The organism is Flavobacterium piscinae (assembly GCF_004122145.1).
Classification (GTDB): domain Bacteria; phylum Bacteroidota; class Bacteroidia; order Flavobacteriales; family Flavobacteriaceae; genus Flavobacterium; species Flavobacterium piscinae.
The window spans coordinates 1-115,343 of sequence record NZ_SBKQ01000013.1; the positions used below are offsets into that span (position 1 = coordinate 1).

Here is a 115,343-nt window from a genome sequence, read left to right on the forward strand (position 1 = left end):
CAGCACAGAACGATTACAGTACGGCAATCAGTGGAGCGGATGCAACAGCTTTTGTCAATACAACACCGATGAGTCAGGAGATATATGCCATTTTGGTTAATCCGAACACGCAAAGTGGTTGTCCGACCATTGTTCCGATAACCCTAACGGTTCACAAGTTACCCGAGCCAACAGTTCAGGACGACTTTATTTGTGCCGATCCTTTAACGGGAGCCATCATTAGAGAAGCGGTCTTAGAGAGTGGATTAGATCCAGACACACACGAGTTTTCATGGACAGATTCCGCAGGAAATGTATTGGGAACAGACGCAAACTTAACGGTAAACACACCGGGAGCCTATACCTTAACGGTTATCAATGACCAAACTGAGCCCAACTGTTCCAATACGGTAACGGTGAATGTGGTTCAATCCGAGCAAGCCACCTTGAGTTATGTACAGAGCAATTATTTTACTGATAATGCTACAATCACCATCATTGCAGAAGGAATCACGATTCCGGATCAAGGCAATTCGAATTATGTGTATAGTTTAGACTATGGTCCATTCCAAGCCAGCAATGTGTTTACCAATGTGAGTGCAGGAAGTCATTTGGTGACGGTACAAGACTTAAACGGATGTCAAGATGCCACTATCGAGGTGTATGTGGTAGATTATCCATTGTTCTTTACACCCAATGGAGATGGTCATAATGACACATGGAATATTTTTACCTTAAGAGAGACCAATCCTAACGCAAAAATTTATATATTTGACCGCTATGGAAAATTCCTGAAACAAATAGCCCCTGCGGGTCAAGGATGGGATGGAACATTCAACGGTCAAAACCTCCCATCAACCGATTATTGGTTTACGGTAGAGTATGTAGAAAACGATCAAACCAAAACATTTAAAGCACATTTTTCATTAAAAAGATAGAAACCCCATGAATCTGAATCTTAATTTTAAAAAATCTTATTTACTTCTAGTGTTATTTATTTCGCAGTTTTCTTTTTCGCAAGAAGGGATTGCTGTATATTCGGATTATTTAACAGATAATTATTATCTAATCCATCCTTCTATGGCCGGTGCTGCTAATTGTGGTAAATTAAGAGTAACCAGTCGAGCACAATGGTTTGGTCAGGAAGATGCACCAAGTTTGAGTACAGCAAGTTTTAATACAGGTGTGGGGGAACGCTCCGGAATTGGTGCTATTTTGTTTTCCGATCGAAACGGATACCACTCGCAAAAAGGTATAAAATTAACATATGCTCACCACATTATGTTTTCACGTAGTGAAATTGATTTAAATCAATTGTCATTTGGACTAAGTGGTATTTTAGTACAAAGTCAATTGGATGAAACGGATTGGTTAAATAATCAACCATTTGATCCAATTGTAGGAGGTATTACTCAAAAGGATTCGTATTTTAATTTAGATTTAGGGGCATCCTATAATTATCTAGAATTTTATACTCATTTTACTGTTAAAAATTTAATGGGTAATGTTAGAAGAGAATTGTATACTGATTTTGAAACAGATAATCTTAGAAAATATCTTATAAGTGCAGGCTATGTATTTGGGAATAGTGATCGTTTGCAATGGGAGCCTTCCATTCTTTTTCAATTAGTTGAACAGACTAAGGAAAGATCAATTGATTTGAATTTAAAGGTGTATAAAAATATGGATTTTGGTAAATTATGGGGCGGTTTGTCATATAGAAGAAGTTTTGATGGAGCTGAATATTTAGAGGGCGGAAATATTGGTGAACAAAGATTACAATATATTACACCTATAGTTGGTGTAAATTTTAATCAGTTTATGTTTGCTTACACATATTCTCATTTAACAGGTAATGTTCGTTTTGATAATTCTGGATTCCACCAAATTACATTGGGTATGAATTTATTCTGTAAACGAGAAAAATACCAATGTAACTGTCCTGCAATTAACTAATAAATTTCATCCCGACACTTGTCGGGATTTTTTTCATCTATGATAATTAAGTCTGTAAACGGTAAATCACCTGTTATTCCAGGTGATTGTTATGTAGCGGAAAATGCTACTATTGTTGGTGATGTTCAACTTGGGTCTTTGTGTAGTATCTGGTTTAATGCTGTGGTACGTGGGGATGTTCATTTTATTAAAATAGGTAATAAAGTTAACATTCAAGATGGAGCGATAATTCATTGTACTTATCAAAAGCACCCAACAATTATCGGTAATAATGTTTCCATTGGTCATAATGCCATCGTGCATGGTTGTACTGTTCATGATAATGTTTTAATCGGAATGGGAGCCATTGTGATGGATAATTGTGTGATAGAAAGCAATTCGATTATTGCTGCAGGAGCTGTTTTAACACAAAACACACACGTAGAATCGGGAACAATTTATGCCGGTGTTCCTGCAAAGAAAGTCAAAGATATCAATCAATCAGACTTTGCAGGTGAAATTGATCGTATTTCGAATAATTATGTGATGTATTCCGGATGGTTTAAGGAAGAATAATTCTAAAAGTCTTTTTCAATAACCGGGTATTTATTTTTCAAAATTGATTTTAATACTGTTGGATTAAAATTAGTATAAAAGATTTGATTGCAATTCTTTTCTTCGCTCAATAAATTCTTTTCTGATAAAATATTTTTTGTCTGACGGGCAACAGCTTCACCGGAATCGATAATTCTAATATGCTTTGGTAGAATTTTTTTAATTTGAGGAATTAAATAGGGGTAATGACTGCATCCTAAAACTAAATAATCAATGTTGGCGTCCACCATAGGCTCTAAATATTTCTTCAGTAAAACCGTCATTTCATTAGAAATCATTTTGCCTTCTTCAATTAGCTGAACGAGACCATAACCCACTTGTTCTACAATTTTTGTATTGGGGTAATTCAACACATTTTGGTTAAATAATTCACTGCTTAATGTTCCTTTTGTGGCCAAAATACCAATCGTGTGTGTTTCAGAGTTGTTTGCAGCAGGTTTTATAGCCGGCTCAATACCAATAAACGGAACATCATAACTCGCTCTAAGTTCTTTTATGGCATTGGTGGTGGCGGTATTGCAAGCCACTACAATTAATTTTGCATTTTGATTTAATAAAAATTCAGTATTTTTTTTGCTCAAGGAGATTATCTCTTCTTTCGATTTTTGGCCATAAGGTGCATTTTTACTGTCGGCTAGGTAAATAGTGTTTTCATTTGGTAGTAAGGTGTGAATTTCTTTCCAAATGGAAGTACCGCCAATTCCGGAATCAAATAGACCTATGGGTGCTGAATTTGTCATATTTCAAAAATAAAAAAAAACTGCTCAATTCCCGTTAAATTGGGTGAGCAGTTTTTATGTTTTTTTGATAGATTTCTTAGAAACCTAAGTCTTTCTTAACATCTAAAGTTAAATCGGTTCCGTCAGCAAAAATAGCAGAGTTTACATCGATAACATAATTGAAACCTTTTGCTTTTCCGACTTTTGCAATTGAAGCTTTGATTTTTTCCATTAATGGTTTAGCCAAATCAGATTCTTTTTGTTGCAACTCTTTTTGAGCAGTTTCTCTATAATCTCTGATTCGTTTTTCCATATCCTGTACTTCTTTTGCTCTTTCTTCGTTTACTTTTTCAGTAACGGTTGCCGCTTCTTCATCATATTTTTTCAATTTCGCATAATATTCATCGGCCATTGTTTTGAATTCTGCATCATATTGTTTGCTAAGCGTTTCTAATTGTTTTTGAGCATCAATCATAGCAGGCATTTTCGTAATTAACTCATTTGTATCGACATGTGCTATTTTTGTTTGTGCGGATGCAATTTGGCTTGCACTAAAGAATAAAATAGTCGCAATAAATAAAGTTTTCAATTGTTTCATCATTTCTAGTTATTATTAATTATTGTTTTCGTTTTGTTTTTCTTTGTTTTCGTTTTGTTTTTCTTTGTTTTCGTTTTGTTTTTCTTCTCTTGCTTTTTTTGCGGCTTCTCGATCGGCTAATATTTTTTGTTTACGTTCCTCAATTTGTTTTTTTCGTTCTTCTAATTTTTGTTGTCTTTCCTGTTCTGCTTTCTGTTTTACTTCAGCAGCTGTTGGTTTTGACTCTTCTGTTTCCGTATTTTCTTCTGATTTTTTATCAGTGGAAGCGTCCCCATCAGTTGTTTTATCGTCTTCTTTTACATCTTTATCAGAAACTGTGCCATTCTTTTTTGCTTCCCGTTCTTCTTTCATTTTAGCACGTCTGTCCTCAAAGTCTTTTTTCTTTTGAGCAGCAAGTGCTTTACGAGCTTCTGCAATACTATCTCTTCTTGATTTTCGTTCTTCAAGAATTTTTTTTCGTTCTTCTAATGCTGGGTTATTATCGTCTTTGTAATCTTCAATACGTTCTTTTTCTTCTAATGCTTTGAGTTGCTTTTTACTCATTTGTTCACGTTTTGAAGCTCGAGTTAATGAGCGAATCACTTGATCGCTGATGTCATGTCTTTTCGCAGCAAAAAGCACTGTCAAATCGGATGATTTATCAAGAATAAAATCAAATTTTTTAGCTTCTGCTAAATCTTGTACTGCAGTAAAAACCTGGTCTTGGATAGGTTTTATTAAAACTGCTTTCTGAACGATTAAATCACCGTTAGGACCAAATCTTTTTTGTTGGTAATCGATAAGTTCTGTTTCAAGAAATTTGATTTCCTCTTCTTTTTCTTCAATTAATTCTTTGGTTAAAAGCACTCTTTCGTTTGCAAGGCTTTCTTTAAAAGCATCAATTTCATTTTGTTTGGTTTCAATTTCTTGTTTCCACTTTTGAGCTTTTAATTCTAATTGATTTTTTGCTTCCGTATAATCCGGAACATTTTGAAGGATATATTCCATATCAATATAACCGATTCTCACACCTCTGGTTTGTGCTTCAACAGCCATTCCGGATAGTGATAAGAGCAATAAAAAAACTAATTTCTTCATATTCTTTAAAATTATCATGTAAATATAACAGAAATTAACAATTAAAATTGTTGTCCGATAATAAAATGTGTCTCCCAGCCATTTTTTTGTGTTTGTCCGGGTAATGCGTCAAAGCCGTGTCCGAAGTCAATTCCCAATAAACCAAAGGCTGGCATGAATACCCTAAGTCCCATACCTGCGGAACGTTGCAGTTTAAAAGGATTGTATTCCTGAAAGTTATTATACGAAGCTCCGGCTTCTACAAAGCCTAATACATAGATAGAAGCGGCAGATTTTAAAGTTATGGGATAACGAAGTTCCATAGTAAACTTGTTGTAGATTGTACCCCCATCTACTTGATTTCCATTTTCATCTAAAGGAACCAATGACTGATTTGGATAACCTCGAAGCTGGATGACTTCTCTACCATCCAAAGCAAAGTTAGCTAATCCATCACCCCCTAAAAAGAAACGTTCAAATGGCACTAACCCTCTTTCATTGTTATAAGCTCCCATAAACCCAAATTCGCCTAATGTTCTGAATACCAATGCATTTTGATTGGTTCCGGCAATTTTAGTATACCAATCTACTTTTAATTTAATTTTATAAAATTCTAACCAATTGAATCGTTTTTGGTCTACTTTTCCTTGATCAACCGCTGCATCTGCGAAATTTTCTTCAGAAACAGGGTTTCCATTTTCATCGATTAATGTCCCAATTGGAATAGTGTTTCCTGTGCTTGGGTCAGGTGTCTCTTGAGTAGTTCTTAGTTTATATTCTTTTTGATTTTTTAAATCACCATAATCAACTCCATTAAATAACGAATAAGGAGGTGTAAATTTAGCAGTAATTGAAAACTCAGAACCATAAACCGGGTAGATTGGGTTGACCCCTTTATTGTTCCTTGTCAAACCTATTGTATAGGCTAGATTTCTGGAGGAACCATCACCAAATGTAAATAGTTGTGAAATATTATAGTTATTTAAGTCATAATATTGAAAGCTAAGGGACTGAGATAACACAAAAAAGTCATCTGGGACAGTTAATCTTTTGGCAATTCCAACCGAAATAGAGGTTATATTGAAGTATCGATCTCGATCAACATCTCTACTTCTAAAATTATTTGCATATTGTTTACTGTGCGATATAGAAGTAGAAAATTGAATTGGTTTTTTCCCACCTAACCATGGCTCAGAAAACGTTAAACTGTAGGTTTGAAAGAATGAACTTCCTTGTAAACGCAAAGACATTCTTTGTCCATCTCCCATAGGAAGTGGTTTATAAGCATCTTTCTTAAAAATATTTCTAGCCGAAAAATTGTTGAAAGATAAACCAAGTGTTCCAATGAATCCACCACCGCCATAACCTCCTTGCAATTCAATTTGACTTGAACCTTTTTCTACTAGATTATATTCTATATCAACAGTTCCCGCAGCCGGATCTACATTTTTAAATTTAGGGTCAATAGCCTCGGGATCAAAAAAACCTAACTGTCCAATTTCTCTAATTGTGCGAACTAAGTCTTCTTTGCTGTATTTTTGTCCCGGTTTTGTTCGAAGTTCACGATAAATTACATGATCATTTGTTTTATCGTTTCCAACAACTGTAATCTTATTAAAATAGGCCAACGGTCCTTCTAAAATTCTAATTTCAAAATCGATAGTATCGTTAGCAGTTCGAACTTCTACCGGGTTGATGTTTGAAAATAAATAGCCGTTATTTTGATATAGATTGGTGATATCGTTGGCGTCCGGATTTTTCTTATTAGCAATTCGTTCTTGAAGTAAAACACCGTTGTAAGTTTCTCCTTTTTTGATTCCTAAGACACGACTAAGACCTTCGTCTGAGTAAATAGTATTTCCCAAGAATTTGATATCACCAAAATAGTATTTTTTACCTTCTTCTACTTTAATCTTTACATCAACAGTGTTTTTTTTGTTGTTAAACGTAACACTGTCATAAATAATTCGTGCGTCCCGATACCCTTTTTCTTTGTATTTATCAAGAAGACTCACCAAATCTTCTTTGTAATTTTCTTTGATAAATTTAGAGCCTTTCCAGAATCTACCGGGGAATTTTACTTTTGTATTGGACATCGCTCTTTTTAATTTGCTGTCCTTCATCTCTTCATTTCCTTCAATGTCGATACTGGAAACTTTAATTTTTTTACCTTTATCTACATTGATAACCATCTTAACTTCATTTCCGCTGGTTGTATCTTGAATGGTGTTAATGGCTACTTTGGTATTATAGAATCCGTCTTTTTTATATTTGTTTTCTATGGTGGTTTTGGTTGTAGTGATTAAATTTTCATTTACAACTTTCCCTTTTGTTAGGTTAATTTCTTTTAAAAGTGTTTCTGCTTTACTTTTTTTAAGTCCTTGAATTTTAGCTTCATTTAATTTGGGGAGTTCGACCATGTTCAATTCTAAAAAAATAGTGTCTCCTTTGATACGATTGACGTACATATCAATATCACTAAACAAACCGAGTTTGCCTAATTTTTTAATTGCGGTACTTATTTCTTCTCCGGGAACTACAATTTTTTGCCCTTTTTCCAATCCTGAAAAAGTGACGACAGTTTGTTGATTAAAGGTTATTTTTCCGGTAACTTCAACACCACCTAAAATGTATTGGGAACCTCTTTCATAAGGTATAGATTCTTGTGCTCTTAATTGAAAAATACTTCCCAAAAAAAGTATTGCAAAAATTGACGTAATGTTTCTCAACACGCTTTGTTTATTTAATTTGTTCACTTGTTTTTCCAAACCTACGTTCTCTTTTTTGATAACTAATAATAGCTTCATATAAATGTTGTTCTCTAAAATCCGGCCACAAGACATCAGTAAAAAACAATTCTGCATAGGCAATTTGCCATAACAAAAAATTACTGATTCGGTGTTCTCCACTGGTTCTGATTAATAAATCAACATCGGGTAGATTGTGTGTGTAAAGATGTTGATTTATAATTGTTTCATCAATAGATTCTGGCGAAATTATATTATTTTTAACTTTATCACATATCGTTTTTATGGCGGAAACCAACTCCTCTCTGGATCCGTAACTCAAAGCGAGTGTTAAAGTCATTCGTTTATTTTCCTTTGTTTTGTTAATTACTTCTAAAAGTTCTTTGTGTGCAGAAGTTGGTAAAAGGGACAAATTACCGATTGAATTTAGTCTAATTTCATTTTTTTGGAGTGTTTTCAACTCTTTTTTTAATGATTTTATTAATAAATTCATCAAAGTATCTACTTCTAATTTAGGACGATTCCAATTTTCGGTTGAAAAAGCGTATAAAGTAAGGTTTTCAATACCAAGTTTAGCACAACATTCAACTGTTTCTCTCACCGATTTTGTGCCTTTTTCATGACCAAAAGCTCGGATCATTCCTTGTTGTTTTGCCCAACGACCATTACCATCCATTATGATAGCAAGGTGTTTGGGTAAGTTGTCTTTATTTATTTGTTCTTCTAAAATCATTTTTATTCCGGACAAAAACAAGGGTTTTCTCCAAATGTATAAGTTAATGTAAATCCGGTAAACATATACCAATCTTTACTATTTATATTTCCAAATTGTAAGGATAACAAATTTTCGTTTTTTGGATTACTCCCGTCCAAATTATCAGTAAACGTAAATCGAGCCCCAATTTCAAAACCTGCAACTAAGTCTCTTGTTAATTTTGCTTTAACACCAACAATCATGGGAATAGCTAATGCTCCTTCCTGATAATCTTCACTGGCTTTACTTTCTAAATAATATAACTCTTTGTATGCAAAATAACTCAAACCCGTGTACACGTATGGAGTAAATTGTGGCTTCATACTATGCAAATCAAATTCAAAAAAATTAAACTCCATTCCGGCCGAAACTTCATGGAGGGTATTTTTAAAATTTAATCCTCTTAGTTTTCTATCAGGCACATCTGAATCCAAATCATTAGATGAAATTTTTCCATATGTGTAAGAAAAACGATAGGTGTGCCTCGTACTTCTATTCCATTTATAAATAATTCCAATAGCAAGGTCATTTGGTGCAATATAGGTGGTTGGTCCAACATCACCAATATAATTCGCTCCTCCGGCAAAAACACCTATTTCGTTAATTTGGGCATTTAATCCGACATAAAAGAGTGTAAAAAACAATGCAATCTTTATTCTATTCATCGATTTTGAAATAGCGTGCAAATATAACAATTATCACTAGTTTACAGCTAAATAATTGCTATTTATCACAAATTAATTTCAAAAAAAACGGAAATAAAAGGGTGGTAGTATAGTTGAAGGGGTTTATTTTTTTTAAAGTTGGGTTAATTTCGTTTGTCAACACCCCATAATAATTTGTTTCGAAGTGTTTTTAGAAACGTTTCGTCATTAATTTCAACCATATTAATTTTAAATTGTGTTTTTTTAATGGTTAAAACGGTTTCGTTATCCATTGTAGCAATTCTACTATCCAAAGAAACCAAAAACTGTGGCTCTCTACCCGAAACTTTTAATCTGATTTCTGTTTTATCCGGAATAACTAATGGTCTCGCATTGAGGTTATGCGGAGCAATAGGTGTAATAACTAAACTTTTTACATCAGGAGTTAAAACCGGTCCGCCACAACTCAAAGAATAACCGGTGGATCCTGTTGGTGTAGATATTATAAGGCCATCTGCCCAATAGGAAGTCAAATATTCACCATTAAGGTAGGTTTCAACAGTAATCATGGAGGTAGTATCTTTACGACTAACCGAAATTTCGTTTAAGGCAAAATTAATGTCTTTGATTTCTGTGTTTTTTGGATTGCTCTCTAAACTTAATAAAGTTCGTTTGGACACACTGTAATTTTTATTTAAGATGGATTGTAAAAACAATTCAATATTTTCTTTTTGCACTTTGGCTAAAAAACCTAGTCTACCGGCATTGATGCCCAAAATAGGTATTCCTGTATTTCGAACATAAGTAATGGCTCGTAAAATGGTTCCGTCACCACCAATACTAATTAGAAGGTCAAAGCTGCTGTCTAAATCTTTATAAGTTGAAAATGTTCTGTACTCTTTTTTTAGAATTTCCTCAGCATACAAAATTTTCAAAAAGGCTTCCTCTATCACCAATTCAACATGATTATGGTTCAAATACACAAAAATGTCCTTAATAATAGGTCGTGTATCATTTTGATAATACTGTCCGAAAATCGCAATTTTCATGCTTAGATATTTAAGTATTTATCTAAATAATCTGAACGTTCTTTCAAATTGTTCAAATAATTGTCCTCTTGGTGTTCTGAAACGATTTCATAATTGTATCGTCGGAAAGTCTGTATTATTTCGTTCATGCCACCCAGCGATAGTTTAATGGTAATTTCAACAAAATCAGCATTTGCCTCAGAAATAAAAACACCTAAAATCTTGCCGTTATTCGTTTCAATTATTTGTGTAACTTGGCTCATTGAAAAATCAACGGTAGGTTTTTTAACGATAATAATACCGCCTTGTTCTTTAAGAAATGGCGTTTCGGCAAAAAACTGAACAATATCGTTTAGCTCATAATAACCTAAATAATTGTTTTGTTCGTCTAAAACCGGAATTAAATTGGTGTGATTCTGTGCAAAAACCTCCAAAACATCAAGCCATATCATGTTGTTTCTGGCAAAAAAACCTTCCAAAGTGTAACGATAGTCTATTGCCGATTTGTGATTGTCAAAAGTAATGACATCATCGGCAGCAATACTTCCAATGTAAATTCCTTCCTGCACTACCGGAAAATGAGAAAACGTTAAATCGGTAAAAAAATCTTGAATGTTTTCAATAGTTTCTTTACTGTCAAACGGTTTAAAATCATTGTTGATGTAGTTCGTTATTTCTAACATAGCCATTTAATTTCGTTGCAAAATAATCAAAAAATACTATAAAAGAGCATGTTTTAGTTTGTATTTTTGCAATCATTTTCTAATTCAATCGTTTCTAATTTATGACAAAGTTAAGCGTAAATATCAACAAAATTGCAACACTTCGAAATTCCAGAGGCGGAAATGTGCCAAATGTGATGCAAGTGGCCAAAGATGTGCAGCATTTTGGGGCTCATGGTGTCACCATTCATCCTCGCCCGGACGAACGCCATATTCGTTATCAGGACGCTCGTGATTTGAAACCGATTGTTTATACTGAATTTAATATTGAAGGAAATCCGGTTCAAAAATTCATCGATTTAGTATTGGAAGTAAAGCCAACGCAAGTAACATTAGTGCCCGATGCAGATGATGCATTAACTTCAAATGCGGGTTGGGATACCATCAAAAACAAAAGTTTTTTAATAGAAGTTATTCAGGAATTTAAACGAAATGATATCCGAACTTCGATTTTTGTTGATCCGGTTTTGTCGATGATTGAAGGTGCTAAAATCACCGGTACAGACCGAATTGAATTATATACAGAAGCGTTTGCTCATCAATACAGTTTGGGAAACAAAAGTGGAATTCAACCCTACATTGAAGCAGCCGTTTTATCTAATCAATTAGAAATGGGTGTCAATGCCGGACACGATTTGAGCTTGGATAATATTCAGTTTTTTAAAGAAAATATTCCTAATTTATTAGAAGTTTCCATTGGTCACGCACTCATTTGTGAGTCACTTTATCTCGGAATCGAAAATGTGGTGAATATGTATTTACATAAACTTAAGTAAAATGCTTTTAGACCTGAAAAGTTTTTAAAACTTCCTAGGTATAATTAAAAATCCGATAAAATGTTATATTCAAAAATAGAAGGAGAAGGAAAGCCGCTAATTATTCTTCATGGATTTTTAGGAATGTCTGATAATTGGAAAACACTCGGCACTCAATTTGCAGAACAAGGTTTTCAAGTTCATATGCTCGATTTGCGTAATCACGGGAGAAGTTTTCATTCGAATGAATTTAACTATACAGTAATGTCAGAGGATATTGTTGCGTACTGTAATTTCCATCAATTAAAAAAAATAGACATTATTGGGCATTCGATGGGAGGAAAAGTGGCTATGTTTTTAGCGATAAATCATTTCGAATTAATTGATAAGTTGATTGTTGCTGATATCGGTCCGAAATATTATCGACCACATCATCAAGATATTTTAAAAGGATTAAATGCAGTTGATTTTTCAGTAAAACCCGAAAGAAGTGAAGTGGAAGAAATAGTAAAGAAATACATTCCTGACTTTGGAACCCGTCAATTTTTAATGAAAAGTTTATATTGGAAAGAACCGGGGCAATTGGCATTCCGATTTAATTTGGATGTTTTTAATAAAGAAATTGAGCAGGTTGGAAAAGCTATTCCGGAAGAAGCTCATTTTGAAAAACCAACTTTGTTCATCAGAGGAGGAAACTCAAGATATATCTTAGATGAAGATTTTGAACCAATTAAAAATCAATTTTCAAATGCTGAATTTCAAACAATTCCAAATGCAGGGCATTGGTTGCATGCCGAAAATCCAAAGCTGTTTTTTGAAATTGTGATGAAATTTTTAAAACCTTAATATTTTTTTGTAATTTTAATTAAAATTTTAACGTATGGGGTTATTGCTTCGAATTTTAATAACAGCTGCTTTGGTAATGCTAATTGCCCATCTTTTGCCGGGCGTTACCGTTGATAGTTTTATTCAATCTATCTATGTTGCCATTATTTTAGGTTTGTTAAATATATTTATCAAACCATTAATTGTGTTGTTCACTCTGCCCGTAACAATCCTAACTTTGGGTCTTTTTCTGCTTGTAATCAACGCTTTTATTGTTTTACTGTGTAGTAATATTGTGGGCGGTTTTCATGTAGAATCGTTTTGGACGGCATTATTTTTCAGTATAATTTTGTCGATATTTCAATCTGTCGTTTATAAGTTAACAAAAGGAGAAGAAAAATAACTACGCTGAATTGTTAAAATTCAAGTAATTACTATTGGTTGGGTGGTGAAAAAGTTGTACTTTTGCCACCCAATTTTAGTATATAAATAGAAATGAATATCACAAGAACAAATGTGGATGCTTTGAATGCGGTGGTTACCGTGGCGGTTTCCAAAAATGATTATGCTTCTAAAGTAGAAAAAGTATTGGCAGATTATCGAAAAAATGCTTTAATTCCAGGATTTAGAAAAGGAGCAGTGCCAATGAGTTTAATTCAGAAACAATATGGAAAAGCCGTGTTGTTGGAAGAAGTAAACAAAGTATTACAAGAAAACTTAAACAACTATTTAGTTGAAGAAAAATTAGATATTTTAGGGAATCCGCTTCCAAAAGTTACAGAAGATTTCGATTGGAATAAAGAAGATTTTACATTTGATTTCGAGTTAGGATTAGCTCCGGAATTTTCAGTGGATTTGTCTGCAAAAAATAACATTACAGCGTTCAAAATTATTGCGGATGATAAAATGTTGAACGATCAAGTAGAACGAATCCAAAAACAATATGGAAAATTAATTTCGAAAGATACAGTAGAAGAAGGTGACGATTTAAATGTTACGTTCTCAAACGAAGTAAACGGAATCAATAGTACAACTTCTATTTCTTTGGATGTTTTTAAAGACAAAAAAACTGCCAAAAAATTCATCGGCAAAAAAGTGGGGGATGTAATCGAAATTGGAACCAAAGGGTTGTTTGATGACGATCATAAACTAATGGATTATTTAAAAGTTGATCACGATTTAGTACATGGTTTGGATATTGAAGTTTCAGCTAAAATTGAAGGGATTACAACCAGTGAAAAAGCAGAATTAAATCAAGAATTGTTTGATAAATTATTTGGAGAAGGAAATGTAACTTCAGTTGATGGCGTAAAAGCAAAAATCAAAGAAGATGCTGAAAAACAATTTGCTCAACAAGCGGATCAAAAATTCTTAAATGATGTAACCGAATTTTTATTGGAAAGCACCAAGTTTGACTTACCCTCTGAATTTTTAATCAAATGGTTACAAAACGCAGGTGAAAAACCTTTGACAGAAGAAGAGGCAAGAGAAGAATTCGCCAAATCAGAAAGAGGTCTTCGTTACCAATTGATTGAAGGTAAGATTATGACAGAGAATAACTTACAAATTACTTTTGAGGATTTGAAAGCATTCACTTCAGAATTAATTAAAAAACAAATGGCTCAATTTGGTCAAATGAATCCAACTCAGGAAGATATTGACGGAATCGTAGCCCGCGTACTTTCTAACCAAGACGAAGTAAAAAGATTGTCTGAACAAGTGATGAGCGAAAAGATGTTAGGTCTTTTTAAAGAGAAAGTTAAAGTAAAGACAAAAGAAGTTTCTTACGAACAGTTCGTTAAAGAAATGTACGGAGAATAAGAATTTTCAAAAAAAGTAGTATATTTGGGCGTCGAATGTTAATTTGACGCTCTTTTAGGTTTAAATGAGCAAATAAAAAAAACAGCTATTTTAAAATGAACTTCGGAAAAGAATTTAAAAAATTTGCTACCAAACACCACGGTGTGAATAGCATGTATTACGATAAAATTGTAAGTGGAATGACCCCTTACATCATTGAAGAACGTCAACTAAATGTTTCACAGTTAGACGTTTTTTCTCGTTTAATGATGGACAGAATTATCTTCTTGGGAACAGGAGTAGATGATTATGTAGCCAATATTATTCAAGCACAATTGTTGTTTTTAGAAAGTGTTGATGCTTCTAAAGACATTCAAATATATATTAATTCACCGGGCGGAAGTGTCTATGCAGGATTGGGGATTTATGATACCATGCAGTATGTAAAACCTGATGTAGCCACAATTTGCACAGGTATGGCCGCTTCTATGGGAGCTGTTTTATTGTGTGCCGGTGCCGAAGGAAAGCGTTCAGCATTACCGCATTCAAGAGTTATGATTCATCAACCTTCAGGAGGAGCACAAGGTGTTGCAACTGATATGGAAATCAACTTAAAAGAAATGTTGAAACTAAAAGACGAGCTCTATCAAATTATTGCTAATCATTCCGGACAATCATTTGAAAAAGTGTATAAAGATTCAGAACGCGATTATTGGATGATTGCCGATGAAGCTAAAGAATACGGGATGATTGATGAAGTTTTAAGAAGAAAATAGTTTTAGGTGAATTTTTTACCAATTCACATTCACCTTTAACCCATTACCATAAAAATATGGCAAAAGAAATGTTGGAATGTTCTTTCTGCGGAAGAAAGAAACCCGAAACAAATTTGTTAATCGCCGGTATCGATGCTCACATTTGTGACAAATGTATTGATCAGGCACACGGCATTGTTTTAGAAGAACTAAAGCAGAGCAAGCATTCGCATGGTTTGGGCGATTTGGTGCTCAAAAAACCAAAAGAAATTCGTTCTTTTCTAGATCAATATGTAATTGGACAAGACCAAACTAAAAAAGTTATGTCTGTTGCTGTTTACAACCATTATAAAAGATTGATGCAGAAAAATCATGATGACGAAGTTGAAATTGAAAAAAGCAACATCATCATGGTGGGACAAACCGGAACAGGAAAAACATTGGTGGCTAAAACCATTGCCAAAATGTTGAATGTACCGCTGACTATTGTAGATGCAACGGTATTAACAGAAGCTGGCTATGTTGGTGAAGATGTGGAAAGTATTTTAACACGTTTACTACAAGTAGCCGATTATGATGTAGCAAAAGCGGAGAGAGGAATTGTATTTATTGATGAAATTGATAAAATTGCTCGTAAAAGCGATAATCCATCCATTACCAGAGACGTTTCAGGTGAAGGAGTTCAGCAAGCATTATTAAAATTGTTGGAAGGAACCGTTGTGAATGTTCCGCCAAAAGGAGGGAGAAAACATCCTGATCAAAAATTTATTGAAGTAAACACACAAAATATTCTTTTCATTGCCGGCGGAGCTTTTGATGGTATCGAACGCATTATTTCCAAACGATTAAATCGTCAAGCAGTGGGATACAGTGTTTCGGCTAATTTAGATCAAATTGATAAGGACAATTTGATGCAATACATCATCCCAAAAGACATTAAAGATTTTGGATTGATACCAGAAATTATTGGTCGACTTCCTGTTTTATCCTACATGAATCCATTAGACCGAGAAACCCTTCGTTCCATTTTAACTGAGCCAAAAAATGCTCTTATCAAACAGTATAAGAAGTTGTTTGAAATGGATGGTGTAGATTTCTCTATTTCAGAAGAAGCTTTGGATTATATTGTAGATAAAGCCTTAGAATACAAATTAGGAGCTCGCGGTTTACGTTCGCTTTGCGAAGCCATTTTAACGGATGCTATGTATGATTTGCCAAGCTCAGATGAAAAAACACTGCATATCGAAAAAAGTTATGCCGAACATACGTTAAACAAAAACATGTTACAACGATTAAAAGCTGTTTCTTAGAATTACAAACTATACTAAATTAAACTAATCCTGAAGTTTTTGCTTCAGGATTTTTTTGTGGAATTATTTGATGATTTTCTTTTTGAATTGGAACTTCACATCGTCTACCGGGTCCACAACCAAGTCTTCTTGGTCCACAAGAATAGAATGTGATTAAAAGTAGAAGTATAACTAATTTTTTCATATTAAATCTGTTCCGCAAACTGCATCCGTAATAATTGCTCCAAATAAGTACGCTCGTTGGATAATCTCGGAATTTTATGTTGTCCGCCCAATTTATCTCGTTCTTTTAACCAATCATAGAATAAATTTGGTCGGGCAACATTAATAATTAACGGATTTAAAGTCATATTATTACGTCTTTTCGCTTCATAATCCGAATTGAGTGATTGTAATGTATCGTCAAGCATTTTTTTGAAATAGTTAATGTTTTCCGGTGATTTTTTAAATTCAATCATCCATTCATGAGCTCCTTTTTCTTTTCCATCCATAAAAACAGGAGCAACCGTATAATCAACTACTTCTGATTGCGTTTCATGGCAAGCTTTAGCTATGGCTTGATCGGTATTTTCCACTATAAGTTCCTCTCCGAATACATTGATGTAATGTTTTGTTCTTCCGGTAACTCTGATTCGATAAGGATTTAAAGAAGTAAACCGAACCGTATCACCTATCATATAACGCCATAAACCGGAATTGGTTGTAATTACAACCGCATAATTCTTAAACAATTCTACTTCGGCTAAGCGTACAATTTTTTGCTCCGTTGTACCAAATGTATCCATCGGAATGAATTCATAGAAAATTCCGTAGTCCAGCATCAGGAGTAAGTCGTTTGAATTATTCAAATCCTGAATGGCAAAAAAACCTTCGGAAGCATTATAAATTTCGTAATAATTAAAATCATTACTCGGAAACAATTTTTGATACTGTTCACGATAGGGGTCAAAACTCACACCACCATGAAAGTAAACTTCGGCATGCGGCCAAATTTCTAATAAATTAGTTTTGCCCGTTTCTTCTAATACTTTATTAAGCAAAACCAACATCCAGGAAGGCACGCCGGCCAAACTGGTAACATCCTCATAAATGGTCTCTTGAACAATTGCCATTAGTTTAATTTCCCAATCGCCCATAAGTGAAACGCGGTTGGAGGGTGTTGAACTAAATTCAGCCCAAATCGGCATATTATCAATCAAAATAGCAGATAAATCACCAAAAAAAGTATTATTATCTTCATAAAGTTCTTTACTTCCACCCAAGCGAAGACTTTTACCGACAAACAACTGCGAATCTTCATTATTGTTTAAATATAAACTCAATAAGTCTTTACTCGCTTTGTAATGACAGTTTTCAAGTGATTCATTGCTCACCGGAATAAACTTGCTTTTGGCATTGGTCGTTCCGCTTGATTTGGCAAACCATTTGATGGAAGTTGGCCAAAAAATATTTTGCATACCTTTCCGCGTCTGTTCTATCATAGGTTCTAAATCTTCATAGGTAGAAACCGGAACCCGTTCGGAAAAAGTTTGGTAATTTTTGATGGTATTAAAATCATATTGCCTACCCAACATGGTGTTTTCCGATATTTTGAGAAGAGAAAGAAGTAATTCTTCTTGCACTTCATTGGGATATTTCATAAACAATTCAATTTGATGAATCCGTTTTTTTAAGATCCAAGTAGCAATCGAATTGATAATGGGTAGTGGCATTTTTATCTATTTATTAATATGCTGTTTGATTTGAAAATTAAAAATACAAACCTAACTTTACAGCTTCACCAAAAATAATGATTTTTGGGAAACGATGAACTTTAATTGACAAACTTTCTCTTTTATGACTTACGAGGGCGTTCTAACCAAAATGCAAACCGAACTTGGTAATCCCATTCACTATTATTTGGTGTTTGAAAATAGCTTTTTAAACCTTAATCAATTATTAGATAAGGAACTTGAAATTTCCTTTCAAGGGTATCAATGTTTGAATTGTGGAAAGAAGAAAAAAATTTTTCGTCAAGGGTTTTGTTATGACTGCTTTATGGCGAGTCCGGCAGCCGGCGATTGGATAATGAAACCTGAACTTAGTAAGGCTCATTTGGATATTGAAGACCGTGATTTGGAGTATGAAAAAAAAGTACAGTTGCAACCGCATATTGTTTATCTAGCTCTATCCAGTGAAGTTAAAGTGGGTGTTACAAGAAAAACGCAGATCCCGACTCGTTGGATTGACCAAGGTGCTGTGCAAGCTATTCCAATTGTTGAAGTTCCTAATCGATATTTGGCAGGTATTGCTGAAGTAGCTCTTAAAAGTCAATATGCCGATAAAACAAATTGGCAAAAAATGCTCAAAAATGAAGTTCCTCCTGTTGATTTAGTTCAGGAACGTTTAAGAGCAGGAACGTTTTTACCCAACGAAGTACAAGAATATTATAGTAATCAACATCCAGATTTGATTGATCTTCACTATCCTATACTCACATACCCAAAAAAAGTTTCCAGCTTAAATTTAGAAAAATCACCAATTTACCAAGGGAAATTATCCGGTGTAAAAGGTCAGTATTTGATTTTTCAAGACGGTACCGTTTTTAATGTTCGAACATTTGAAGGATATATAGTAAGGATTCTACTATAAGTTATCAACTACTTCGATTTCGGAATCGTTTTCTAAATTAAGATATAAAATTCTCAATAAACACTGACATTCGTCATGTTTTTTTATCTTTTTCGGACGGAAATTTGTCTCATAATTCAAAACCTCACAATTATGAAACGATTATTCAATTTCGAAAAAGGAATTTTTCTATTGTTCTTTATAGCCACTTCAACCCTTGGTTTCGCTCAAAAAACGTTAATACTTGATGCAAAGCCACAATTAAAAATTTCCGGAACATCCAGTTTACATGATTGGGATATGGTTTCTGAAATTGCTACCGGAAAACTTACAGGAACAGTTGAAGGGAACAAATTAACAACAATTACTTCACTTGTAGTTGAAATGCCGGCCGAAAGTATCAAAAGCGGAAAAGGTGGAATGGACAAAAATGCTTACAAAGCATTAAAAACAAATCAATACAAAACAGTAAAATTTGATTTAAAAGCAGCTTCAAAACACACAGATGGTACATGGAATTTTAGCGGCACATTTACCATTTCGGGTGTATCAAAATCAGTGACAATAAAAATTAAAGAATCAATAATAGGAGGTCAAACAGTATTTGAAGGAAGTTATTCTTTTAAATTGACCGACTACAAAATCACACCACCAACCGCTTTAATGGGAACCGTAAAAACCGGTGATGATGTTAAAATAAGTTTTACACTAAAATTCAAATAATTCTAAAATCAACCTCTAAATTAATTTAAAAATGAGAAATTTATTTACCCTTGCTCTTGTATTGATAAGTACACTGGCATTCGCTCAAAAGCAACAATATCAATTAAATAACTGGAGACCTTATGATAAGACCGGATTGTCTATGTTTGAGGCTCCAAAAGACACAGCAACTACATTTGAAAATGTAAAAGTTCGTATTGGTGGTGCATTTGCTCTTCAGTACCAAGCATTAGATCATGAAAACAATGCAGATCCGGTTCTAAACACAAATGGTGTAAATACCAATCAGTTAGCAAATTTAGGAAACAACTTTAATTTAGCAACAGCCAATTTAGATATTGATGTGGCTTTGTATGATGGAGTTAACCTTCACTTGAGAACGTATCTTTCTTCTCGCCACCATCCGGAACCTTATGTTAAAGGAGGCTACATTCAAATTGATAAGTTAGATTTTATCAGTAAAGGATTTATGGCAGAAACAATGAAGAATCTTACCATCAAAATTGGTCACATGGAAAACAATTATGGTGATGCTCACTTTAGAAGATCAGACAATGCGTTAGCCATTTATAATCCATTTGTCGGTAATTATATCATGGATGCTTTTACTACAGAAGTTGGAGCAGAAGTTTATTATCAAAGAAGCGGCTGGATAGCAATGCTTGGAGCAACTAATGGTAAATTAAATCAAGCTACTAATGCACCAGGCGTAACAAGTCCATCAGTAATAGCAAAAATCGGCTATGACAAACAGTTGAATAATGATTTACGTTTTAGATTAACTGGATCTATATACAACACAGCTCAATCTGCTAGAACCTATCTTTATGGTGGTGACCGTGCCGGTTCACGTTATTACTTTGTAATGGAAAATACTCTAGCCACTTCTAAAGATAATTATTCTTCTGGTTTAATTACACCTGGATTTACTAATGAATTAACTGCGATTATGATAAACCCATTCGTGAAATACAAAGGGTTAGAGTTCTTTGGTATGGTTGAAAAAGTAAGTGGAAAAACTAAAGCAGAAACTGACGAAAGAGATTTTACTCAACTAGGAGCAGAATTAATCTACCGTTTCGGGAAAAATGAAAACCTTTATGTAGCTGGTCGTTACAATAACGTTTCTGGAGAAACTTTAGCCAATGAAGATGTAGATGTAACTCGCTTCAATATAGGTGGAGGTTGGTTTATGACAAAAAACATTTTGATTAAATTTGAATATGTTAATCAAAAGTATGACGGCTATGCCAATACAAATATCTTAAACGAAGGTAAGTTTAATGGATTTGTTGCTGAGGCTGTGATTGCATTCTAAAACAAACAATATGCGTGTTTTTGGTTTCATATTAGTTTTAACAGGAACGCTGTTTTCAACACCTAAAGAAGATTATCTGTTGGTCAGTACAAAACAGTTTACTGTTCAAGGTACTACTTCAATTGGAGGTTTTGAATGTAACTACGATATGAATGCTAAAGACACGCTGTTTTTTAATCAACCTCATAAACAAACAAAAATCTCACACTCGGTTCCGGTCAAAAATTTTGGATGTGGAAATTTTATTCTAAACAATGATTTTAGAAAAACATTAAAAGAGAAAGAATTTCCAACTGTTAGAATTGAGCTTTCAAATTTTAAAAAAAGTGCGGAAAATTACAGTTGTGATTTAACACTGAACTTGGTTGGAAAACAAAAAATATACAAGAATCTCCCTTTGAAATATGATAAAAACAGCTTGATTGGAAACATAACATTACAATTCAGCGATTTCAATCTCATTCCTCCCAAAAAAATTGGAGGAATGATAAAAATAAAAGAAGAAATTAAATTATCTGTTAGTTTACAAACAAAATAGTTGCGTTAGTTAGTTTTAAAAAAGAACCCCAAGTTGTATTTCCAATTTGGGGTTGCTTTTTTATTCTTTTTTCTTTTTGTTGCCAAACAAGTTGTTTAATCCGTCCTTTACTTTGTCTTTTACAACTTCCTCTGTTTTGGTTTTCACATCCTCTTTAGTTGAGGGAGTTGTAGTTTTTGCAGTGTCTTTTGGGTTTTTTGTTTGATTTAACAAATTGCCTAAAGCAGAGGTTCCTTGGTTTAGTAACTTCTGTTTTTGTTGTTCCACCAATTGATTAACCAAAGCAGTTGTGGCTTGCTTCATGTCTGTAGAAATAGTTGGTTTAGAAAAATTTCCACCCAACATGGCTGTTACCGGAATGTTTTTAATATTTGCTGCATCTGCCGGAGATAATTTGGCAATTAAATTGTTTGCTTCTTTTCCTAAATATTTAGCGGGAACATCAAATTTTAGATTGTAATTCATCGATTGATCAAAACCATGGGTTCCAGCAACATTTACTGTAACATCTTCATATTTAATGTCAAATGGTTTTACATTTACTTTCCCGTTTTCAAACGACAAACTTGTTTTTAAATCATTTAAATTCACTTTTTTCAAATCAATAAAATTAATTTGATTGTCCAACGCACTTAACAAAGTAGAGTTGGAAGCATTTACAGTAGTAGAAAGCAATTGACCAACCAAATCTCCTGTTAATGTTTTTAAATCCGGAATCATTTCTTTTGCATCCAAATTACCCGAAACTTTGATAGTTGAATTGAGTTTTCCATTTATAACATTAGCAATCGGAGCAATGCTTTTCATCATATCCAATTGCGTAAATGTTTCGCTGATGTTAACCTTATTCAAATCTAAATTCATTGCAAATGTGGGTACTTTTGTTTTGGTAGAAACATTTCCGTTTAAACCAATCATACCTCCAAAAATGTTTGTCTTCACATTTTCTAGGGTTACTCTTTCCTCTCTCACAATTAATTTTCCTGAAACATCTTTTAAGGTTAAATTATCGTATAAAACAGTGTTGGCTTTTGCATTTAAAGTGATATCTAAAAAAGCAGGAATCTTCATGGCTTCGCTCGGTTTTTGGCCTTCTTTTGTTGGTTCTTCCGTTGTCATGAAATCATTAACAGCCAATTGATTAGAACTCATATTGAAATTTCCTTTCAAATTCTGATTATTAAACAAGTAACCATAAAAATTTTCTAAAACTCCATTCACATTAATGTCGCTTTTCCCTGTTTGAGCTGCAAATTTTTGTAAGTTCAATCTGCTTGGATTAAATTGAACAATCGCTTCACTAATATCCATTCCTTTACCGTTTTCATCGGTATATTTAAATCCGGTTACACTTACTAAACCTGCATTTTGAATGTTTTGGTATTGCTCTTTTTCTACCGATTGCATATCAAATTTTGTCGTTACATCTGCCTTTAAAATTCCTGAAAGCGGCATGTCTAATTTAATTGGATAGGCTTTGCTGAGGTTTCCTAAGTTAATTGTTCCTTTCAAAGCGGCATCAACCAAAGGATTTTCAGAAACATTTCTAATAGTTGCTTTCGCATTAAAAACATCCCGGTCAATTTTAAATGACAAATTATCGATGTTCACATATGTATCGTTTATCAAACCGGTTTCGTTTTTAATTTTGGTATCAATGACGATGTTTTCCACTTTTTTAGGTAAGTCAGGAAATTTAAAGGAAGCATTGTTAGAAGCTATTTCCAAGTTGAATTTTGGAATAGTGGTTTCAGAATACAATCCTTTTACAAAACCGGCAACTTTAAAATCACCAGTGGTTTGAATTTTATCCAAATCGCCTTTATACGCCGATGGAACTAATCCTAAAAAATTTTTAAATGAGGAGGTGGGCGTTTTAAAGGTTAAATCATAGTTTTGTCCTGCTTCTACCAATTGAATAAAACCGGCAAATTCTAGTGGTAATTGATTGATTAATGCTTTGTTGTCTTTGAATTCATATTTGCTGTTCTCCAAATCTATTCCTAAAATGGCATCCAACGTTAACGAAATGTCTTTCATATAATTGGTTTTATCCATATCCAAACTCAGCATTGCTTTGGTTTGAGTATCTAAATCCAGTTTAGAGGCGGCGAAATTTCCAGTTCCGGTATGATTAATTTTATCCATCACCATTTTTATTTTTGAACTTTCATCCAAAAAAGTAAATTTCAAATTTTCAATGGAATAACTCTGAATATTCATTGCAAAAGGCTTGCTGTCTGAAGGGTTTTCTTCTTTATCATCTTTCAAAGCAATATCAAAATTACCAATACCATCTTTATTAAAAATGATGTTTACAATGCCGTTTTTACTGGAAAAAGACTCCAATTCCATAGATTCACCTTCCGATTTTAATAACTCTTTTACTGACATTTTCAGGTTCAATTCACCCAAATAAAAAAGTGTATCGCCTTCAAACGGTGCTTTATTAATGATGCTCAATTTGTCAATCGTCACATTGGCACGAGGAAAACTCTTAAACAAACTTAAACTCACCTCTTCAAACGCCACATTGGCATCCACTTTTTCGTTAATCGATTTCAACACTAATTGCTTGATTTTGTCTTTAAACAAAAACGGGGCTGCTGCTAAAGCAATAATGGTTATTAACAAAAAAATCCCTAAACCTTTTAAAATTTTCTTCATCCTAATTATGTTTATTTATTTGGAGCGAATGAGAAGATATATTTAATCTAAAATTAATTCTTCACCTCTATTTAATTTGAAACGTTTTTGAAAAAAATAAACTGCCAAGTATAAAATTGGAGTATCTAACACTGCGATTAACACTTTAAATAAAAATCCGCTCAGCAACAATCCGGGAAATAAATCCCAACTCAATATGTTAAAACTACATAGCAAAAATAATACCGCAAATGTATCAACAAATTGCGAAGTGAAAGTAGAAAAGTTATTTCTTACCCAAAGCATTTTTCCTTTGGTGACTTTTTTCCAAAAATGGAAGATGTAAATGTCGATGTATTGTGCCGCCAAATAAGCAATCATTGATGCCAAAACAGCCAACGCGGTTTGACCAAAAACTTTAGAAAATAAAGCATCATCAACCGGCGAATTGTCAATGGCCGGAGCAGCATTGGCAACGTAAACAATTAATAATGAAAAAACAGAAGCAAATATTCCCGCCGTTACCACTTGATTGGCCTTTTTCTTCCCATAAACTTCTGAAATTATATCGGTAATTAAAAATGTAACCGGATAGGGTAGAATTCCCACTGAAATTTCAAACCGATACAATCCGAAAAAATCCCAATAAAAAAATTTCTGAAAAATTAAATTCGACACCACCAACGAAGCAATGAACATGGCTCCAAGCGTAAAATAAATTTTATAAGCAAACAACTTGTCTTTTGTTTCCAACTCTTTTTTTAACAAAAGTAGGAAATATGTATGCAATCAGTTGTTAAGAAAATTAAAAAAACCTGACAGTTATTGGTTTCTGTCAGGTTTCAACTTTATTTGATTTTTAACTCAAAAGGCATCAGTGTTTGAATACCGGTTCGAGCCGTTGCTCTTTTTACTTGTTGTAAGGTTTGATAAGCTTCTTCTCCAATTTCTTCTTTAATCAGGGCTTCTTTCGTTTTGGCAAATGGAATACCGTTTTGATCACTCAAAAACTGCATAAATGTTTTATCAAATTCCGGATAATTTACGGTTTTAAATTTTTTGATTTTTGCTAAGGTAGCGGCTTCGTTTAATGCTACATCCAATCCACCTAATTTGTCTACTAAACCATTTTGTAATGCCTCACTTCCGGTCCAAACTCTTCCTTGTGCAATAGCATCGACTTGTTCAAACGTCATTTTTCTTCCGGTAGCCACGCGATTGACAAAAACGGTGTAAATGTTTTCTACTGATTCTGTTGTTACTTCTTTGAATTTCTCATCAATTGGTTTAAACGGACTATAGCCTACAGCATGCTCGTGCGTTTTTACTTGAGAGGTATTAATTCCGATTTTTTTTGATAATTCGGTCATATTTGGTAATACTCCAAAAACACCAATTGAACCGGTAATTGTATTGGGTTCTGCAACAATTTTATCGGCATTACACGCAATATAATAACCACCTGAAGCGGCTAAATTACCCATCGAAACAACAACGGGTTTTACTTTTTTGGTTAACTCGATTTCTCGCCAGATTAATTCTGAAGTCAACGCACTTCCACCCGGACTATCCACGCGAATTACGATGGCTTTTACTTTTTCATCTTTTCTGGCTTCTTGCAATGAAGTTCTCATCGCACCTTCGCCAATTATATTTACATCACCTTCGCCACCTAAGATTTCTCCTTGAGCATAAATAATGGCAATCTTGTCTTTCGTGTCAATTTTTTGAGGTGTTTTGGCTATGTTTTTTGCATAATCCATGATGGAAATCCATTCATATTCTTCGCCTTTTTTAACTTTCAAGGCTTTTTTAATTCCGTCGTGGTATTGATCTTCATAACCAATTTTGTCAATTAGTTTTTTCGATTTGGCCATTTCAGGAGTTCTTGCCGATAATTGATTAGCAATACTGTTTAAAGAATCTACCGAAATATTTCTGCTTTTAGAAATATCGCTAACAATTGAACTCCAAGCTGAGTTCAACAAAGCCGTCATTTGTTCTCTGTTGGCCTCGCTCATTTCGCTTTCCAAAAACGGTTCAACTGCACTTTTGTATTTTCCGTGACGAATTACTTCCATTTTTACGCCTGTTTTTTCTTGGATGTCTTTAAAAAACATGATTTCAGAAGCTAGTCCTTTAAAGTCCATTTCACCCACCGGATTCATATAAATCGTGTCGGCAACCGAGTTGATATAGTATTCACCTTGTGTAAAATAATCCGCATAGGAAACAATAAATTTTCCTGATTTTTTAAAATCAATCAATTTGTCTCTCAAGGCTTTGGATTGAGCTAATCCTAAACTGCTGTTGCTGTTCAAGATAGAAATTCCTTTGATTTTATCATCGGTTTTGGCATTTTCAACAGCGTTTAGCACATCAATTAAACCCACTGAAGCTTCTTCATTTAAAATAGTTACCCAAGGATCGGTGAATTTACCGGTGTAATCTAATGTTACATTTTCCATATCTAAAACCAATACGGAGTTAGATTCTACTTTTGCAACATCTGAACCGCTTCCGGCAATTGCTCCAACAATCATTAACCCGAAAAATAAAATCATACAGAATACAAACAATCCGATGATGGTGGCCAATACATTTCCTAAAAATTTCATTTTAAACTTATTTAATTGAATATTGTTTTCCTAATTAGTAGTCTTTCATTGTATTATGTTACATTTTAATTTTTATGTAATTCACTAATACAGAAACTTATTAACAGGATGGGCAAAGATACTTTATTTCTAAAATAGTTTTACTTATTTTGCTCTACTATGAATAATCAAAGCCAAGTCATTTTATCGTTAGGAAGCAATTTAGGTAACCGTCTGGAAAACATTCGGTTGGCTATAAAACTTATTCATCATACGATAGCTACGGTAGTCAAAGTTTCATCGCTATACGAAACCCCTTCGTGGGGTTTTGATGCTGAACCGTTTTATAACTGTGCATTAGTCTTGCAAACTTCTAAAAATGCCGAACAAATTTTAGACGAAGTTTTAGAACTCGAAACCAAATTAGGAAGAGTCCGAAATAAAAAAGAAGGCTATCAACCCAGACTAATTGATATTGATGTGATTACATATAATGAAGAAATCATCAATACCGAAAAATTGCAGGTGCCTCATCCGCATATGCAAAACAGAAAGTTTGTATTGTTGCCTATGCGTGATTTGAATTTGGATTGGAGGCACCCAATTTTACAAAAATATTTGCCGGAACTAGTTGCTTTGGCAGAAGATAAAAGCAATTGCAAAGTAGTTCAAAAGTTAGAAGCACCATTAGACAAAATAAAACTTCAACAATTTAATTATATTGCGATTGAAGGAAATATTGGAGCAGGAAAAACGACTTTATCAACCAAAATTTCAGAGGATTTTAATGCCAAATTAGTGTTGGAACGCTTTGCCGATAATCCGTTTTTACCAAAATTTTATGAAGACCAAAGTCGGTATGCTTTTCCTTTGGAAATGTCTTTTTTGGCCGACAGATACCAACAATTATCGGATGATTTAGCTCAATTTGATTTGTTTAAAGATTTCATTGTAGCGGATTATCATATTTTTAAATCATTAATTTTCGCAAAAGTTACCTTGGCGGAAGATGAATTCAGACTATATAAAACGATGTTTGATATTATTCATAAAGAGATGCCAAAGCCCGATTTATATGTGTATTTATATCAAAACACAGAGCAACTTTTAGAAAACATCAAAAAAAGAGGCAGAAGTTATGAAATGCAAATTCCGGCAGAATATTTAGAAAAAATTAATCAGGGTTATTTGGATTTCATCAAAACGCAAACCAATTTAAATGTATTGATTATCGATGTTTCCGACAAAGATTTTGTAAACAATCAGGAAGATTATATTTTTATTTTAGACGAAATAGAGAAGAAAATTGCCGAATAAATTATCTTTTGAGTGAAAAATGTCCTTTTCGTTCCGGTGTAGCATTGTCAATTTTCAAAACATACCAATAATCATCAGCCGGGAGATTTTCACCTTCAAAAGTTCCATCCCAAAACGGATTACTTGGACCAATTTGTTTGATTAATTTTCCATAACGGTTAAAAATGGAGAGGGAAGAATTTAGATAAAATTCCATCCCTTTCAAATAAAAAACATCATTTTGACCATCACTGTTTGGAGTGAAAAAGGGAGGAACCAAAAGCACCACAAAGTTTTCCTCGTCAGAATAACCACAATTGTTGATTTTCTCTCGAACATAAGCCGTGTATAATCCACCTTCGCCAACGGTAAATAAATTTGAATCTTGGTATGTGAACCCATCGATTGAATATTCATACTCACCATTTCCGGAGGTAATTATTTCAACTGAATTGTCTTTTACAACAATTGTTTCAATCACCGGAATATCATATTGAACGATGGTAAAGTTTTTTGTTTTAGAACAATTTCCTGCTTCCAAAGAAGTTACGACAACGGAATAATTGGCATTGTTATTTACTTGAATGGTTTGCGAACTTTCTCCGGTTGACCATAGATAGGTGGCGTTTGAAACACCTGCATCTAAAGTAATGTTTGTCCCTTCGCAAAGTGTAACGGTTTCATCTTCCACCTCCGGCAAATCATAAACCAAAACATTAATTGGAATTCTATTTCCTGATGAGCAGCCATTATTAATTGCTTCAGCATAAAAAGTAGTATCTTCAGAAAGAATTGGAGTAGTGAATGATGTACCTGCTCCCAAACTAGTTCCTCCAATAGCATCTGCATACCAATTAATTGTACCGGCAGTTGTAGAAGCTGTTAATACAGTAGAATTTTCTCCACAAACCGGATTTGGTTCAACAATTGTAATCGTTGGAATTTGATTTACAGTTGCCGTTATTGCCGTCCTTGTTCCGGTTGTACAACCTATTTCAAATGCATCGACATAGTAAGTTGTAGTTTCAGTTAAATTTGGTGTAGTGAAGCTGTTACCGGTAGCCAAAGGTGTTCCTCCGGTTGGAGTTGCATACCATTTGATTGTCCCAGCTGAAGCATTGGCAGTTAGAGTTACGGAACCTTCTCCACATAAAGATTGACTAGTAGTTGAAGTGATATTCGGAATAGTAATGGATGTACTTGTAGAGATTTGTAAAACTGGATCGCCGGGCATTCCACCATATTCTACAATATATCCCTTGGGTTGATAATCGCCACTGGCTTCACCCGTATTGGATAAATCATTCCAAGAACCTAGAATCCCAACTCCGGGAGCAGTTATGTGAGCATAATCTTCATCCCCAATATTGTTTGGTTCTCCATTGTTCCAATTAGCATAACTGGGAGTAGAACCATTAATACCACCATTCCAAAAAACAGTACCGTTCTCAGGTCCGGACATCCATCGCCAAACACCTTCATTTGCTTCATCACTTCCACCAATCCATCCGGCACCGGCTGACTGTTCTCCCGAAAGTTGAGCTTCATCAGCTGCTGTGATGGTGGCTAAGTAACCTTGTAAGCCATAGTAAGTTCGATTTGCGGCTGCTGTTCTTGCGTTATTCCAAGTAATACCTATGGAGGGTACAAACTCGTAATAATGCCCATTGGAAGGGAGATAATTCGCCTGACCAACCGTAATGGAAAATGTTCTAACTCCGGTTGGATTTGGTGATGAATTTGAATAGACAACATCTTCAATAGCCGCAATTAAATCAGTATATGTGGGTTGTCCTGCAGAACCGGTTAGGGTTAGTTTTCCAGTTAGTGCATCCCAACTAAAAACAATAGCAGGATGTGTTCCGGTTAAAGTCAATACGTCTTGACCATTCACATAACCGGATGAAATTTGAATATAAATCGCATCAATTCCTGTGTCATCGGGATCAGTGATGGACATGTTGGTCACAATATTTAATTGAGAACCCGGACAATATACTTGATTCCCTGTAGCAATTAAAATGGGAGCATCATTTAAAAGTGTAGGTTTCTTTTCTTCAATTTTTAGAGATAAATTTTTATCAACCAAAAATGAAAAAAAGCTTGAGCACAAAAAAAAGATGAAAAAGGAATTGCGAAACAATGAAAATCGATCCATTTTGTAAAAGTAATAATTAGTGAGCAAAAGAGTTGTTCACTAATTGCTAATTTTCTCCTAAAACTATTAGTTTCTTGAATATATCCCAAACCACAATTCCGGCACTTACGGATATATTCAAAGAATGTTTAGTGCCCAATTGCGGAATTTCAATCACGCCTTCACATTTTTCGATAGCTTGTTGTGAAACACCTTTTACTTCGTTGCCAAATATTAAGGCGTATTTTTTGCCTTTTTCAACCTCAAAATCATTCAGCATAACCGAATTTTCTACTTGCTCAATGGCAAAAACCGAAATATTTTCTACTTTCAATTGGTCAATTACTGTCAACACATCTTTTTGATATTCCCAAGCCACAGTATCGGTTGCTCCCAAAGCCGTTTTGTGAATTTCTTTGTTAGGAGGAGTTGCTGTAATGCCACACAAAAAAATCTTTTCAATCAAAAAGGCATCCGAAGTTCTGAAAACAGAACCAATATTGTGCAAACTTCTAATATCATCTAAAACAATGATAATGGGTGTTTTTTGAGCTTGTTTAAACTCTTCAATATTTTTACGCTCCAGTTCAGAATTGGCTAATTTTCTCATTTTGCAAAAATAAGTAATGAATTTGGATTTTTACATTTGATATTAAAATTGATTTTGTAATTGCCATTGCCATTGAATTTTTATTTCTGTATTTTTGAATCCTAACCAAAATAAAAGCACCTTGTCAGCAAAAGTCAACGCCGTAAAAGAACCAAAGGAAACTCCTTTGATGAAGCAATACAATCAAATCAAAGCCAAATACCCTGATGCTTGTTTGTTATTTCGTGTAGGTGATTTTTACGAAACGTTTGGCGAAGATGCTGTTCGGGCTTCGCAAATTCTTGGAATTGTTTTGACAAAAAGGGGTGCCGGTTCTGATTCTGAAACCGCTCTTGCAGGGTTTCCCCATCATTCGCTGAATACGTATCTCCCGAAATTGGTCAAAGCCGGACTTCGAGTGGCAATTTGCGATCAATTGGAAGATCCAAAAATGACTAAAACTATCGTGAAACGAGGTGTAACCGAATTAGTTACTCCCGGTGTTTCCATGAACGATGAGGTATTACAAGCTAAATCAAATAATTTTTTAGCTTCTGTTTATTTTGGTAAAAAGCAAATTGGTGTATCTTTTTTAGATGTTTCTACCGGTGAATTTTTAACGGCTCAGGGCAATGAAGAATACATCGATAAGTTGTTGCAAAATTTTAGTCCGAGTGAAATTTTAGTAACCAAAAATCATAAACAACAGTTTAGAGAAGTTTTTGGGGACGATTATCACACTTTTTTTCTGGAAGATTGGGTGTATAATGAAGATTACGGAAACGAAGTATTGACCAAGCATTTTCAAACCAATTCACTTAAAGGTTTTGGAATTGAAGAATTGCAAGAAGGAATAGTAGCTTCGGGTGCCGTTTTGTATTATTTGTCTGAAACGCAACATAATAAAATCCAACATATTACTTCCATTCAACGCATTGTAGAAGACGCCTATGTTTGGATGGATCGTTTTACGATTCGAAATTTAGAATTATACCACAGTACCAACCCCAATGCAGTCACATTGTTGGATGTAATTGATAAAACGCTTTCGCCGATGGGTTCGCGTTTATTGAAACGTTGGTTGGCTTTGCCTTTGAAAGAGGCAGCTAAAATACAATCGCGTCACGAAGTGGTGACATTTTTAAAGGATAATTCAGAGGTTTTACAAAAAATTCAATACCAGATTAAGCAAATTTCAGATTTGGAACGATTGATTTCCAAAGTCGCCACCGGAAAAGTTTCGCCCAGAGAAGTGATGAACCTTTGTCATTCGCTGGATGCCATTATTCCAATCAAAACCTTGGCTTTGACAAGTACAAATGAATCGTTAAAAGCCATCGGAGATAGTTTGCATGCGTGTGATTTATTGCGTGAAAAAATCAAAACCACTTTGAATCATGATGCACCCGTATCCATCAATAAAGGAAATGCTATTGCTAAAGGAATTCATCCCGAATTGGATGAGTTAAGAGCAATTTCCACTTCCGGAAAAGAATATTTAGAAGGAATCGAAGCCAGAGAATCAGAACGAACCGGAATTTCATCCTTGAAAATTTCGTTTAATAATGTGTTTGGCTATTACATCGAAGTTCGAAATACACATAAAGACAAAGTTCCTACGGAATGGATTCGAAAGCAAACCTTAGTGAATGCAGAACGATACATAACCGAAGAATTAAAAGAATATGAAACCAAAATTCTTGGGGCAGAAGATAAAATTCAACAATTAGAATCGCAATTGTTTGAGCAATTGGTCATTTGGATTGGCACCTACATCAAACCGGTTCAACTGAATGCTGCTTTGATTGCTCAATTGGATTGTTTGAATTCATTTACACAATTAGCGATAGAAAATAAGTATGTTCGACCCATTTTGGATGATTCGTATGAATTAGAAATTACAAACGGTCGTCATCCGATGATTGAAAAGCAATTGCCGGTTGGCGTACCTTACATTGCCAATGATGTTTTCTTGGATAGAGATTCGCAACAAATTATTATGATTACCGGTCCGAATATGTCCGGTAAATCGGCCATTTTGAGACAAACAGCTTTAATTGTATTGTTGGCTCAAATGGGAAGCTTTGTTCCGGCAGAAGCAGTTCGAATGGGAATAGTAGATAAAATTTTCACCAGAGTAGGTGCGAGCGATAACATTTCGATGGGCGAATCAACGTTTATGGTAGAGATGAATGAAACCGCTTCGATTTTGAACAATATTTCTGAACGAAGTTTGGTTTTGTTGGATGAAATAGGTCGCGGAACCAGTACGTATGACGGAATTTCAATTGCGTGGGCCATTGCGGAATATTTACACGAACACCCAAACCGACCCAAAACGTTGTTTGCCACCCATTACCACGAGTTAAACGAAATGGAAGTTACGTTTGATCGCATTCAAAATTTCAATGTTTCCGTAAAAGAATTAAAAGACACGGTTCTATTTATCCGAAAATTAGTGAAAGGCGGCACCGAACACAGTTTTGGTATTCACGTAGCCAAAATGGCCGGAATGCCGCAAACGGTGATTCAAAAAGCCCAAAAGATTTTAAAAAAGTTAGAAAAAAACCATTCGAGTGAAGAATTATCGGGAATAAAATCATCAAAGGATGAATTACAACTTAGTTTTTTCAATTTGGATGATCCGTTGTTGGAAGAAATCAAAGAGGAAATTTTAAATATTGACATTAACACCTTAACACCGGTGGAAGCTTTAATGAAATTGAACGAAATCAAGCGAATGTTGACTAAAAAATAAATCCTATCGATTTAACTTTCAAAACATTAGTTTTTGAATTGAAATTTTTTAAAAAAAACACTTGTAAAAGTAAATATTTATAGTACATTTGCATCCGCATTGCTCAACAAGCAGTGTTGTTCTTTAAAAAAACCTGTACGCGAAAATAGCTCAGTTGGTAGAGCACGACCTTGCCAAGGTCGGGGTCGCGGGTTCGAGTCCCGTTTTTCGCTCTACTATCACATAATGCTCGAGTGGTGGAATTGGTAGACACGCTGGACTTAAAATCCAGTGAACAGTAATGTTCGTGCGGGTTCAAGTCCCGCCTTGAGTACAAAAGCTTCATTTGTTTTTCAAATGGAGCTTTTTTTTTATAGATTTTCTATATTTCAATTTTAAACTTCAAAATTGAAACCACATAATGGAACATAGTTTTTAAGAAGTTAAAAAATGGATTCTCTTAAAAATCTAGAGAAAGTTTTTAAATATTGTCTTTCCTTACAAAGAAATTTGGATAAGCAATAATGACTTTAAGGAATAACCGTAAACTGTAACTGCGACTGAAAACTAAAAAAAACTTCACTTTAAAGCAAAAAAAATCCCGAACTAGTCGGGATGATTTTTTCTATTAGTTTGTTACTAATTACTGAGCAGCAGGAGCTTCAGCAGGAGCAGCAGCTTCTTCTACAGCAGCAGCAGTATCAACAACAGCAGCAGCTTCTTCAACTACTTCAGTAGCAGTTTCTTCTACAGCTTCTGTAGTCTCTTCCATTGTAGCTTCAGCTTCTTTTTCTTTACAAGATACTACTGTTAAAGCAGCAACAAATACTAAACTTAAAATTACTTTTTTCATCTTACTAAATTATAAAAGGTTAATTATTAATTCGGAGCAAAGATATAAATTTTTTGATTCAACAAAATATTTTTACTAAAAAAAAATAAAAAAAATAAATGTGCTGAATTTCAAACGTTTGAAATCACTTTTTTGTGTAAAAATTAGTTCTTAAACCCCTTTTTTTGGTGGGTAATTTAATAAACTTATTTTTTCTTTTTCTTTTTTTGTTTAGGATGAACAATTTTCATTTCCTCAATAAGGTGTTTAGCACCGGCATATTTGTCTACAACAAACAAAACATAACGAATGTCCACCATAATATTTCTGCAAATAGCCGGATCATAATAAATGTCACTCATGGTTCCTTCCCATACCCGGTCGAAATTTAAGCCGATTAAATTTCCGTGTGCATCAATGGCCGGACTTCCTGAGTTACCACCGGTGGTGTGATTTGTTCCAATGAAATTCACCGGAAGTTTTCCATTTTCTGCATAGGGTCCAAAATCTTTGTTGTTATAGAGTTCAATTAATTTAGGTGAAACATCAAACTCGTAATCGCCTGGAACATATTTTTCCATCACCCCTTCTAGATAAGTTACCGGACTATAGTAAACCGCATCGCTAGGTGCATAACCTTTTACTTTTCCATACGTTACTCGCAACGTGGAATTAGCATCAGGGAAAATTCTAGCTTCTTTCGGACTTAATTCCAAAATTCCTTTCATATACGTGCGTTGTAAAGCCATGTTTTTCAAATTGATTTCATCATACTTTGGCAATACATTTTTGTTGTAAGCTTCCGTTAACATTTTTACAAATGTAAATCCACTGTCTTTGTTTAAAGCTTCTAAAACAGTTTTAGCATCACCGTTTAACAACTCTTTAAAACTATTGTAACTCGTTAGTTTTGAAGTACTGAAGATTTCGGCTGTTTTTGCTTTTAAATCTTGATTCAGTAAACCTTCCGGTAAAAATTGTTTGGGTGATTTTGTAGCATATAACTCAACTAATTGCTCCATCACTTTTTCATCAACTAGAGCATTGAAATCTTTGTATAATTCCTCAAAACCGATAATGAAATTCTCTTTTCGATCATTGAATGCTTTTTCTCCTCTTGCATGATAAAGATTTTCCAACTGAACCAAACGGTAACCAAAGCTTAATAATTCGGTATTACGCATGACCACTTCCATAAAATAATCACGGCTTAAAGCATAGGGAGCAATTTCTTTATAATTTTTTTCAAATTCAGAAAGTAAATTGCCATATTCTGCTTGTTTTCCGGCTTTCGTCACTTTGTCCATGAAATCTTTTTCAAACTCTTTTTTGATTTGAACCGCATTGGATTTTTTCAACCCTTTGGTTTCGCCAATCCATTTTTTCCAATAATTGGCAACCGAGGCATATTTGGCGGCATATTGAATTTTAATGGCTTTGTCTTTTCGCATAAAACCATCTTGTATTTTCAAGGCTGCATCACGCACTTCAATCTTGGCAGGGTTTAATTCATTCACAATTTGTTCTACTGCAACAGCCGGTAAATATTCTTGCGTTCTTCCCGGATAACCAAAAACCATGGTAAAATCATTTTCTTTTACACCGTCAATAGAAACGGGAAAGAAATGTTTAGGTGTATAAGGCACGTTGTCTTTTGAATAAGCAGCCGGACGATTGTTTTTATCAGCATAAATTCTGAAAAGTGAAAAATCTCCGGTATGACGAGGCCAAACCCAGTTGTCTGTATCCGAACCAAATTTTCCGATAGAGGAGGGTGGAGCACCTACTAGTCTCACATCTTTAAATGTTTCAACCACAAACCAAATGTATTGATTACCATCATAAAAAGCTCTGATTCGGTTTTCTTGCCAACTTTCTTTTGGTAGCGAATTGGTTAAAGCTGAAATGTTCTCTTGAATTTTTTTCTGTTTGTCCGCTTCGCTTGTGAGCGATTGAGTGTTTTCCAACACTTTTGAAGTGACATCTTCAATTTTTACAATAAAAGTAACCACTAAATCTTCATTAGGTAATTCGTCTTCCAAACGCATGGCCCAAAAACCTTTTTCTAAATAATCGTTTTCAACGGTTGAATGCGATTGAATTTGTCCATACCCACAATGATGATTGGTCAATAATAAACCTTTTGGCGAAATCACTTCCGATGTACAACCGTTGTTGAAGTGCGGCACAGCATCTTTCATGCTCGATTTATTGACGTCGTAGATGTCTTTGGCCGACATTTTCATGCCGAGTGATTTCATTTCATTTTCGTTCATTCCTTCCAAAAGTGACGGAATCCACATACCTCCTTGTTGGGCAAATGTTGAAATGGAAAGAAAAAGAATGAGTAAGCGTAGAAGTTTCATGTTATAATTTTTTAAAGTGGCAATATACAATTTTTGAATTTTTATTCGATTATTTTAGGGTTTCATTAAGAATTTGATTTATGATAACATCCGTTGCTCCTTTGTTCATTTGCACAAAAGTGCTGCAAATATGACCTTTCTCATGGCGAATGTCATCGTTGGAAAGTAAGGTTTGAAACGTTTCATTCAATTCATTTTGATTAGAAATGGAAATACAGCCTTCCATATTTACCAAAGCGATTGCTTCAGCAAAATGAGCATAATTGGGTCCGATTACGATAGGAATGCCAAAAGTAGCGGGTTCTAAAATGTTGTGAACACCTGGATTTCCAAATCCGCCACCCACGTAAGCAATGTCGGCATAAGAATAAATTTTGGTTAAGATACCGATGGTGTTGATGATAAATACATCGAATTCTTGTATAGACTTTGCTTGCAATTTGTTTACAGAATCAGAATAATCAGAAAATAAAATCGATTTTTTAGAAATCGATTTTTTTAGTTCCAAAATTTGTTCCGGTTTGATATTATGTGGTGCAATAATAAATTTTACTTTTTCAGATGAAATATTAATGAAATTCACTAACAATTCTTCATCTTTTGGCCAAGAGCTACCGATAACAATTGTGGTGGAGTTGTTTTTAAAAGCTTCGATAAAATCCAACGAATTATCTCGTTCTAAAATCGAAACAACACGATCAAAACGCGTGTCGCCTGAAATTTTAATATTATGATAGCCAAGCGATTGCAAAAGTTTTTTAGAGGATTCATTTTGCACAAAAAAGAAATCAAAAGCAGTTAAGCATTTTCGGTAAAATCCGCCATACCATTTAAAAAAGACTTGATTTTCTCTGAGAATTCCTGAAATTAAATAGGTTTTTATTTGCCTTTTTTTGAGTTCGTTGAGGTAATTGGGCCAATATTCATATTTGATAAAAAATACCATTTCGGGATGAATTACATCTAAAAATTGTTTAGCGTTTTGTGTGGTGTCTAATGGCAAATAAATCGTTACATCAGCAATAGCATTGTTTTTTCTCACTTCAAAACCGGAAGGAGAAAAAAAGGTCACAATCATTTTATGGTTTGGGAATTTGGTTTTGATTTTTTCCATTACCGGAATTCCTTGCTCAAATTCGCCTAAAGAAGCGGCATGAAACCAAATCGTTTGATCACTTGAAGCAATTTTTTGTTTGATTTGCTCAAAAACTTTTTTTCTTCCATCCACAAACAGCTTCATTTTTGGGTTAAAAAAGGCAATGACTTTTAATAAAAACCCAACTAAATGAACCAATACATTATATAAAAAATACATAGAATATAAATTGTGTCGCTAAAATACATCACTTTACAGAATTTTCATTGTTATAACTGCTTAAATAATTACTTTTGTTCTATGATAAAGGTTTTTGACCTTTTCTTATAAATAAAATATAATTACAATGCGTAAACTCCAAATGGTTGACTTAAAAAGTCAATATGATAAAATTAAATCTACTGTTGATGCTTCTATTCAAGAGGTTTTAGATACAACAACTTATATTAACGGACCAAAAGTTCATGAATTTCAGAAAAATTTAGAAGAATATTTAGGGGTAAAACACGTGATTCCATGTGCGAATGGAACGGATGCTCTTCAAATCGCCATGATGGGACTTGGTTTACAGCCCGGCGATGAGGTGATTACAGCCGATTTTACGTTTGCAGCCACTGTTGAAGTCATTGCTTTATTGCAATTGACTCCCGTTTTAGTGGATGTGGATATGGTGAATATGAATATTTCAATAGAAGCCATTAAAAAAGCAATCACGCCAAAAACGAAAGCAATTGTACCGGTTCATTTATTCGGAAGAGCCGCTAATATGGAAGCCATCATGCGAATAGCTGAGGAACACAATTTATATGTCATCGAAGATAATGCTCAAGCCATAGGTGCGAATTGTCGTTTTTCGGATGGTACAAAAAAGAAAGCCGGAACCATTGGTCACGTAGGAGCAACCTCATTTTTCCCTTCTAAAAATTTAGGGTGTTACGGTGATGGTGGTGCTATTTTTACTAATGATGATACGTTAGCTCACACCATTCGAGGTATTGTCAATCATGGAATGTATGTACGTTATCATCATGATGTGGTTGGGGTTAACTCTCGTTTGGATAGTATTCAAGCAGCGGTTTTAAATGCAAAATTACCTTTATTAGACAGTTACAATGCTGCTCGTCAAAATGCAGCAAGAAGTTATTCAAAAGCATTTGAAGGGCACAAAAATATCATTGCACCGTCTATTTGTGATATATGTGATTGCCATGTATTTCATCAATATACGTTGCGAATAATCGATGCGGATAGAAATGCTTTAATGGATCATTTGCAAAGCAAAGGAATTCCTTGTGCGATTTATTATCCAATTCCGTTGCACTCGCAAAAAGCGTATGCAGATGTTCGTTACAAAGAAGAAGATTTTCCGGTTACGAATCAGTTGGTAAAAGAAGTGATTTCGTTGCCAATGCATACCGAATTAGATGATGAACAAATTAAATTCATAACCGATTCAGTTTTAGAATTTTTAAATTAATGTTATCAACCTATTACCTATAACCTATTCCCAAAAAGATGAAAGTACTTGTTACCGGAGGCCTTGGATTTATTGGCTCTCATACCGTAGTTGAATTACATAATGCCGGATTTGAACCATTAATTGTCGACAATTTATCCAATTCTTCTATTGATGTTTTAGATAGAATTGCCGCTATTATTGGATACAAACCTGCTTTTGAGCAAATGGATTTGAGAGAAAAAGCAGCCGTTAATCAATTGTTTAAAAAACATGCTGACATTAGTGGGGTTATTCATTTTGCAGCCTCAAAAGCAGTGGGTGAAAGTGTAGAAAACCCTTTGTTGTATTACGAAAATAATATCAATGCGTTAGTGTATATTTTACAAGAATTACAGAAAAAAGAGTCTACTAATTTTATTTTCAGTTCTTCCTGTACGGTTTATGGTCAAGCCGAAAAAATGCCAATTACCGAGGATGCTTCTGTTCAACCGGCCATGTCACCGTATGGAAACACTAAGCAAATTGGGGAAGAAATCATTACTGATGTGGCTAAAGTGTCCAATATTAAATCCATTTTATTGCGGTATTTTAACCCGATTGGAGCTCATCCTTCTGCTGAAATTGGTGAATTGCCAATTGGTGTTCCACAAAATTTAGTGCCATTTATCACGCAAACCGGAATTGGGTTAAGACAAGAATTATCCGTTTATGGGGATGATTATCCAACTCCTGACGGAACCGCTATTCGTGATTACATTCATGTGGTAGATTTAGCAAAAGCACATGTAGTAGCACTACAAAGATTAGTTGAAAATAAAAACTTGGATAAGGTTGAAACCTTTAACCTTGGAACCGGAACAGGCAGCTCTGTTTTAGAAGTAATTAAAACATTTGAAAAAGTTTCCGGTAAAAAATTACCTTATAAAATTGTAGGTAGGAGAGAAGGCGATATTACTTCCGCTTATGCCAATACCGATAAAGCCAATAATGTTTTAGGATGGAAAGCACAATCCACGTTGGAAGAAGCTTTGGCCAGTGCTTGGAAATGGGAACAAAAAATTAGAAGTTAGTTTAAAGAATTAAATTAAGAAAGGGACAAGTTAATATTAAAATTGTCCCTTTTTTATTTAATTCTTTCTGTTAAGCCGAAATCGTCTCTACCTCTTTATTAATTTTATTTACCAATCCAACTAATACTTTTCCTGGGCCTACTTCTGTAAAACTTGTTGCACCATCAGCTATCATTTGGTTGACCGATTGTGTCCATTTTACTGGAGCCGTTAATTGAATGATTAAATTCTTTTTGATTTCCTCCGGATCCGAAACGGCACTTGCTGTTACATTTTGATACACTGGGCAGATGGGATTTGAAAAAGTTGTGGCTTCTATCGCAGCCGCTAATTCTTCTCTGGCCGGTTCCATCATCGGAGAGTGAAAAGCACCTCCAACAGGCAAAATTAAAGCACGCTTTGCACCGGCTTCTTTCATTTTTTCACAGGCAGATTCAACTGCTTTGAATTCGCCGGAAATCACTAACTGACCGGGACAATTGTAATTAGCGGCTACCACAACACCATCTATTGATGCACAAATGTCTTCCACTATTTTATCCTCTAAATTTAAAACTGCGGCCATCGTAGAAGGGGTGATTTCACACGCTTTTTGCATCGCCATAGCACGTTTGGAAACCAATTGCAATCCGTCTTCAAACGATAAAGCTCCATTGGCCACCAATGCTGAAAACTCTCCTAAAGAGTGACCGGCAACCATATCCGGTTTAAAATCCGGGAGGGTTTTAGCTAATATTACGGAATGTAAAAAAACAGCCGGTTGGGTAACTTTGGTTTCTTTCAATTCTTCGGCTGTTCCTTCGAACATTATATCTGTAATACGGAAACCTAATATTTCATTGGCTTTTTCAAACAATTCTTTGGCCAAAGCTGAATTTTCATATAAATCTTTACCCATTCCGGTAAATTGTGCTCCTTGTCCGGGGAAAACGTATGCTTTCATAAATATTTTTTTTAAAGTAAGTATAAATTCATTCAAGCAAAAATAGTATTTATATTACTTCAATAAATTCTTTTGGGATTGATTTTTATCAACCACATTATGATTACTTATTTTGTCAACCAATTGCCAAAAATTTTTCGCAATAGCGGAAGCAACACAAACACCATCAAGGGGACCAAAATTCCGGTTAGGATTAAAGTGCGAATTGGAATGGGAAAGTGGTTTAATTCTTCACCAATTATATAATGTAGTAACGTGATACTCGGGTAAATGGCAATCCATACGATTAATGCAAATTTCCATTTAGGAGGATTTTTCATCATTGCGATAATACGTTAAGGCTCCGGAAGGACATTTGTTTATGGTTTCTATAATTTTTTCGGTAGAAGAAGCATCGGCTTTAATCCACGGTTTTTCTTTGGGTTGAAAAACTGCCGGATTGTTTTTTACACAATTCGCAGAATGAATGCATTTGTGAGCTTGCCATACAATGGTTACTTCTCCGTTGGTGTATTCTTTGGTTGTGGGTTCCATACTAGTTCGGTTTTTGGTTTATAATACGTCTCTGAAATCTTCCGTTTTATCAAAAACACTTTTGGCAAACGGACACAAGGGAATTATTTTTAGGTTTTTTTCGCGTGCCATTTCAACGGCAGCCGTAACCATCTTTTTTCCAAAACCTTTCCCATTGTTTCCCGGATTTACCTCCGTATGATCAATGATGATTTTATCGGAACCGGCAAAAACAAAAGTCATTTTAGCTTCGGTTTTACCGTCAACTTCTACTGAAAAGTAGCCGTTTTTTTCGTTTTGATGATGTTGGATTGTTTCGTTCATGTGATTAGGTTTTTTAAACCTGTCAAGCAAAAGGTATTACTTGACAGGTAAAGTTACAAAATTATTCCATCGGAATATCCATTAATAGTAATTCAGCATTTTCATCTACTTGGATGTCAAGTTTCTCGGTATCCCAAACGCCTAATGCATCTTTGGTATCTAAGGCATAGCCATTGATGGTTACTTTTCCTGAAATTACAAAAGCATAGACACCGTTTTCTTTGCGTTTAACGTTATATTCAGTGGTAAAACCTTTATCTAGTTTTCCCATGTTGAACCACGCCTCTTGATGAATCCAAACACCTTCATCTTCTGGTTTAGGTGACAAAATTTGTTGCAATTTGTTGTGTCGGTCGTTAACATTTAACGTAATTTGTTGGTAACGCGGCGTAACGTTTCTTTTGTTTGGAAACAACCAAATTTGCAACAATTTGGTTCTTCGGTCTGCATTTGGATTAAATTCACTGTGGCGAATTCCGGTTCCGGCACTCATCACTTGAACGTCGCCAAATTTAATAGTTTCGGCATTGCCCATACTGTCTTTGTGAGCCAAATCACCTTCTAACGGAATGGTTATGATTTCCATATTATCGTGCGGATGCATACCAAAACCCATCCCTGGAGCAACCGTATCATCATTCAAAACTCTCAATACTCCAAACTGAACTTTATCGGGATTGTACCAATTGGCAAAACTAAAACTGTGATAAGCATTCAACCATCCATGGTCGGCATGACCTCTTTCGTTGGCTTTGTGTAAAACTGCATTTTTCATAACTAAAAAGATTTTGTGTTATTGATGATACAAATTTACAACCTAAGTAAAGGATTAGCACTTAATGTAGATTAAGAAAGTTATTGGTTGACTGTTTACTGAAAACTGCGACTGAACACTGACTACTTCTTTAGCATCCGACTTTTCATTTTACTAAAAAACTCCGGCGTAACGCCAATATAAGAAGCAATTTGTTTTTGTGGTACTCGTTGAATGAGCGTAGGGTAGCGTTTGCAAAATTTATCAAATCGCTCTTCGGCAGATAAACTTAAATTATCCATCAATCGTTCTTGATGAGCAACTAATGAATTTTCAGTTAAAATTCTAAAGAAGCGTTCCAATTTTGGAATGTCAAAATACAGTTGTTCTTGGTTTTCTTTGGATAGCAGAACAATTTCGGCCTCTTCCATCACTTCAATAAAAAGATTACCGGGTTTTTGCGAAAGTAAACTGTACATGTCGCCAATCCACCAGCCTTCGCAAGCAAAATGCAAAACATGCTCTACAATATTATCATTAATGTTGAAACTTCGTACTAATCCGGAATTGACAAAATAAGAATGTTTGCAGATTTCTCCGGCATTGTGCAAAATGGTTTTGGCTTTGAACGGTTGTGTTTCAATTTTAGACAAAAACAATTCTTTTTCCGCTTCTGTAAGGGAAACAATTTTGGCTATGTTGTCTAAAATTAATACCATTATACCATTACTTTTACCAATTTTGCTGCTGTTTTTGCTCTTTCAATAATTTCTTCCATTGGAGTTTCTAGAGAATCATTTACCAAAGCAACCCCCATTCTTCTGTACGGTCTTGAGGTAGGTTTTCCAAAAATTCTAAAATCGGTTTTGGGTAAACTTGCGATTTGCTCGATTCCCAAATAGGTTGGATGATTCGAATTTTCAGCAGCTAAAATTACCGCACTGGCTCCGGCTTTTTCCAAAGTGATTTCGGCAATGGGTAAACCTAAAACAGCTCGTAAATGCAATTCAAATTCGTTGAAGTTTTGTGTTCCGGCTAGGGTAACCATTCCGGTATCGTGAGGTCTGGGTGATAATTCAGAGAAATAAACCCCTTCATTGGTTAAGAAAAATTCTACTCCAAATAATCCGGCTCCACCTAAAGCTTCGGTCACTTTGCGAGCCATGTCTTGAGCTTCTAAAATGTCTTTTTCGGACACTTTTGCCGGTTGCCAACTTTCCTGATAATCGCCACGTTCTTGTCGGTGACCAATTGGAGCACAGAATAAAGTAGGTAAATTATGGTTTTGTGTAACGGTTAATAACGTGATTTCTGAGTGAAAATTGACAAACGCTTCCACAATGACTTCCACCACATCGCCACGCGAACCTTCTACAGCATAATTCCAAGCTTTGGTTATATCTTCGGTAGATTTGATAGTGGATTGTCCTTTTCCAGAGGAACTCATTAATGGTTTCACGACACATGGAATTCCAACCTCGGAAACAGCTTTTACCAATTCGTTAGCTGAAGTAGCATAACGGTAATTGGCTGTTCGTAACCCCAATTCTTTTGCCGCCAAGTCACGTATAGCTTTTCGGTTCATGGTGAAATTGGCTGCTTTTGCTGAGGGAACCACGGTTATGCCTTGTTTTTCGTAGTCATAAAAGCGTTCGGTTCGGATGGCTTCAATTTCGGGGACGATAAAATCAGGTTGGTGTTTAGCTACAATTCGGTCGAGTTCCGCACCGTCTAGCATATTGATGACTTCAAAACCGTGAGCCACTTGCATGGCGGGAGCACTTTCATAACTGTCTACAGCAATTACGGTTTGGCCGATGCGTTGTGCAGTGATGACAAATTCTTTTCCGAGTTCTCCGGAACCGAGTAGGAGGATTTTTGTTTTCATATTCTAATTAAGCAGGGTTTGCGTGAGGGATTGAAGTGGAAAGCCCGCAGCACAAAGGTTGAATTTTTGCGGGTTGTGCCTGCGACCAAAGAAGCCGAGCACAACCCGACAAAAACCAACCTTTTGGCGAGGACTTGCAACGAAAAGCCCGACCCTTGTGGTCACGCCAAAGTTATAAAAAAAGCCCCAAGTTTCCTTGAGGCTCAATAGATTTTATGCTAAAACTTCTTTGATTCTTCGCATGGCTTCCACCAATAATTCTTCGCTGGTGGCGTAAGAAAAGCGAATGCAATCCGGGTTTCCAAAGGCATCTCCGGTTACGGTGGCAACGTTGGCTTCGGCTAACAAATACATGGAAAAATCGGTTGCGTCTTTGATTAAGGTTCCGCGTAAGGTCTTTCCGAAGAAGGACGATACATCCGGAAAAACATAAAAAGCTCCTTCGGGAACGTTGATTTTAAGTCCAGGAATTTCTTTGATTAACCCCACGACTAAATCTCTTCTTTTGTGAAAGGCTTCTACCATGTAATTGAGCACTTTTGGGTCGGCATCTACTGCGGCAATCGTAGCTCGTTGAGCAATAGAATTCGCTCCGGAAGTGACTTGGCCTTGCATTTTGGTACAGGCTTTCGCTATAAATTCAGGTGCTCCGATGTATCCGATTCTCCATCCTGTCATGGCAAATGCTTTGGCAACGCCATTTACAGTGATGGTTCTTTCAAACATACCCGGAATGGAAGCAATACTGCAAAAAGTTCCGGAAAAGTTGATGTGTTCGTAGATCTCATCCGCAACTACAAAAATGTTTGGATACTTTTCTAACACTTTAGCAATGGCTGTAAATTCTTCACGACTGTAAACCGAACCGCTTGGGTTGCATGGTGAGCTGTACCAAATCATCTTGGTTTTGGGTGTGATGGCTTTTTCTAATTGTTCTGGAGTGATTTTAAAATCGCTTTCCACAGAAGTGGGTACTTCAACCGGAATTCCTCCTGCCATTTTGATGATTTCGTAATAACTCACCCAATAAGGTGCGGGAAGAATAACTTCGTCTCCCTCATTCAACATACATTGAGCAATGTTATAAAGTGATTGTTTGGCACCGGTGGAAACGACAATATTTGCCGGTTTGTAATCTAAATTATTATCTCTTTTGAATTTTCGGCAAATGGCCTCTTTTAATTCCACATATCCATCAACGGGTGAATAGGTACTGTAGTTTTCGTCTATAGCTTTTTTTGCCGCTTCTTTAATAAAATCAGGTGTGTTAAAATCAGGTTCGCCTAAACTTAAACTGATGATGTCTTTTCCTTGGGCTTTTAGCTCTCTGGCCAATGCTGCCATGGCCAAAGTTTGTGAAGTAGATAAATTATTAATTCTATCCGATAACGAATTCATTTTAGTTGTGTTTTGTATGTTTAAATGTAAAAATAACCTAAGCCAATTGCGGTTCTTGTCCCAACTCTTTTAAATGCTTAAAGTGAGCAATAACTGCAGACCTCATGGTTTTGAATTCATGATAAGGCAAATTGCATTCTTTGGCAGTTTCTCTCACAATTTCCGCAATTTTACCGTAATGAATATGGCTGATGTGTGGAAAAATATGGTGTTCAATTTGGTGATTTAAACCACCGGTGTACCAATTTACAATCCAATTTTTTGGTGCAAAATTTGCGGTGGTGAATAATTGGTGGATAGCCCAAGTGTTTTCCATTTCCCCGTTTTCATCCGGAATAGGATTGGTTGTTTCTTCCACCACGTGAGCCAATTGAAAAACGATGCTTAAAATTAAACCCGCTGTATAATGCATCACTGCAAATCCTAGTAAAACTTTCCACCATGTAATACCCAATACCATAGGAATAACTAACCAAATGGAAAAATAGATTACTTTGGTAATAATCAAGGTTGTCCATAAAATCTTAGGACTTTTTGGTTCTCCATACGATAATTTACGTTTTAAATAAGCTCTCATTTGTTTAAAATCGGTCGTGATAGCCCAATTAAAAGTCAATAAACCATATAAGAAAACTGAATAATAATGTTGAAATTTATGGAAGTATTTCCATTCCGCTTGTTTTGAAAAGCGAATAATTCTTCCGGCATCCAAATCTTCATCATGACCAACAATATTGGTGTACGTATGATGTAAAACATTGTGTTGTACTTGCCAATTGTATACGTTTCCGGCTAGAATATAGATGCTTCCACCCATGAATTTATTCAACCAAGGTTTGTTGGAATAAGAACCGTGATTACCATCGTGCATCACGTTCATTCCAACACCTGCCATTCCAACGCCAATTACTACGTTTAGTAATAAATATGCCCAGAAAGGCATATCCATTGCCAAAAGGAAGAAGTATGGAGTTAAGAAAATAGTAAACATCACAATGGTTTTCAAGTGAAGTTTCCAGTTTCCGGTTTTTTGAAGGTTATTTTCTTTGAAGTAATTGTTTACTCGACTGTTTAGGGTTCTAAAAAACTTAAGATTGTCTTGTTTAGAAAAAGTTGGAATTGTGGTATTCATGTAATTAAAAAAATTTTTTCAAAGTTAAGTATTAATCTATTTCATAACGTGTAACTATTGATAAAATTTCAACACCAAATTGTTTACTTTTGTTAAAAATAGCACAATATGGAAGAAATTTTGAAGTATTTTCCTAATTTATCTGAAAATCAAATCATTCAGTTCAAAAAATTAGGCGAATTATATCCCGAATGGAATGCCAAAATTAACGTGATTTCTCGAAAAGATATTGATGAATTGTATGTAAAACACGTATTACATTCATTAGGTATAGCCAAAGTGATGGAATTTCAACCAAAGGCAACGGTTTTGGATGTGGGAACCGGTGGTGGTTTTCCCGGAATTCCTTTGGCGATTTTGTTTCCTGAAACCCGTTTTTATTTGATTGATGTAATCGCCAAAAAAATCAAAGTGGTTAATGAAGTGGCTACTGCTTTAGGTTTAAAAAATGTAAAAGCAGAACAATTGCGTGCCGAAAATGTAAAAGGTGATTTTGATTTTATCGTGAGTCGAGCCGTTACTAATATGCCTGATTTTGTTTCTTGGATAAAAGACAAAATCAAAAAACAAAACAATCACGAACTGAAAAACGGAATTTTGTATTTAAAAGGAGGCGATTTAACGGAAGAATTAAAAGATTTTCCAAAAGTTACGCTCTACAATTTATCCGATTATTTTTCAGAAGATTTTTTTGAAACAAAGAAAGTGGTTCATTTGCCGTTGAAATTTAAAGCATAAAAAAACCACGAATAAACAATTTATTCGTGGTTAGATTTTATAAGAATAAAATTAATTTTTAATCAACTTCTGCACAAAACTTCTTTCAGTAGATTCAATTTTAATTAAGTAAAATCCGTACGATAAATTGACATCCAATTGATGGTTTCCTTCAAAAGAAATGTTATTTTGACTGAAAACTTTTTTGCCTGAAGCATCAACAATCGAAATGTTTGCGTTGGAAATCATGTTAGAACTGTATATTTCAATCGTATTTTTAATTGGGTTTTTAATGACAATATTTTCAGTTAAAATAGGTTGTTCTATTGAAAGTGGTTCGTTTAGAATTTCCTCCAAAGCAAATTCAACATTTCCTTCTGACAAGGTTACATGGCCTTCGTTTTCAGTTGGAACATAGGTTGCTGCAAAAGGTGTAATTGATGTATCGTCTACAGTTGCATACCAGTTTGGATTGGTAATGGCTAATGAACTCAAGGTAGGAATAAAACAAAAACGATCTATTGCTAAATTTCCTAAAAAATCATCTAAGGTTGGGTTGCCACTTCCGCCTTCCGCAAAATCAGCAACATTAAAAAGGCCTCCCGGAGCAGAATCTAAACCTGACGAGGATGCCGGTGAAGCAGCATTCGCTTGGCTTGTTAGAACTGTAATCCAAATTATTATATTTTGCTGAGCCCTAAATCGGCTTACCAATTGATTGGATACCCCGGCAGGCGGCGTAAAGCGAATATCGAATCGGGCTCTTTGGGTTGCAGAAGCATTCACAATATAATCGTTCAACACAAACATACCAGGCGTGCCTGTCATCATTCCGGTAGCACTACCGTTGCTAATGGCTACATTTCTGGTTTCTGTTGGGAAACCCATTGCATTTAATTCATTTTGAAAGGCAGTTCTAAAATTTGGAGCTCCTGTAGGTAATTGAATTGCATTATCAAATTCCGTTGCACTACCGGATTGTAAATGGCCACTGTAATGATCAAGTAGCATTTGTTTTGCTGCCGGACTTGAAATAACACTATTTACAATTTCTTGAAGTGTTACATCGCCCAACGGGCCATTGGCCATATAATTAAAAAGATGTTGAAAACCAATTGGAACATTGGCTCCTAAATGCGGAGAATCAAATGAAATGTATAAACGAGTATCGTGTTCTAAATTGTTTTGCTCCATATAACGCAAGGCATAACGCGAAATAAGTCCGCCCATACTGGGTCCGATTACGACATTTTTTTCTGTTCCAACCTTTTGAGCGTTAATTTGATTAATTAATTCAACTAAAATCATCGCATTTCGTTGGATGAAGTCGGCACCACCATCAATCACAATTCCGTCTGTTGGTGAATATTGAGGAAAATTCAGCACTACAATATCAAATCCTTCATTCCGAACAACATCACCTAAATTTTGATTGGTATCGCCATAATTTAGAAGGGAATAAATCAAATCTGTATTTCTTGTGTCGCCCGGATCAAATCCGTCCACTAAAAAAATAGGTTTGTCTAAAACTTGGTCAACGTTGTCTAAATAAATTTCATATTCACCTTGACCAAGATACGGAGCACTTTCTCCAAAACCCTGATAAGGAATTGAAGCAGTTATGGTTTCGGCTAAGATTTCATTACCATTTCGATGGGTAAGATTTGAGCTTCCTTGAACATCGAAAGTTGATTTTATGATTTTAGACGAACCATCCGTGAATTCAATTTTAAAAGAAATGGATTTTTCACCGGAAGTTGCAAAATCTACTTTGATTGGTTGATTTACAGAAACCGTTAACCAAAGATCATTATCAGTAAAATTTATGAAAACGCCTTGAATATTTTTAGATGTTGTGTTGAAAATATTTTTATCTTTTAAAATAAATTCAACCGTTTTATTTTTTGATTTGGAAACCAACGGAGCCATTAATGCAATTTCATGTTTTTGAAAAGCGTCAACAGCAGAATTATTTATGACAAATTGATTGTTGTTTTTTGAAATAATGTTGTTTTCTAAAGCTTCCGGTTTGATGGTTTCTACTTCAGAAATTAAAATTGAAAGTGGTATTTGTTTGGTGAAAAAAGCTTCATCGGCTTCTTTTTTCAGACTTTCATATTTTGGCAATCGTTGTAAAAAATCAGCTCGTTGAATTTCATGATAAACTTGTCTGAAATACATGGCCGAAATTTCATTTTTTTTGTTTTGTGTTATTTTAGAAATTTCAAATACTTGATTATATAAAATCTTTGTTTGCGTATGGTCTTTCAATAAATCATATTCTCCTTTTTGACCAAAAGAAAATAAAATTGAAAATAAAGTGAAAAGAGTAATTTTTGTTTTCATTGACTAGAGATTGATTTTTGATAATTTATTTGTTTTTTCCTTCAAATATAAAAAAAAGTCCGAATAGTTAACATTCGGACTTTCACAAATTTATGATTTATATTAAATTAACCTAAAAATGGATAACGGTAATTTTCAGGTGTTACAAACGTTTCTTTGATAGTTCTTGGTGAAACCCAACGCAATAGGTTTTGAGCAGAACCCGCTTTGTCATTGGTTCCCGAAGCTCTTGCTCCACCAAACGGTTGCATACCTACAACTGCTCCGGTTGGTTTGTCGTTGATGTAGAAATTTCCGGCACTGTTTTCTAATGCTTGTGTGGCTTCGGTAATGGCATAGCGGTCTTGGCTAAAAACAGCTCCCGTTAAAGCATATTCTGAAGTTTCATCTATTAATTTTAAGGTTTCTTTCCAATTTGCATCATCATAAATGTAAATGGTTAAAACGGGACCGAATAATTCGGTTTCCATGGTAGCATATTTTGGATTGGAAGTCAAAATAACCGTAGGTTCAACAAAATAGCCTACTGATTTATCATAGTTTCCACCGATGATTACTTCAGCATCGTTATCTTTTTTGGCTTGGTCTATAAAATGAGCCAATTTATCAAACGAGCCTTCATGAATGACTGCGGTAAAGAAATTAGAAAAATCTTCCGGTGAACCCATTTTAATGGTAGCCATTTCCGCTTTTAATTCGGCATGTACGGCTGGCCATAAACTTTTTGGAATGTAAACTCTGGAAGCGGCCGAACATTTTTGTCCTTGAAATTCAAATGCTCCACGAATTAATCCGGTAACAACTTTTTTTACATTGGCACTAGGGTGAGCTAAAACAAAATCTTTTCCGCCGGTTTCACCTACGATTCTTGGATAGGTTTTGTATTTATGAATGTTGGTTCCGATTTTTTTCCAGATTTCTTTGAACACAAAGGTAGAACCGGTGTAATGAATTCCGGCAAAATCGGGATGGTCAAAAATAGTATCTGAAATCATCACCGGATCGCCAAAAACAACGTTGATGACACCATCCGGAACACCGGCTTCTTTGAACACGTCAATAATGATTTTAGCTGAAAACACTTGGCTGTCACTTGGTTTCCAAACGACCACGTTGCCCATCATAGCAGCACTGGCAGGAAGATTGGCGGCAATGGCGGTAAAATTGAAAGGGGTGATGGCATATACAAATCCTTCTAACGGACGGTATTCTACACGATTCCAAACAGATGAATCCGAATTAGGTTGGTCGTTATATATTTGTGTCATGAATTCCACATTGTAACGTAAGAAGTCAATCAATTCACACGAAGCATCGATTTCGGCTTGGTGGATGGTTTTGGATTGAGCAATCATGGTAGCCGCATTGATTTTGGCTCGATACGGACCTGCAATCAATTCCGCTGCTTTTAAGAAAATGGCTGCACGTTGTTCCCATGGCATAGCAGCCCAAGCTTTTCGGGATGCTAAAGCGTTTGAGATGGCTTTTTCTACATGTGATTTTTCAGCTAAATGATAGGTGCCCACGATGTGTTTGTGATCGTGTGGGGCAGACATGTTACATGTGTTTCCGGTACGAATTTCTTCGCTACCGATATATAGTGGGACATCGATTTGGGTGTTCCACATTTCTTTGTAAGCGGCTAAAACAGCAGCTTTTTCAGGACTGTTTGGTGCATAAGCTTTTACAGGTTCATTAATGGCTTTGGGTACGTGAAAAAATCCTTTTAACATAAGAGTTGTTGTTTGATTATTAGACATTTTATCAATTCTATAATTCTTTGAATGCGAATTTGATAATTGCACACAAAAGTACAAAGGTTTTTTTGAATTTTTGGTAATAGTTGTTACATTTTGGATGATAGTACGGCTTTTTAGCCCCGATAGAAGTGAAAAGCCTTTTGCAGGATTGAGGCAGATTTTCTTGGTAAAAAAAAGCGACTGCAAGAAGCTCTTTTTTTAACTTTAGAAAAACGCTTCAAGACAAAAAAGCTTGTAACGAATAGCGGGAATAGCTTCTGAAAAAAAATTAATTTAAAGCAAAAGGTGCTCCCAGTTTGAAGGTTGGAACAATCACTCTAAAATTGCGTGTTGTGGTGAAATTAATCATATTAAAATGACCTTTCATGGCACCAAAAGGCGATGATAATAAACAACCGGAACTATACGTATGACTTTCTCCGGGTTTTAAAACAGGTTTTTTGCCAATAACGCCTTCGCCGTCAACAATTTCTTTGTGGTTGAGGGAATCATAAATTTCCCAATGACGCGACATTAATTGAACAGAATCTTTGCTGTGGTTTTCGATTGTAATGTGGTAACTAAAGGCAAAATGAAGCTTGTAGTTTTTGAAGTAAGTACCTTCAAAACTAGTAGTAACAGAAATTTTTATGCCTCTTGTTATTTGTGAAACCATATTTTAATACATCAAAAACCCTATCAATAGAACCAAAAGTGCTACAAATGAAGCAGTTGTTGGTAATAGAAAGTTCAAAATTACAAATTTTAAAATTGTTTTCCACCTACTTTGTTGATAAAAGTTTCTTAAGGCTTTGTAAAAATAAATAGGTGTAATAATTAAGAAAATCCAACTTAAGTCTAAGCCAGTCAATAATCCGATAATCTCTTCTACAAATATTAGAAGAAACATGAAAGTCATAAAGCTGAACACAAACACCATATGTTCAGCATAAGATAATTTTTTTCGATAGTAAATTATTGCAAAAATTACAGTGATAAAAGGTAAAGAAATGAAAAGAATGAAAGGTATTTTATCTGACAAATATTCAAAAAATTTATTAAATCCTTTCCTGCCGCTTGTATCTTCTTCGTTCAATTTTTTCAATTGATACGTTTTTTTGAGTAAATACAAATTCCATTTCGTCTTTTCATGTTGAAGAGTGTCTAAAATTTTTGAAGGATTTGTTGTTTTTGAATGATCAAAAAAATGGGCATAGGTTTGAGTTTTAAGGCTCGTTCTTTTAATAAAACCTAAATCAGCTATTTGTTTTTCAGTATACAATTTTTGCTTTTTTAGGGTGTCTTTCTTTATTTCGCTATTGTCATTATTGCCAAGGTTGATTTGAACAGGTGATTTTGGGTCATTTAAATCAAGTTGATTGTTGTTTGTTTTGATTGAGTCTTTTTCTGGTTTTTTTTCTTCACTATTTTTGATAATCGTTTGGTCTAAATCTACAATTGATTCATCACTAAACTTTGTAACCAATCCACTAAAAATAAAATAGATTAAAGAAACACTCAAATAAAACCGAAAGGGATTGGCGTAGGTTTGTCTTTTGCCTTCAATAAATTCTTTTGCTGCTTTTCCAGGTTTAGTAAACAATTTAATTGTTGTGTTTTTCACCTTGGAATCATAGGCGTAAAAATTAGCTAAAAATTCATCTACAAAGTCTTTCAGACTGAGTCTTTTGGTAGAGTTTTTTTGCCCGCAATTAGGGCAATATTTATCTGAAATGTCTAACGGGTGATTACAATTTAAACATTTTAATCCGCGATAATTTTTAATTTCTCTTGTAGATTCAGACATACATTACTTTATAATATCAACTGAACTGGCCATTCCTTTTCCAATTACGCGGTCAAAACGGTCGTTGTTGGCACGGTAATATACAACACAAAAATAATTGTTTTCTGTTTGAAAAAAGTTACCGTCTAACGCGTTTTCGAAATCTACTCGGCCATTTGAATCGGCTAATGTGTATTCGTAATTTGTAAAACCTTGTTTAATAATCATGGCTTTTTCATACACTCCCTTTTCTTTATTATAATCCATTTTGTATTCAGGTGTTAAGGCATAATTATTAAACATACCTGTAACATAAATGTCTTTTTTACCATAATAAGTGGGTGCACTTAATGTGAAAAACACCCATGAATAATCAGCTTCTACATCCACATTTTCTCTGGCGGCTACATTGTTGATGAGAAAATTTCCATTATAGTCAGGAAAAAAAGTATATTCTAGATTTCCTCTTGTTGAATTTGGCATTAAGTAGGTATTGTAAATCCCTTTGAGTTCAATATAACGAACATTATTTACTGCATTTCGGATATCTTTGTTTTCATAAAATAAGAATTCGTTTCCGGCCCAAAATTGGGTTTCTTTATCGTATTTATAAATTAGATCGTTTCCTAATGTAAACATTGGTTTCACATTAGTAATGGCAGTGTTCCAAATGCCGTTTTTCAATAACATAATTTTTATATTTTGAATCGGATTTTGCAACAGCATGTTATTGGGTAAAATAGAAAACTCTAAATTGTGCTTTTGATTCAATACTCTTACATCACGAGCACTTCTTACTTGCATTGGCACAGAAACTAAATCTTCATACAAAATAAATTTTCTTGAAAAAACCAATTCTTGACTGTTGTTAAAAATTTTTAACACATAGTTTCCACTTACTTTGAATCCCTTTGTAAATTGATTAGGAAAAGAAATGCGGTAATGAGAATATAGCTGGAGTGTGTTAAATGAATTTTCATAATCGATAATTCGTTGGTTATCTAAACCAACTAAATATTCATTAAGATTAAGTTGCGATTTTGTCCAATTGTAATCACAATGTGTAATCGTGTAATAATAATTTGCTTCATCACCATATAAATCATCAAAAACAAATTGAAATGAATCTCCCAATCGAAAAATTGGAATTGCATTAATGTTGTTTTGAATAAAAGTGGCAGTTTTAATATTATAAGGTGGAGCAATTTCTTGTTCGACTTGAGCCAAAGTAAAACTACCAATGAAACAAAAAACTAATAAAAAAAGGTTTCTCATGAGAAAATTTTTAATCAAAAGGTAAATATACTATTTAATTTGAATACTTAAAAGAGCATCATCATTTTATAAATGAATAATCAATGTTTTTGGATTAATTAGCTCAACATTTAATATGCCTTCGTAATGCAAAAAGTTATAGTTTTCATTTAACAATCAAGATAAAAACAAAAAGTTAAAGGTTCTATCAAAAGTTATAAATTATTTAAAAAAAACTGACGTATTTTGAATAGAAAACAAACAGTTATTTAGAATCAATATAAATAAATAAAAATCGATTAGACATTTGTTAATCATGTACTTCTTTTGCTATTTAATTTTTAAATTTGCACCGTTTAAAATTATGTAAACTATTTACTAATCATATCTTCATACAATATGTCCAAAGACATTCGAATCAAGAAAGGATTAGATTTGAAACTTGTAGGAGAAGCACAAGCAAATGTGTCTTCCGTATCACGTTCTCAGGTTTATTCCATTAAACCTTCTGACTTTCATAAAGTTACACCGAAGTTGGTGGTTAAAGAAGGAGCCGAAGTTAAAGCAGGAGAGGTGGTTTTTTATTCCAAAAACGACGAAGCTGTCAAGTTTGTTTCTCCTGTAAGCGGAAAAATTATCGAAATCATTAGAGGCGAAAAAAGGGTTATTCTTGAAATCAAAATTCAAGCTGATGCACAAGATACTTTTGTTGAGCATGGAAAGAAAGACCCAAAGGCAATGTCAGATGAGCAAGTGAAAGCTCATTTACTGGCTTCCGGTTGTTGGCCTTTTATCAAACAGCGTCCTTATGATGTAGTGGCTAATTCTGCTGAAATTCCAAAAGCTATTTTTATCTCGGCTTATAGTTCTGCACCTTTGTCTGCTGATGTAGAGGTAGTATTAAAAGATAAAGTTTCAGCCTTTCAAACAGGTGTTGATGCTCTATCCAAACTAACCAAAGGTAAAGTACATCTTTCGGTAAATGGAAAAGTAAATTCAATTTTCAATTCAGTTTCCGGAGTAGAATTACACAAAGTTTTCGGACCACATCCGGCAGGTAATGTTGGTGTTCAAATTTCAAAAATAGATCCTGTTAATGCCGGAGAAAGAGTTTGGGTTGTTTCACCTCAAGATGTTGCGATTATTGGTGAGTTGTTTTTAACCGGAAAATTTGAAGCTTCCAGAACTATTGCTTTGTCCGGTTCAGAAGTTTCAAATCCACAATACTACACTGTTAAAGTAGGTGCTCAAATCAAAGATATTGTTTCCGGAAAACTAGCTTCGGATAATGTTAGAATTATTTCCGGGGATGTATTAACAGGAAATAAAGTTGCTCTAAGTGGTAATTTAAGCTATTATGCAAACACAGTAACGGTTATACCGGAAGGAAATCAATATCGAATGTTTGGTTGGATGCCTTTTGCCGGAGCAAATAAACACAGTATGCAACGCACTGCATTATCGTGGTTGATGCCAGGTAAAAAATATACGCCAGATACTAATTTAAATGGTGAAGAAAGAGCATTAGTTGTAACGGGAGAAATGGAAAAAGTAATGCCAATGGATATATATCCAATGCAACTTTTAAAAGCTTGTTTGGCGAATGATATCGAAAAAATGGAAAATTTAGGAATTTATGAAGTAGCTCCTGAGGATTTTGCCTTGGTAGACTATTCAAATACTTCTAAATTAGAAGCACAAGTTATTATCAGAGAGGCTTTAGATTTAATGATTAACGAAGTAGGATAAAAAATATAGCTATGAAGTTTTTAAGAGATAAAATAGATCAAATTAAAAAGCCTTTTGGGAAAGGTGAGAAATTTGAAAAATTCGCTCCCGCTGTTAATGCGTTAGATACGTTTTTGTATGTGCCTAACCATACTACAAAACACGGAGCACACATTAGAGATGCTGTTGATTTAAAGCGAACCATGATCACTGTAGTTTTAGCATTGCTTCCGGCATTGATTTTTGGTATATGGAATGCGGGTTACCAAAGTTTATCACAAATTCAGGATGTGGTTCCATTTATGGATGCTTTAATTCACGGAGCTTGGAAAGTTTTGCCAATGATTGCCGTTTCTTATGGTGTAGGTTTGGGAATTGAATTTTATTTTGCAATCGTTAGAGGGCATGAAGTAAACGAAGGTTATTTAGTAACCGGACTTTTAATCCCTATGATTATGCCTATTGATTTACCTTTATGGATGTTGGCATTGTCTGTAATTTTTGCCGTAATTATTGGTAAAGAAGCTTTTGGTGGAACAGGAATGAATATCTTAAATCCAGCTTTAACAGCTAGAGCGTTTGCATTCTTTGCTTATCCAACCTATATGTCCGGTGACAAAGTGTGGGTTTCTGATGCAACGACCATGGATGCCATTTCTGGCGAAACGATATTAGGAAAATTAGCTGCCGGTAAGGAAGCCGGTTATGATGCTTGGAGTATGTTTGCTGGAACAATACCGGGTTCCATCTCTGAAACATCCGTACTTTGGATTTTGGTAGGTGCAGCTATCCTAGTAATCACTGGTGTTGGAAGTTGGAGAATTATTGTCAGCGGGTTCTTAGGAGCCGCATTTACTGCCTTTTTATTCGAATTGTGGGGAGCAAGTGCATTGATGGATTTTGGGATGAATCATCTTTTGGTAGGTGGATTGGCATTTGGTATTGTATTTATGGCAACCGATCCCGTTTCTGCTGCACAAACCAATAGAGGAAAATGGATTTACGGTTTTTTAATTGGTTTATTTAGTATATTAATAAGGGTTTTCAATCCGGCATATCCTGAGGGAGTAATGCTTGCTATTTTATTACTAAATGTTTTTGCACCAACCATTGATCATTATGTGGTGGAAGGAAATATCAAAAGAAGAAAGAATAGAGTTGCTAAACAATTAAAAACTGCTTAATCATGGATAGAAATAGTAACGGATATACATTTTTATTTGCTGCAATTATGGTTATTGTTGTTGGAGCATTACTAGCTTTTGCTGCAACATCACTAAAAGATTTGCAAGATGAGAATGTAAAGAAAGAAAAAATGCAGAACATTTTAGCCTCTGTTGGAGTAGTTGTTGAAAGAGAACAAGCTCCTAGTCAGTTTACATCAGTTATTAAAGAACAATTGGCTTTAAAAATTGATGGTTCTGTAGATGAAACCACAAAGGCTTTTGAAATTGATTTAAAAAATGAACTTTCTAAAAAAGTGGAAGACCAACGTTTCCCTCTTTATGTAGCAGAACAAGATGGAAAAAAATTCTATATTGTTCCTTTAAGAGGAGCTGGTTTATGGGATGCCATTTGGGGTTATGTTGCCTTGGAAGAAGATTTAAATACAATTAAAGGAACCGTATTTGACCACAAAGGAGAAACACCTGGGTTAGGAGCAGAGATTACACAAAAATGGTTTCAAGATCGCTTTGTAGGCGAAAAAATCCTGAATCAATCAGGTGAAATTGTTGGTGTTGCTGTAGCAAAAGGAAATACCGATCCATCCAAAGAAGACAATAAAGTAGATGCAATTTCAGGAGCAACTATTACTGGTGATGGAGTAACTAACATGATTAAAGAGAGACTATCAAACTATAAAAATTATTTTGCTAATCAGAAAAAATTAGCGTTAAATAAATAGAAATTATGTCAGAAGAAAAAGAAGCTTTGTTCTCAAAGAAAAATAGATTATTGTTGTCTGATCCTTTAAATGACAACAATCCAATTACGGTTCAAGTACTTGGTGTTTGTTCCGCTTTAGCAATTACAGTTCAATTAAAACCTGCTTTAGTTATGGCTATGTCAGTAGTTGTAGTAACTGCTGCCAGTAACGTAATTATTTCATTATTAAGAAATTTAATTCCTAACCGAATTCGTATTATTGTTCAGTTAGTTGTAGTGGCTGCATTGGTAATTTTAGTAGACCAAGTGTTAAAAGCATACTCATATGATGTCAGTAAACAACTTTCCGTATTCGTAGGTTTAATTATTACGAATTGTATTGTAATGGGACGTTTGGAAGCTTTTGCTCTTGCCAATGGTCCTTGGAAATCATTTTTAGATGGCGTTGGTAATGGTGCAGGCTATGGACTATTATTGGTAGTTGTAGCATTTTTTAGAGAATTGTTTGGTTCCGGAAAACTTTTCGGAATAGAAGTATTAGGACATAAAGGTGCAACATTAGCTGAATCTACCGGATTGTATGCGTGGGGTTATGAAAATAACGGTTTAATGTTGTTGTCACCAATGGCGTTAATTGTAGTTGGAATTATCATTTGGTTACAACGATCAAAAAACAGAAAATTAATTGAAAAACACTAATCATAGCCTCGCTATTTAAAAAATTATAACCATGCAAGAATTAGCTAGTTTATTTGTAAAAAGTATTTTCATTGAAAATATGATTTTTGCCTACTTCTTAGGAATGTGTTCCTACTTAGCGGTATCAAAAACGGTAAAAACAGCCGTTGGATTAGGTGTAGCAGTTATTTTCGTTTTAGCAATTACAGTTCCTATAAATTATTTATTGGATAATTATCTTCTACAAGCCGGAGCTCTAAAATGGTTAGGAGAAGATTATGCGACTTTAGACCTAAGTTTCCTAAGTTTCATTATGTTTATTGCCGTAATTGCATCAATGGTGCAATTAGTTGAAATGGTAGTTGAAAAATTTGCACCTGCTCTTTATGGTGCATTAGGTATTTTCCTTCCGTTAATTGCTGTAAACTGTGCTATCTTGGGAGGATCTTTGTTTATGCAACAAAAGGCTTTTAATGGAATTTCTGAGGCTATAACCTATGGTTTAGGTTCAGGTATTGGATGGTTTCTTGCTATTTTAGCTATTGCAGCAATTAGAGAAAAAATCGCTTATTCACACGTGCCGGCTCCATTACGCGGATTAGGAATTACTTTCCTTATCACAGGTTTGATGGCAATTGCGTTTATGAGTTTTATGGGAATTAAAATATAATTTTACACAGATAAAAATGGAGTATTCAGTTATTATAGCCAGTGTAGTAGTTTTTCTTATTATAGTCTTTCTATTAGTAAGTATGCTTTTAGGTGCTAAAGCAAAATTATTACCATCAGGTCCAGTTAAGATTAAAATCAACGGAGAAAACGAAATTGAAGTTGAATCAGGAAATACATTACTATCAACATTAGGGAACAGCAAGATTTTCTTACCTTCTGCATGTGGTGGTGGTGGAACTTGTATTCAATGTAAATGTATCGTTACAAACGGAGGAGGTTCAATTCTTCCGACTGAAGAACCACATTTTACCAGAAAAGAAATCGCTGAGGGTTGGCGATTAGGCTGTCAGGTAAAAGTGAAAAACGATATGGTTATCGAAGTGCCCGAGGAAGTTTTCGGTATTAAAAAATTTGAGGCTAAAGTTTATTCAAACTACAATGTAGCTTCATTTATCAAAGAATTTATTGTTGAATTGCCTGAGGATATGCATTATGAAGCCGGAGGTTATATTCAAATTGAGATTCCTAAATGTGAAGTTAAATATACCGATATCGATATTACTGCTCATCCGGTTGAACACCCAGGAGAGCCGGAAAAATTTAAAGCTGAATGGGACAAATTCAATCTTTGGCCATTAGTAATGAAAAATGATGAGCTTGTTGAAAGAGCCTACTCAATGGCTTCTTATCCTGCTGAAGGTAGAAAAATTATGCTAAATGTTAGGATTGCTACGCCACCATGGGACAGAAATATCAATGGTTGGGCAAAAGTTAATCCAGGTGTAGCATCGTCTTATATTTTCTCTAAAAAAGCAGGAGATCCTGTTGTAGTTTCAGGTCCTTATGGTGAATTCTTTATCAACGAGTCTGAAGCAGAAATGTTATACGTTGGTGGTGGTGCCGGAATGGCTCCGATGCGTTCACATTTATATCACCTTTTCAGAACTGTAAAAACAGGTAGAAAAGTTACTTACTGGTATGGTGGACGTTCTAAACGTGAATTGTTCTATACTGACCATTTTAGAGCGTTAGAAAAAGATTTTCCTAACTTCAAATTTTATTTAGCTCTTTCAGAACCACTTCCGGAAGATAATTGGAAAGTAAAAGACGGAATAAATGGAGAAGGTGATGGTTTTGTAGGGTTTATTCATAATGTAGTAATCGATAATTATTTATCTACACACGAAAACCCGGAAGATATTGAATTGTATTTCTGTGGTCCACCAATGATGAACAATGCTGTTCAAAAAATGGGTGAAGATTTCGGTTTAGATCCTGAAAATATAAGATTCGACGATTTCGGAGGATAATTATTTATCTTACTAAAAGATAAAATTTTAAACCATTAAATTGTTAAGTTTTATTAAGCGTTACAGCTTGATTTTCTTAATAATTTAATGGTTTTTTCATTGTTTCAGTCTTCTTTTTTGATTTAATTAGGATTCGCTTTTCATAAATCTATATACCTTTGTCTTATGGAAATTTTATCAAATCAAGAACTCCACAATGTGGCGATGAATTATGTGGGAAAGGAACTCGAAAAGCAAGGTTTTGAGTTTATTGCAGTCAACAGTCAGTTAAAACGACATCCTCAGTTTGTGTGTGTTGATAAACCTACTAACACATTGCATTTTGTTTTAGTAACGGTTTATAATTATCCGGACAATCCGGAAGATTATGATGTTCTTTGGATGGAAACGTTCAAAAAACATGCACAAAAACTTAAAGCAAAAGTGCTTTATGCCGGAGTTGGAATTGCAAATGCAGTTGATTATGAAAAGCCAATTTTTAAAAATGAAGACTATATTATTAATTTTAATGGAATCAAAGAAATTTCTTAGTTTATGTGTATTTATGTTCTTCTTTTTTTCCTGTCAAACTAAAGAAAAAGATAGACTTTTTGTTATTCAAGGGGAAGCACAAGGAAGCACTTATGCATTAAAATATTGCAGTACAAGTGAAGTAATCAATAAACAAAGTATAGATTCTCTTTTACTTGCATTTGATTATTCACTTTCAACTTATCGAACTGATTCTAAAATTTCTAAAATAAACCTAGGTGATTCAACAATGGTGGTGGATGATTTTTTTGTAGAGACATTCAAAACCTCTCAAAAAATTTACCAAGAAACTGATGGACTTTTCGATCCAACTATCGGTGTTTTGGTGAATGCTTATGGATTTGGTCCCAACCAAGGAAAATTCGATTTGAATCCATCAAAAATAGATAGTTTATTACAGTTTGTTGGATTTGATAAAGTTCAATTAAATAAAGATCGAACTATTTCAAAAAAATTCAGAGCGACGTATTTTGACTTCAATGCTATTGCACAAGGCTATTCTGTAGATGTAGTTGTAAATTTCTTAAAATCCAAAGGAATTAAAAATGGTATTGTAGAAATTGGAGGAGAAATTTTTGCTTTTGGGAGAAATATAGTAGAAAATAAAAATTGGATTGTTGGTATTGATGATCCAACTCAAAAACCAGAGGAAAGAACCTTAATTGCCAAAATTAAATTAGAAAATTTAGGAATGGCAACATCGGGTAATTACAGAAAGGTCAAGTTTGATAGCATAACCGGACAAAAGTATGTACACATCATTAATCCCAAAATAGGTCTTTCTCAAAAAAGTGCCTTGTTGAGTGCTACAGTTTTAGCACCAAGGTGTATTGATGCTGATGGCTATGCTACTGCTTTTATGATCATGGATTTTGAAAACATAAAAAAGATATTGAAAAATAGAAATGATCTTTATGTTCTATTAATTTATACGGATGAGAATAATGCAATTCAACAATTCAAATCAGCCAATTTTCAGTCACTTGTTTTAGAATGATTCTAAAAGTAGGTTTTTTCGTTAAAGAAAATATAATAAGTTTTAACATTTAGAGTTATAGCTTTAGATTTACAAAACATTAATAATTTTTATATGAAAAAACTAAACAAACTATTCTTGTTTTTACTTGCTTTGCCTTCTTTGGTTTTTGCACAAGAACTAAAATTAGACAATCCGATTCCGATGGATCCAACAGTAAAAACCGGAAAATTAAAGAACGGATTAACGTATTATATCAAGAAAAACGCTAAACCGGAAAACAAGGTTGACTTACGATTGGTTATAAATGCAGGTTCCATTCTAGAAAATGATGACCAACAAGGATTAGCTCATTTTATGGAGCACATGTGCTTTAATGGTACAAAGAATTTTCCAAAAAATGAATTAGTAGATTATTTGCAAAGTATTGGGGTGAAATTCGGTCAGCATTTGAATGCCTATACTAGTTTTGATGAAACAGTTTATTTTCTTCCCATTCCATCCAATGATCCTGAGAAACTGGAAAAAGGATTTCAAATTATTGAGGATTGGGCTTTCAACACAACATTAACTCCGGAAGAAATTGATAAAGAAAGAGGTGTTGTTTTAGAAGAATACCGAATTGGTTTGGGAGCAGACAAGAGAATGATGGGTCGGTTTATGCCCAAAATGATGTATAATTCACATTATGCTAAACGTCTTCCAATTGGTCAAAAAGAAATTTTGGAAAACTTTACCTATGATAAAGTAGTGAGTTTTTATAAAGATTGGTACAGACCAAATTTAATGAGTGTTATCGTTGTTGGTGATATTGATGAAGCTGAGATGGAGAAAAAAATTATCGCTCATTTTTCAAAATATAAAAATCCTAAAAACGAACGTCCAAGAACTAAATTTGACGTTCCTAATCACAAAGAAACTTTTGTGGCAATAGAAAGTGATCCGGAAGCAGCTTTCACACAAGTTCAATTGCTTTATAAAGATTATGATGAACCAAAAGTAGTGAAAACGATTGGTGATATGAAAGAGGAATTAACGATTGGTTTGTTTGCAACAATGTTAAACAATCGTTTGGAAGAAAAGAGAAACTCGCCTAATCCACCATTTACGTATGGATATTCTTATTATGGTGGGACGTATGCTAAAACGAAAAAAGCATTTCAATCCTTTGCGATGGTGCCTCAAGACAAACAATTAGATGCCTTGAAAATATTAGTGGAAGAAAATGAGCGTGTAAAAACTTTTGGATTTACAAAAGGGGAGTTGGAAAGAGCAAAAACAGAATTTTTAGCTCAAATTGAACAACAATACAATGAAAGGGATAAGACAGAATCTGAAAATTATGTATGGGAATACCAAGGAAATTTTTTACAAAATGATCCGATTCCCGGAATTGAATGGACATTTACAACCATGCAAAAATTATTACCATCAATTACTCTTGAAGAAACCAATAAATTGATTAATGGTTATATAAAAGAAGACAATAGGGTAGTTATTCTAACAGGACCTGAAAAAGAAGGAATGGTAAAACCAACTGAACAAGAAGTTTTAAATTCAATAAAAGTTGATAAATCTTCAATAACTGCCTATGTTGATGAAGCTGTAGCTGAAAGCTTACTACGAAATCCGGTAAAAAAAGGTTCGGTTGCTAAAAAAGAAACCAATGATAAAATCGGCACAACAACTCTAACCTTATCCAACGGAGCAAAAGTTACCTATAAAAAAACAGACTTTAAAAATGATGAAATTCTTTTTGAAGCGTTAAGTTTTGGAGGCTCAAATTTAATTGGAAATGAAGAGTTTGAAAAAGTGCAGTGGGCAATGGGGGGACTTACAGAAGCTGGTTTTTCGGGAATGAAATTAAACGATATTAACAAATTTATGACCGGTAAAATTGCCAGAGTTAATCCCTATGTTGGTGGAACGCAAGAAGGTTTCCGCGGATCAACAACACCAAAAGATTTAGAATATCTTTTTCAAATGGTTTATGCTTATTTTACCGATTTAAATATGGATAATGAAGCTTTTGAAAGCTACAAAATCAAACAAAATGGTTTTATGGCTAATATGAAGGCTATGCCAACCATGCATTTTCAAAATGAATTATATACTTATTTGAATCAAGATAATCCAAGATTTAAAGGAATTTTACCGGATGATGCTGCTTGGGAAAAAACAGATTATGAATTGGCTTATAAAAAATTCAAAGAGCGTTTTGCAAATGCAGCAGATTTCCATTTTTATTTTGTTGGTAATATAGATGAACAAAAGTTAGAAGAGTTTGCCAACCTTTATCTAGCCTCTTTACCATCAAACGGGACAGCTGAAAAAGCTGTTGATTTAGGTTACAGAATGAAAAAAGGGGATTTGAAAAAAGTAGTTAAAAAAGGGAAAGACCCAAAAAGCACAGTAAACATAATGTTCTATGGTGACTGTACCTATGATGCCAAAGAAGCTCTTGCCTTGCGTGCAGCTGGTGAAGTCTTAACAATCAAATTAATTGAAGAGCTTCGTGAAAATGAAAGTGGAGTTTATGGAGCAAGTGCCCGAGGAAGTATGAACAAAGTGCCTTATGGCAGTTATAATTTTACTATTAATTTCCCTTGCGGACCGGAGAATGCAGAAGCATTAACTCAATCAGCGTTAAGGGAATTAAACAAAATTATTGAGAATGGTCCGGAGGAGAAAGATATCAATAAATTCAAAGAAGCAGAAAAATTAGACTATAAGGAAAAAATCAAACAGAATAATTACTGGATGTCTTATTTAACGCGATCGTTTACTTACGGAGTTTCTGCAGATGAAATTTTAAGTGTGGAACAAAAAATCGATGCAGTTACTGCAAAAGATATTCAAGCTGTGGCCAAAAAATACCTTTCAAAAGACAAGGTAGTGGCCATGTTAATGCCGGAAGAATAATTTACAAATTAAATGATTTTATTTATTAGCCCATGGTTGAAACCGTGGGCTTTATTTTTATTTAAAACAAACCGGAATGATTTCTCCTTTAGACAAACAATATTTCTCAACTAATTCAGGTGAAATTTTTGTCGTATAATCTTCTTCGATAACCGTGAAACCAACGCTTCTTAATTTGTCAAAATAATCTCTTCCATATACACGAACATGATCATATTGACCAAAAATTTGGGCTCTTTCTTTTTTATCCGTGATCGAATCATCTGAAAAAGTAGTGGGTCTTGACAAATCTTGCGGAATTTGAAAAATCCCCATGCCGCCCGGTTTTAAAACACGATACAACTCTTGCATCGCTTTTGTATCATCCGGAATATGTTCTAAAACATGATTGCATAAAATCATATCATACAAATTGTCTTCAAACGGAAGATTACAAATATCCGCTTTCACATCAGCCAACGGAGAAAGCAAATCAGTAGTGGTATAATCTAAATTTTTTTGATTTTTGAAACGTTTGTAAAAGGCTTGCTCCGGTGCAAAATGTAATACCTTTTTTGGAGCTGTAAAAAAATCGGTTTCATTCTTTAAATACAACCATAACAATCGATGTCTTTCCAACGAAAGTGTACTTGGAGATAATACATTATTGCGTTGCTTTCCATATCCATAAGGTAAAAACATTCTAAAACTTTTTCCGTCAATTGGGTCGGTAAAACGATTTCCTTTTAATAAGAAAGCCAAAATAGGTCGCACTACATAACTTAACCGAATAAGAAATGGCCTCGGGATTTTATTTAATATAAATTTGACTATTTTTTTTATCATAATACCAAGGGTGATCTCCTAAATTCCTTCTCCTCATCACTCACAATCCCCAAAGCATCATAAACATATTGAAAGGTTGAAAGCAACTCCGGTTTGCCGTCAATTAACGCTACATTGTGTTCAAAATGTGCACTAGGCTTCATGTCAGCCGTTAAAATCGTCCAACCGTCTTTTAACTGTTTGATGTTTTTAGTACCCATGTTAATCATTGGCTCAATGGCAACGACCATGCCTTCCACAAATAACTTTCCGCGACCTCTTTTACCATAATTCGGCATCTCCGGATCTTCGTGCATTTTTCGTCCTAAACCGTGACCAACCAATTCTCGCACAACACCATAGCCATGTGACTCACAATATTTTTGAATGGCGTTTCCAACATCTTCTACACGGTTACCGGCCCTAAATTCTCGAATTCCAATGTATAATGATTCTTTGGTTATTTTCAACAACTTTTTAGTTTCAGGAGCCACCTCGCCAATTTCAAAAGAATACGCATGATCACCGTAAAATTCATTCATCAATACGCCACAATCCACCGAAATCACATCACCACTTTCCAACGGTTTATTATTCGGAATACCATGAACCACTTGTGCATTCGGACTCATACACAACGAATTCGGAAAACCATACAAACCCAAGAAAGCCGGCACACCACCATGATCACGAATAAATTCTTCCGCTAACTTGTCTAAATATAATGTCGTTACACCGGGTTTGATTTCCTTCGCAATCATACCAAGTGTTTTCGAAACCAATAGCGAACTCGCACGCATTAACTCAATTTCTTCTCGGGTTTTTGGGATAATCATAATCAAATTTTAAAGGCACAAAGGTACACATTTTTATCTTTTTTATTAGAAGCAATTTCCCGTCATCCGCTGCAAGCTTTTTTGTTTTGTTGCTTTTTTCTAAAGCAAAAAAAGAGCTTCTAAAGTCGCTTTTTTTACTAAGAAAAAATGCAACAATCCTGCAAAAGGCTTTCCGCTACTACCGGGGCTAAAATCAGCAAAAACAATGAGAAATATCAGTTTTTATGTGAAAATCCAACCTTATCTTTGTTCAAAATTTAGGAACTATGAGCAAATATGTTACAGCAGAGCAAGCCGTAAAAGTCGTTAAATCCGGGGATAGGGTTTACGTTCAAGCTGCTGCTGCTTCTCCAACCGTTTTAACAAAAGCACTAACCGAAAGAGCATCAGAATTAAAAAATGTAGAAATTTGTCACTTACACACTGAGGGAGAAGCTCCCTACGCTAATCCGGAATTAGCATCAAGTTTTCATGTGAATTCATTTTTTATTGGGGCCAATGTTCGGCATACACTCAAAGCAGGAAATGGTTCTTATACTCCGGTTTTTTTAAGTGAATTACCCAATTTATTTCGCAAAAATGTATTGCCTTTGGATGTTGTTTTTATTCATGTTTCACCACCGGACAGACATGGCTATTGTTCATTGGGAGTTTCTGTAGAAGCAACTGTAGCTGCCATTGAAAATGCAAAAATTGTCATTGCACAAGTGAATCCGCAAATGCCAAGAACGTTTGGCGATGGAATTTTACACGAGTCTGAAATTGATTATTTGGTGGATGTAAATGAACCGATTTTTACTCATGGTATTGAAATATTTACTTCAGAAGAAGAAAAAATTGGAAATTATATTGCTTCATTAATTGAGGATAAAAGTACGCTTCAAATGGGGATAGGCTCTATTCCCAATGCGGCTTTAAGTAAGTTAACCAACCACAAAGATTTAGGTCTTCATACCGAAATGTTTTCAGATGGGGTTATCGATTTAATTGAAAACGATGTTATCAATTGTAATTACAAAGGAACCACACGTGGAAGGGTTTTAGCAACATTTTTAATGGGATCACGGCGGTTATATGATTTTGTTGATGATAATTCTTTTGTGGAATTAAAAGAATCTTCCGCGGTAAATGACACTGCAAGAATTCGCAAAAACCCTAAAATGGTAGCCATTAATTCAGCGATTGAAGTAGATGTAACGGGTCAAGTTTGTGCCGACTCTATTGGAGGAAATATGTATTCAGGAGTAGGAGGTCAAATGGATTTTATAAGAGGAGCATCCTTAAGTGTCGGAGGTAAAGCTATCATTGCACTACCTTCTCAAACCAAAAAAGGTGAAAGTAGAATTGTACCATTCTTAAAACAAGGAGCCGGTGTGGTGACCACTCGTTCCCATGTTCAATATATTGTAACCGAATACGGAATAGCTAACCTTTACGGTAAGACGCTAAAACAACGCGTGGCCGAAATGGTAAAAATAGCTCACCCCAACCACCGTGAGTGGATTGACAAAGCATACTTTGAAATGATGGAAATTAAAAAAAGGGTTTAAAAAGGTTTAAGTGTTTAAAAGTTTAGAAGGGATAGTTTAGAAGGATTACAACTATTAACTAAAATCTCTTTTAAACTTTTAAACCAAAAAAACTAACCGATTATTCATTAAACTGCGGATTCGCAATTAATTTAAACAAATCGGCATTGGAAACACAGAATCGTAATTGGGTGTCGATTTGTTGTAAACTGGAACTTAATAAACTGTTCTCTCTCGAATTAATTAAAAACAACGAACTTTCTCCAAAAAAGAACATTCGTTCTTCAGCTTCAAGCATCGTTGTGAAGTTAGCTACTAATTCATTTGCAATATCAATTTGCTCTTTCAATGAATTGATTTCTTGCAATTGATAATCAATTTTGTTACGTAATACTTGGTTTTCAAGTTGCAAGTCTAATTCCGCATCTTGCAATTTGAACTTAGCCATTTTAAAATTGCCTCTTTCTTTTCTGAGAAATAGAGGAAAGCTAAAGTTGACGCCATATTTATAATTGACGGTATTAAAATCACGAACAAATTCAGGTTCCGATAAATAATTGTAATTTAAATTAATAGTAGGTTTTAACAAATCGCCTTTGAGTCGTTTTTCCACCTCCAAAATAGATACTTTATTCTGTAATGAACGGATTTTAGGATGGTTTTGAAAATCAATGTCAGCCAATAGTAACCCGTTTGTTTTTAAAGTATTTTCAACCTTTTTTTCCAATTCGGTTTCCGGTGATATCCCGTCTTGTAATTCCAAAGGTAAATTATTTTCAAACCATAAAAAGTTCGATAATTCCAACTTTGATTTAAGCAATTTTAAGCGTGATTGCTCCAAACTTAATTGGCGGGATTTAACCAATATTCCGGCTTCAATACTATCAATAGCAGGACGATCACCGGCTATAATTAATCCTTTTATACCATCATAACGAAATTGAGCATTCTTTAAAAAAGTTTCATAAAGCTTGTATTCATTATAATTTCTATACCAATTGAAATAACTGTTTGAAGCCATATAAAGCACATTGGCCACTTCCAAGTCGCGTTCTGCCTGTGATAAATTGTTATAAATTTTGGCTTTTTTCAAATCGGCCATTCGGTCATTTATCAATAAACCTTGCCCAATGGGAATAGATATTCCTGCCATAGCCAATCCATTAGTAGGAACCGTGTTTTGTGGATTTAAAAAAACACCTTCCATCCGATCAAAACCGGCTTTAATCTCTATTCCATACCAAGTAGGAATTTTAAAAGTTGAATTTAATAAATCAAAGTATTCAGAATTTTTAAATTGTTTGTTTTCATAATCTACCTCAATTTTAGGGTCAAATCCACCACGAGCGGCAATGATTCCTGCTTGAGCTTGACTTACTTCCAAATTGGCTTGTTTCACCAATGGATGAAATTGTTTTACATAACCTAAATAGGCATCCAACGTCAAAATGGAATCTGTGGCCAAATTTTGTGACCAAGAAAAAACTGAAAACAACAATAGTAAATAAACTTTGTTTTTCATTGGATGACTATTTTTTTGATTCAGTGGTAGTTGTAGGCGTATAAAAATTCGGTGGGAATCCGTTTAATTTTCGCCATAATTCATACCAAATCGGAACATTATTCAACAAAGCAAATGTTTGTGCACCGGCACCGATATTCAATTCTTTTGGCCAAGGTTTATCCTCCGGATCTTGAGCGATTAAGACGCGGTATTTTCCGTTCGTACTAATAAAGTTTTCGACCGCCACAATTTTTCCGCCAAAAGTTCCATAAGAAGAATTAGGCCAACCGCTAAAAACGATTGTTGGCCAACCGTCAAACCAAATACGAACTTTTTCACCTTTGTGAATCAGCGGCATATCTATCGGGTCAATGAAGGTTTCAACAGCAATATCGTATTTAGACGGCATAATACTCACAACTGGTGTTCCTTCTTTAATGGTTTCTCCAATTCCGGATTGCAAAGCACGGTTCACATAACCATTTTGAGGAGCTTTAATGTAGTATAGTTCATTTCGCATTTTATAATTGGTCACCTGATTCTGAAGTTTATTCACTTGTGCTTCAGTATCAAACTGACTACTTAATGCAGTAAACCGCTCACTTTGAGCTTTAGAAATTTTATCAGTATATTCTGCTGTGATACGATTTATTTCTACACGGGCATTAATCAACTCATTTTTGGCAGTCAATAATTTGTTTTGTTGGGTGATGATTTTCGCCTCCGATTCTTGCAACTTTAAGCGTTTGTCCTCTACATCAGTCATCGGTTTTAAGCCTTCTTTATTTAAATCTTGCGAACGTTTAAACTGGGTTTGAGCAATTTTCAGTTGGGTTTTAACTGCTTCCAAATCCATACTGTCACTTTTTACTTTCAAAAGCGATTGTTCAATTTTATTTCTGGCTTGTTCAAGTTTTAGAATTCGTTCACGTTCGATAGCTGCAATTTGAGATGAAAGTGAGTTCGCTTTTCCTTCATATGATTCTTCCGAAAGTATTTTTGCTTTCATTTGGTTTTCAGTGTTATCCACCAAATTAGGGTCAAAATAATCTTCTTTAATCTCCGAAATAAAAAGAATTGTATCGCCTTTGTTTACATACTGTCCTTCTGAAACATACCATTTTTCGATACGTCCGGCAATAGCAGTATGGATGGTTTGCGGACGTTGTTCCGGCGAAACGGTAGTTACAAATCCGGAGCCTTGTATATTCTGTGTCCATGGCAGCAAAATAAACAAACAAGTGCCAATCATAAACCACATCAATAAACGATTGAATGTTTTGAAATACCTTCTTTCACTCAATTTTTGAATGGTATTGAAACGAGTCAGATTTACTTTCTCATTTATATTATTTCGTGATATATTCAACATAGTTATTTAGTATCTGAAATTAATTTACCTTTGTCTAATGTTATGATTCGATTGCATTTTTCTTTCCAATAATTATTTTTAGAAGTTACAATTACTGTCCAATTATTCTCATTTGATAGGATAAAATCAATGATTTCTTTACTTTCATCATCATCCATTTTATCAAATGGGTTTTCTAAAAATAATACTAATGGGTCGTTTACAATTGCTCTTGCCAAAATAATTTTTTGTGCTAAAGAAGAAGGCAATTGTTTCCCTTCGGTTAGGATTTTTTCGTCTAATCCTTTTGGCATTTTTTTAATTATTTCAGTTAGTTTTATTTTTTCTAACACCAATTTTAGTTTTTCTGTAGCTATTTTTGGGTTTTTAAATGTGATATTTTCAGCAATAGTCCCTTCAAATAAGGTTTGTCCTTCGGTTATAATACCAATTTGCGACCGATATTGCTCCATATTTATTTTATTATAATGTTCGTCATTAATATAAATTGAACTTCCGTTACTGTGAATTAATCCCGCTAAAATGCGAAGTAATGTAGTTTTTCCGGAACCATTTTTTCCATCGAGATATATTTTTTCACCTTGTTTGATATTGAGTGAAATAGAGTTTAGAATTTTTTTGTTAGAATCCGGAAAAGCAAAGTTTAATTGATCAATTTCAAATTGAATATTTTTATAACAATAAGTGCTTTCAGAATTGTCTTCTTCTTCAATTTCCATATCAACAACTTGACCTATTTTTTCAATTGAAGTTAATACATCATAAAAAGTTTCTAGTCCCACAATAATTTTTTCTACCGAATTGATTACTAAAAGGATAATGATTTCGGCGGCAACAAACTGACCAATATTCAATTGCTGTTGAATAACTAAGTAGCCACCAATTAAAAGCAATCCGGCAGAAATAAGAGCTTTAAAACCGATTAGTTGAATAAATTGTCTTTTGATTACTTCAAAATGACTTTCCCTGGATTTAAGGTATTCTGTAACTAATTTGTCGTTTTTACTCAATGCAAATTCGGATTCTATTTTGCTTTTAAAACCAAAATAATTTCGAGCGATTTCTTGAATCCAGTGGGCAACTTTATACTTGTATTTTGATTCTGTTAAACTCGTTTTTAAACCATTTTCAAATGAAATTCTGAAAATCAAATACAAAACAATAAAAAGTAAGAGCCCAAACAAAATGAACAATGGATGATAGATGGAGAGTAATAATAATCCAAATACTATTTGCAACAACGATTCAGAATAATCCAAAATCAATTTAGCTACACTTTTTTGAACGGTAATAGTATCGAAAAATCGATTGGCAAGTTCGGGTGGATAATTGTTATTGAATTCAGTATATTTTATTTTCGGAAATCGAAATGTGAATTCAAAGGAAGAACGAATAAATATTTTCTGTTGAATGCTTTCCGTAATTCTCAATTGCATGAGTCTTAAAATACCATTAAAAATGATACCTAAAAGAACAACTGTTACCAAAATAATCCACGATAAACTGACCCTTCCGCCTTGAATCAGATTGATGATAGCTTGAACACCCAGTGGCAACGATAGACTTACAATACCAGAAAAAATAGCGTAGAAAAACACTTGATAAATGTCTTTTTTATCCATTTTTAAAAGGTTGATGAACCGTTTGAGAGGCGTAGTTGTATTTGAATTTAATTCCATAATTAACTGATTTGTTTTAAAACTAACGTTTTGAAAAACTCAGTGGGAGTATTTTTTTCAGAACAATCTGTAATTGATTTAAAATGTACTTTGAGAAAGTGTTGGTGTAAGGCTCCTTCAACGAGTGTCGAAACAAGACTTTTTGCAAAAGGGAAAGACGGATTTACCTCCTTTACCATTTCAATAATTCGATTTATGACACGTTTGTAAATTAGAAAATAACCTTCTTTGTTTTCTTCGTCAACTTCTTTTGTGAGATAGGATTTTGAGAATTCGCAAATGATAATTTTATGCAAAACAATTTCATTGATATGCGGATGGTTGCTGTCGGTTATTATTTCTTCCGTTACAATCTCAATTGCTTTTATCAATTTGTCTTGCGGATTTGAAATATTGTTGGTAGACAACACTAATTTAAATTCTAACCAGCCCCAATACCAGGAAGTTAAGTAGAGTAAAAGTTTATGTTTACTTTCAAAATAACGATAGATTGAGCTTTCGTTTGAACCAATTCGTTGGCCTAATTTTTTAAAAGTAAAATTATCAAAGCCAATTTCATCAATAAGTAAAATACTGTTTTCAATGATCTTTTTACCCAATTCTGAGGTTTCTGGATCTTTGACATAAATTTTTGGACTGATGTTTATTTTGATGCCTTCCAAAATGTTTTTCATACAGTTGTTTTTTATGAATGTAATATAACAACGCAAATGTAATAGTAAAGCTATTGATATTGAAATTGATTAACTAAATTTTAATAGTTGTGCATGTAAAAAGTAAAAAAAAGTCCCGCCAAAGCAGGACTAGATTTTTGAAATCTATTTATTTTTACCTTTTCAAACTAAAATTTGATCTAAATTCTTGTTCAATTCCTTCCTTTTTGTAAACAACTTTAAACCAATAATCATCTGAAGGCATTGGTCTTCCGTTGAAAGTGCCATCCCAACCATTGCCGTTTTGTCCAATTTCTTTCAGAAGTTTTCCAAATCGATCGAAAATATAAATATGAACAATTTCTATAATTGGTGAACCAATTACTTTCCAGGTGTCGTTAAAACCATCGCCATTTGGTGTAAAAAAGAGTGGAAAATCCAGCACGGTAAAAGTGGTACTTATTTCATCACAACCAAATTTATTGCGAACACGTAGCACAAAATCTCCGGCTGCAATGTTTGTAAAAACAGGACTTTCTTGCCACAAATCAGGAATAATGGAATATTCATAATCGGAAGAGGAAGGAGTTGCTGTTGCCGTTATTGTATTTTGATTTTCGAATCCGATAAGATTTTGAGGTGAAATCGTAACCGCATTTGGTGCCAATGTTTTGATGGTTGTAAAATTAAAAACACTTGAACAAAGTGCCGCATTGGAAATATTTGTCACTAAAACCGAAAAATTACCTTCTATATCCGTTGAAAATGTACTAAGTGATTCTCCTGCAATTTGATTTCCCGGTTGTGCATCAATGTCTGTAAACCATTCAAAAGAATATTCGGTTTCATTGAGTAGCGTTCTAATGAAGGCTTCTTTTAGAATGTTCCCATTTTCATCAACGCAAATGTAATAAGGGAAAGTTCTTAAATTATTTTCCGGAAAAGGACGAACATAAAGGTCTAGTTCTAAAACTCTAAAACAAGCTTGCCCCGATTCGCTGTCAAAATTGGTTGTGCTGGTCACACGAATATAAATCTTCTGAAAGCCTTCAACAGAATTCGTAAAACTTGTGGGGTTTTGAATGAAGGAATTGTTGTTGTTTTGTGCATCAGCAAAATTTTCATAATAACGGATAATAGTATTACTTGTGGAAGAAGGGCCTAGAATTTCGGTAGCTCTTTCCGTTAAGTCAAAAGTAAAAAAACCACTGTCATCACATTTTTCAATAGGAGCAGGGTTGTTTATACTTCCGGGAATAGTCACAACAGCTAGGCTTAAATTGGTTATTGAAAAACAATTATTATTGGTTGGGTCAACGACTTTTACGAGAATTGTTTTAGTGGTTGATGAATAAGTAGACGGTTGTGTTATAAAATTATCAGCAGCAAGATCGGCTGCTGTTTCATAATAAAAAATTTCATAATTTGTGTTGCCTCCCGAAATTTGATTATTACGCAGTGTTAAGTCAAATAAAGCAATTGTATCACCGCAAATCGAAATTGGATTTGGCACAAAAATAACCGGATTTGGGAAAACTTCAATGTTGAAATTAACTATTGAAAAACATTGTGTAATTGTGTCAAATAAGCGAACAAAAATTGTATTGCTGCCAACCGGAAAAGCTTGTGGAATATTTTTGTTTAATGAACCGCTATTGTTTTCCGCCATTTGAAAGGTTCTGAAATAAGAGGTTTGCACCGAAGCGTTTTGCGAAAGCAAAGCTTCGGTATCAAAACTATTCAACACAACTGTCTCATTTTCACAAAGATTAATTGAATTAATGCTGTTCTGAATAGGTGGAGTTTTAACTTCAACTTGAAATGTTCCTACCCCTTCACAGATATTATTTGTTTCCACTCGAGTGTAAATGGTTTGAGTACCAATTGGTATTTGAGATAAATCATTCAGTTGATTCACTTTTATTGAAGCATCAATTGCAGTTAAATAAAAGGTAATTTCAACAGGATTACCACTAAAAAAAGTTGTTCTAATAATATTTTCTTGTAATGAAAAATTGACCAATCCATAATTTTCATTCAAAACCGGACAGATCGAAGCCATGTTTGGATAGGTAGATAAACTAGTGGGATTTATAGTTAAAGCAATGGTGGCAACAGATGTTGAGGTGCAATTTGGGGTGGCACTTTCATTGACGGCAATTACATAAATGGTTTGATTTGAAGAAGTATTAACAAAAGTTTCCGGATTTAAAATAGGTTGTGTTAAACCACTGTCTAAAAAATAATACAAAGTTAATCCGGCAATATTGTTGGTAATTTCGTTGTATGCCGTAGTTAAATTAGTTGTGGCAATTCCGTCGTTATTTGGTGTAATATAATCACATTGTTCCATAATAACCGGATTCGGATTGAGAACCGGAACAGCATTTATTTGAATAGAAACAGTATTTGATTCTCCGACGCAAATTCCTTCTTCTGTAACTTCCAAATAATAATTAGCAGTAGAATTAGTTGCTTGAATAGTTGTAGAAACTAACAATGTTGGTGCGTTTGCACCTACAATGGGCGTATTGTTTTGATACCATTGATACGTCAAATTATTCAAATTTCCACTATTGGCAATGGAAGAGATTAAGGTGTAACTATCATTATCACAAATTGATGTTGTATCAAAAACAGTTACTTGTGGAGTGTCATAAATAAAAATTGAGTTCGAAATAACTTCGTTACAACCACCATTTTTTATTCCTAATGTATATTTTCCTGGTAAAACAGGTGAAAAACTTTCGTTCGAAATACCAAAAATAGCTACATCATTTCTGTACCATTGATAAATTGGATTATCAACAATGGAATCAAATTGATTTTGATTCAAAATAATACTTTGCAGAATTGGATTATCGTTCAAACAATTTGTTGTACTATTTTGTATTGAAACATCAGGTAATATAAAAAATTTCAATTCTATTTCATCTTCACTAACGGGTAAATTTGTTAAGTCTACGGTTGGGTCTGTACTGTCATATGCCGTTGTTTCCACCTTGTACGTACCAGATTCGGCAATGTTTGCTAAAGTATTGGTATTTGTAGTGCTGTTTGTTATCGTGGTAATCAAAACACCATTGCGATACCAAGAATAGTTAAACCGTAAATCGGAAGGGTTTCCGTCAAAATCGGTTACATCAATTGTAGCGGTTATACTTTTTGTTTCCGGTTTACAGTAGTCAGTTTGCGTAATTTCATTTCCTGCTTCATCGGTAATATCTACTGATGACAAAAAGCTACAATCCGAACTTCCCGTGCCACCAATTTGAGTAATAGTAATTTCGCCAGGAACGTTTGAATAATTGTCAATCAACAAAACATATAATTCTCCTACTTGACCATTGGGGATTGTAACAATTTCAACACTGTCAGGCAACCAACTACAGTCTACTTCAACCGAAGTATTTAATTGACTGCAAACATTGGAAAGATCATTAAAAGGTCCCCAAAGCACAAAATCAACGTCAGTTCCTGCCCCATTATTTCCAACTTGATTGATTTGCAAAATAATGTTTCCAGGTGTTTGTATTTGAATGAAAAACCAAGTCGGGCCTTGAAAATTGTCATTAATGCAAGTGGTGTTAAAATTCTCGTTGTTTCCACCTACAGAATTCTGAAACGGAATACTGGTGGCACACGATTGATACGCTTCAAAATTAGCTTGAAATTGTGCACAAGAAGGTGCTCCACCTTGTGCGAAGGAGTTTTGGACAGTAAAAATCCAAAATAGAAAAAAAAAATTATAAATCGATTTCAAAATAATTTTTACAGTAAGGAATGCCTTGTCATAGCATTCGGTTGTTCAATTCCCATGAGGGCTAAAATGGTTGGTGCAATATCTCCTAGTACACCATTGTGGATTGTTTTTAATTCGTTATCAACCAAAATCACGGGAACGGGATTGGTTGTATGAGCTGTGTTAGGAGAACCATCCGGATTAATCATGGTTTCACAATTACCATGATCTGCGATAACAATAGTGGTATAATCATTTGCCAAAGCAGTTTCAATCACTTCTTTTACACAAACATCTACTGCTTCGCAGGCTTTAATAGCGGCATCCATTACACCGGTATGTCCCACCATATCGCCGTTAGCAAAATTTAAACAAACAAAATCAACTTCTCCTTTTTTGAGTTCTTCCACCAAGGCATCTTTTAATTCAAAAGCACTCATCTCGGGTTTCAAATCATAGGTTGCTACTTTTGGTGAGTTTCTCAAGATACGTGTTTCGCCTTCAAAAGGTTCTTCGCGACCACCGGAAAAGAAAAAAGTTACGTGCGGATATTTTTCCGTCTCTGCTATTCGGATTTGCTTTTTATGGTTTCTTTCCAATACTTCTCCCAATGTTTCGGAGATGTTATCCTTATTGTAAATTACTTTGATATTTTTATACGTTTCATCGTAATTAGTCATCGTTACATAATACAAATCCAATTTGTGCATGTTTTGTTCGTGAAAATCCTGTTGTGATAATGCTTCTGTCAATTGTCTGCCACGATCCGTTCTAAAGTTGAAGAATATGACCACATCTCCATTTTGAATGGTTGTAAGAGGTTTCCCTTTTGAGTCGGTCATAACAATTGGCTCGATAAATTCATCCGTAATTTCAGCATCATAACTTTTTTGAATTGTGTCAGTTGCGTTAGAGGAAGAAGTTCCAATTCCATTCACTAATAAATCATAGGCTTTTTTCACTCGCTCCCAACGTTTGTCTCTGTCCATTGCATAATATCTCCCACAAACTGAAGCAAGTTTAGCTTTAGTATGAGAAAGATAGTTTTCCAACGATTCGATGTATCCTCTTCCTGATTTTGGATCAACATCTCTACCATCTGTAAACGCATGAACAAAAACTTTTTCTAATCCAAAATCATTTGCGGCATCTAATAGTCCTCTTAAATGTGACGTATGGGAATGTACACCACCATCGGAAACTAACCCTAAAAAATGTACATTTTTTTGATTTGTTTTAGCATAAGAAAAAGCATCTTGAAGTACTTTTTCATTATTTAAAGTTTTATGTTGAACCGCTAAATTGATACGGGTTAATTCCTGATAAATGATTCTTCCCGCACCTAAATTCATGTGACCTACTTCAGAATTTCCCATCTGACCTTCCGGAAGTCCTACATTTAAACCATCTGTTCTCAATTCCGCATTTGGATATTTTTTGTATAGCGAATCAATAAACGGTGTATTCGCATGGTCAATAGCTGAAACTATAGGATCGGGAGAATGTCCCCATCCGTCTAAAATCATTAGGATAACTTTCTTGTTCATAGGAAAAATTTTGTAGCAAAGATAATGAATTACGTCTATGCGGATGCGAGATTTACACTTTTTTAAACCAATTTTTAGCTTTGTTATAATCAATAAAATAGCGTAAACTCACCGAAAAAACATGATTTAAATTATCTTCAAAAACATTGCCAACGTTTGATCCAAAACTTTTATTAATTTCGTTGGAAAAGTTTTGAGCATTGTTTCGATACAAAGCAGTTATTTGACTTCCCGGAGCAAACCACCAAGAATAGGACAAATCAAAATTCCACAAATTAAAATTAGCATCTTTATTGTTCGTGTAATTGTTATTTGGTGTAAAAGTTCCATCCTCCAACAAGGTGTGAAATTGAACATTTTCGGCGAATGACCAATAATGTCGAGTGGTTAAATTCAACGTCATTTTGTTGTTAATGGCATATTTTCCGGAAATAGAATTGGTTAATGTTGTTCGATTTCTTTCAGCCAAAATAATGTCATTTTCTGAGAAATCTACCCAGCCAATATCACTATTTTGACGGTTATAATTGGTGGAATAAATCAACGTTAATTTGTCATTAAATCGATACCTCGGACTTACAAATAAACCATAATTTAATCGGTTTTCCTGATCAAAAATTCGGACAGAGGGTTCAACATCTAACGCAAATTTTCGGTTATAATTGGAGGAGAAATAAATCCAAGCATTGGCAGTAGCCGGAAATGCCAATGGTCTTCCGGGAACTCTGGATTCATAAAAATTATAGGTTACAAACGGACTTACTAAAAAGCCATAACCAATAAAATCATTTTTTAAAGTACTGGAATTAATATTCATATTGATCCAATGATCCTGTGCTTTACCGGTGGTGTTTTCAAGTTCTATATAGTAATTAGCATTTAATCTAAAGGAATTATATCGTTTGGTTGGATTTAAAATACGATAATTAAAATTTGCGGCAACATTGTGGTAATTCGTGATAAAGTTGATGCCTAAATCATTGATGTCGAAATCTTTGGATACATATTGCGAAGCTATGGAATAGCGGTATTTTCCATACGTTTTACCAAAATTTATATAGGTTGAATAGCCATTTCCTTTTTTATCATCATAAATACTGCTCATTTTTAAATCGCCCGAAATATTGAATTTATTTCCTTTGGAATTAATATCATACACAATGCCGGTTACATTGGCATCTCTAAAATCACCAAATCGAGTAACGTTGGTGTTGATAAATGAAACAGAAGAATTTTGATTGAATCGTTGGTCAAACACCAATATGTTATAATTGGACAGTGGCTCTACCAATTCTTCTCGAATTTCGTTCGTGTCATTGTTTCGAATACGAGCATAGGTTTTTTCAGTAATGGCATTTAAAAAACCAATTCCTAAACCTTCTGAAGTCCTTCCCGAAACTTTCAAAGCATTCAAAAGATTGACAGTATTTGGATAAGTTTCGACAGTTTCGTTTTCACTTATTGAGGGTGATGCAGACGGCGGACCACCTATTCTTCTGGAGTAAACCAAATTACCTTTGGAAAACAAATCGGTTCCTTCGGTAAAAAAAGGTCTGTTTTCATTGAATTGTTGTTCAAATGGTCCTAAATTTAATTCCACATTATCAAAAGCGGTTTGACCAAAATCGGGAACTAGAATTGCATCTAAAGTAAATGAATCATTGATACCGTATTTAATATCCATTCCGGCTTTAAAAGTACTTTCGGTATCGTTATTGTTCGATTCGATATAACCGGAAGTATAAGGAATCAGAAATAATCGGGTAGGTGTTTTGATGTTTTCAATACCTTCTAAAATTCCGGCTTGATTAATGAAAGAACTTACAGCTCGGTCGATTTTACTCCACGTTACTTTCTGTCGGAATCGACGAATTTCTCTAAAAAAATTAACACCCCAAGTTTGAACATTTTCTTTTGAAAAGCGTAGTGCTGCATAGGGAATTTCCATTTCAATTACCCAGCCATAGTCGGTAATTTTTACTTCACTGTTCCAAATGGCATCCCAAGAAAAATCTTCACCGTTTTCGGTTGCCAAACAATCCATTTGAACTCCTGAGGCAGAGACGAAAAATCTGAAATCCTGCTGACCATCGTTAAAACCGTTGATGAAAATACCAAAGTGATCGGCTGTTCCAAAATTATCCCGTTGGGTAATTTCTTTTTCAATTTTGGAAGGTTCATTGTCATATAAAATTGCTCCAACATATATGGCATTGTCGTCATAAAGTATTCTAACTTCCGATTTTCTTTCGGTCGATTCCGGCACACCATTTTCTGGTTCTAGCATAATAAAATTATTAGCGATAGATGTTTTTTCCCAAACGGTTTCATTCAATTTTCCGTCAATTGAAATGGATTCATTAACTCGAAAGGCAGTAGTTTTTTTTTGACTATAAACTTGAAATGTTCCTATTAGTAGAAATAAAATGATTGAAAAGAGAGGTCTGATTGAATTCATGATTCAAAATTAATTATTGGATTTTTAGCTACAATTACTTTATCATTTCGTTAAGAAATATTTTTTAAAGACGTTAAAATTTTACTCTGTTACACTTTTCTTATACGAATTGTAGTTTTTTTCCGTTTTATGCTTAATCTACTCATAAAAAGTGAGTTAAATTTTTAAAAAAGAGCATAATTAATCTAAAATAATTTGGTTTTAAACCTATAATTTATATTTTTGGCATCCCAAGTCTAATTTTTAACCTATAGAATACCAATGAATTACAAGCTTTTTCCGGTCTTGCTGTTTGGATTATTTTCATTCACAACACCTTCAAATAATACCACAGACCCTAAAAATATTGCATCAACTTCCAAAACTTCTTTCGAATCGAAGGTGGTTTCGTTGTACAATAATCTTAACGCAAATAATTTTAAACTGCCACAACTTGAAAGTTTCACCAAAGCTTTAGAAGGTTTTTACCAATTAAAGCAAAAAGGTTTAATTCAAAATGATATCCTAACACTTGTTGATTTTAGTTTGTCTGCCAATTCCAAAAGATTGTGGGTGATTGATATGACTTCCAATACGGTTTTGTATCATTCATTAGTGGCTCATGGAAGAAATTCCGGTGAAGAATTTGCAACACAATTTTCTAATAAATCAGAGTCGTACCAAAGTAGTTTAGGATTTTACCTTACCGGAGAAACCTATCAAGGGAAACATGGCCTTTCGCTTCGTTTAGATGGTTTGGAAAGAGGCATAAACGACAAAGCTCGTGAGAGAGCAGTCGTAATTCACGGTGCTGATTACGTTTCAGAACAATTCATCAAACAAAATAAACGCCTAGGTAGAAGCCAAGGATGTCCTGCTTTACCAGTGGAATTGAATCAAGAAATCATCAAAACGATCAAAGACAAATCGTGTTTGTTTATTTATCATCCTTCAAGAAGTTATAAAGTGGCTTCGAAATTAATTTCGTAGTTTTTTATACAATTCAGCATCCAAACCGTAAATATCATCTCTAAAAATCAGTAGATTTTTATCGCTCCAAGCTGTCCAATATAAAAGATGGAGGTAAATGGGTTTGGTAAAATTGACATTTTTGGTTTTGGATTCGGCTAACACTTCATCAATTTTTTCTTTATTCCAATTAATAGAATCTGATAATAAGTATTCGGTTAATTCAAACGGATTTTGAACCCTCACACAACCCGAACTCAGCGAGCGGTTTTCACGTTCAAAATAACCTCTTGTGTTGGTATCATGCAAATAAACCGAAAACCGATTTGGAAACATTATTTTTACTAATCCTAATGAGTTTGTACTTCCGGGTGCCTGCACATAACGATAGGATTTGCCCTTTGAAGGAATCCAATCGGATGGACTCACAACCGTACCTCCTTCATAAATAGTCAGGTTTTTGCTGGCAAAATAGCCTCTGTTTTTGGTAGCAGCAGGAATCACATCTTCTTTTAAAATTGTGGGAGGAACTGTCCAAGTTGGATTAAAAACGACATAGCTCAATTTCGAGGACAATATCGGTGTTCTTCGACTGGCTTTTCCAACAATGATTCGATGTGTTTTTACTGTATCTTTTTCCTTTACAACTTGCAACGAATAATCGGGAATATTGATGATGAGGTATTCTTTTTCAAATTCTCGCGGATACCATCGCCAGCGTTCCATGTTGGCAATTATTTGTTCTTTTCTTTTTTGTTTGGTGAAATTCAGCGAGGCAATCGTGCCTTTTCCAATCACACCATCAGGAGCTAAACCATGCCGACTTTGAAAGTTTTTGACGGCATTAAACGTAGTTTCATCATAAATGTTGGTTAACGAATCCGGTTTTTTCATGTCATACCAATAGGCCAGTCGCTTTTTAACTTCAATTAAAATAGCGTTGGTGTCGTTAAGTACAATTTTGTCTTTGATTTCCAGTTTTTTAAAATTTTCATCCGGGAATTGATTAATCAGTTGCAAACTGTGTTTCAATTTTTGATACATAATATGGCTTGGTTTCACTTCATTTAAAGCAAAATCAAATGAATCTTTTCGTTGAAAATTCAACAGCAATTGTTGTATGTCGATTTTGTTTTCTTTCAAATCCCAATCTTTGTACAATTCTTTTGGGTTTAAAGAACCTTTGGCTACTTTTTCTACATATTTTTTTAGATTTTGTGTAAGCAAAAAATCAAAGTCAATCAATTCTTTATCGGATAAAGTCGGAATGGATTTTTCTAATTTCCCGATTTTTTTTAAATCGAAGTCTTTTGGATTCAAACCTTCTTCTTCCACATTCTTTAAAACCGTGAGCAAGGATTCCCTACAATTGAAGGCCAACCAAAATGTCTTGTTATCATTCGCTTGATAGAAAGCGACAAGAATTGAATCGTTCTTTTTTGAAAGATAAGTGGAATCAATTGCCAACACTTTTCCTTCGTCGGTCACTTCAACAGCAACTGGTTTTGGATTGGAAGAGTCGGGCTTTTTTTTCTTATCACAAGAAATCAGTAGGAGTAAAAATAGAAGTAGGTAAAAATGCTTCATAGTGACTAAGAAATCGGATTTGTTTTTTTATACATTACAAAATGAGTGCCAATATCACCAATTTCAAATGGTTTTCCGTGAATGGAATAGCCTGCTTTTTCGTAAAAAGGAACGGCTTTTTCGCGAGCATTGAACCACAGTAAGTTACATTTGTATTTTTTTGCAATTTCTTCGGCTTCGTGGAGTAATTTTTCGCCGTAACCTCTTTTTTGATGGTGTTTTAGGACAGCCATTCCCCTTATTTGAAGCTGAGTTTTATCATCAAATGCTTCATTTTTATTTTTAAAAAGTGAAACAACACCAATTAAAGCACAATTAATATACAAACCAAGATGGATGGTCGATTGCAAATTATCTCCTTCAAAATGGCAGGATTCCAACGGTTTTCCTTCCCGAAGAACAGGATGCCGAACCGAAAAAGTATCCAAAGCTGTTATTTCTTTTAAAGTCAACATAATTTATTACCTCAAACTTGGAAAACTAAAGGTATAACTTTTTCAGAATAAATCGGTTATAAATTTGGTTAGCTTTTTGATTATTTTTTTGAAGAAAAATTTGCAACAAAGAAAACTATTTGTCTATATTTGCACTCACAAATGCGGAAGTAGCTCAGTTGGTAGAGCTCCAGCCTTCCAAGCTGGTTGTCGCGAGTTCGAGCCTCGTCTTCCGCTCTGTTAAAAACCTCAAACGAAAGTTTGGGGTTTTTTTGTTGGAACAGTTGAACTTTTTTTTTTCTTCATTTAATATAAATCCCCTAAACAAATTTCTCCATTTTATTTCCGCTTTCCACCTCAATCGCTTCCTGATTTTGCCGAAATAACCGTGCCGATAATTCTCCTTTTAAAGTAATTTGTTCGCCTTTTACATCTAGCCAACTGCCTTCTCGCAAACCAATCACCGGTTGTGCATTGAATTGATGAAACTCTTTGATACGAGTTTCACGGGTTTCTCCCATGTGTTTCGATTGTAAATCGGTATCCAAGTAATGCGGATTTAGATTAAACGGAATCACTCCCAATGTTTCAAAACTCGGCGGATAGATAATGGGCATGTCGTTGGTGGTTTGCATCGTAGGGCCGCAAATGTTGCTCCCGGCACTGGTTCCCAAGTATGGAGTGCCGCTCTCAATGACTTTTTTAAGTATTTGCATTTGGTTGTTTTGATGCAATTGTGTCACTAATAAAAAGGTGTTTCCGCCTCCGGTAAAAATACCTTCCGCTTTTTCGATGGCTTGTGTAGGATTAGAAAATTCATGTAAACCGTTTACTTCAATATTCAGTAAGGCAAAAAAAGATTTTACTTTCAGCGTGTATTCTTCATGAGAAATTCCGCCAGGGCGGGCATACGGCACAAACAAAATGCTTTTGCTTTGTGCAAAATGAAGTTGTAATTCGGGCAATAAATACGCTAGGTAATTGCCGCCGTGAACAGTCGAAGTGCTGGCAATAAGCAGGTTTTTCATGATCTCTGTTTTCACAAAAATACGCATCATGCTGATTAGATTTTCAACAGATTAACAAAAAATTACAAATGAGTTGTGAAATAGTTGTGAATTTTTTGTAATATTTTTACTTGTGATACAATGGTAAAACAAAAAATGGTTTCATCTTTGCTATTAAATTGTAAATAGTTAGTTTAAAAATTAAATTGAGATTGCTCGATGAGCAAAACTAAAATTGTCTTAGTCGGTTTCTTGTTTTGGGTTCCATTGCTCTATTCTCAAACAACTATAAAAGGAAAAGTTGTGGTGAAAGAACAAACGGCAGAAGGCATTCATGTTCTTAATTTAGTTTCTGAAAAAGCCACAATTACGAATGAAAAAGGAGAGTTTACTATTGAAGCGAATGAAGATGATTTACTCGTTTTTTCAGCTGTACATTTACATTATTGGCGAAAAACTATTTCTGCCGACGATATTAAAAACGGTTTTATTGAAGTGGAAATGACTGTTAAAGAGCAAAAATTAGAAGAAGTCGTAGTAACGGAATACACCAAAATCAATGCACAAGATTTGGGAATAATTGATTATAAACCTAAAAAATATACTCCTGCGGAAAGAAGGTTACGAACTGCCGAACAATTAAAATGGTATAGTCCGCTTTTAATTCCGTTTGGGGGAATGAGTGTTGATGGACTCATTAATCAAATTAGCGGAAGGACCAATCAATTAAAAAAAGAAGTTGAAATTGAAAAAAAGGAACTGTTGTTAAAAAAGTTAAACGAATGGTATGAAAATGAATTCTACACCAATCAGCTAAACATTCCGGAAGAATATAGAGAAGGGTTCAAAGTTTATACAATTTATGATGAAGAATTTATAAATTACCTTAATTCAAATGATACGGTTAATGGGAGTTTATGCATTTCTAAATTGGCGAACGAATTTTTAACGTATCTTACTTCCGATGAATAGATTTTTTTTGTACCTTATAGTCTCAATATTAACCACGCTTTGTAGCTATGGTCAGATAACAATTTATGGTGTTGTAAAGGTAGAGAATGCCTCAGCAGAAGGAATTCATATTACCAACTTGGTTTCAGAAAAAGCAACCATTACTAATGAAAAAGGTGAGTTCTGGTTGGATGTAATAGAAGACGATTTGTTGGTTTTTTCTGCTGTTCATTTGAATTATTGGCGAAAAAGTATTTCGGCAAACGATATTAAAAATGGGAGAATTGAAATTGTAATGACCGCCAAAGTGAGTGAGTTGCAAGAAGTTGTTGTGACTGAATACACCAAAATCAATGCACAAGATTTGGGAATAATTAATTATAAACCGGTTTCCTACACGCCAGCTGAGCGAAGGTTACGAACGGCAACAACCGGGATCTTGGATCCGTTGTTAAATTGGATTTCAGGCAGAACCAAACGATTAAAAAAAGACATCGGAATTGAGCAAAAAGAATTTATGTTAGTATGGTTGGATGATAATTTTGATAATGTGGTGTTCACCGAAACATTTAAAATTCCAAAAGAGTATGTTGAGGGATTCAAATTTTATGTGGTGGAAGATATTGATTTAGCTCAAGCCATACAGGCCAAAAATAAAACACGTGTGACCTTTTTGTTAGGAGAAATAGCTCAAGAATTTTTAAATTTTTTAAACCATGAAGAAAAATAAACTACTACTTTTTTTACTCATCACAGCGACCCAAATTTCTTTTGCACAATTAGGCTCAAGAGAAATTATTAATGGACAAATTATTTCCGAAGCGACCGCCATTGATAACGTTACAGTTTTTAATGTTTCTTCTAATAAAGGAGCAGTAACAGATAAGTTAGGCTTTTTTACAATGTATGCAAGACCTTCAGATACCTTGGTTTTTTCGAGTGTAATTTTTAAATCGAAAAAACTGGTCCTGACCGAAAATGATTTTAAAGTCATCGTTCTGAAAATTAAATTAGAGGAGTTTATCAATGAGTTGGATGAGGTTGTTGTAACACCATCAACCTTAACGGGTGATTTAGAAAAAGACGCCAAAAATATCAAGGTAACGGATAAACAAAGTGCGTTTAATACAAGTGAAATCGCTGATATGCAAATGGAAAGAGATTTTCAATCCACGCAATTCAATTCCGCTATGCCAAGTGATTTGTCAATTCCGTATGGTATGGACTTTATTAAGATTGGAAAAATGGTAGGTAAACTCTTCGGAAAAGAAAAAAGCAAAGAAAAACCGGTTGTTTTCACATCGGATAAAAATTTCCAAGCCGCTGTGAAAGATAAGTTCACGTATCATTTTTTCACAGAAACATTAGAATTGAAACACGATGAAATAGGATTGTTTCTGAACTATTGTGACGCTGATCCCAACGTGAGAAAATTGCTTGCAACAAACAGAGAGATTGATTTGATTGATTTTCTAATCAGCAAGAGCAAAGAATATAAAAACCTCCCAAAAGATTGATTTTGCAATGAAGAATAAACGTTTACTGCTTTTTTTAATGGTATTTTCTTTGGCTGTTTCTGCTTTTGAAATGCACAAATTCTATGTTTCTGTCACACAAATTAATTTTGCACAAGACAAAAAAACAATTCAAATCACTAGTCGAATTTTTATCGATGATTTAAATAATACTTTAGAAAAAAAACACAAGAAAAAATTTTACATTGGCTCAACTAAAGAATCTGATGAAGAGTTACACCTTTTGAAGAATTACATTAACGAAAATTTTTCTGTAAAAGTGAATAATAAACCCAAACAAGTGGTTTATTTAGACAAAGAAATCGAAGACGATGTAATTATTCTATACCAAGTGATAAGAGACATTCCCAAAATAAACTCACTTGAAATCAAAAATACACTGCTTTTTGATTTTCTTCCCGAACAACAACACATCATTCACACCCAAGTTTTGGACAAAAAACAAAGTGCATTACTCACGCTTGAAAATCCTGCAGAGTTGTTAAAATATTGATAAATCGCTAACAGCTTTCGGAAATTGTTTATTTTAGTCGATTAAAAAATTAACTATGAAGAAGTTTTTAATTTTGGGTTTGCTTCCTGCACTATTATTTGCCCAAGAAAAAACCGAAACCAAACGAGAACCAGGCCATTATGATAACAATAAGTTTAGTCAACTCTATGATTTGATGGCAACTCCAAATATGTTCAGAACTGCTTCCGGTGCTCCCGGTCCGGCTTATTATCAGCAACAAGCCGATTATAAAATGGATATTGTTTTGGATGATAAAAACAAACGATTAGATGGTGTAGAAACCATCACGTATCATAACAATTCGCCCGATGAATTAGAATATTTATGGGTGCAATTAGACCAAAATATGCGTTCGCGTCAGTCCAAAACCCCACTTATTGAAAGTCAGCGGATGGATGGTGCCATTCCCGTTGATGGTTTTGTGAAAAAATATATGCAAGAAAGTTTTGATGGCGGTTTTAACATCGTTCATGTGCATGATGCTGCAGGCAAACCAATGTCTTACACCATCAATCAAACCATGATGCGAATTAATTTGGCTACCCCATTAAAACCTAATCAAAAAGTTTCGTTTACTATCAAATGGTGGTACAACATCAATAATTATAGAGTAGATGGTGGTCGTTCGGGTTATGAAGAATTTGAAAAAGACGGTAACAGATTGTATGTAATTGCTCAATTTTTTCCAAGAATGGCAGTGTATAATGATGTAGAAGGCTGGCAAAATATGCAGTTTTGGGGTCGAGGTGAATTTGCTCTTCCATTTGGGAATTATGATGTAAACATTACTGTTCCTGCTGACCATGTGTTGGAAGCAACAGGTGTTTTACTGAACCGAAATGAAGTCTTCACCGCTGAACAAAATAAACGCTATGCATTAGCCGAAAAAACCTTTGACAAACCGGTTTTAATCATCACACCCGAAGAAGCAAAAGCAAACGAAAAAGGATTTTCAGATAAAACCAAAACATGGAAATTCAGAGCAGAAAATGTGCGTGATTATGCGTTTTCTTCCTCAAGAAAGTTCATTTACGATGCCATGGCTGTGAAATTGGAAACTAAAAATGTGATGGCTATTTCACTTTATCCCAACGAAAGCAATCCGTTATGGGAAGAATTTTCAACCCGTGCAGTGGCTCAAACGCTAAAAACCTATTCGCGTCACACATTTGATTATCCTTACCACAAAGCGATTTCTATTTCTGCAGAAGATCAAGGAATGGAATATCCCATGATTTGCTGGAATTACGGTCGGCCGGATGCAAATGGATTTGTGTCAGACCGCATTAAATATGGAATGATTAGCGTAATTATTCATGAAGTGGGACACAACTATTTCCCAATGATTGTGAATTCCGACGAACGCCAATGGTCGTGGATGGATGAAGGATTGGATACTTTTTTACAATATTTAGCCGAACAGGATTTTATGGAAAATTATCCATCCAGTCGTGGTCCGGCTCATAAAATTGTGCCGTACATGAGCGGAGACCAACGCTTTTTAGAGCCAATTATGTCTAACTCTGAGGGTATTCACCAGTTTGGAGCTAACGCCTATTCCAAACCGGCAACCGGATTGAATATTTTACGTGAAACCATCATGGGTCGTGAATTGTTTGACCATGCATTCAAAGTTTATGCCAACCGCTGGAAATTCAAGCACCCAACGCCTGAAGATTTTTTCAGAACGATGGAAGACGCTTCTGCGGTTGATTTAGATTGGTTTTGGAGAGGTTGGTTCTATTCTACGGATTATGTAGATATCGGCATCAAAGAAGTGAAGCAATATTTTGTAACCGATGAGCCTACCGCTGAACTTCAAAACGTCAAAGCCCGAAGAGGTCGCTTTGGAACAGCCAACGGACCTTATGTTTATTTGGTAGAATCGAATCACAAAGAACTCAAGAACAATCGCAAAAAAGCGTTGGAAAAAGAGGATATTAGTTCGTTAAACGATTTTATATCTAACAAATTTTCCGTTGAAGAAAGAGCAAAATTAAAATCACCCAAATATTTTTACGAGGTTGAGTTTGATAAACCGGGCGGAATGATTATGCCAATAATTGTTGAGCTTCAATTTGAAGACGGAACCACTGAAAATCATCATTTTCCGGCACAAATTTGGCGAAAAAGCAATCAAACAGCTACACGAGTTTTTGCCACAGAAAAACCCATCAAAAAAATTCAGCTCGATCCAAAATTGGAAACTGCCGATATTGATGTGACCAACAATGCATGGCCAAAAGAAGCAGCAAAATCTAAATTTGACGAATTAGAAAAATCAAAATAAGTAGCTAATCCTGCTATCCGCTGCAATCTTTCAGCATAAAAAGTTATTTTCTAAAACCCAAAAAGAGCTTCCTCTGGTCGCTTTTTTGGGTTAAGAAAAATATACTTTTTTTCGCCTCAAGGATTTTCGCTACTATCAGGGCTAAAAAATCTTCGTACATTTGTAGTTCAAAATAACTTTAGAATTATGTTTGGAATTGGAGGAGGAGAATTCATACTCATCATATTAGTGGTACTCATGCTTTTCGGATCCGATAAAATCCCCGAAATCGCGAGAACATTGGGCAAAATGTTTCGTCAACTCAAACATGCAACCGAAGATATTAAGACTGAAATTTCAAAAAGTGCCGAGGCAAACGGGATAAATTCCAGTAGTCTAACCGGTGGAATAACAGAAGAAATTCAAAAAGTTAAAGAAGATTTAACAGAAGCTGTTAATCCACTTTCACAAACCGGAACCGAACAAATTGTTGAAGAAGTAGAAAAGGCAAAAGAAGATATTGAACAAATCACCGGACCAATTAAAAGACAGTTTTAAACGTGGAAGAACTCATTCAACTCGATAAAGACGTATTCCTTTTTCTAAACAATTTGGGTTCAGAAGAGTGGGATCGGTTTTGGTTGATTATCACTAAGCAGTTATATTGGACACCTGTTTTTTTGGTGATTTTCTATTTTATTATCAAAAAAATCGGTTGGAAACAATTTGGAATAGTCGTTTTGTTTTTAGCGGTTTTAATTTTAGTTACCGACCAGCTTACCAATTTTTTTAAATTTAGTTTTGAACGTCTTCGCCCTTGCAGTGATCCAAGTTTAGAAGGTCAGATTAGGGAAGTATTGACACGCAAGTCCTATAGCTTTTTCTCCGGACATGCATCCAATTCCATGGCAACCTCTACTTTTATTTTTTTACTGTTTCGTAAGCATTTTAAGTATGCATTTTTATTGTTCCTTTTTCCGTTGATTTTTGCCTATAGCCGAATTTATTTAGGATTACATTTTCCCGGAGATATTTTAACAGGATACTTATTTGGATTGTTTTTAGGAACTTTTTTTTACCGACTTTATAAAATAATGCAACCGAAATATTTTCCGGTTTCTTAAAGTACCCTACTCACGGTCAATCCATCTCGAATAGGTAACAAAACCGTTTCCACTCGCGGGTCATTTTTCAATCGTTGGTTGTATTCCAACAGAATTTTGGTGCTCAAATCACCTTCTTTAAGCGGTTCAACCACTTTTCCGGACCACAACACATTATCCGATAAAATAATCCCACCTTTGTTCATTTTTGGGACAATCAATTCATAATAGTTGAGGTAGTTTTCTTTATCGGCATCTATAAAAACCAAATCAAATGTCGTTTCTAATTTAGGAATAATCTCAATTGCTTCACCTAAATGTTGCTTAATATGACTTCCCCAAGGCGATTTGTCAAAATATTTTCGTTGAAAATCAACTAACTCTTCTTTGATATCAATCGTATGGACGATGCCGTTTTCTTGCATACCTTCACATAAACATAAAGTAGCATAACCGGTATAGGTGCCAATTTCCAAAATAGAAGTGGGTCGAATTAATTTGGATAACATACTCAAAACCCTTCCCTGAAAATGGCCACTCAACATGCGAGGCAACAATATTTTTTGATAGGTTTCTTTGTTCAGTTGAGCCAATAATTCAGGTTCATTTTGTGAATGAGCCGTCACGTAATCTTCTAAATCTTCAGAAAGGAAATGCATGAGTTTTGATTTTCGACAAAATTACAAATTACAAATCATTCATTTCCGTAAATAGTTCCTATTTTTGCACCATGAACACCATCAAAAAAGACATTCGGGCATTGACCAAAATACAACTACGGGATTTTTTTGTAGCCAATGGCGACAAAGCTTTTCGTGGTAATCAAGTGTATGAATGGTTGTGGAGCAAAAAAGTCTATTCGTTTGAGGATATGACCAATGTTTCTAAAGAAACCCGTCAGATGTTGGAGGATAATTTTGTTATCAACCACATCAAAGTGGATCAAATGCAACGCAGCGAAGACGGTACCGCTAAAAACGCTGTTCGTTTGTATGATGGTCTAGTGGTAGAGAGTGTTCTAATTCCAACGGAAACCCGAACAACCGCTTGTGTTTCCAGTCAAGTAGGTTGTAGTTTAGATTGTAACTTTTGTGCAACTGCTCGTTTAAAACGCATGCGGAATTTAAATCCCGACGAAATTTACGATCAAGTGGTAGCCATCGATAACGAAAGTCGTTTGTATTTTGAACGACCGCTTTCCAATATTGTTTTTATGGGAATGGGCGAACCGTTGATGAATTACAACAATGTACTCAAAGCCATCGAAATGATTACTTCACCGGAAGGGTTGGGAATGTCGCCTAAACGAATTACCTTGTCTACCTCCGGAATTCCGAAAATGATAAAAAAAATGGCTGATGATGAAGTGAAATTCAAATTAGCGGTTTCACTGCATTCAGCAATCGATGAAATTCGGTCGGAAATTATGCCATTTTCCAAAAGTTTTCCGCTGAAAGAATTGCGTGAAAGTTTGGAATATTGGTACCAAAAAACCAAAAGTAAAGTCACTTACGAATATGTGGTTTGGAAAGGCATTAACGACGATAAAAAATCGATTGATGCATTGGTTAAATTCTGTAAATACGTTCCTTGCAAAGTCAATTTGATTGAATACAATCCGATTGATGATGGAATGTTTCAACAAGCTTCTGATTCCGTTTTAGATGATTATGTAAAAGCGTTAGATAAAATCGGCGTAATTGCCAAAGTCCGAAGAAGTCGCGGAAAAGATATTGATGCAGCATGTGGTCAATTAGCGAATAAAAACGAAGCAGTTTCCTAGTAATTCCAGTTGTGATTTTCTAACTTTCTACCTATCTTTGAACTTTCATGAAAATCACCGAGCAAATTAAGCAGCCCATTAGTCAGGAAATGGAACTTTTTGAAAAAAAGTTCTATGAATCGATGTCTTCCAAAGTAGCGTTGCTTAACAGAATCACCTACTATATCGTCAACCGGAAAGGGAAGCAAATGCGACCGATGTTTGTATTCTTAACCGCAAAAATGGTTTCGGAAGGTTTAGTAAATGAACGTACCTATCGCGGTGCTTCTGTAATCGAATTAATTCACACCGCAACCTTAGTACATGACGACGTGGTGGATGACAGTAATCGTAGACGTGGATTTTTCTCTATCAATGCCTTGTGGAAAAATAAAATTGCCGTTTTAGTAGGCGACTTTTTATTATCCAAAGGATTGTTGCTTTCCATTGACAACAACGATTTTGATTTGCTGAAAATCATCTCCGTTGCTGTTCGTGAAATGAGTGAAGGCGAATTACTACAAATTGAAAAAGCCCGCCGTTTAGACATTACCGAAGACATTTATTATGAAATCATTCGCCAAAAAACGGCCACCTTAATTGCCGCTTGTTGTTCACTTGGAGCGTGTTCCGTTTTGCCGGAAAATCAGGAAATTGTGGAACGCATGCGAAAGTTTGGCGAACTCATCGGAATGGCTTTTCAAATCAAAGACGACTTATTCGATTACACAGAGGAAGCCATCGGAAAACCAACCGGTATTGACATTAAGGAACAAAAAATGACGCTTCCGCTGATTTATACGTTAAATAATTGTTCATCTGAGAAAAAAAGCTGGTTAATCAATTCCATTAAAAACCATAACAAAGACAAAAAACGTGTCAAAGAAGTCATCGCATTTGTCAAACAGAGTAACGGATTAGCTTATGCTGAGCAAAAAATGATTGTCTTTCAACAAGAAGCCCTACTATTATTGAATCATTTTCCAAATTCTCCCTATAAAGAAGCTTTGACTTTGATGGTGAATTATGTGATTGAAAGGAAGAAGTAATTTAGTTGGGAGTTGATAGTTGGGAGTTTTCAGTCACAGTCTCTGTTGCAGTTTTGTCATTTTGCTAGATGACTAAGTCGAAATAAAAATCTCCTACGAAGTAGGCAAAACTGTTTTTTATTTAATTTAAATCTTTGATTATAAATAAATTACAATTTTTTTTAGATTTTTTTAAAACGTCATGCAACCTTTTTTCAACTTCATTCGTCTATACCAATAGAAACTATATTTAATTAATTGTTAAACGGAAATGACCAATCATCTATGACCATTTACCAATTACCTTAAAAAATGAAAGTAATCAACTTACATCAAGACGAGAAAAACTTAATCCGATTGGCTGTCGAAAATAATCGCCATGCTCAACATCAGATATATACTAAGTTTTCGCCTAAAATGTTAAGTGTTTGCAGGCAATACATTAAAGATTTGCAACAAGCCGAAGATGTCATGATTACCGCCTTTATGAAAGTTTTTTCGAGTTTGAAGAATTTTGAACACAAAGGCAGTTTTGAAGGTTGGATTAGACGAATTATGGTAAATGAATGTATTTCATTTATCAGAGTTCAAAAACAAGTGAAATTTATAGAAGATGAAACTTTTTTTGAAGAACGATACAACGATATAGAAAGTAAATTTTCAGTGGATGATATTCAGTTTCTCATCGATAGTTTACCGGATGGCTACAAAATGGTTTTTAATCTCTATGCCATAGAAGGTTATAAACATCAAGAAATCGCAGAGATGTTGGGCATTAATGAAGGAACATCCAAATCGCAATTATCGCATGCCAGAAAGATGCTTCAAAATCAGATTAACAAATTAAAAAATTACGAAAATGGAACCGAATAATATAGAAAACCAAATCAGAGAAAAGTTGACTCAACGCGAGATTCAACCTTCTGCCAAAGCCTGGGATCGTTTGGACGCCATGCTTTCCGTGGAGGAACAAAAACCGAAAAGAAATTTTAAATGGCTTTCAATTGCAGCCATTTTTATGGGTTTTACGTTGATTGGTATATTTATGATGAATAATGAAAATTCGGTTAAAAATGCAATTCCATCTAACCCAATTGTTTTAGAAAACGAAACTAAATTAATTGAAAAAAAAGTAGTTACTGAAGTTGAAAACAAATTGCAAGTAGTTAAAGAAGAGAAAGCGATAGTTTATCAACCCAAAAAAATAGAAAAACCATCCACTGAAATTAATCCTAAAAAAGATTTTCTGTTGGATAATCATTCAAAAAAAGAGGAAGTAATAGTTGAAAATCAATCCAAAGAATTAACAAATAAATACATCAATGCTGAATCACTTTTAGCCGAGGTTGAGAAAGGCGAAAAGGCTGAAATCAAAAGTTTATCAAAAAAAGCAACTGTAAAAGTTGATGCCAATTCATTACTTTCATCAGCTGAAAAAGAAGTGAATGAAACATTTAGAGAAAAAGCAATTCAATCCTTTAATAAAAATTATCAATCGGTTAAATCTACGTTAGCCAATCGAAATTACGAGTAAAAACAATCAAATCACGAACAGTTAAATTTTAAAATTATGCAAAAAATTATTCTTTATGCTACGGTATTGCTATGTGCATTAGTAACTAAAATGTATGGTCAAGATACATTTGAAGGAAGAGCTAAAACCATTTCTGAAACCATTCAAAAAATCACACAAGAGGAAAAAGATGCGTTAAAAAATGAAGTGGAAGACATTAATAAGTTATTAGAATCAGGCGTTATAAATGCTGAAAAAGCGGATGCAGAAAAATTAAAAGCGGCTGAAAAAAGAGCTGCGAATATTGAAAAAAGAGTAGCTGAGGAGGAAGCCAAATTAAGTCAATTAGTTAAAGAGCAGGTTGATGGTAAAATTAATGCTAAAAGTAATTTAGAAACCGATACCGTTTGGATGGGTAAAAAACATCGCTTTTTAATTACGTATGATAGAGAAAATGAAAAGAAAGTAAAAACATATAACCCTCGATATGAAAAACGTACGACGTCACAATTTGTTTTTGCATTTGGTTTGAATAATCTTGTTACTGACGGTGATTTTAGTTCATTAGAAGATAGTGATTATCGTGTTTGGGGATCTCATTTTTATGAGTGGGGTTTTACAAATAATACCAGAATATTTAAAAATGATAACCTATTACATATTAAATACGGTTTGTCATTAATGTATAATAATTTACGGCCCACAGATAATCGTTTTTTTGTAAAACAAGGTGAACAAACTAATTTACAAGAATTTGGTTTGGATTTGAGAGAAAGTCGTTTTAGAAATGTTCATTTAGTTTTACCTTTACATTTAGAGTTTGATTTTACGCCTAAAACTATTGATAGTGAAGGAAAAAATAGGTTTAAATCGCATAAAAGTGTTCGGTTAGGTATTGGAGGATATGCCGGATTTAACGTGAAAACAAAACAAATTTTGAAGTATAAAGAAGATGATATTAGAGTTAAAGTGAAAGAAAAAGGAGATTTCAATACTTCTGACTTTATTTATGGTTTATCAACTTATATTGGATATAGAGATACCAGTTTATACCTTAAATATGATTTAAACCCAATATTTAAAAATAACACCATCGATCAAAATAATATTTCTCTTGGTTTACGTTTCGATTTTAATTAAAATTTGTTTGAGTTAAATACTTTTGTTTGAAAGGTGTTTCGTTAAGAAGCACCTTTTTTTATGCTTTTATTTCCTTGTTTTTAAAAACGGAATCGTATTTTTACAAGCTACAAAATTGTACCAATGATAAAGCAAAACACCATCGATTTAGTCTTTGAAACCGCTCGGGTAGAGGAGGTGATAGGTGATTTTGTGCAACTCAAACGAGCCGGAAGCAATCTAAAAGGCTTAAGTCCTTTTTCCAATGAAAAATCACCTTCTTTCATGGTTTCTCCTGTGAAGCAAATTTGGAAAGATTTTAGTACGGGAAAAGGAGGAAATGCAGTTTCGTTTTTGATGGAACATGAACATTTTTCATTTCCGGAAGCGATTCGGTATTTGGCAAAAAAATACAATATCGAAATTGAAGAAACGGTTTCCAGTGATGAAGATAAAGTTGCTGCCAATGAAAAAGAGAGCATGTATTTGGTTTCGGAATTTGCCAGCAAGTATTTTCAACATGTTTTATGGGAAGAAGAAGAAGGGAAAGCAATCGGATTATCCTATTTTAAAGAACGAGGATTTACGAATGAAACCATCAAAAAATTCAATTTAGGATATTCTCCCAACACATGGGATGCTTTGACCAAAGAAGCTCTTGGAAAAGCCTATAAATTGGAATTTCTTGAAAAAACCGGACTCACCATTGTTGGCGAAGATAAGCAATTTGACCGTTTCAAGGGGCGTGTGATGTTCCCTATTCAAAGTATGTCGGGAAGAATACTTGGATTTGGTGGTCGAATTTTGACGAATGATAAAAAAGCTGCTAAATATTTGAATTCTCCCGAAAGTGAAATTTACCATAAAAGCAATGTGCTTTACGGAATTTTTCATGCCAAACAAGCCATTGCGAAACTGGATAATTGTTTTTTGGTGGAAGGTTATACCGATGTGATTCAAATGCATCAAGCCGGAATTGAAAATGTGGTTTCTTCTTCCGGAACGGCGTTAACTTCCAATCAAATTCGATTGATTAATCGGTTGACTAAGAATATTACAGTGCTTTTTGATGGTGATGCAGCGGGTTTACGAGCTTCTATTCGTGGAATTGATTTGATTTTGGAAGAAGGAATGAACGTGAAAGTGTGTTCTTTCCCGGATGGCGACGACCCGGATAGTTTTGCCAAAAAAACACCCTATGATGAATTAGTGAAGTATTTGGATGAAAATGCAAAAGATTTTATTCAATTCAAAGCTTCTTTATTGATGCAGGATGCCAAGAATGATCCCATCAAAAAAGCCGAATTAATTCGGGATATGGTCATTAGCATTTCTAAAATTCCAGACCGAATCAAACGTGAAATCTACATCCAAGAATGTAGTCGAATCATGGATATTTCCGAAGATGTTTTGTTTAGCACGTTGGCACAAATGGCTCAAAAAGATTTGTCAGAAGCCAACAAAAAATTCAAACAAGAACAAAAAGCGTTTGAGGTTGTAAAAAATGAATCAACTGAAACCATCGCTAAAATTGATGTTGTTACACTTTTAGAGAAATCAATTTTGGAGATTTTACTTTTATATGGTCATTACGAAGTAGAATTTGAAAATGTTTTTATTCAATTTGATGAAAATGGAAAGGAAATTGAAACCATTGAAAAAGTGCAACACAAAATCTATGAACGCATTTATTTGAGTTTACAAGAAGATGAAATTGAATTAGCCAATCCAATTTTCAATGCCCTTTATATTGATTTAGTTGCTCAATTCCATCAAAATGAAGATTTTGATAAGAATCACTACCTCAATAATTTAATTCCTGAACATGCCGAAGTGGTCACCGATATTTTAATGAATGATGAAAAATATCAATTGCATGGATGGCTGGATAAAAAGCAAGTTTTTGTAAAGGAAAAAGATGATTTAGAAATTCTATCTCGATTGGTTACCGAAACAATAGTTACGTTTAGAGAATACCTAATCAATAAACTAAATCATGAATTAATGCTTCAAATTCAAGCAGAAGAACCGGAATATTCTCCAGAAGAAATTTTCACAATGATAAATGATTATAATAAACTAAAAGTAAACATTACTCGCCGAATAGGCAGAATGCGATCGGATTATAACTAAAAAAGACCCCAAATCGAGGTCTTTTTTCTAAGTATTTTTATACAATCTCTAATGTTTTTGCTTTGTTCACTAAGTCTACCAAATTGGTTACATTCAGTTTTGTAAGTAATCGTAATTTATAGGTACTAATCGTTTTTTCGTTTAATCCTAAAATTTTGGAAATTTCGTTGTTCTTTTTTCCGTCACTTAAAAAACGAAGTACCTCAATTTCTCTGTTAGAAAGTTTTCGGTACAATCTTTCGCTTTTGTTTTGTTTAGCAATCATGGCTAAACTTTTCTTAATTGCGTCATTAAAAATCACAGCTCCATTATTTACTTTTACGATAACATTACCAAGCGTTTCCAGTTTGGATGTCTTGTGTAAATAGGCTGAAACCCCGGCTTTTAAAGAGTTTGGTGCATAAATGTTTTCAGAGAGATTACTGAAAATAATAATTTTAGTGTTAGGAAACTCTTTCAGTATATACTTAACTAAGTTAATACTAGTTAGCCCTTCAAGTTCCAAGTCTAATACTAAAATGTCTATGGGTTTAATTTTAAGCATGTCCAAAATCATATTATAGTTCCCAACATGGCCTACAATACTTATTTCAGCATGGTCTTTAAAGTACGATTTCACTCCGAAGTGCACAACGGGTTGATTATCGGCTAAACAAACTTTAATCATGATAAGTGGTATTTAGTTAAAAAATGATTAATATTTTTTTAGGGCTGTTAAAGATACTATTTTTATTTTTAATGGAATGTAATTCTGACAAATAATTTTAAGAAATATTTTAGATTTGTCTTAAATCTTTAGGAATTTCACAAACTGGTATTGGATTCATCTTGTGTTTATTAGCATTATTGAGCCGTTTGTATATGTTAAAGACTTCTAAATTACGTCCGTCAAAATCTGTAGTATTTTTACCTTCTTCATCTTGAAGCATTGCCCATTCTAATTCATCATAACTTGCACCCAATTGGTCTTCATCCGAACGATCGTCGCCAAATAAACCATCCGTTGGAGCCGCCTTTAAAATAGATTCCGGAACTTGCAAGAACCTTCCAAGTGCATAAACCTCTGATTTCATTAAATCAGCAATCGGACTCAAATCGACACCACCGTCACCATATTTTGTATAAAAACCAACGCCAAAATCTTCCACTTTATTTCCGGTTCCTGCAACAAGCAAACCATGTATTCCTGCAAAATAATATAATGTTGTCATCCGCAATCGTGCTCTTGTGTTGGCAAGTGATAAATTTAATTTCGTTTCGTTTTTAGAACTTGGCACATCTTTTTTAAATTGTTCAAACGTATTACTTAAATCAACAGATTCACTTTCAACATTTGGGAATCGCTTTTTTAACTGGGCGATATGCTCCTTTTTTCTGCTTACATGTGAAGCAGCTTGATGGATAGGCAATTCAACACAAAGTGTTTTTAAACCGGTTTGAGCACAAAGTGTAGAGGTTACGGCACTGTCTATTCCGCCGGATACTCCCACAACAAAACCAGTCACTTTTGCGTTTTCAGCATACGTTTTTAACCAATTTACAATGTGGTTGTTTACTTGCTCAACTTTTATTGTTGCATTTTTTTGTATCATCTTTTTGACGTTATACGATTTGGCAATGTATATTTGCAATTCAATTTTATTTGGTAAAAGTAGGAAATCCAATTGATTTTTTAAATCAAATTATAGTTATCATAATTCCATTTTATAATGAAAAAAATCTTAGTAGTTTTTGTGTTGATTTTGTTAATTTCATGTGATAAAAAATCAAAGATAGAAAAGCAAATTGAAGAAATTCCTGTTTCACTTTCTGTAGAACGTTTTGATAAAATTTTTTATGAAACTCCGGTAAAAGATTTTCAAAAAATGAAAAATAGCCACCCGGCCTTCTTTCCCGATCAAATTCCGGATAGTGTTTTTATCAATAAAATGAAAGATCCTTTATACCGAGAATTGTATAGCGAAGTACAAAAAATGTATGGCAATTTCAATCCTGTACAAGAGGAATTGGAAGAAGTTTTCCGTCGAATAAAATTTTATTTTCCCAATCAAAATACGCCTTCCAAAGTAACCACATTGATTTCGGAAATGGATTACCAAAATAAAGTGATTTACACAGATAGTCTTTTGTTGATTTCATTGGATTTATATTTAGGAAAGGAGCATAAGTTTTATGAATTTCCCGATTATTTTGAGCAAACCTTTCAACGTTCACAAATTATGCCCGATGTAATTTCTGATTTTTCTACACGCGTAATTGCTCAACCTCGTGAAAAAACGTTTTTAGATCAAATGATTTATTTTGGTAAAGAAATGTATATCAAAGATTTAATTCTTCCCACTTATGAAGATTTTGATAAAATCGGTTATTCAAAAGAGCAACAAATTTGGTGTGAAGAAAACGAAGGTGAAATTTGGCGATACTTTATTGAAGAGAATATTCTGTATGATTCCGATACCAAATTAGTGCAACGTTTCATCGCACCGGCCCCTTTTTCAAAGTTCTATCTTGAAATCGATAATGAGTCTCCCGGAAGAACAGGTGTTTGGATTGGGTGGCAAATTGTGCGTTCGTTTATGAAAAATAATGAAGTATCTTTGGCTGATTTTTTAGCCATGGATGCCAAAGAAATTTTTACGCGTTCAAAATATAAACCCAAAAAATAATAAGTTTGATGACTTCTGAAATAAAATTCGACGTTACGTTAGATGAAAATAAAGTACCTGAATCGTTAAAATGGACAGCCAAAGATGGCGGTGTAGAAAACCAAGAAACCAAAGCCATTATGCTATCTGTTTGGGATTCAAAAGCAAAAGAATCACTTCGAATCGATTTATGGACTAAAGATATGCCTGTGGATGAAATGAAAATTTTCTTTCATCAGACATTAGTGGCCATGGCAGACACGTTTCAACGGGCTACAACCGATGACAAAATGGCTGACACCATGCGTGATTTTTGCGAATATTTTGCAGAAAAATTAGAGTTAAAAGGCTAAAAGGAATTGTTCTTAAACATTTCCTGATTGATTTCATCAATAAAAGAAAGTAGTTCCTCTTTTCCGGTTGATTCTGTGGCAGAAGTGATAAAGTGTTGTGGCATTTCTTCCCAGCCACTGGCCAAAACTTGTTTTCGGTAGGCGGCGACATGAGAATCGATTCTCGTTTTCCCAATTTTATCCGCTTTTGTAAAAATAATGCAAAAGGGAACTTCTTTCACTCCCAAATACGTGAAAAATTCTAAATCAATTTTTTGAGCTTCTAAACGGATGTCAATCAATACAAAAGCACATACCAATTGTTCTCTTTTTTCAAAATAATCGGTTACAAATTGTTGAAAAACTTCTTTGGATTTTTTAGAAACTTTCGCATATCCATAACCAGGTAAGTCGACCAAAAACCAATTGTTATTGATTTTAAAATGATTAATCAATTGTGTTTTTCCCGGTTTTGATGAGGTTTTTGCCAAACTTTTGTGATTGGTCAACATGTTTATTAATGATGATTTCCCCACGTTCGATCTTCCAATAAAAGCATATTCCGGTAGCGGATCTTTCGGGCATTTGCTCACTTCTGAATTACTGATAACAAATTCGGCAGTAGTAATTTTCATAGTATTTATTTAAAAACAAAAAAGTCCATTCGGACTCTTTATAGTTTATTTTTTTCTAACCATTCCAACATGATTTGGTTAAATTCATCCGGATGTTCCATCATGGCAGCATGACCACATTTATCAATCCAGTATAAATCGGAATTGGGTAGCAATTTGTGGAATTCTTCGGCTACTTCCGGTGGTGTAACCTTGTCGTCTTTCCCCCAAATCAAACAAGTTGGGGTTTGCATTTTTGGCAAATCTTTTGCCATATTGTGACGAATAGCACTTTTGGCAATGGTTAAAGTTTTAATGACTTTTATACGGTCATTAACAATTGAAAAGACTTCGTCAACCAATTCTTTAGTAGCCATTTCGGGATTATAAAAAACATTTTGGGTTTTTAATTTAATGTATTCATAATCACCTCTTTTAGGATAACTGTCGCCCATCGCACTTTCGTAAAGTCCTGAGCTTCCGGTTAATACCATGGCGGCTACCTTCTCCGGATACATTTTGGTGTGGTACAAACCCACATGTCCGCCTAAAGAATTTCCTAACAAAATAACTCTTTCAAATCCTTTAAAGACAATAAAATCTTTCACAAATTTTGAAAAAGCTTTTACGTTGGTTTTTAAAATATTTTGTGTGTATAAAGGAAGTTCGGGAATAACGACTTTGTATCCGTTTTTAGGAAAAAAATCAGCTACTCCGCCAAAATTACTTAATCCACCCATCAGACCGTGTAAAACAATAATTGGAGTTCCTTCCCCAGCTTCAAAATAAGTATATTTTCCTTCTTTCTTAAAGTTTTCTTTCATCAAAATGAGCTATTTCAATTCATCACAAATATATGATATTATCCATAAAAAAGAAGAATTGTACTGTTTATTTGAAATGAAATTAGGATGATTTCAAAAAAAAATACTCAAGTTTCATAAGTGGTTAATTATCAACATTTTTTTTTCGCCGATTCAGTTTATTTAAAATTCCAAAAATCATATAAAATCTGAAGTGACTTTGTTAATCTGTTGCATATTTTCTTTTAAACGCTACAATTACAAATGTTTTGTTAAATAATGTGCAATAATTCAGCTGATTAACTTGGAATAGTTTTGAATAGTAAAGTGGTAAAACTTATTAACAAAGTGGTATTTTGTGGTAAATTGTGGTAAAATGTTTTTATATTTGCTTTCAAACCATCAAAATTGTAACTCATTGAATACCATTGTTGGAACATATGAATGTAAAGTCGATGCCAAAGGAAGATTGCTTTTGCCTGCTCCTTTGAAAAAGCAGTTGGCTTCTTCGTTGCAAGATGGTTTTGTTTTGAAAAGATCGGTTTTTCAGCCGTGTTTGGAATTATATCCCATGGCAGAATGGAATGTGTTGATGAATAAAGTCAACAAGCTTAATCGCTTTGTAAAAAAGAACAACGATTTTATCAGACGATTTACTGCCGGTGTAAAAGTGGTCGAAATCGACGCATTGGGTCGTTTGTTGGTGCCAAAAGATTTAGTGGTTTTTGCTTCTATTTCCAAAGATATTGTGCTTTCTTCGGCGGTTAATATTGTGGAGATTTGGGATAAAGATTTGTATGAAAAATCAATTGATGATGCGACAATCGATTTTGCTGATTTGGCTGAAGACGTAATGGGAAATGTTAATGAAGATGACAATGGACTATCATAATCCGGTTTTGTTAAAAACATCCGTGGAAGGTTTAGCAATTAAGCCGGATGGAGTTTATGTAGATGTGACTTTTGGAGGAGGCGGACATTCAAAAGAGATTTTGAGTCAGCTAGGTCAGGATGGAAAATTGTTTGCTTTTGATCAAGATGAAGATGCCTTAGCGAATGCTTTGCTGGATGAACGTTTCAAATTGATAAATGAAAATTTTAGAAACATCAAACGCTTTTTAAGATTCTATGGTGTGAAAGAAGTGGATGGAATTTTGGCTGATTTAGGAGTTTCTTCACATCAGTTTGATGTGGCAGAAAGAGGTTTTTCAACCCGATTTGATGCGGAGTTAGATATGCGGATGAGTCAAAAAGGCGAGTTGAATGCTTTTATGGTGGTGAACGAATATGATGAAGCTACACTCAAAAAAGTGTTTGCTGAATTTGGAGAATTATCCAATGCAGGTGCAATTGCCAATACCATAATAAATGCAAGAAAAGACATTCCGATTAAAAATACGGAACAATTAAAACAAGTTCTTTCAAAATTTTTGCCGGCTCACAAGAGCCATAAAATATTAGCTCAAATTTATCAAGCGATTCGAATTGAAGTAAATCAAGAAATGGAGGTTTTGAAAGAATTCTTAGAGCAATCATTAGAAATTTTAAAACCCGGCGGCAGATTAAGTGTGATTTCGTATCATTCTCTTGAAGATCGTTTGGTGAAAAGATTTATGAAAAACGGCATGTTTGAAGGAGAGCCGGAACGCGATTTCTTCGGAAATTATTCAGTCCCATTTAAATTAGTAGGAAAGTTGATTGTTCCTGATAATTCTGAAATTAAAACAAACAATAGAGCACGAAGTGCCAAATTGAGAATCGCTGAAAAAAAGTAAATGAAAGCCGGTATATACGACATATTAAAAGCAAAATTTCTGGTTAATCAGGATGCCGTTAAAAATTGGCGATTTATCGTTTTTCTCATTGCCTTAGCGATGATCATGATTGCTAATATTCATCATTACGAAAAAAAAATTTTCAGGATAGTTGAATTAAATAAAGAAGTAAAAGAACTGCGATCAGAATTTGTAGATCGTCGTTCAGAATTAATGAAACTAAAAATGGAAAGCACCATTTCAAAAAAAATGGAAGAAAAAGGAATATTTCCTTCCAACGTGCCTCCGACAAAAATAAAAGTGGTTAAACCAAAAGAGAAAACATTAACAGAGAAAATATGGAAGTAACAGATAAACATATCTCTTACCGAATTTATTTGGTCGCTGTAGTCATCTTTTTGATGGCTATTGGGATTACTGTTAAATTAACCAATATTCAGTGGGTAGAGGGTGAATATTACAGAAAGTTAGCCAAAGAACGAAGTGTGAAAAATTTCGTAATCCCGGCAAACAAAGGAAATATCTATTCTTCAGACGGAAGTTTATTAGCTACTTCTATTCCAAATTATAAAGTTCGTTTTGATGCGATGGCTCCTAAAAAAGAAGATTTCGATAAAAACCTTCAACCGCTTTGTGATTCTTTGTCTAAGCTGTTAGGAAAACCATCTCAATTTTACAAAACAGAATTCCTTCGGGCAAGATCAACCAGAAATCGGTATTATTTGGTAGCTAGGAATTTAAGCTATACCGAATACATGAAAATCAAAAGTTTTCCTCTGTTTAATAAAGGAGCTTATCGAGGAGGAATCATCACTGAGCAAAAAACCGTACGTGAGCATCCCATTGGATTGGTGGCAGAAAGAACTATTGGTTATGAGCGAATCAGACCAAACGGAACACCGGACGGAAAAGGAATCGAATGGGCATTCAGAGATTATTTGAATGGTAAAGATGGAAAGCGACTCATGCAAAAAATGGCAAAAGGTCAGTGGAAACCCATTCGCGACGAAAATGAAGTTGAACCCCAAGACGGTTATGATATTATTTCAACTATTGATGTATATATCCAAGATATTGCTCACCATGCTTTGCTAAAGCAGTTAGAATACTATGAAGCTGAACACGGTTGTGTAGTGGTTATGGAAACTAAAACCGGAGAAGTGAAAGCCATTTCTAATTTAGGGAGAGATAAAGATGGTAATTACAATGAAACGGTAAATTATGCGGTAGCTGAATCACACGAACCCGGTTCTACCTTTAAATTAATAGATCTAATTGCTCTTTTTGAAGATAAGGTGGCCGACACAAGTGATATTTATGATACAAAGGGTGGTGAAATCACTTATTATAACAGAAAAGTACGCGACTCTAAAAAAGGAGGTTATGGTAAAATTTCTCTGGGTAGAGGATTTGAATTATCATCAAATACAGTTTTAGTTCAAGCGGTATTTGACAATTATAAAAGTAATCCTCAAAAATATGTGGATCATATCAAACGACTGAAATTACATGAGCCGCTAGGTCTACAAATAAAAGGAGAAGGCAAACCAAAAATTCCACAACCGGGTGATAAAGATTGGTACGGAACCACTTTACCATGGATGGCTTATGGTTATGGCGTTTCCATGACTCCCTTGCAAACCTTGACTTTGTATAATGCCGTGGCTAACAACGGTGAAATGGTAAAACCATTTTTCGTTAAAGAAATTAAAGAATGGAATAAAACCATCAAAAAGTTTGACAAAGAAGTAATTAATCCAAAAATAGCTTCTCAAGAGACATTGGATAAGATAAAAGCGGTTTTAGAAAAGGTAGTCAAAAAAGGTACTGGTTCAAAACTGTATTCCAAAGATTTTTCAATGGCAGGAAAAACAGGAACAGCTCAAATGGGTTATTCCGACAAGGCAAATTTGTATTATGCTTCCTCTTTCGTAGGTTATTTTCCGGCAGATCAACCTAAATATTCGTGCATTGTTGTGGTTCATAAACCCAGTAAATCAAAAGGATATTACGGTGCGGATGTTTCGGGGCCGGTTTTTAAACGAATTGCTCAAAAAGTATTTACCGATGTTCCTTCGACTAACGAAGTGAAAAGTTTGGAGAAAAATATTCCAATTCAAGAAAAAAATTATGACACCTATTATGCCAATTCTTCTAAAGACTTAAAAACAATTCCAAATGTAAAAGGAATGTCCGGCATGGATGCAATTGCCTTGTTAGAAAATTTAAAAATAAAAGTAAAAATCATTGGAATCGGAAAAGTAAAAAAACAATCCATTCAACCCGGTGAACCATTACTAAAAAACAGCACTATTATATTAGAATTATCGTGATAACGCTAAAAGACATATTATATAAAGTAAGCATTGAAGCGGTAAAAGGGTCAACAGATGTGGCTATTGGCAAAATAGAGTTTGATTCTAGAAAAATAGAATTGAATGATGTTTTTGTGGCCATTCGCGGCACCATTTCCAACGGACACGATTTTATTGAAAAAGCTCTTAATCAAGGTGCCGCTGTAATTGTTTGTGATACTTTTCCTGAAATAATTGTCAATGGTGTAACGTATATTCAAGTAAAAGATACCAATTTGGCCTTGGCTTTTTTGGCATCAAATTATTATAACAATCCGTCTCAAAATTTAAAATTAGTTGGAATCACCGGAACCAATGGTAAAACCACTATTGCTTCCTTGTTGTATCAATTATTTAAAAAAGCAGGTTACAAAGTCGGATTGCTTTCCACAGTAAAAATTTTGGTTGATGAAGAAGAATTTCCTGCTACTCATACTACTCCCGATTCATTAACTATCAATTATTATTTGGCAGAGATGAATAAAGTGGGCGTTGAATTCTGTTTTATGGAAGTCAGCTCACATGGTATTCATCAAAAAAGAACAGAAGGATTAATTTTTTCGGGTGGAATTTTCACTAATCTTTCCCATGATCATTTAGACTATCATAGTTCTTTTTCCGAATACAGAGATGTGAAAAAATCCTTTTTTGATCATTTGCCCAAAACAGCTTTTGTGCTAACGAATATTGACGATAAAAACGGCACTTTGATGTTGCAAAACACAAGGGCAAAAAAATTAACCTACGCTCTAAAATCGTATGCTGATTACAAAGCTTCCATTTTAGAAAATCAGTTAAGCGGATTATTATTAAAAATTAACGGAAATGAAGTTTGGGTAAAATTAATCGGAACATTTAATGCCTATAATTTATTAGCAATCTATGGAACTGCTGTGGAATTAGGCTTGGATAGCTTAGAAGTTCTTCGGCTGTTATCTGAATTAGAAAGTGTTTCAGGACGTTTTCAATTCATCGTTTCAAATGATAAAATTACTGCCATTGTGGATTATGCACACACACCGGATGCATTGGAAAATGTGTTAGGTACGATCAACGACATACGAACCAAAAATGAGCAATTAATCACAGTGGTAGGTTGCGGAGGAAACCGAGATAAAACAAAGCGACCAATTATGGCAAATATTGCTTCCAATTTGAGCAATAAAGTGATTTTAACCTCTGATAACCCACGTGATGAAGACCCAACCGATATTTTAGTGGATATGGAAAAAGGTGTTGAACCACAAAATCAACGTAAAACGCTATCCATTTTAGATAGAAAGCAGGCAATTAAAGTGGCTTGTCAGCTTGCAAAACCAAACGATATCATCCTCATTGCCGGAAAAGGTCATGAAACCTATCAGGAAATTAAAGGCGTCCGTCATCATTTTGACGACATGGAAACCGTAAAAGAGCTATTAGAAGAACGTAACCAATAGAACCGATATGCTGTATTATTTATTTGAATATTTAGACAAATCACTCGATGTTCCCGGAACAGGAGTTTTTCAGTACATCACATTTCGTTCCGGTTTGGCGGTTCTGTTGTCATTATTAATTTCTACTATTTTCGGAAAGAGAATCATCAATTTTCTACGAAATCAACAAGTGGGCGAAACGGTTCGTGAACTAGGTTTAGAAGGTCAAACACAAAAAGCAGGAACACCTACAATGGGTGGTTTAATCATCATTATGGCCACTTTAATTCCGGTTATTATGTTGGCAAAATTAGATAACATTTATATCATTTTATTAGTTGTTACCACACTTTGGATGGGAACCATCGGTTTTATTGACGATTATATCAAAATATTCAAAAAAGATAAAGAAGGTTTAAAAGGAAAATTTAAAGTTATTGGTCAGGTTGGATTAGGTTTGATCGTGGGTTCTGTATTATATTTTAACCCGGGTGTTACTGTTCGAAAAGATACACAACGGACAAACATTTTACAACAAAATACCGAAACAATGATTTCTTCTGTTCCATTAGAAGAAAAATCAACAGCAACAACCATCCCATTCTTTAAAAACAATGAATTTGATTACGCCGATTTGTTGTCGTTTTTAGGTGAAGGTTACGAATCTTGGGCATGGTTGATTTTTATTCCAATTGTAATTTTTATCATCACAGCCGTGTCCAACGGAGCCAATTTAACCGATGGAATAGATGGTCTCGCCGCCGGAACTTCCGCTATATCAGTGCTTACTTTAGGGATTTTTACTTTCGTTTCGGGTAATATCATTTTTTCCAATTACCTCAATATCATGTACATCCCGAATTCGGGTGAAATGACGGTGTTTATTTCCGCTTTTGTGGGAGCACTCATCGGATTTTTATGGTACAACAGTTATCCGGCAGCCGTATTTATGGGTGATACAGGAAGTTTAACCATTGGTGGAATAATTGCCGTAATCGCTATCGCCATTCGAAAAGAATTACTAATTCCGGTTATCTGTGGTATCTTCTTAGCCGAAAATTTATCAGTCGTGTTACAAGTCAGTTATTTTAAATATACCAAAAAGAAATTTGGTGAAGGAAGACGAATTTTTCTCATGTCGCCCCTGCATCATCACTACCAGAAAAAAGGATACCATGAAAGTAAGATTGTAACCAGATTCTGGATTGTTGGAATTTTGTTGGCTATTTTATCCATCGTAACCTTAAAACTAAGATAAGATGCGATTGGTAGTACTTGGCGGAGGAGAAAGTGGAGTAGGAACCGCCATTTTAGGGAAGAAAAAAGGATACGATGTTTTTCTATCCGATTTTGGTAAAATAAAAGAAAATTACAAAGAAGTTCTGTTGATTAATGAAATAGATTGGGAAGACGAAAAGCACACCGAAGAATTGATTTTGAATGCCGATGTAGTAATGAAAAGCCCCGGAATTCCAGATAAAGTGGCAATTGTCAAGAAATTGAAAGATAAGCAAATTCCCGTTATTTCAGAGATTGAATTTGCCGCTCAATTCACCGAAGCAATAACCATCGGAATTACGGGGAGTAATGGTAAAACGACTACCACAATGCTAACGTACCATTTGCTAAAATCAGGGGGTTTAAATGTGGGATTGGCTGGAAATATAGGAAAGAGCTTTGCTTGGCAAGTGGCTGATGAAGATTTTGATGTGTATGTGCTGGAATTAAGCAGTTTTCAGTTAGACGGAATTATTAATTATAAACCGCATATTGCAATTCTTACTAACATTAGTCCGGATCATTTAGACAGATATGAATATAAATATGAAAACTATATCGCCTCAAAATTTAGAATTACAATGAATCAAACGGAAGATGATTATTTCATATATGATGCAGACGATGAAACAACAACAAATTGGTTGAAAAATAACAAAACAAAAGCACAATTAATTCCATTTTCGCTGAAACAAAAGCACCAAATGGGAGGATTTATAAACAACGACACTATGGAAATGTATATCAACGAAGAAGAATTTACAATGGAAACCAAAACAATGGCATTGGAAGGCAAACACAACATGAAAAATGCGATGGCAGCCACTTCGGTAGCTCAATTGATGCGAATCAGAAAGCAAACGATCAGAGAAAGTTTGTCCAATTTTCAAGGGGTAGAACATCGTTTGGAACGTGTGTTGAAAATTCAAAATGTGCAATACATCAATGATAGTAAAGCAACCAATGTAAATGCAACCTTTTTTGCTTTAGACAGTATGTCTACACCAACCGTTTGGATTGTTGGAGGAGTTGATAAAGGAAATGATTATTCTGAATTAATGTCGTTGGTTCGTGAAAAAGTAAAAGCCATTATTTGTTTAGGTGTTGACAATAAGAAAATTATTGATGCTTTTGGAAATGTGGTCGATGTCATGGTGGAAGTCACGACTATGAGCGATGCCGTTCGAACAGCTCAACATTTAACCGAAAAAGGTGATACGGTTTTATTATCACCGGCTTGTGCGAGTTTCGATTTGTTTGAAAATTATGAAGACAGAGGAAGACAATTCAAACAAGCCGTTCGTAATTTATAAGAATTGAATTTGATTTTTGACATTGAAATTGACATTTTAAATATGCTAGCACTAATAAAAAGTTTAAGAGGAGATAAAGTCATATGGGCATTAATAGCCCTATTGGCTCTGTTTTCCTTTATGCCTGTTTTTAGTGCTAGTAGCAATTTGGCTTATGCCGGAAAAGGCACAGGAAATACCGTAAGTTATTTAATAAAACACCTTGTACACGTAGCACTCGGATTTTTCATCATATACCGAATTCACAAAATACCATACCATTATTTTAGAAGCATTTCGAGAATTTTATTGCCCTTTATTTGGCTATTGCTTGGTTATACGCTATTTAAAGGAACCGTGATTGCCGGTGCAAATGCAAGTCGATGGATTCAAGTGCCTTTTGTTGGAATTTCGTTTCAACCGTCTACTTTAGCGTTTATTGTGTTGATGATTTTTGTAGCTCGTTATTTATCAAAAACCAGAGAAGAACCACTCTCATTCAAATCATCATTCATTGATTTGTGGCTTCCTGTTGGAATTACATTGATGTTCATTTTGCCGGCTAACTTTTCAACAGCCGCATTAATTTTTTCAATGGTTTTAATGTTGGTTTTTGTCGGCAAGTATCCACTGAAATATATTGGGGCCGTGTTGGGAATTGGAATCGTATCGTTTGCCTTCTTTATTTTGATTGCTAAAGCATTTCCAAATCCATTAACCTCTCGCGTGAATACCTGGGAAGCACGTATTGAACGTTTTTTTAACGATGAAGTCAAAGATTCCGACGAAGTTTATCAAATAGAAAGAGCCAAAACAGCCATCGCAACCGGTGGAGTATATGGATTGGGGCCTGGAAAAAGCGTTCAAAAAAACTTTTTACCCCAATCTTCTTCCGATTTTATTTATGCCATTATTGTGGAAGAATTCGGTTTAGCGGGTGGTTTAGCCATATTAGCCATATATCTTTTACTTTTTTTCAGAATTGTAATAGCCGCTCACAAAGCCAATACGCTATTCGGAAAATTAGTCGTCGTCGGTCTCGGCTTTCCTATCGTATTTCAAGCGATGATAAACATGGGGGTTGCGGTTGAATTATTGCCCACAACCGGTCAAACATTACCTTTAATTAGTAGCGGCGGGAGTTCGATTTGGGTGACTTGTTTGGCCTTAGGAATCATCATCAATGTAACCAAAAAAGAGGAGGAAATAGCAGCCGAAAATAAAGAAAAAGCCGTGCGTGATGCTGCTCTTCAAAAGATGATTGATAAACAATTAAAAGAAGATGAAGAGGCTCTTCAAAAAGAAGAGAATAATAAAGAAAATCCGGAGTATTCAATCGAAGATAACCCTATGAATGCAGTTTTAAACAAAAGTTAATATGAGTACTTTTAAATTCATACTTAGTGGTGGAGGAACCGGTGGACATATCTACCCGGCGATTGCTATTGCCAATGAATTAAAGGCTCAATTTCCCGATTGCGAAATTTTGTTTGTAGGGGCAAAAGATAAAATGGAAATGCAAAAAGTACCACAAGCCGGCTATCCAATAAAAGGATTGTGGATTGCAGGTTTACAACGAAAATTAACCTTGCAAAATTTAATGTTTCCTATTAAAGTGATTGATAGTTTAATAAAATCAAGACGAATTGTAAAATCATTCAAACCGAATGTAGTTATCGGTACCGGAGGTTTTGCCTCAGGACCTTTATTGCGTGCAGCAGCTGTAATGAATATTCCAATTGTGGTGCAAGAGCAGAATTCTTATCCGGGAATTACCAATAAAATTTTAAGTAAAAGGGCTTCTGTGATTTGTGTGGCCTATGATAATTTAGAACGTTTTTTTCCAAAGAATAAAATAAAATTAACCGGAAATCCGGTACGTGAAGATTTGATTTCTATTGATACTAAACGATTGGATGCGTTGACTTACTTTGCTTTAGATGCAACAAAAAAGACCTTGTTGGTTTTGGGAGGAAGTTTAGGTTCAAGAAGAATCAATCAACTTATTGCTAAAGAGTTAGATTTTATTACCAGTCAGAATATTCAAGTGATTTGGCAATGTGGTAAACTTTATTTTGATGAATACAGTCATTTTAATGAAAAGTCCAACGTAAAAGTTGTTTCATTCATCGACAGAATGGATTTGGTTTATGCCGCAGCCGATATTATCATTTCACGAGCAGGTGCATCGTCTGTATCAGAGCTTTGTTTGGTGGGTAAACCGGTCATTTTTATTCCTTCCCCCAATGTGGCGGAAGATCATCAAACCAAAAATGCAAAAGCAATTGTAGATAAAAAAGGAGCAATATTATTAAAAGAAAGTGAGTTGGACGAAAAATTTCAATCTGTTTTTTCTCATTTAATCGAAGATGAAAAACAGCAAACCGAACTAGGGAATCAAATAAGAAAATTAGCAAAACCAAACGCAACACAAGATATCGTTAAAGAGATTAGTAAACTAATGAAAAAGTAAAGAAGACTTTGTGTCTTTTAGCCTTTGTGGCAAAAAAATATGAATCTAAATCAAATCCATAACGTTTATTTCATCGGAATCGGAGGAATCGGAATGAGTGCTCTAGCCCGTTATTTCAACTTTTTAGGAAAAGAAATTGCCGGTTACGACAAAACCGAAACTGAACTGACCAAAGAATTGGAAGCGATTGGAATGCAGATTCATTTTGATGATAGTATAGATAAAATTCCATCTCATTTCAATAATGAGAATACATTAGTTATTATCACCCCGGCTATTCCAACTTCGCATAGCGAATGGAATTACTTTAAAGAAAAAAAATATGTTATCAAAAAAAGAGCAGAAGTCTTAGGAATAATTACCAAAGACACTTATTGCTTTGCTGTTGCCGGAACACACGGAAAAACAACTACTTCCTCAATTCTTGGTCATATTTTGTATGAGTGTGGTGTGGATGTCACTGCTTTCTTGGGCGGAATTGTAGAAAATTATAATTCCAACCTTATCGGAAACGGAAAAACGGTTACTGTGGTAGAAGCCGATGAATTTGACCGCTCGTTCTTGCATCTTTATCCTAA

At 34.5% G+C, this 115,343-nt stretch carries 103 protein-coding genes and 3 tRNA genes (1 of these 106 running past the window's edge); 57 read left to right on the plus strand and 49 right to left on the minus strand.

Features of this window, described 5'->3' with window-relative positions; genetic code table 11:
• The 3 genes from EQG68_RS12185 to EQG68_RS12195 all read left to right on the plus strand — a co-directional run.
• On the plus strand, window positions 1–917 hold a 917-nt coding region (locus EQG68_RS12185), incomplete at its 5' end, for a T9SS type B sorting domain-containing protein (protein ID WP_164975453.1).
• 7 nt (window positions 918–924) lie between these two features.
• A complete protein-coding gene (locus tag EQG68_RS12190) occupies window positions 925–1,935 on the plus strand; it encodes a PorP/SprF family type IX secretion system membrane protein (protein ID WP_129465168.1) in 1,011 nt (336 codons plus the stop codon).
• A gap of 39 nt (window positions 1,936–1,974) precedes the next feature.
• Entirely contained in the window at window positions 1,975–2,490 is a 516-nt protein-coding gene (locus EQG68_RS12195) for a gamma carbonic anhydrase family protein (protein WP_129465169.1), read from the plus strand.
• Window positions 2,491–2,492: 2 nt separating this feature from the next.
• On the opposite strand, the gene murI is transcribed toward EQG68_RS12195, so the two are convergent.
• From murI to EQG68_RS12235, 8 genes are all read right to left on the minus strand, one after another.
• Complete coding sequence (gene murI / locus EQG68_RS12200; RefSeq protein ID WP_129465170.1) at window positions 2,493–3,269, minus strand: glutamate racemase; 777 nt, start codon at window positions 3,267–3,269, stop codon at window positions 2,493–2,495.
• Between the two features lie 76 nt (window positions 3,270–3,345).
• Window positions 3,346–3,846, minus strand: coding sequence for an OmpH family outer membrane protein (locus EQG68_RS12205; protein WP_129465171.1), 501 nt, complete (start codon window positions 3,844–3,846; stop codon window positions 3,346–3,348).
• A gap of 15 nt (window positions 3,847–3,861) precedes the next feature.
• Window positions 3,862–4,923: an OmpH family outer membrane protein gene (locus tag EQG68_RS12210; protein ID WP_129465172.1), complete on the minus strand. Its 1,062-nt coding sequence runs from the start codon at window positions 4,921–4,923 to the stop codon at window positions 3,862–3,864.
• A 41-nt stretch (window positions 4,924–4,964) separates the two neighbouring features.
• Window positions 4,965–7,709 (minus strand): BamA/OMP85 family outer membrane protein, encoded by a 2,745-nt coding sequence (locus EQG68_RS12215; protein ID WP_129465173.1) that lies wholly within the window; start codon window positions 7,707–7,709, stop codon window positions 4,965–4,967.
• Window positions 7,642–8,382 (minus strand): isoprenyl transferase, encoded by a 741-nt coding sequence (locus tag EQG68_RS12220; protein ID WP_129465174.1) that lies wholly within the window; start codon window positions 8,380–8,382, stop codon window positions 7,642–7,644. Before EQG68_RS12220 ends, EQG68_RS12215 begins: the two co-directional genes overlap by 68 nt.
• Window positions 8,383–8,384: 2 nt before the next feature.
• On the minus strand, window positions 8,385–9,068 hold the full coding sequence (porG, locus tag EQG68_RS12225) for a type IX secretion system protein PorG (RefSeq protein ID WP_129465175.1): 684 nt from the start codon (window positions 9,066–9,068) through the stop codon (window positions 8,385–8,387).
• Between the two features lie 143 nt (window positions 9,069–9,211).
• Window positions 9,212–10,096 (minus strand): NAD kinase, encoded by an 885-nt coding sequence (locus tag EQG68_RS12230; protein ID WP_129465176.1) that lies wholly within the window; start codon window positions 10,094–10,096, stop codon window positions 9,212–9,214.
• Between the two features lie 2 nt (window positions 10,097–10,098).
• A complete protein-coding gene (locus EQG68_RS12235; RefSeq protein WP_129465177.1) occupies window positions 10,099–10,758 on the minus strand; it encodes a CBS domain-containing protein in 660 nt (219 codons plus the stop codon).
• 101 nt (window positions 10,759–10,859) lie between these two features.
• Between EQG68_RS12235 and EQG68_RS12240 the strand changes: the two genes are divergently transcribed.
• The 6 genes from EQG68_RS12240 (at window position 10,860) to clpX (ending at window position 16,242) form a co-directional block, all read left to right on the plus strand.
• On the plus strand, window positions 10,860–11,573 hold the full coding sequence (locus EQG68_RS12240; RefSeq protein WP_129465178.1) for a pyridoxine 5'-phosphate synthase: 714 nt from the start codon (window positions 10,860–10,862) through the stop codon (window positions 11,571–11,573).
• A 60-nt stretch (window positions 11,574–11,633) separates the two neighbouring features.
• The gene (locus tag EQG68_RS12245) at window positions 11,634–12,398 is read left to right on the plus strand and encodes an alpha/beta fold hydrolase (protein ID WP_129465179.1); all 765 of its coding nucleotides are present in this window, start codon (window positions 11,634–11,636) and stop codon (window positions 12,396–12,398) included.
• 34 nt (window positions 12,399–12,432) lie between these two features.
• Complete coding sequence (locus EQG68_RS12250) at window positions 12,433–12,780, plus strand: phage holin family protein (protein ID WP_129465180.1); 348 nt, start codon at window positions 12,433–12,435, stop codon at window positions 12,778–12,780.
• A 92-nt stretch (window positions 12,781–12,872) separates the two neighbouring features.
• Complete coding sequence (gene tig, locus EQG68_RS12255) at window positions 12,873–14,198, plus strand: trigger factor (protein WP_129465181.1); 1,326 nt, start codon at window positions 12,873–12,875, stop codon at window positions 14,196–14,198.
• A 95-nt stretch (window positions 14,199–14,293) separates the two neighbouring features.
• Window positions 14,294–14,953: an ATP-dependent Clp endopeptidase proteolytic subunit ClpP gene (gene clpP / locus EQG68_RS12260; protein WP_129465182.1), complete on the plus strand. Its 660-nt coding sequence runs from the start codon at window positions 14,294–14,296 to the stop codon at window positions 14,951–14,953.
• Between the two features lie 56 nt (window positions 14,954–15,009).
• A complete protein-coding gene (gene clpX / locus EQG68_RS12265; RefSeq protein WP_129465183.1) occupies window positions 15,010–16,242 on the plus strand; it encodes an ATP-dependent Clp protease ATP-binding subunit ClpX in 1,233 nt (410 codons plus the stop codon).
• 19 nt (window positions 16,243–16,261) lie between these two features.
• Here the strand turns inward: clpX and EQG68_RS15085 are convergent, their stop codons facing one another.
• Together EQG68_RS15085 and EQG68_RS12270 are read right to left on the minus strand one after the other, a co-directional pair.
• Entirely contained in the window at window positions 16,262–16,426 is a 165-nt protein-coding gene (locus EQG68_RS15085) for a hypothetical protein (protein ID WP_164975454.1), read from the minus strand.
• Between the two features lies 1 nt (window position 16,427).
• Entirely contained in the window at window positions 16,428–17,954 is a 1,527-nt protein-coding gene (locus EQG68_RS12270; protein ID WP_129465184.1) for a GH3 auxin-responsive promoter family protein, read from the minus strand.
• 124 nt (window positions 17,955–18,078) lie between these two features.
• Here EQG68_RS12270 and EQG68_RS12275 point away from each other — a divergent pair, with 124 nt between their 5' ends.
• The 4 genes from EQG68_RS12275 to EQG68_RS12290 all read left to right on the plus strand — a co-directional run bounded on the left by EQG68_RS12275 (window position 18,079) and on the right by EQG68_RS12290 (window position 21,431).
• Complete coding sequence (locus EQG68_RS12275) at window positions 18,079–18,873, plus strand: DUF2797 domain-containing protein (protein ID WP_129465185.1); 795 nt, start codon at window positions 18,079–18,081, stop codon at window positions 18,871–18,873.
• A 132-nt stretch (window positions 18,874–19,005) separates the two neighbouring features.
• The gene (locus EQG68_RS12280) at window positions 19,006–19,575 is read left to right on the plus strand and encodes a YceI family protein (RefSeq protein WP_129465186.1); all 570 of its coding nucleotides are present in this window, start codon (window positions 19,006–19,008) and stop codon (window positions 19,573–19,575) included.
• A 31-nt stretch (window positions 19,576–19,606) separates the two neighbouring features.
• Window positions 19,607–20,893 carry a hypothetical protein gene (locus EQG68_RS12285; RefSeq protein ID WP_129465187.1) on the plus strand — a complete coding sequence of 429 codons (1,287 nt, stop codon included), beginning with the start codon at window positions 19,607–19,609 and terminating at the stop codon, window positions 20,891–20,893.
• Window positions 20,894–20,903: 10 nt separating this feature from the next.
• Complete coding sequence (locus tag EQG68_RS12290) at window positions 20,904–21,431, plus strand: YceI family protein (RefSeq protein ID WP_129465188.1); 528 nt, start codon at window positions 20,904–20,906, stop codon at window positions 21,429–21,431.
• Between the two features lie 60 nt (window positions 21,432–21,491).
• Here EQG68_RS12290 and EQG68_RS12295 read toward each other — a convergent pair whose 3' ends face one another.
• The 3 genes from EQG68_RS12295 to sppA form a co-directional block, all read right to left on the minus strand.
• The gene (locus EQG68_RS12295) at window positions 21,492–24,098 is read right to left on the minus strand and encodes an AsmA-like C-terminal region-containing protein (RefSeq protein ID WP_129465189.1); all 2,607 of its coding nucleotides are present in this window, start codon (window positions 24,096–24,098) and stop codon (window positions 21,492–21,494) included.
• A 42-nt stretch (window positions 24,099–24,140) separates the two neighbouring features.
• On the minus strand, window positions 24,141–24,776 hold the full coding sequence (locus EQG68_RS12300; RefSeq protein ID WP_129465268.1) for a queuosine precursor transporter: 636 nt from the start codon (window positions 24,774–24,776) through the stop codon (window positions 24,141–24,143).
• A gap of 149 nt (window positions 24,777–24,925) precedes the next feature.
• On the minus strand, window positions 24,926–26,695 hold the full coding sequence (gene sppA, locus EQG68_RS12305; protein ID WP_129465190.1) for a signal peptide peptidase SppA: 1,770 nt from the start codon (window positions 26,693–26,695) through the stop codon (window positions 24,926–24,928).
• A gap of 159 nt (window positions 26,696–26,854) precedes the next feature.
• On the opposite strand from sppA, the gene folK reads away from it, so the two are divergent.
• Window positions 26,855–27,991 (plus strand): 2-amino-4-hydroxy-6-hydroxymethyldihydropteridine diphosphokinase, encoded by a 1,137-nt coding sequence (gene folK, locus EQG68_RS12310; protein ID WP_129465191.1) that lies wholly within the window; start codon window positions 26,855–26,857, stop codon window positions 27,989–27,991.
• 1 nt (window position 27,992) lies between these two features.
• Here folK and EQG68_RS12315 read toward each other — a convergent pair whose 3' ends face one another.
• Together EQG68_RS12315 and EQG68_RS12320 are read right to left on the minus strand one after the other, a co-directional pair.
• Window positions 27,993–30,128, minus strand: coding sequence for an Ig-like domain-containing protein (locus EQG68_RS12315; protein WP_129465192.1), 2,136 nt, complete (start codon window positions 30,126–30,128; stop codon window positions 27,993–27,995).
• A 46-nt stretch (window positions 30,129–30,174) separates the two neighbouring features.
• Window positions 30,175–30,717, minus strand: a complete 543-nt coding sequence (locus tag EQG68_RS12320) for an RNA methyltransferase (RefSeq protein WP_129465193.1) — start codon at window positions 30,715–30,717, stop codon at window positions 30,175–30,177.
• Between the two features lie 169 nt (window positions 30,718–30,886).
• Between EQG68_RS12320 and mutS the strand changes: the two genes are divergently transcribed.
• The 3 genes from mutS to EQG68_RS12335 all read left to right on the plus strand — a co-directional run bounded on the left by mutS (window position 30,887) and on the right by EQG68_RS12335 (window position 33,767).
• Entirely contained in the window at window positions 30,887–33,454 is a 2,568-nt protein-coding gene (gene mutS, locus EQG68_RS12325) for a DNA mismatch repair protein MutS (RefSeq protein WP_129465269.1), read from the plus strand.
• A gap of 139 nt (window positions 33,455–33,593) precedes the next feature.
• Window positions 33,594–33,666 (plus strand) — tRNA-Gly (locus EQG68_RS12330).
• A gap of 15 nt (window positions 33,667–33,681) precedes the next feature.
• A tRNA-Leu gene (locus EQG68_RS12335) sits at window positions 33,682–33,767 on the plus strand.
• A gap of 309 nt (window positions 33,768–34,076) precedes the next feature.
• Here the strand turns inward: EQG68_RS12335 and EQG68_RS12340 are convergent.
• The 3 genes from EQG68_RS12340 to EQG68_RS12350 form a co-directional block, all read right to left on the minus strand.
• A complete protein-coding gene (locus tag EQG68_RS12340) occupies window positions 34,077–34,286 on the minus strand; it encodes a hypothetical protein (protein WP_129465194.1) in 210 nt (69 codons plus the stop codon).
• A gap of 185 nt (window positions 34,287–34,471) precedes the next feature.
• A complete protein-coding gene (locus EQG68_RS12345) occupies window positions 34,472–36,631 on the minus strand; it encodes a S46 family peptidase (RefSeq protein WP_129465195.1) in 2,160 nt (719 codons plus the stop codon).
• Window positions 36,632–36,680: 49 nt separating this feature from the next.
• Window positions 36,681–37,946 (minus strand): 3-deoxy-D-manno-octulosonic acid transferase, encoded by a 1,266-nt coding sequence (locus tag EQG68_RS12350; RefSeq protein WP_129465196.1) that lies wholly within the window; start codon window positions 37,944–37,946, stop codon window positions 36,681–36,683.
• Between the two features lie 127 nt (window positions 37,947–38,073).
• Here EQG68_RS12350 and EQG68_RS12355 point away from each other — a divergent pair, with 127 nt between their 5' ends.
• Together EQG68_RS12355 and galE are read left to right on the plus strand one after the other, a co-directional pair.
• Entirely contained in the window at window positions 38,074–39,204 is a 1,131-nt protein-coding gene (locus EQG68_RS12355) for a DegT/DnrJ/EryC1/StrS family aminotransferase (protein ID WP_129465197.1), read from the plus strand.
• Between the two features lie 38 nt (window positions 39,205–39,242).
• A complete protein-coding gene (gene galE, locus EQG68_RS12360) occupies window positions 39,243–40,256 on the plus strand; it encodes a UDP-glucose 4-epimerase GalE (RefSeq protein ID WP_129465198.1) in 1,014 nt (337 codons plus the stop codon).
• 70 nt (window positions 40,257–40,326) lie between these two features.
• Here the strand turns inward: galE and fabD are convergent, their stop codons facing one another.
• The 9 genes from fabD to EQG68_RS12405 all read right to left on the minus strand — a co-directional run bounded on the left by fabD (window position 40,327) and on the right by EQG68_RS12405 (window position 47,208).
• Entirely contained in the window at window positions 40,327–41,199 is an 873-nt protein-coding gene (fabD, locus tag EQG68_RS12365; protein WP_129465199.1) for an ACP S-malonyltransferase, read from the minus strand.
• Between the two features lie 107 nt (window positions 41,200–41,306).
• Window positions 41,307–41,522 carry a hypothetical protein gene (locus EQG68_RS12370; RefSeq protein ID WP_129465200.1) on the minus strand — a complete coding sequence of 72 codons (216 nt, stop codon included), beginning with the start codon at window positions 41,520–41,522 and terminating at the stop codon, window positions 41,307–41,309.
• Window positions 41,503–41,733, minus strand: a complete 231-nt coding sequence (locus EQG68_RS12375) for a (4Fe-4S)-binding protein (RefSeq protein ID WP_129465201.1) — start codon at window positions 41,731–41,733, stop codon at window positions 41,503–41,505. Before EQG68_RS12375 ends, EQG68_RS12370 begins: the two co-directional genes overlap by 20 nt.
• Window positions 41,734–41,751: 18 nt before the next feature.
• Entirely contained in the window at window positions 41,752–42,036 is a 285-nt protein-coding gene (locus EQG68_RS12380) for a GNAT family N-acetyltransferase (protein ID WP_129465202.1), read from the minus strand.
• Between the two features lie 61 nt (window positions 42,037–42,097).
• Window positions 42,098–42,811 (minus strand): pirin family protein, encoded by a 714-nt coding sequence (locus EQG68_RS12385; RefSeq protein ID WP_129465203.1) that lies wholly within the window; start codon window positions 42,809–42,811, stop codon window positions 42,098–42,100.
• 122 nt (window positions 42,812–42,933) lie between these two features.
• Window positions 42,934–43,509: a Crp/Fnr family transcriptional regulator gene (locus EQG68_RS12390; protein ID WP_129465204.1), complete on the minus strand. Its 576-nt coding sequence runs from the start codon at window positions 43,507–43,509 to the stop codon at window positions 42,934–42,936.
• On the minus strand, window positions 43,509–44,678 hold the full coding sequence (gene purT / locus EQG68_RS12395) for a formate-dependent phosphoribosylglycinamide formyltransferase (protein WP_129465205.1): 1,170 nt from the start codon (window positions 44,676–44,678) through the stop codon (window positions 43,509–43,511). The genes EQG68_RS12390 and purT overlap by 1 nt, the downstream gene beginning before the upstream one ends.
• Window positions 44,679–44,891: 213 nt before the next feature.
• Window positions 44,892–46,076, minus strand: coding sequence for a pyridoxal phosphate-dependent aminotransferase (locus EQG68_RS12400; RefSeq protein ID WP_129465206.1), 1,185 nt, complete (start codon window positions 46,074–46,076; stop codon window positions 44,892–44,894).
• 37 nt (window positions 46,077–46,113) lie between these two features.
• Window positions 46,114–47,208 carry a fatty acid desaturase family protein gene (locus EQG68_RS12405; RefSeq protein WP_129465207.1) on the minus strand — a complete coding sequence of 365 codons (1,095 nt, stop codon included), beginning with the start codon at window positions 47,206–47,208 and terminating at the stop codon, window positions 46,114–46,116.
• A gap of 108 nt (window positions 47,209–47,316) precedes the next feature.
• Here EQG68_RS12405 and rsmG point away from each other — a divergent pair, with 108 nt between their 5' ends.
• Window positions 47,317–47,946 (plus strand): 16S rRNA (guanine(527)-N(7))-methyltransferase RsmG, encoded by a 630-nt coding sequence (gene rsmG / locus EQG68_RS12410; RefSeq protein ID WP_129465208.1) that lies wholly within the window; start codon window positions 47,317–47,319, stop codon window positions 47,944–47,946.
• Window positions 47,947–47,997: 51 nt separating this feature from the next.
• On the opposite strand, the gene EQG68_RS12415 is transcribed toward rsmG, so the two are convergent.
• The 5 genes from EQG68_RS12415 to EQG68_RS12435 form a co-directional block, all read right to left on the minus strand.
• Window positions 47,998–50,271, minus strand: coding sequence for a T9SS type A sorting domain-containing protein (locus EQG68_RS12415; protein ID WP_129465209.1), 2,274 nt, complete (start codon window positions 50,269–50,271; stop codon window positions 47,998–48,000).
• Between the two features lie 107 nt (window positions 50,272–50,378).
• Window positions 50,379–52,004, minus strand: coding sequence for an L-glutamate gamma-semialdehyde dehydrogenase (pruA, locus tag EQG68_RS12420; RefSeq protein WP_129465210.1), 1,626 nt, complete (start codon window positions 52,002–52,004; stop codon window positions 50,379–50,381).
• A gap of 295 nt (window positions 52,005–52,299) precedes the next feature.
• On the minus strand, window positions 52,300–52,686 hold the full coding sequence (gene apaG / locus EQG68_RS12425) for a Co2+/Mg2+ efflux protein ApaG (protein WP_129465211.1): 387 nt from the start codon (window positions 52,684–52,686) through the stop codon (window positions 52,300–52,302).
• Between the two features lie 3 nt (window positions 52,687–52,689).
• Entirely contained in the window at window positions 52,690–53,817 is a 1,128-nt protein-coding gene (locus EQG68_RS12430; RefSeq protein ID WP_129465212.1) for a DUF3667 domain-containing protein, read from the minus strand.
• Between the two features lie 3 nt (window positions 53,818–53,820).
• On the minus strand, window positions 53,821–55,071 hold the full coding sequence (locus tag EQG68_RS12435; RefSeq protein WP_129465213.1) for a type IX secretion system plug protein: 1,251 nt from the start codon (window positions 55,069–55,071) through the stop codon (window positions 53,821–53,823).
• A 378-nt stretch (window positions 55,072–55,449) separates the two neighbouring features.
• Here EQG68_RS12435 and EQG68_RS12440 point away from each other — a divergent pair, with 378 nt between their 5' ends.
• From EQG68_RS12440 to EQG68_RS12480, 9 genes are all read left to right on the plus strand, one after another.
• Window positions 55,450–56,799, plus strand: coding sequence for a Na(+)-translocating NADH-quinone reductase subunit A (locus tag EQG68_RS12440; RefSeq protein WP_129465214.1), 1,350 nt, complete (start codon window positions 55,450–55,452; stop codon window positions 56,797–56,799).
• A gap of 11 nt (window positions 56,800–56,810) precedes the next feature.
• Window positions 56,811–57,962, plus strand: a complete 1,152-nt coding sequence (locus tag EQG68_RS12445; protein WP_129465215.1) for an NADH:ubiquinone reductase (Na(+)-transporting) subunit B — start codon at window positions 56,811–56,813, stop codon at window positions 57,960–57,962.
• 2 nt (window positions 57,963–57,964) lie between these two features.
• Window positions 57,965–58,684, plus strand: coding sequence for a Na(+)-translocating NADH-quinone reductase subunit C (locus tag EQG68_RS12450; protein ID WP_129465216.1), 720 nt, complete (start codon window positions 57,965–57,967; stop codon window positions 58,682–58,684).
• Window positions 58,685–58,689: 5 nt separating this feature from the next.
• Window positions 58,690–59,364, plus strand: a complete 675-nt coding sequence (locus tag EQG68_RS12455; protein ID WP_129465217.1) for an NADH:ubiquinone reductase (Na(+)-transporting) subunit D — start codon at window positions 58,690–58,692, stop codon at window positions 59,362–59,364.
• A 31-nt stretch (window positions 59,365–59,395) separates the two neighbouring features.
• Window positions 59,396–60,013 carry an NADH:ubiquinone reductase (Na(+)-transporting) subunit E gene (gene nqrE / locus EQG68_RS12460; protein ID WP_129465218.1) on the plus strand — a complete coding sequence of 206 codons (618 nt, stop codon included), beginning with the start codon at window positions 59,396–59,398 and terminating at the stop codon, window positions 60,011–60,013.
• 16 nt (window positions 60,014–60,029) lie between these two features.
• Window positions 60,030–61,325, plus strand: coding sequence for an NADH:ubiquinone reductase (Na(+)-transporting) subunit F (gene nqrF / locus EQG68_RS12465; protein ID WP_129465219.1), 1,296 nt, complete (start codon window positions 60,030–60,032; stop codon window positions 61,323–61,325).
• Between the two features lie 165 nt (window positions 61,326–61,490).
• Window positions 61,491–61,856 (plus strand): Na(+)-translocating NADH-quinone reductase subunit F, encoded by a 366-nt coding sequence (locus tag EQG68_RS12470; protein WP_129465220.1) that lies wholly within the window; start codon window positions 61,491–61,493, stop codon window positions 61,854–61,856.
• The gene (locus EQG68_RS12475) at window positions 61,810–62,853 is read left to right on the plus strand and encodes an FAD:protein FMN transferase (RefSeq protein ID WP_317125524.1); all 1,044 of its coding nucleotides are present in this window, start codon (window positions 61,810–61,812) and stop codon (window positions 62,851–62,853) included. Before EQG68_RS12470 ends, EQG68_RS12475 begins: the two co-directional genes overlap by 47 nt.
• 93 nt (window positions 62,854–62,946) lie before the next feature.
• Window positions 62,947–65,754: a M16 family metallopeptidase gene (locus tag EQG68_RS12480; RefSeq protein WP_129465221.1), complete on the plus strand. Its 2,808-nt coding sequence runs from the start codon at window positions 62,947–62,949 to the stop codon at window positions 65,752–65,754.
• A 57-nt stretch (window positions 65,755–65,811) separates the two neighbouring features.
• Here EQG68_RS12480 and EQG68_RS12485 read toward each other — a convergent pair whose 3' ends face one another.
• Both EQG68_RS12485 and map read right to left on the minus strand, forming a co-directional pair.
• Entirely contained in the window at window positions 65,812–66,576 is a 765-nt protein-coding gene (locus EQG68_RS12485; protein WP_129465271.1) for a class I SAM-dependent methyltransferase, read from the minus strand.
• The gene (map, locus tag EQG68_RS12490) at window positions 66,576–67,394 is read right to left on the minus strand and encodes a type I methionyl aminopeptidase (RefSeq protein WP_129465222.1); all 819 of its coding nucleotides are present in this window, start codon (window positions 67,392–67,394) and stop codon (window positions 66,576–66,578) included. Before map ends, EQG68_RS12485 begins: the two co-directional genes overlap by 1 nt.
• A 266-nt stretch (window positions 67,395–67,660) precedes the next feature.
• Here map and EQG68_RS12495 point away from each other — a divergent pair, with 266 nt between their 5' ends.
• The gene (locus EQG68_RS12495) at window positions 67,661–68,944 is read left to right on the plus strand and encodes an acetyl-CoA hydrolase/transferase family protein (RefSeq protein ID WP_129465223.1); all 1,284 of its coding nucleotides are present in this window, start codon (window positions 67,661–67,663) and stop codon (window positions 68,942–68,944) included.
• Window positions 68,945–69,044: 100 nt separating this feature from the next.
• Here the strand turns inward: EQG68_RS12495 and EQG68_RS12500 are convergent, their stop codons facing one another.
• The 7 genes from EQG68_RS12500 to EQG68_RS12530 form a co-directional block, all read right to left on the minus strand.
• Window positions 69,045–70,445, minus strand: coding sequence for a TolC family protein (locus tag EQG68_RS12500; protein ID WP_129465224.1), 1,401 nt, complete (start codon window positions 70,443–70,445; stop codon window positions 69,045–69,047).
• 7 nt (window positions 70,446–70,452) lie between these two features.
• Window positions 70,453–71,799 carry an HlyD family secretion protein gene (locus EQG68_RS12505; protein WP_129465225.1) on the minus strand — a complete coding sequence of 449 codons (1,347 nt, stop codon included), beginning with the start codon at window positions 71,797–71,799 and terminating at the stop codon, window positions 70,453–70,455.
• Window positions 71,800–71,801: 2 nt separating this feature from the next.
• A complete protein-coding gene (locus EQG68_RS12510; protein WP_129465226.1) occupies window positions 71,802–73,478 on the minus strand; it encodes a peptidase domain-containing ABC transporter in 1,677 nt (558 codons plus the stop codon).
• 2 nt (window positions 73,479–73,480) lie between these two features.
• Window positions 73,481–74,152 carry a TetR/AcrR family transcriptional regulator gene (locus EQG68_RS12515; protein WP_129465227.1) on the minus strand — a complete coding sequence of 224 codons (672 nt, stop codon included), beginning with the start codon at window positions 74,150–74,152 and terminating at the stop codon, window positions 73,481–73,483.
• Between the two features lie 154 nt (window positions 74,153–74,306).
• A complete protein-coding gene (locus tag EQG68_RS12520; protein ID WP_129465228.1) occupies window positions 74,307–77,894 on the minus strand; it encodes a T9SS type B sorting domain-containing protein in 3,588 nt (1,195 codons plus the stop codon).
• Window positions 77,895–77,902: 8 nt separating this feature from the next.
• Window positions 77,903–79,420 carry a 2,3-bisphosphoglycerate-independent phosphoglycerate mutase gene (gene gpmI / locus EQG68_RS12525; RefSeq protein WP_129465229.1) on the minus strand — a complete coding sequence of 506 codons (1,518 nt, stop codon included), beginning with the start codon at window positions 79,418–79,420 and terminating at the stop codon, window positions 77,903–77,905.
• A gap of 52 nt (window positions 79,421–79,472) precedes the next feature.
• Complete coding sequence (locus tag EQG68_RS12530; protein ID WP_129465230.1) at window positions 79,473–81,878, minus strand: DUF5916 domain-containing protein; 2,406 nt, start codon at window positions 81,876–81,878, stop codon at window positions 79,473–79,475.
• 261 nt (window positions 81,879–82,139) lie between these two features.
• Between EQG68_RS12530 and EQG68_RS12535 the strand changes: the two genes are divergently transcribed.
• Window positions 82,140–82,847, plus strand: coding sequence for a murein L,D-transpeptidase catalytic domain family protein (locus EQG68_RS12535; RefSeq protein WP_129465231.1), 708 nt, complete (start codon window positions 82,140–82,142; stop codon window positions 82,845–82,847).
• On the opposite strand, the gene EQG68_RS12540 is transcribed toward EQG68_RS12535, so the two are convergent.
• Together EQG68_RS12540 and EQG68_RS12545 are read right to left on the minus strand one after the other, a co-directional pair.
• Complete coding sequence (locus EQG68_RS12540) at window positions 82,836–84,413, minus strand: L,D-transpeptidase family protein (protein ID WP_129465232.1); 1,578 nt, start codon at window positions 84,411–84,413, stop codon at window positions 82,836–82,838. The genes EQG68_RS12535 and EQG68_RS12540 overlap by 12 nt on opposite strands.
• Before the next feature lie 5 nt (window positions 84,414–84,418).
• Complete coding sequence (locus tag EQG68_RS12545; RefSeq protein WP_129465233.1) at window positions 84,419–84,868, minus strand: GNAT family N-acetyltransferase; 450 nt, start codon at window positions 84,866–84,868, stop codon at window positions 84,419–84,421.
• 143 nt (window positions 84,869–85,011) lie between these two features.
• Here EQG68_RS12545 and EQG68_RS12550 point away from each other — a divergent pair.
• Window positions 85,012–85,084: transfer RNA gene (locus EQG68_RS12550), tRNA-Gly, on the plus strand.
• 83 nt (window positions 85,085–85,167) lie between these two features.
• Here EQG68_RS12550 and pepE read toward each other — a convergent pair.
• Window positions 85,168–85,875 (minus strand): dipeptidase PepE, encoded by a 708-nt coding sequence (pepE, locus tag EQG68_RS12555; RefSeq protein WP_129465234.1) that lies wholly within the window; start codon window positions 85,873–85,875, stop codon window positions 85,168–85,170.
• A 198-nt stretch (window positions 85,876–86,073) separates the two neighbouring features.
• Here pepE and EQG68_RS12560 point away from each other — a divergent pair, with 198 nt between their 5' ends.
• The 7 genes from EQG68_RS12560 (at window position 86,074) to EQG68_RS12590 (ending at window position 92,247) form a co-directional block, all read left to right on the plus strand.
• Entirely contained in the window at window positions 86,074–86,826 is a 753-nt protein-coding gene (locus EQG68_RS12560; RefSeq protein WP_129465235.1) for a carboxypeptidase-like regulatory domain-containing protein, read from the plus strand.
• Between the two features lie 7 nt (window positions 86,827–86,833).
• Window positions 86,834–87,535 carry a hypothetical protein gene (locus tag EQG68_RS12565; protein ID WP_164975455.1) on the plus strand — a complete coding sequence of 234 codons (702 nt, stop codon included), beginning with the start codon at window positions 86,834–86,836 and terminating at the stop codon, window positions 87,533–87,535.
• Window positions 87,522–88,322, plus strand: coding sequence for a carboxypeptidase-like regulatory domain-containing protein (locus EQG68_RS12570; protein WP_129465237.1), 801 nt, complete (start codon window positions 87,522–87,524; stop codon window positions 88,320–88,322). The genes EQG68_RS12565 and EQG68_RS12570 overlap by 14 nt, the downstream gene beginning before the upstream one ends.
• 7 nt (window positions 88,323–88,329) lie before the next feature.
• Window positions 88,330–88,833 carry a DUF6702 family protein gene (locus EQG68_RS12575; RefSeq protein ID WP_129465238.1) on the plus strand — a complete coding sequence of 168 codons (504 nt, stop codon included), beginning with the start codon at window positions 88,330–88,332 and terminating at the stop codon, window positions 88,831–88,833.
• A 55-nt stretch (window positions 88,834–88,888) separates the two neighbouring features.
• A complete protein-coding gene (locus EQG68_RS12580; RefSeq protein WP_129465239.1) occupies window positions 88,889–91,144 on the plus strand; it encodes a M1 family metallopeptidase in 2,256 nt (751 codons plus the stop codon).
• 186 nt (window positions 91,145–91,330) lie between these two features.
• On the plus strand, window positions 91,331–91,681 hold the full coding sequence (locus EQG68_RS12585) for a Sec-independent protein translocase subunit TatA/TatB (protein WP_129465240.1): 351 nt from the start codon (window positions 91,331–91,333) through the stop codon (window positions 91,679–91,681).
• A 2-nt stretch (window positions 91,682–91,683) separates the two neighbouring features.
• Window positions 91,684–92,247 (plus strand): phosphatase PAP2 family protein, encoded by a 564-nt coding sequence (locus EQG68_RS12590; protein WP_129465241.1) that lies wholly within the window; start codon window positions 91,684–91,686, stop codon window positions 92,245–92,247.
• Here the strand turns inward: EQG68_RS12590 and EQG68_RS12595 are convergent.
• Window positions 92,244–92,885 (minus strand): O-methyltransferase, encoded by a 642-nt coding sequence (locus EQG68_RS12595; RefSeq protein WP_129465242.1) that lies wholly within the window; start codon window positions 92,883–92,885, stop codon window positions 92,244–92,246. The two genes, EQG68_RS12590 and EQG68_RS12595, sit on opposite strands and share 4 nt — an antisense overlap.
• A gap of 71 nt (window positions 92,886–92,956) precedes the next feature.
• Here EQG68_RS12595 and rlmN point away from each other — a divergent pair, with 71 nt between their 5' ends.
• The 6 genes from rlmN to dnaG all read left to right on the plus strand — a co-directional run bounded on the left by rlmN (window position 92,957) and on the right by dnaG (window position 99,781).
• Window positions 92,957–94,009: a 23S rRNA (adenine(2503)-C(2))-methyltransferase RlmN gene (rlmN, locus tag EQG68_RS12600; protein WP_129465243.1), complete on the plus strand. Its 1,053-nt coding sequence runs from the start codon at window positions 92,957–92,959 to the stop codon at window positions 94,007–94,009.
• Window positions 94,010–94,056: 47 nt separating this feature from the next.
• Window positions 94,057–95,037, plus strand: coding sequence for a polyprenyl synthetase family protein (locus EQG68_RS12605; protein ID WP_129465244.1), 981 nt, complete (start codon window positions 94,057–94,059; stop codon window positions 95,035–95,037).
• Between the two features lie 291 nt (window positions 95,038–95,328).
• Complete coding sequence (locus EQG68_RS12610) at window positions 95,329–95,889, plus strand: RNA polymerase sigma factor (protein WP_129465245.1); 561 nt, start codon at window positions 95,329–95,331, stop codon at window positions 95,887–95,889.
• Window positions 95,876–96,550: a hypothetical protein gene (locus tag EQG68_RS12615; protein WP_129465246.1), complete on the plus strand. Its 675-nt coding sequence runs from the start codon at window positions 95,876–95,878 to the stop codon at window positions 96,548–96,550. The genes EQG68_RS12610 and EQG68_RS12615 overlap by 14 nt, the downstream gene beginning before the upstream one ends.
• Before the next feature lie 36 nt (window positions 96,551–96,586).
• Entirely contained in the window at window positions 96,587–97,669 is a 1,083-nt protein-coding gene (locus EQG68_RS12620; RefSeq protein ID WP_129465247.1) for a coiled-coil domain-containing protein, read from the plus strand.
• Window positions 97,670–97,792: 123 nt separating this feature from the next.
• Complete coding sequence (gene dnaG / locus EQG68_RS12625; protein WP_129465248.1) at window positions 97,793–99,781, plus strand: DNA primase; 1,989 nt, start codon at window positions 97,793–97,795, stop codon at window positions 99,779–99,781.
• A gap of 37 nt (window positions 99,782–99,818) precedes the next feature.
• On the opposite strand, the gene EQG68_RS12630 is transcribed toward dnaG, so the two are convergent.
• Window positions 99,819–100,448, minus strand: coding sequence for a response regulator transcription factor (locus tag EQG68_RS12630; RefSeq protein WP_129465249.1), 630 nt, complete (start codon window positions 100,446–100,448; stop codon window positions 99,819–99,821).
• Between the two features lie 109 nt (window positions 100,449–100,557).
• Window positions 100,558–101,370: an NAD(+) synthase gene (nadE, locus tag EQG68_RS12635; RefSeq protein WP_129465272.1), complete on the minus strand. Its 813-nt coding sequence runs from the start codon at window positions 101,368–101,370 to the stop codon at window positions 100,558–100,560.
• Between the two features lie 120 nt (window positions 101,371–101,490).
• Here nadE and gldB point away from each other — a divergent pair, with 120 nt between their 5' ends.
• Window positions 101,491–102,447: a gliding motility lipoprotein GldB gene (gene gldB / locus EQG68_RS12640; RefSeq protein WP_129465250.1), complete on the plus strand. Its 957-nt coding sequence runs from the start codon at window positions 101,491–101,493 to the stop codon at window positions 102,445–102,447.
• Window positions 102,448–102,455: 8 nt separating this feature from the next.
• Window positions 102,456–102,779 (plus strand): gliding motility protein GldC, encoded by a 324-nt coding sequence (gldC, locus tag EQG68_RS12645; RefSeq protein WP_129465251.1) that lies wholly within the window; start codon window positions 102,456–102,458, stop codon window positions 102,777–102,779.
• On the opposite strand, the gene yihA is transcribed toward gldC, so the two are convergent.
• Window positions 102,776–103,393, minus strand: a complete 618-nt coding sequence (yihA, locus tag EQG68_RS12650) for a ribosome biogenesis GTP-binding protein YihA/YsxC (RefSeq protein WP_129465252.1) — start codon at window positions 103,391–103,393, stop codon at window positions 102,776–102,778. The genes gldC and yihA overlap by 4 nt on opposite strands.
• Before the next feature lie 38 nt (window positions 103,394–103,431).
• Complete coding sequence (locus tag EQG68_RS12655) at window positions 103,432–104,196, minus strand: alpha/beta fold hydrolase (RefSeq protein WP_129465253.1); 765 nt, start codon at window positions 104,194–104,196, stop codon at window positions 103,432–103,434.
• Between the two features lie 397 nt (window positions 104,197–104,593).
• On the opposite strand from EQG68_RS12655, the gene mraZ reads away from it, so the two are divergent.
• The 10 genes in view from mraZ to murC are tightly spaced (at most 42 nt apart) and all read left to right on the plus strand, a layout consistent with a single transcriptional unit that may run on beyond the window.
• On the plus strand, window positions 104,594–105,067 hold the full coding sequence (gene mraZ / locus EQG68_RS12660) for a division/cell wall cluster transcriptional repressor MraZ (protein WP_129465254.1): 474 nt from the start codon (window positions 104,594–104,596) through the stop codon (window positions 105,065–105,067).
• The gene (rsmH, locus tag EQG68_RS12665) at window positions 105,042–105,950 is read left to right on the plus strand and encodes a 16S rRNA (cytosine(1402)-N(4))-methyltransferase RsmH (RefSeq protein ID WP_187347466.1); all 909 of its coding nucleotides are present in this window, start codon (window positions 105,042–105,044) and stop codon (window positions 105,948–105,950) included. The genes mraZ and rsmH overlap by 26 nt, the downstream gene beginning before the upstream one ends.
• A complete protein-coding gene (locus EQG68_RS12670; RefSeq protein WP_129465255.1) occupies window positions 105,951–106,298 on the plus strand; it encodes an FtsL-like putative cell division protein in 348 nt (115 codons plus the stop codon). It begins immediately after the preceding gene.
• On the plus strand, window positions 106,289–108,283 hold the full coding sequence (locus EQG68_RS12675) for a penicillin-binding protein (RefSeq protein WP_129465256.1): 1,995 nt from the start codon (window positions 106,289–106,291) through the stop codon (window positions 108,281–108,283). The genes EQG68_RS12670 and EQG68_RS12675 overlap by 10 nt, the downstream gene beginning before the upstream one ends.
• A complete protein-coding gene (locus EQG68_RS12680) occupies window positions 108,280–109,743 on the plus strand; it encodes a UDP-N-acetylmuramoyl-L-alanyl-D-glutamate--2,6-diaminopimelate ligase (protein WP_164975456.1) in 1,464 nt (487 codons plus the stop codon). The genes EQG68_RS12675 and EQG68_RS12680 overlap by 4 nt, the downstream gene beginning before the upstream one ends.
• 7 nt (window positions 109,744–109,750) lie before the next feature.
• Window positions 109,751–110,980 (plus strand): phospho-N-acetylmuramoyl-pentapeptide-transferase, encoded by a 1,230-nt coding sequence (gene mraY / locus EQG68_RS12685; RefSeq protein WP_129465257.1) that lies wholly within the window; start codon window positions 109,751–109,753, stop codon window positions 110,978–110,980.
• Between the two features lies 1 nt (window position 110,981).
• Window positions 110,982–112,313 (plus strand): UDP-N-acetylmuramoyl-L-alanine--D-glutamate ligase, encoded by a 1,332-nt coding sequence (murD, locus tag EQG68_RS12690; protein WP_129465258.1) that lies wholly within the window; start codon window positions 110,982–110,984, stop codon window positions 112,311–112,313.
• A gap of 42 nt (window positions 112,314–112,355) precedes the next feature.
• On the plus strand, window positions 112,356–113,669 hold the full coding sequence (locus tag EQG68_RS12695; RefSeq protein ID WP_129465259.1) for an FtsW/RodA/SpoVE family cell cycle protein: 1,314 nt from the start codon (window positions 112,356–112,358) through the stop codon (window positions 113,667–113,669).
• 1 nt (window position 113,670) lies between these two features.
• Window positions 113,671–114,765: an undecaprenyldiphospho-muramoylpentapeptide beta-N-acetylglucosaminyltransferase gene (gene murG / locus EQG68_RS12700; protein ID WP_129465260.1), complete on the plus strand. Its 1,095-nt coding sequence runs from the start codon at window positions 113,671–113,673 to the stop codon at window positions 114,763–114,765.
• Window positions 114,766–114,804: 39 nt separating this feature from the next.
• Window positions 114,805–115,343, plus strand: the beginning of a protein-coding gene (murC, locus tag EQG68_RS12705) for a UDP-N-acetylmuramate--L-alanine ligase (protein ID WP_129465261.1). 814 nt of this gene lie beyond the right edge of the window; only the first 539 of its 1,353 coding nucleotides appear in the window; the start codon lies at window positions 114,805–114,807; its stop codon lies off the right edge, out of view.

Excerpts from the sequence above, each read along its gene's own strand:
- EQG68_RS12285 (WP_129465187.1), top strand. The coding sequence starts at position 19,607 with ATGAGAAATTTATTTACCCTTGCTCTTGTATTGATAAGTACACTGGCA.
- EQG68_RS12300 (WP_129465268.1), bottom strand. The coding sequence starts at position 24,776 with ATGTTCATTGCTTCGTTGGTGGTGTCGAATTTAATTTTTCAGAAATTT.
- EQG68_RS12450 (WP_129465216.1), top strand. The coding sequence starts at position 57,965 with ATGGATAGAAATAGTAACGGATATACATTTTTATTTGCTGCAATTATG.
- EQG68_RS12445 (WP_129465215.1), top strand. The coding sequence starts at position 56,811 with ATGAAGTTTTTAAGAGATAAAATAGATCAAATTAAAAAGCCTTTTGGG.
- EQG68_RS12570 (WP_129465237.1), top strand. The coding sequence starts at position 87,522 with ATGAAGAAAAATAAACTACTACTTTTTTTACTCATCACAGCGACCCAA.
- EQG68_RS12615 (WP_129465246.1), top strand. The coding sequence starts at position 95,876 with ATGGAACCGAATAATATAGAAAACCAAATCAGAGAAAAGTTGACTCAA.
- EQG68_RS12480 (WP_129465221.1), top strand. The coding sequence starts at position 62,947 with ATGAAAAAACTAAACAAACTATTCTTGTTTTTACTTGCTTTGCCTTCT.
- rsmH (WP_187347466.1), top strand. The coding sequence starts at position 105,042 with ATGAAGATGACAATGGACTATCATAATCCGGTTTTGTTAAAAACATCC.
- gldC (WP_129465251.1), top strand. The coding sequence starts at position 102,456 with ATGACTTCTGAAATAAAATTCGACGTTACGTTAGATGAAAATAAAGTA.
- EQG68_RS12610 (WP_129465245.1), top strand. The coding sequence starts at position 95,329 with ATGAAAGTAATCAACTTACATCAAGACGAGAAAAACTTAATCCGATTG.
- nqrE (WP_129465218.1), top strand. The coding sequence starts at position 59,396 with ATGCAAGAATTAGCTAGTTTATTTGTAAAAAGTATTTTCATTGAAAAT.
- EQG68_RS12475 (WP_317125524.1), top strand. The coding sequence starts at position 61,810 with ATGAAGACTATATTATTAATTTTAATGGAATCAAAGAAATTTCTTAGT.
- EQG68_RS12290 (WP_129465188.1), top strand. The coding sequence starts at position 20,904 with ATGCGTGTTTTTGGTTTCATATTAGTTTTAACAGGAACGCTGTTTTCA.
- EQG68_RS12415 (WP_129465209.1), bottom strand. The coding sequence starts at position 50,271 with ATGAAAACAAAAATTACTCTTTTCACTTTATTTTCAATTTTATTTTCT.
- EQG68_RS12575 (WP_129465238.1), top strand. The coding sequence starts at position 88,330 with ATGAAGAATAAACGTTTACTGCTTTTTTTAATGGTATTTTCTTTGGCT.
- pepE (WP_129465234.1), bottom strand. The coding sequence starts at position 85,875 with ATGAAAAACCTGCTTATTGCCAGCACTTCGACTGTTCACGGCGGCAAT.
- EQG68_RS12675 (WP_129465256.1), top strand. The coding sequence starts at position 106,289 with ATGGAAGTAACAGATAAACATATCTCTTACCGAATTTATTTGGTCGCT.
- murD (WP_129465258.1), top strand. The coding sequence starts at position 110,982 with ATGCGATTGGTAGTACTTGGCGGAGGAGAAAGTGGAGTAGGAACCGCC.
- EQG68_RS12470 (WP_129465220.1), top strand. The coding sequence starts at position 61,491 with ATGGAAATTTTATCAAATCAAGAACTCCACAATGTGGCGATGAATTAT.
- clpP (WP_129465182.1), top strand. The coding sequence starts at position 14,294 with ATGAACTTCGGAAAAGAATTTAAAAAATTTGCTACCAAACACCACGGT.
- EQG68_RS12510 (WP_129465226.1), bottom strand. The coding sequence starts at position 73,478 with ATGGAATTAAATTCAAATACAACTACGCCTCTCAAACGGTTCATCAAC.
- EQG68_RS12275 (WP_129465185.1), top strand. The coding sequence starts at position 18,079 with ATGACTTACGAGGGCGTTCTAACCAAAATGCAAACCGAACTTGGTAAT.
- folK (WP_129465191.1), top strand. The coding sequence starts at position 26,855 with ATGAATAATCAAAGCCAAGTCATTTTATCGTTAGGAAGCAATTTAGGT.
- EQG68_RS12235 (WP_129465177.1), bottom strand. The coding sequence starts at position 10,758 with ATGTTAGAAATAACGAACTACATCAACAATGATTTTAAACCGTTTGAC.
- yihA (WP_129465252.1), bottom strand. The coding sequence starts at position 103,393 with ATGAAAATTACTACTGCCGAATTTGTTATCAGTAATTCAGAAGTGAGC.
- rsmG (WP_129465208.1), top strand. The coding sequence starts at position 47,317 with ATGGAAGAAATTTTGAAGTATTTTCCTAATTTATCTGAAAATCAAATC.
- EQG68_RS15085 (WP_164975454.1), bottom strand. The coding sequence starts at position 16,426 with ATGAAAAAATTAGTTATACTTCTACTTTTAATCACATTCTATTCTTGT.
- EQG68_RS12505 (WP_129465225.1), bottom strand. The coding sequence starts at position 71,799 with ATGTTGAATATATCACGAAATAATATAAATGAGAAAGTAAATCTGACT.
- EQG68_RS12230 (WP_129465176.1), bottom strand. The coding sequence starts at position 10,096 with ATGAAAATTGCGATTTTCGGACAGTATTATCAAAATGATACACGACCT.
- EQG68_RS12375 (WP_129465201.1), bottom strand. The coding sequence starts at position 41,733 with ATGGAACCCACAACCAAAGAATACACCAACGGAGAAGTAACCATTGTA.
- EQG68_RS12370 (WP_129465200.1), bottom strand. The coding sequence starts at position 41,522 with ATGATGAAAAATCCTCCTAAATGGAAATTTGCATTAATCGTATGGATT.
- EQG68_RS12385 (WP_129465203.1), bottom strand. The coding sequence starts at position 42,811 with ATGAAAAATGCAGTTTTACACAAAGCCAACGAAAGAGGTCATGCCGAC.
- EQG68_RS12195 (WP_129465169.1), top strand. The coding sequence starts at position 1,975 with ATGATAATTAAGTCTGTAAACGGTAAATCACCTGTTATTCCAGGTGAT.
- EQG68_RS12220 (WP_129465174.1), bottom strand. The coding sequence starts at position 8,382 with ATGATTTTAGAAGAACAAATAAATAAAGACAACTTACCCAAACACCTT.
- EQG68_RS12295 (WP_129465189.1), bottom strand. The coding sequence starts at position 24,098 with ATGAAGAAAATTTTAAAAGGTTTAGGGATTTTTTTGTTAATAACCATT.
- tig (WP_129465181.1), top strand. The coding sequence starts at position 12,873 with ATGAATATCACAAGAACAAATGTGGATGCTTTGAATGCGGTGGTTACC.
- EQG68_RS12435 (WP_129465213.1), bottom strand. The coding sequence starts at position 55,071 with ATGAGAAACCTTTTTTTATTAGTTTTTTGTTTCATTGGTAGTTTTACT.
- EQG68_RS12430 (WP_129465212.1), bottom strand. The coding sequence starts at position 53,817 with ATGTCTGAATCTACAAGAGAAATTAAAAATTATCGCGGATTAAAATGT.
- EQG68_RS12630 (WP_129465249.1), bottom strand. The coding sequence starts at position 100,448 with ATGATTAAAGTTTGTTTAGCCGATAATCAACCCGTTGTGCACTTCGGA.
- EQG68_RS12605 (WP_129465244.1), top strand. The coding sequence starts at position 94,057 with ATGAAAATCACCGAGCAAATTAAGCAGCCCATTAGTCAGGAAATGGAA.
- EQG68_RS12245 (WP_129465179.1), top strand. The coding sequence starts at position 11,634 with ATGTTATATTCAAAAATAGAAGGAGAAGGAAAGCCGCTAATTATTCTT.
- murI (WP_129465170.1), bottom strand. The coding sequence starts at position 3,269 with ATGACAAATTCAGCACCCATAGGTCTATTTGATTCCGGAATTGGCGGT.
- EQG68_RS12405 (WP_129465207.1), bottom strand. The coding sequence starts at position 47,208 with ATGAATACCACAATTCCAACTTTTTCTAAACAAGACAATCTTAAGTTT.
- mraY (WP_129465257.1), top strand. The coding sequence starts at position 109,751 with ATGCTGTATTATTTATTTGAATATTTAGACAAATCACTCGATGTTCCC.
- gldB (WP_129465250.1), top strand. The coding sequence starts at position 101,491 with ATGAAAAAAATCTTAGTAGTTTTTGTGTTGATTTTGTTAATTTCATGT.
- sppA (WP_129465190.1), bottom strand. The coding sequence starts at position 26,695 with ATGAAATTTTTAGGAAATGTATTGGCCACCATCATCGGATTGTTTGTA.
- mutS (WP_129465269.1), top strand. The coding sequence starts at position 30,887 with ATGAAGCAATACAATCAAATCAAAGCCAAATACCCTGATGCTTGTTTG.
- EQG68_RS12655 (WP_129465253.1), bottom strand. The coding sequence starts at position 104,196 with ATGAAAGAAAACTTTAAGAAAGAAGGAAAATATACTTATTTTGAAGCT.
- EQG68_RS12500 (WP_129465224.1), bottom strand. The coding sequence starts at position 70,445 with ATGAAAAACAAAGTTTATTTACTATTGTTGTTTTCAGTTTTTTCTTGG.
- EQG68_RS12340 (WP_129465194.1), bottom strand. The coding sequence starts at position 34,286 with ATGAAAAAAGTAATTTTAAGTTTAGTATTTGTTGCTGCTTTAACAGTA.
- EQG68_RS12495 (WP_129465223.1), top strand. The coding sequence starts at position 67,661 with ATGAGCAAATATGTTACAGCAGAGCAAGCCGTAAAAGTCGTTAAATCC.
- EQG68_RS12250 (WP_129465180.1), top strand. The coding sequence starts at position 12,433 with ATGGGGTTATTGCTTCGAATTTTAATAACAGCTGCTTTGGTAATGCTA.
- murG (WP_129465260.1), top strand. The coding sequence starts at position 113,671 with ATGAGTACTTTTAAATTCATACTTAGTGGTGGAGGAACCGGTGGACAT.
- EQG68_RS12440 (WP_129465214.1), top strand. The coding sequence starts at position 55,450 with ATGTCCAAAGACATTCGAATCAAGAAAGGATTAGATTTGAAACTTGTA.
- EQG68_RS12240 (WP_129465178.1), top strand. The coding sequence starts at position 10,860 with ATGACAAAGTTAAGCGTAAATATCAACAAAATTGCAACACTTCGAAAT.
- EQG68_RS12540 (WP_129465232.1), bottom strand. The coding sequence starts at position 84,413 with ATGAAGCATTTTTACCTACTTCTATTTTTACTCCTACTGATTTCTTGT.
- EQG68_RS12530 (WP_129465230.1), bottom strand. The coding sequence starts at position 81,878 with ATGAATTCAATCAGACCTCTCTTTTCAATCATTTTATTTCTACTAATA.
- EQG68_RS12355 (WP_129465197.1), top strand. The coding sequence starts at position 38,074 with ATGCGTAAACTCCAAATGGTTGACTTAAAAAGTCAATATGATAAAATT.
- rlmN (WP_129465243.1), top strand. The coding sequence starts at position 92,957 with ATGAACACCATCAAAAAAGACATTCGGGCATTGACCAAAATACAACTA.
- EQG68_RS12270 (WP_129465184.1), bottom strand. The coding sequence starts at position 17,954 with ATGCCACTACCCATTATCAATTCGATTGCTACTTGGATCTTAAAAAAA.
- EQG68_RS12545 (WP_129465233.1), bottom strand. The coding sequence starts at position 84,868 with ATGTTGACTTTAAAAGAAATAACAGCTTTGGATACTTTTTCGGTTCGG.
- EQG68_RS12455 (WP_129465217.1), top strand. The coding sequence starts at position 58,690 with ATGTCAGAAGAAAAAGAAGCTTTGTTCTCAAAGAAAAATAGATTATTG.
- EQG68_RS12390 (WP_129465204.1), bottom strand. The coding sequence starts at position 43,509 with ATGGTATTAATTTTAGACAACATAGCCAAAATTGTTTCCCTTACAGAA.
- map (WP_129465222.1), bottom strand. The coding sequence starts at position 67,394 with ATGATTATCCCAAAAACCCGAGAAGAAATTGAGTTAATGCGTGCGAGT.
- nqrF (WP_129465219.1), top strand. The coding sequence starts at position 60,030 with ATGGAGTATTCAGTTATTATAGCCAGTGTAGTAGTTTTTCTTATTATA.
- EQG68_RS12345 (WP_129465195.1), bottom strand. The coding sequence starts at position 36,631 with ATGAAACTTCTACGCTTACTCATTCTTTTTCTTTCCATTTCAACATTT.
- EQG68_RS12535 (WP_129465231.1), top strand. The coding sequence starts at position 82,140 with ATGAATTACAAGCTTTTTCCGGTCTTGCTGTTTGGATTATTTTCATTC.
- EQG68_RS12400 (WP_129465206.1), bottom strand. The coding sequence starts at position 46,076 with ATGAATTCGTTATCGGATAGAATTAATAATTTATCTACTTCACAAACT.
- EQG68_RS12560 (WP_129465235.1), top strand. The coding sequence starts at position 86,074 with ATGAGCAAAACTAAAATTGTCTTAGTCGGTTTCTTGTTTTGGGTTCCA.
- EQG68_RS12215 (WP_129465173.1), bottom strand. The coding sequence starts at position 7,709 with ATGAAGCTATTATTAGTTATCAAAAAAGAGAACGTAGGTTTGGAAAAA.
- EQG68_RS12315 (WP_129465192.1), bottom strand. The coding sequence starts at position 30,128 with ATGGATCGATTTTCATTGTTTCGCAATTCCTTTTTCATCTTTTTTTTG.
- fabD (WP_129465199.1), bottom strand. The coding sequence starts at position 41,199 with ATGAAAGCATACGTTTTCCCCGGACAAGGAGCACAATTTACCGGAATG.
- EQG68_RS12585 (WP_129465240.1), top strand. The coding sequence starts at position 91,331 with ATGTTTGGAATTGGAGGAGGAGAATTCATACTCATCATATTAGTGGTA.
- EQG68_RS12280 (WP_129465186.1), top strand. The coding sequence starts at position 19,006 with ATGAAACGATTATTCAATTTCGAAAAAGGAATTTTTCTATTGTTCTTT.
- dnaG (WP_129465248.1), top strand. The coding sequence starts at position 97,793 with ATGATAAAGCAAAACACCATCGATTTAGTCTTTGAAACCGCTCGGGTA.
- purT (WP_129465205.1), bottom strand. The coding sequence starts at position 44,678 with ATGAAAACAAAAATCCTCCTACTCGGTTCCGGAGAACTCGGAAAAGAA.
- EQG68_RS12515 (WP_129465227.1), bottom strand. The coding sequence starts at position 74,152 with ATGAAAAACATTTTGGAAGGCATCAAAATAAACATCAGTCCAAAAATT.
- apaG (WP_129465211.1), bottom strand. The coding sequence starts at position 52,686 with ATGGTTTCACAAATAACAAGAGGCATAAAAATTTCTGTTACTACTAGT.
- EQG68_RS12320 (WP_129465193.1), bottom strand. The coding sequence starts at position 30,717 with ATGAGAAAATTAGCCAATTCTGAACTGGAGCGTAAAAATATTGAAGAG.
- clpX (WP_129465183.1), top strand. The coding sequence starts at position 15,010 with ATGGCAAAAGAAATGTTGGAATGTTCTTTCTGCGGAAGAAAGAAACCC.
- EQG68_RS12350 (WP_129465196.1), bottom strand. The coding sequence starts at position 37,946 with ATGTATTTTTTATATAATGTATTGGTTCATTTAGTTGGGTTTTTATTA.
- EQG68_RS12205 (WP_129465171.1), bottom strand. The coding sequence starts at position 3,846 with ATGAAACAATTGAAAACTTTATTTATTGCGACTATTTTATTCTTTAGT.
- EQG68_RS12620 (WP_129465247.1), top strand. The coding sequence starts at position 96,587 with ATGCAAAAAATTATTCTTTATGCTACGGTATTGCTATGTGCATTAGTA.
- EQG68_RS12380 (WP_129465202.1), bottom strand. The coding sequence starts at position 42,036 with ATGAACGAAACAATCCAACATCATCAAAACGAAAAAAACGGCTACTTT.
- EQG68_RS12595 (WP_129465242.1), bottom strand. The coding sequence starts at position 92,885 with ATGCATTTCCTTTCTGAAGATTTAGAAGATTACGTGACGGCTCATTCA.
- EQG68_RS12580 (WP_129465239.1), top strand. The coding sequence starts at position 88,889 with ATGAAGAAGTTTTTAATTTTGGGTTTGCTTCCTGCACTATTATTTGCC.
- EQG68_RS12670 (WP_129465255.1), top strand. The coding sequence starts at position 105,951 with ATGAAAGCCGGTATATACGACATATTAAAAGCAAAATTTCTGGTTAAT.
- EQG68_RS12190 (WP_129465168.1), top strand. The coding sequence starts at position 925 with ATGAATCTGAATCTTAATTTTAAAAAATCTTATTTACTTCTAGTGTTA.
- porG (WP_129465175.1), bottom strand. The coding sequence starts at position 9,068 with ATGAATAGAATAAAGATTGCATTGTTTTTTACACTCTTTTATGTCGGA.
- EQG68_RS12695 (WP_129465259.1), top strand. The coding sequence starts at position 112,356 with ATGCTAGCACTAATAAAAAGTTTAAGAGGAGATAAAGTCATATGGGCA.
- galE (WP_129465198.1), top strand. The coding sequence starts at position 39,243 with ATGAAAGTACTTGTTACCGGAGGCCTTGGATTTATTGGCTCTCATACC.
- gpmI (WP_129465229.1), bottom strand. The coding sequence starts at position 79,420 with ATGAACAAGAAAGTTATCCTAATGATTTTAGACGGATGGGGACATTCT.
- EQG68_RS12210 (WP_129465172.1), bottom strand. The coding sequence starts at position 4,923 with ATGAAGAAATTAGTTTTTTTATTGCTCTTATCACTATCCGGAATGGCT.
- pruA (WP_129465210.1), bottom strand. The coding sequence starts at position 52,004 with ATGTTAAAAGGATTTTTTCACGTACCCAAAGCCATTAATGAACCTGTA.